Here is a 115,343-nt window from a genome sequence, read left to right as displayed (position 1 = left end):
CAGGACGGCAGCGGCAGCACCGACTACTGCTACGACCGCTTCGGCGAGTTGGTGCGCAAGGTGCAGACCACCAACGGGAAGGTGTTCGTGGTCCGCTACGCGTACACCAAGGCCGGGCAGTTTAGCCGCCTGACCTACCCGGACGGGGCAGTGGTGGACTATGTGCGCAACGCCCAGGGCCAGACCACCGAGGTCGGCGTGACCCCGCCTGGCGGCACCCGTCAGGTGTTGCTGAATCAAGCCACCTATTATCCGTTCGGCCCGGTCGCCGGGTGGACCTACGGCAACGGCCGTCCGATGCAGCGCGTGCTGGACCAGGACTATCGCCCGTTGGCGGTCAACGACACCCGCAGCGATGGCCTGGCGGTGGGCTTTGCCTTCGACCCGGTCGGCAACCTCAGCGCGCTAACTGCGCCGGGCAACACCGCGCCGGTCATCAAACTGGACTACGACCCGCTGGGCCGGCTGACCGCGTTCAAGGACGGGCCGACCGATACGGTGATCGACGGCTATACCTACGACGCCACCGGCAACCGCCTCAGCGCCAAGGTCAATACCGCCATCCAGACCTACAGCTATCCCACCACCAGCCATCGTCTGAATAGCGTGGCCGGTACCGCACGCAGCTATGATGCAGCCGGCAACACCACCGCGATCGGCGGCACGGCCGTGCAGTACGTGTACGGCGCCCATGGCCGGCTGACACAGGTCAAGCGTAGCGGCACTTCCGTGGCGAACTATGCCTACAACGGCCGCGGCGAGCAGGTACGGCGGGTGGGCAAGACCAACGTCTACACGCTGTACGACGAGAGCGGCCATTGGATGGGGGACTACGACGCCAACGGTGCGGTCGTACAGCAGGCGATCTGGCTGGACGACCTGCCGGTCGGCGTGCTGGCCAAGACCACGCTGCGCTACGTGCAGCCGGACCACTTGGGCACGCCGCGCGCGGTGATCGACCCGGTCCGCGACGTGGCGATCTGGCGCTGGGATCTGAAGGGCGAAGCCTTTGGCGCCACCGCGCCGGATCAGGACCCGGACAAGGACGGCACGGCCTTCGTGTTCGATATGCGGTACCCGGGGCAGCGTTATGATGCGCTGAGCGGGCTCAATCAGAATTACTTCCGTGACTACGAACCCGGTACGGGGCGGTATGTGCAGAGTGATCCGATTGGGTTATGGGGTGGCCAGTCTACTTATGTCTATAGCGTTGCTAGTCCTTTGAAATGGACTGATCGGTTCGGGTTGGCTTGCGATCAACGTGGTTGTTGGAACACGCCCGAAGAGCTAAATGCAAGTAATAGCGGTAATTGGAGCGCTTACTACGCCCTGGCGTGTGCTGGTGGTGATCCATATGCCTGCCGCGCGGGCGAGGTCGCAGCGAATGCAGGTGACGGTATTCGTGGCATTCTTTCCAATATCACTAATCGAAAATTAGATGCCTCGATTGTTAAAAATCAGCCTGCAGTTTGTCCTGATGATTGGCGTGCTGAGGATTTGCTTCGGAAGAAGGAGGGTATTCGTCGGGGTTTAATGGCTGCACGTGTCGCGCAACTGGTTGGTGCTGATTCATCTAACCCAAGGCAGGTAAGCCGATCATCGATCTCCGACTTCCATCATGATGTTTTTGAAGCTAATGGTGCAAGTAAAGAAGCATTTGGTGGGGATCTATGGGATTCTATATATGGTTCCTTCTATACTGGTTACGACTGGTGTAAGGGGCCAGCATGTCGGCCATGAGTAGATATTTTCTCATGGCGTCTTTGATGCTTCTTTCAGCCTGCTGTGATCGAGAGCATCATTTTCGAGTGACGGGGGTAGATGGCGAATTCTGTATCCCTGACACGGGCTATGTTGCTCCCGGTGCCTGGTTTGTCCCGCCGGATTCTCCTGGTGTTGATGAGGGGTTTTCATTTGGCGGCTGTCATCGATTGGATAATGAAAAGGATAAGGCAAGTTGTTTTTTGCCAAAAAATTTTATAAGTGCTGATGTTTTTTCGCTAAAGGAAAAGCGCGGCATCAAATGGCGTGATTTGAAAAAAACAGCAGATTTTGTTGTAGATTCTTCTAAGTCGGATAATACTTATGTTGTAGATTATAAGTCGGGATTATTGGTTCTGAGTGGGGTAGGCAATGTGGTGAGTTGGTCAATATGGAAAGCTCAGCAAGGGCCTGGTGTTGCTGATTTTATTATGAATGATGGCGATGAATTGGTGGCCACGTGTTCTATGGTTTCTGATTTTCCACGCAGTGCTGGCCTAGGGGCTGAAGGTGAATATGGTTGCTCGAGGTATGTTAGAGGTCCGAAATATGCGCTTGAGTATAGGTTTATATCAAAGGAGCGGGTTCCGGGATTGGGTAAAATAAATTCTCTTGATGAGGCGATTTTCAGTCAGGTGGATAGTTGGCGCTGTTCTGGGCAGTGATCGAGAATGTTGTCCAAATTTGATTAAGGCTGTATTTGAATTTAAAAACACCCCAAGTCCCCGCGAGTCTATATTTTTTTGAGGGCGTGTATTTTCCATTATTGTCTCGATGCATGGATGTCAGCCCCTGGATGAAATTTGTTATCGATGCGGCCTATAAATATTTGCCATGAAAGCCTACTTTTGTCGATTAATCCCATCCCGCTCTGCCGCATGATGTAAGGCTACTCGCGTACCATCCCGCGCTTCCTCCCCACACCGGAGCCTCCCATGCCGCAACGCCGCCACTTCCTGAAAACCGCCGCCTTCGGCGCCCTGGCCGCCGGATTGGGCGGTGTGCTGCCGGGTGCGCGCGCCGCGGCCAAGGCATCGGCCAAGACCGGCGTCGGCCCCTTGCCACAGGGCGCAGCACGAGTGATCTCCACCTGGGACTTCGGGGTCGCCGCCAACCAGGCGGCATGGCAGGTACTTTCGCGCGGCGGAGCGGCGCTGGATGCGGTGGAGGCCGGGGTGCGGGTGCCGGAGGCGGATCCGGACAATCACACGGTGGGGCTGGGCGGCTATCCCGACCGCGATGGGCGGGTCACGCTGGATGCCTGCATCATGGATCACACCGGCGGCTGCGGGTCGGTCGCGGCGCTGGAGGACATCGTGCATGCGATCTCGGTGGCGCGGCGGGTGATGGAGAAGACGCCGCATGTGATGCTGGTCGGCGATGGCGCGCTGCAGTTCGCGCTGGCGCAGGGGTTCGAGCGCACCAAGCTGCTCACGCCTGAGTCGGAACAGGCGTGGAAGGAGTGGCTGAAGACGTCGCACTACGCGCCCGAGGCCAATATCGAGAACCGTGCCTATCGCCGCGGCACGCTGCCCGGCGGCAAGGACAACCACGACACCATCGGCATGCTGGCGCTGGATGCGCACGGCAATCTGTCCGGTGCCTGCACCACCAGCGGCATGGCCTGGAAGATGCACGGCCGGGTCGGCGACAGCCCGATCATCGGGGCGGGGCTGTACGTGGACAACGAGGTGGGCGGGGCGACCTCCACCGGCGTCGGTGAGGAGGTGATCCGCAACGTCGGCAGTTTCGCGGTGGTGGAGATGATGCGGCAGGGCAAGAGCCCGGCCGAGGCCTGCCGCGAGGTGGTGATGCGCATCGTGCGGCGCAAGCCGGAACTCACCCGCGATCTGCAGGTGGGGTTCCTGGCGATGAACAAGCGCGGCGAGGTCGGTGCGTTCGCGATCCAGCCCGGTTTCAGTTATGCGGTCTGCGATGCGCAGCGGCAGGATCTGCTGCTGCCCGGGCAGAGCCATTTCGCGGCGCCGGCGGCATGAGCGCGATGGTGCCGATGGGCTTGGAAGTGGCCGCCGATGCGATCGGCTCGGCGCTGGCCGCGCAGGATGGCGGGGCGATGCGGGTGGAACTGTGCGGCGGCCTGGATGGCGGCGGGCTGACGCCATCGTTCGGTACGCTGGCGGCGGTGCGCGATCGGTTGCGCATCCCGCTGTACGTGCTGATCCGTCCGCGGGTCGGCGATTTCGTGTTCGACGCCGCCGAAGTGGAGGCGATGCGTCGCGACGTGGAGCAATGCGTGCGCCTGGGGTGCGACGGCGTGGTGCTCGGCGCGCTGACCGCGGACGGTGAGGTGGACACGGCGACGATGCGCGAGCTGATCGCCGCGGCCGGGCCGCTCGGCGTCACCTTCCATCGTGCCTTCGATGTCAGTGCCGATCCGCGGCGTGCGCTGGAGGATGTGATTGCGCTGGGCTGCGAGCGGGTGCTGACCTCCGGTGCGCGCGAGACCGCGGAAGAGGGCGCCGACCTGATCGCCGCATTGGTGCAGCAGGCCGGCACGCGCCTGAGCGTGATGCCGGGGGCTGGCGTCACCGAGGCCAACCTGGCGCAGCTGCGTGCGCGCACCGGGGCGCGCGAGTTTCATGGCTCGGCGCGTGGGCCGCTGGCGTCGCGGGCGACGTCGCCGCATCCGCATGTGCGCAGCCTCGGCGGCGACCGCATGCAGACCGATGTGGCGCGGGTGCGGCGGATGGTGGCGTTGCTGGAGGAGCCGGGACCGGGGACCAGGGACCCGGGACCCGGAACGCCGCATCCCGCAGCCTGATCTGTCTCTGCTACGGCAGCGCTTTGCTCTTGCTTTCCCGGGTCCCCGATCCCGGGTCCCGGGTCCCGGGTCCCGAGCAAGATTCACCTGCCGCGGGCAGGCGCCGTTGACCCAACTCCCAGCCGCTTCGGATCCAGCACCACGTGCTTGATGCGCGTGCGCTTCCAGGTGTAGCTGATGTGCACCTTGCCGTCGCGGGTCTGGATCACCGCGGGGTAGGAGAACTCGTCCTTGGGGCTGTCTTCCAGGGTCAGCACGCGGGTCCAGTGCTGGCCATCGTCGGACAGGGCCACGGCGAGCACGCCGCGGCCGTCCCACCAGTCCTTACCGGCCTCGGTCGGGTTGTAGACCAATAGCGAGCGGCCGTCGGCCAGCACCACGGCGTCGGTGCCGGAATTGGGATTGGCCAGGTCGAGCAGGGTCATCGGTTCCCAGGTGCGGCCGTTGTCGCGCGACCAGGTGCTGAACACGTGGTTCTGCTGGCTGCGGCCCACCGCCTGCAGGCGGCCGTCCTTGTGCAGCAGCACGCTGGGCTGGATCGCGCCGATCCTGGCCGGGTCGTTCATCGCCGGGCCGCGGGTCCAGTGCGCGCCGTTGTCGTCGGACCATTCCATGTGCGCCACCCAGCCGGCGTCTTCGCTGCTGCTGGGGCTGAGGATGCGGCCGTCGGGGAGCTGCACCGGCTTGTTCTTGATCGGGCCGAGGATGCCGTCTGGCAGGCGCTCGGGTGTGGACCAGTGGTGGCCGCCGTCGCTGGACGTGGTCTGCATGCCCCACCAGCGCTTCGGGTCCGGACCCACCTTGTAGAACAGCCGCAGCGGCCCTTGCGCGGGCTGGAACAGCACCGGATTCCAGGTCGGCAACGGCTTGCGCTGCGGCTGCGCGCCGTCGGCCACGCGCTGCGCCGGCTGCCAGCCGTGCGCGTCGCGACGCGCGACCCAGATGGCGACGTCGTCGGCGCCCTCGTGGCGGCCGCCGAACCACGCCGCGAGCAGGCCGTCGCGGGTTTCCACCAGGGTGGAGGCGTGGCACTGCGCGGTCGGCGCCTGCGCGTTGATGAATTCGCTGTAGACGATGGGTGAGGGCGGCGCCTGCGGTGGGGCGACGGCGGCCGGACCGGCGATGGCGCGCACCGCGAACAGCGACAGCAACGGAAACAGCGAAGGCGACATCATGTGGTACGGTCCTGGCCCGCAAATGGGCATACCTATTTATCATCAATTAAATACCATGTGCTGACACCACAGGTAGCGCCGCCTGCCTGCCCGACTGACGATTGCGCGGATCCGCCAGGCCGGACCGTCCGCTCTCTCCGCCCCGCCGGCTGGCCGCATTCGGCCTGACTGTGCTGGCCGCGCCGCCGCTGCTCGCCGAGTCTTCGCCGGCACCGCGCTGTTCGAGTACGGCGGCGTGCGCTGGGTTGGCAACGCGGCCGGGGTGATCGAGGGCGAGAACTGGAACACCATCGACCGCCACGGCGACCTGCGCTGGCGCTCGATCGAGGTGGACACGCCGCTGCGCAGGCTGCAGTGGTTCTGGCACCCGAACAGCGCCAGACGCTGAAGAGCGTCGACGAGCCTGGTGCAGATCTGGGAAGACAGCGTCGGCCGCGGCGGGCAACTGGTGCTGGGCATCGCCCCGGACAAGCGTGGCCTGCTGCCCGAAGCCGACGTCAAGCGGCTGGAGGAAATGGGCCAGGCGCTGCGGGCGCGCTACGGCGCCGATCGCAACCTGGTGCGCGGCCGGCTCAAGAGCGACGACAGTATCGCCGCGGCGGTGGACGGCGACCGCGACACCTTCTGGAGCGCACCGGACGGCTCGCACCACGCCACCCTGGAACTGCATTCAAGCAGCCGGTGACCTTCGACACCGCGCTCTCGATGGAATGGCTCAACGACGGCCAACTGGTGCAGAAGTACGCGGTGGAAGTATTCCGCGACGGCGCCTGGTTCAAGGTGGCGCAGGCGCAGGCGATCGGCCACATGAAGATCGACCACTTCCCCGCGGTCACCGCCTCGCGCGTGCGCCTGAACATCCTGTCCAGCGTCGACGCCGCGCATATCCGCGAGTTCCAGTTGTTCAACGTGGGCGCTGCCGCTGCGCGCTGATCCCTGCCTGCGGCCTGCAACCGAAGCCGTGCCGGGCGATGCCGGGTGCGGCTTTTTTCATTGGCGCGATACGCTGCCTTTGCGGCGAGAGCGTCGTCGTGCAGGACAGTGGTTCCGGACGCGGCGGCGACGCACCTCCCCTCTCCCCCCGGGAGAGGGGTCGGGGGTGAGGGTACGGCAGCACCTGGTCCTGAAGCACGAGCGCAGCCGCGCCGATCTGCAGGCGTGCACCGCGTGCGCATGCGGCATTTTTGTAGTTCGTCGCCAGTTACGACCATTGGCTGCAGCTTGCGCTCGCAGAGAAACAACAGGTCCGAATGCAGCAGCGCCTGCGTGGAGCCGGGTGCGGCGCAGGGGCCACGTCGCGCTCGCCTGATCCGGAAGCCACCGAGTGGCGCGCGTCTTTCCGACGATCGCCTGCACTGCACAACTTCGTTCGATGGTGTGACATCGCATGCTATCGCCGGCGCAGCTGCAGCGCGGCAGCCTTCGAAGCGGCCGCGGCGAGAAGAGGACACACACGCTGGATCGCGCACGCAGCGGCGTGCGGCGCCATCCGCGTTCACGGCACCGCCGCCGCCACGTTTACACGGTCGTCGCCCTCCATCCGAGCTTTGCGCCGTCTCGCTGAAGCGGCGTGGCCAGGTGGCCGGGGTGTTCCGTCATCGTGGAGCAAGGCCATGCCCGACAGCGCAGAGGCATCCGGATTCCGACCGGTGCGGTTCGAACGGCGCAGGCGGCTGCGACGGTGGGCGCGCCTGCGTCAGGGCCTCTGCGTCACCCTGGCGTGCCTCGCGGTGGCCCTGGCGCCATCGTGGGATGCCCGCAGCGCGCCGCCAGCACGGGTGCCGCCACCTCCGGCAGCGGATGCCACGGCGGACATCCAGCAGGCGCCGCACGCGCTGCGCGACAATACGGTGCCGGAGGCGCAGGTCGCGCTGCTGCGCTGAGCCGATCGCGACGCACGAACCGGGCCCGCTGTCTGTGCAGCGGGCCCTTTTTTTTGCGCGACTGGCGCACACAACCGCCGCACAACCGCTTTTGCCGTATGCGTGCGTAGACAAAGCACAGGCGCACGCCATCTTCCGCGCGGTTGTGCGTGTCTCGTCGCCGCCGTTGTCACCCAGGGAACAGCTATTGCCGCCGACCCCCACAGAGACTCGCCGCACAAGGGGATTTCGGAGCATGCGATGGAGATGGCAATGGAAAAGGCAGGCGTGACCGCCGCGCGATTCGCCGAGGCCGACGAGATGTTCACCCGCGCCTGGCGCGCCAGCTTGCCGGATCTGCGGCGGCGCGCGCTACGTCTGGCCAACGGGCGCGCGGACGCGGCCGAGGATCTGCTCTCGGATACCGCGGTGAAGGCGCTGCTTTTCATGCGCCGCTCGCCGGAGGCGATGACCGATCCGCAGGGATTCCTATTCGTGGTGCTGCGCCACGTGTTCCTGGACCTGGTGCGGCGCCGCCGCGGCGGTGGCGAGCCACTGGACCGTCCCTCCGAGGCTAAGGAAGTGGACGCCGTGGCCGATCAAGCAATGACCGCCCTGCAACGCGCCGAACTGGAGGAGCAGATGGAGCGCGTGGTGACGGCGGTGGCGGCGCTGAGTCGGGAGCAGCGCCGGCTGTTCGCCTATCGCTTCGTCGAGGAGTTGCCGTATCCGGCCATCGCCAACTTGCTGCACATCAACCAGCCGCTGGCGCGCAAGCGTGTGGAACTGCTGCGCAAGCGGCTGCGGCTGGTGCTGGTGGCCGAATGAGCAGGCCGGCTGCCGCGGTTTCACAAGCCGCCCACGGCGGCGTTTTCCCTCCACGCCGGGCCGCACAGGGCCGCGGCATCGCGGGCACCGCGGCGGGGCGCGGCCCAGGCCACCCCCGTCGCGGCGCCTCCCCGGCAGGCGACATACCAAGGAACCAGGCTCATGGCAGACAACACGCTCGTCAATTCGCAGATCACCGACGCGGTCACCCAGACCAACGTCAAGGTGGTGGCCGAGGCGCCCGCCCAGGCGATCGCTTCGCTGTACCAGGTTTCCAGCCACTCCACCGGGCTGGCGCTGCAGAACGCGGTGCACAGCCAGCAGGCGCTGAACCAGGTCTCCAACGCCGTGGTGTCCAAGGCGGTGGCCCTGATCATGGCGATCGGCGAGAAGTGATGCAGTGCCGTGGCCCGCGCCGCGGCGGCTGACGCGGGCACCGATCCATCCATCAGGAGAGTGGCATGTGGCCTTTCGCAAGCAAGAAGACCCCGGGATCCCCGACGGCCGCCGCGACGCCGGCCGGCACGGCATCGGCGCCTGCATCCGCCGCGGCTGCGGCGCAGACGCCTGACGTGCCCGCGACGGCACCGTCGACGGCGCCGGTGACCACGGATGCATCGCCATCGGCAGCGGCCGGTGACACCACGGCTGCCGCACCGGCTGCGGCGAGTTCCGCGTCGGCAACGGCGCCGGCGCGCAGCGAGGCCGGCGAGGGTGACAGCGCGCCCGCCGCTGCAGCAGGCGCAGCGGCGCCCAGCGCCGCCGCTTCCGCCGCGTCCGCCGCCGACGCCGCGCCAGCGACAGGTGGCGATGGCGCAGGCGCCTCGCCGCCGTCCGCACCGCCCGCCGCGCCGGTGTCGCCGCCACCGCCACCGCAATCCATGCTGAAGACGCTCAACACGCACATGCTCGCGCAGGCCTCGGCGGCGCGGCCGGCCAGCGACGCGCTCAACAGCAAGATCGTGCAGGCGGTGCAGCTCAGCAACGCCGAGACCATGGCCTATGCGCCGTCGCAGATCGTGGTCGGCTCGAACATGCTGATCAGCCAGGCCTCGGGCCTGATCGCGCAATCGGCGGCGGTGTACTTCGACGGCGTCAGCAAGATGGCGCTGGCCAGCCAGGGCGTGCTGCTCAAGCAGATGACCGAGAACCTGGCCGAGAACAAGCTGGAGCAAGCCGCCGAGGATGCGCTGGGCGTGCTGGCCACCGACGTGCTGGTCGGTGCCGCTGCGGCGGTCGCGGCCGCCGCCGGCGCGCTGGAGGCCGAATCGGCCGGCTTCGCCATCGACAAGATCGACCAGAGCATCGCCAAGTACGCGGACCTGATGCGCGGCCGCAAGTCCGCGTCCACGTAGGCCGTTCGCACCACCGGTTTCACCACGCACAGGGGAGCACCATGCAAGACAACCAAGCATCCGATTTCGCCACGCTGCGCCAGTTCGCCGAGAGCTGGTTGCGTCGCCCACTACTTCCTCTCGAGGAGGAGCAACTGCGGCGCTTCGCGTCGGAAACGGCCGCACCGCCGGCCGTGCCTGCCGCCGAAACGGCTGGCGCTTCGCCGTCGTTGATCGATGCCGAGCGCGAGCGCGTGAAAGGCTTGATCCAGCAGATGCAGCAGACGATGCAGAACAGCCGGGGGGCGCTGAACGGCGCCACCGCGGCCAGCGAAGCGGCGGTGCTCAAGGCGATCGAGTCCGCCAACGCGCTCGATCAACTGCGACCGGGGCAGTTGCGGCCAACGCAGAGCGGCGAGGGCGGCAGCAACCACATGGTGATGGCGCAGATCGCCGATCGCCTGGCCAATCTCGTGCAGGCCGAAGTGCGCGCGTGCTTCGAGCGCGAGTTCGGCAGCCTGGCGCAGCAGATGCAGGCGGTGGTCGAGGCGGCGCGCGCGCAGGGACTCATCGCGGATGCGCCGGCGGCGGAGCCGGGAGCGCCATCGCCGCCTCCCGCTGCCTGAGCCGTTCCATCGCACGGCGGCGCCCTCGCGTGTCCGCGCGAAGTTGCGCCGCCGTGCGCGTGTCGTTGCACGCGCACGCGTGCGTGGCACAGCATCGCGGCCGTGGCGTGCGGTCGCGTGCGTGATGCGTTCGGTACGCGCATGACGTGCTTGCGGCGCGCGCCAAGGGCTGCGTCGTGCCGATGCAGGGCGCGGGTGGCTGTGTGCCATCAGTGAGACAGCCTGATGCCACGTCGAGGACAGGAGCGCGTTCGCCTGCCGTGCTGGTGGATCGCATTGCATGGCGGCGGATGTCGCGAGAGAACACGCCCCGCAGCAGTCGCAACACGCATCGGCCGAGGTCGCGGCGCATCGTGGCCGATGTTCCCTCGTCGCGCGCACATCGCGGCGAGGCTGGCGAGACAAACGCCGCACACGGTTTCACAGGTTCTGCACTGTCCCGTTTTCAGAGATCGTACGGCGTGGGCCGTACCCCAACCCAGGAGCGAACACATGGCATTTCCCACCGCGGTCAACGACCAGATCACCGATGCGGTCACCCAGTCCAACGTCAAGGTCATCGGCGAAGCGCCGGCCTTCGCGATGGCGTCGATCTACCAGAGCATGGCGCACTCGACCGGCATCCTGTTCGAGAACGCCGTCTCCGCGCAGCAGCAGCAGAACACCCTGGCGCAGGCGGCAGCCAACCAGGGCGTCATGCAGATCTACAGCCTGGATACCACCGCCGCTGCCGGCGCCACCGAGAAGGTCGCGCAGACCGGCGTCTCCGACAACCTCACCAGCCTGCTGACCGTGCTCAACGCGTTCAAGCAGTCCTGAGCCACGCGCGCTAACGCCGCTGCAGGGCAGCGGCGCTAGCCACGCCCTTCCTTCCCAACGAGGACCGTTCCATGGCCTATCCCACCGCAGTCAACAACCAGATCACCGACGCCGTCACCCAGTCCAACGTCAAGGTCATCGGCGAGGCGCCGGCCTTCGCGATGGGCTCGATCTACCAGAGCCTGGCGCACTCCAGCGGCATCCTGTACGAGAACGCGGTCGCCTCGCAGCAGCAGCAGAACACGCTGGCGCAGGCGGCGAACAACCAGGGCGTCATGCAGATCTACAGCCTGGATACCACCGCCGCCGCGGGTGCGTCGGAGAAGATCGCCCAGACCGGCGTGTCGGACAACCTGACCAGCCTGATGACCGTGCTGCAGGCCTTCCGCAGCGGCAAGCCGGCCGGCCTCTGAGTCGCGCACCGGTCCGGAACGGCGAACCCGTCGGGTCTCGCCGTTCCTCGCCGCGACGGTCGATGCCATCATCCGTGACACCCCGCAGGCCGCGCGTTGCGCGCGCCTCGCCTGCACCATTGCCCACCCGTGCCTGGCGTACGCACCGGTCCTCCATCCTGGCCTGGCGCGTTCGACGCCCGGCGTCGTACGTCCTGCGTCCGAGAAGAGGGAGTATGGAGGTTCCAGCCAGCGTCCAACCGGAGGCGATCGAGCGTATCGTGCGCGACCACGATGGCGACGCTGCCTGCGCGGACAACGCCGGCCAGGCGCATCGGCGCCTGCTCGAGTGCGCGCCGCTGTTCCAGGGCCTGCCGGACTCGGTGCTGGACGACCTGCTGGCCCATGCCAGCGAATGCGTACTCGGCGCGGGCAGCGTGCTGTTCTTCAAGCACGACCCCAGCAGCTTCGTCGGCGTGGTCGTGCGCGGTCGCGTGTACAAGGTGCTGTACGGCCCGGACGGGCAGGAACTGATCGTCGGCGCGGTCGAGCCCGGCGGGCTGGTCGACGAGGCCGCGCTGCTGGAACCGCACGGGCGCAGCTTCACCGCCATCGCCTTCGGCGCCAGCGTGGTGCTGAAATTGCCGCGGCGCCACTTCAACGTCCTGCTGGACCCACCGCTGCTGCAGCAGCGCATCCACGCCCTGTTGCGCCTGCGCCTGCGGCAGACCCTGGACAGCCTGGAAAGCATCTGCCTGCACCGCCTGGAAGTGCGCCTGGCGCGCTACGTGCTGCGCCAGCTCGAACTGCAGGCGTCGCAACACGGGAGCGATGGCGCGATCGCTCTGCCGCCGAACCAGAGCATCCTCGCCGCGATGCTCAACGCCAGCCGCTCCAAACTCAACGCCCAGTTGCAGCGCTGGGTGCGCAGCGGCCTGGTCAGCCGCCGCCGCCACCTGTTGCGCGTGCACGACCTCGGCGCGCTGTATGCCAAGGCCAACCTGCAGGGCCCGGCGATGCCGTCACCGGACGGCGAGGACCTGCCATCGCGCGCTGCGTGTGCGGCGTGGACGGATCGCCGCGCCGAGTGACGTGCGTGCTGCAGCACGAGATTGCGTGCCTGCGCGTGCCGATTGCGCGCCGCACTTGCTCTCAACTGATGGAACGTTCTGTCCGCGCCTCGCAACGCGGTGGCTGGCAGACGCGACGCACTCCGGTCAGGAGTGCGCATTGATTCCGATGGCTGCCGATCTCGACATGCAAGAAGGCCGCGATGCGGCTGCTCGCCAGCTTTGCTAGGTGTGCATGCGTAGCGTCACGTCGCCATTGCCTCGCTATGCCCGCATTCTGCAGCGTCAGCCGGCGCGCGCGACAGCTCGCGGGTGCGATACGACTCGCCCCATTCGCGCAAGCTGATCAGCACCGGCGCGAGGGAGTGGCCAAGCGGCGTCAGCGCATATTCGACCTTGGGCGGCACCTGCGGATAGACGTGGCGCACGATGACGCCGTCCTCCTCGAGCTCGCGCAACTGCAGCGTCAGCATGCGCTGCGTGGCGTTGGGAACCAGGCGCGTCAATTCCATGAAGCGCTTCTTGCCGGAGAGCAGGTGGAACAGGATCACCGGCTTCCAGACCCCGCCGATCACCGACAGCGTGACTTCGACCGCGCAGCCGCTCTTGCCATCCAGACGTTTCAGACGCATGGTCGTTGTACCTACAAAATTGATAGTACCTGCGAAAATTGTACGTTCTTGCGATGCAGGAAGTGCATCCCGACAATGCCTGCAATGCGGTTTCGCTGCAACCGATGCGGCGCTGCCACTCGCCACTTTTCCGCTAAGGATGTCGTGCCCATGAAAGCCATCACCCTGCGCCAGCCCGCTGGCCTCGAGAACCTCCGCCTCGTCGATCTGCCCGATCCCGGCCAGCCGGGCGCCGGCGAACTCCGCGTGCGCGTGCATGCCAGCTCGCTCAACTTCCACGACCTGGGCGTGGTGACCGGGCGCATGCCCAGCGCCGACGGCCGCATCCCGATGTCCGACGGCGCCGGCGTGGTCGAGGCGGTGGGCGAGGGCGTGGACGAGTTCGCCGTGGGCGACGCCGTCGTCTCGACCTTTTTCCCGACCTGGCTGGATGGCGGTCCGACCATCGCCGATTTCGCCACCGTGCCCGGCGACGGCGTCGACGGCTATGCACGCGAATACGTCGTTCGTCCCGCGCACTGGTTCACGCACGCCCCGCGCGGCTACAGCCACGCCGAAGCGGCGACGTTGACGACCGCCGGGCTCACCGCCTGGCGCGCACTGGTGGTGGACGCGCGGCTGAAGGCCGGCGACACCGTGCTGGTGCTCGGCACCGGCGGCGTGTCGATCTTCGCCCTGCAGTTCGCCAAGCACATGGGCGCCAGCGTGATCGCCACCTCGTCCTCCGACGAAAAACTCGCGCGTGCGCAGGCGCTGGGCGCGGATTTCACCATCAACTACCGCCGCGACACCGACTGGGCGGCCAAGGTGCTCGATTACACCAACGGCCGCGGCGTCGACGTGGTGATCGAAGTGGGCGGCCCCGACACGCTGGGCCAATCCATCAAGGCCTGCCGCATCGGCGGCCACATCGCCCTGATCGGCGTGCTGACCGGCATTGCCGGCCAGGTGCCGACGGTGGCGCTGATGCAACGCCACCAGACCCTGCAGGGCCTGATCGTCGGCAGCCGCCACCACCAGCGCGACATGGTCCGCGCCCTCGACGCGACCGGCATCAAACCGGTGGTCGACCAGACGTTTGCGCTGGCAGATATCGCCGATGCGTTTGCGCATCAGGCGGCGGGGAAGCATTTTGGGAAGTTGTGCTTGTCGATCTGACGGAGACGCCTGAGCGGTCGGTGCTGTTGCACCGGCCGTGGTGGCTGTTGGACACAGTCGCCAGTATCGGCCGCGACGCTTGCGACGAGGTAGAAACGCGTTCGCCCTCGATCAGCGCGGTGTGCTACGACGGCAAGTGTTCACTGGCCAGTTTTCTGGCGGAAAGCAATGCCGACAGTAGCTGGTCGCGCTTGTGGCGGTTGTTGACCCCGGCAGGCAATCTGCTTTGCCACGGTTGGAACTCCCAGTGATCTCCGCCATGCACGGCGAGCCGTGTGGAGCCGGACGATGACAGGAAATAGCGGATTGCTGCCTCCAGTTGCGCCTGCGACTGGAACTCGAGTCTGAATTTCCCGGATGAGACGACCAATACATGCCGCACGCAAGTTGGTGACGCTATTTCCGGCATGTGGTTGCGATGCACCAGTGGATCGAATGTCTCAATGGAAATCTTGCTCATCTGCGCCATCGTGCGAGTGACGTGTCATGTCACGGGGCATAAGGTAGTGGCAACTGCTTGCAAACCGTGACCTCGTCTGCCCACCAGTGGCCCCGCTCTAACGAGCAAAGCAGGAGACGGCCGGTTGCCGATGAAATCTCTAAAACCTGGTTATCTGGTGCTGCGAACTGGAACGACACCTCATGGCCGATCAGGTCGGCCCACATGGCGGAATCGGACACGTCGACGTCCGTGAGTGCCGCGTCTGGCAGGAAGTACGATGTGTCCTTACTGCCAATGTCGTACTGCACGGGCTCTCCAACCCACGAAACAAACAGCTTTTTGCCATCTTCGAAGGTCAGAGCGACTTCTCCGCCAAAGCTGTGAGTCTCACCTCTCGCGGCAGCATCCAGGGCTGGTTCGTCACATTCAAAAAGCCTGTAAAAGATTGCAGTGATGGTGCGAATTGAGCGCTCTTCATTGATGTAGGAGGCGCGACTTGGATTAGCCATGTCTGAACTTCTTGTTAGATTCTGGCCGAACGAATTTTATCGCGAGCTATGGTCAAAAAGCGCATCCTCTCTTCCTTGGATGAGAAAAAGCGGTTTGGAATGACGTGCGCCATCTGTGGCGTCACATAGATCGCAACAAATCCGGGGCGCGAAACGGCCTTCTCAATGCCTAGCCAGTAAAACAAAGATTTGTTGAACTTTGTCTGCTCAAGCAGGTGCTCGTTTTCTAGCTCAATGACGTGCTCGGTCAGAACGGTTCTGCTGCGTTTCGAGAATTGGTGCGCTATGCTAAAGAGGGCTTGGGCTATCCAGAATGCCACGTAGATGAAGAGTGTCGACAAAAGTGCGACGCCAAATCCTGCCTGGATGCGTGAATAGAATATGGTGGCCGAAAGTGTTACAAAAATTACTTGTGTGATCGGCGATAGGAATTGGTGGAGGATTTGGAAAAGCACGATATCGAAAAAGCGGTTCGAATATTTGATTTTCATGTAATTTCGCAATTTCCTGAATTATCTGAATACTCTGTTGCCCGATGAAGCCGTTGCGCGAAGCAGTCCAGGAGAGTCAGGAAGTCAGGATGCATACCCATTCACGGTTCTCCGATGGTACCCGATCAACCCAGCGCAGAAGTGCACTTTCCTACGTAGGTCGCAGGGATCCTCCGAAGTGGCCACCGCGCCGGCGGACCATCTGCGGTCGAGCCATCCTGCAATGGCCTCGGGCAGGCTAACGCGCTGGTACAACCCCATGCGAGCTATCTAGCCATTGCCCCAGCCGGCCAGCGCGCAGACCACTATCGCCGCTTCGTGCTGGATGCGATCGGCCCAGACGAGACAGCGGCCATCCGCCTCAACTTGCAGCGGCAATACGCGCTGGGCAACGACCGTTTCCGCGAGGCGATTGAACGCCAGCTTGGCCGTCGAGCCGGCCCTGCGCGAATCGGTCGGCCGCCGAAGGTCAGATCGGTAGTAGAAGAAGATGGAAGTGCACTCCGACCCCTGTTTTCAAAAGGCGCCGGCTTGATTTAATTGGTGGACCTAAAGTGGTGTTGCAAAAAGGAATTTGTAAAAGAATTCACGTGGATCACTTATTTTCATTGTCAATGTGCCATTGAGTAACTCTTTTGTGCATCGCTTAACTATATTTTCGACATCCTCTTTGAATTTTCTCGTATTTATTTTTGTAATGTACTGTGTTAAGGCGTCGTGATAAATTCCGTCCCACTCGGTAGTCGGATGGGTGATGGTGTCCGTTGCTTCTGAGGATAAGCGAAATACCACTTTGGCGTTCCCGTTTTTGCTTATGTTAACCAAGCTGCCATCATGATAAAGCCCGTTTCTTAGTGAATAAAGTTTCTCTATCTCATCTTTGTCGTATTTACTGAATGTAGCGAGGGCAACCTTGATGCCTGCTTGATATTGCGTCGAATTCAGATGGCTGCCATATGCGCCGCCAATCTGATCTAGTATTGCAAAGCATGAAAGGAGCGGGGTATATATTCTGGTTCTTCTGTTGTTGAAGGATGACTGAGCGGTTTCTATTAAATCGTACAGGCTGGATGACACTATGCAGTTTGATAGATGAGTTTTTCCATTCAAGCGATCTAGGTGAATGTACGCTAGCTCTGATACGTCAAGATCTTCCAGTGTCTTGCTTTTGAAATATTCAGATGTGTCGAATCCGTTTTTTGACTTAAAGTCAGTCACTGGCATGAAGTTCCATCCTTTAGGGTTAACGCACACATTAAGCTGGCCGGCGAGGCCAGTTCTGCTTGAGTGAGTAAAAGAGAAAATTCCCCGCTGGCGGGCCAGTGGTTCGGCCTCGAGGGGCGGTTATTGGTTTGCACTTCAATCAATGTAGCGGAGAAGACTCAGATAGGCACTATAACTACTAACGAGATCAGGTTAATTTATAAGCCGAGTTGGTAGTTTACTCGGGTGGTATGCAGGCCTATGCCTGTGAAGCGCCTCTTGGCTTGGGTAGTGTAACGGTGTAGTTTGGCTTGGGAAACTAATCTGGCTCCGTTTCTGGCGTAAAAAGAAGTGCAATCTGACCCCTTTTGCTTTTCTAAATTGTGCCCCACGTCAGGTCCCTTGAGTTGTTGCAAACGAGTGCCACGCTTGAGCAAGGCCGCCTTTAGCTGCAATTCCATTTCGTGAGAGGCCAGAAAGTAGGCAGGAAGGTAAGCAAAGTTAGCAGGCACACCATTCGCCGTTTTGTCCATCTCGTCGATGAGCGTGCCGATGCAGGAGCGGAACGCCCCGGCCTGCATCAAGAAGTGCGTTGCCTCAGTGAGATAGTCATCTGCCATAGCTGGCCTAACACCTGAGTTAATCCCACCCACGGAGCGAGTTCAGATTTAATGAATTGTTAGGCGGATGACGAGGGACTTCAAAGCTCATCATCTGGATATCTCTGCTCAGGCATCTCGAATCGATCGAACGTAAAGGTGTTCCCGGTTCTTGACCCGTGCAAGTTGCGCTGATCCTCATCTGCAAAATTTGCGTCGTCACAGCCATAATAGGCTGAATACTGAACGGTAAAGTCAATGCTAATTGAGTAACTTGTCAGATCGACTTTGTCTATATCAATATCGTCTATCTGTACGCGATTGTCACTTGTTTGTCCGACATCCAGATCAAGTGCATCGTGATACTCATCGATGTTGCCAAGAAAGTAGTCTCTAATCTCTTCGTCGCTGAGGTCATCTGGGAGCTTTATTACTATAGGCTGCATGGGCGGTTCCTCATTCACCTAACGCTTGAGTTAGCCGGCCTGCGAAGCAGGTGCGGCTTAATTGAATTGTTAGGCCTCTCCGATTTCACTCTTCGCATAACCAGTTAGGACCAGAAATCCCTTGTCGTCAAGCGCAAGATACCCTGTTCTTTGCAAGTGATCGATTTGAACTTGATCCAGACTCTCTTTTCTAGAGTACATAGTGGCCAGAATATTCGGGTGAGCCAATCTCGTTCTGCGGTTGTACACGCGCCCCTTGTTTACGTTGTCGCTTCCCTGAGTCACTCCAATCTCAATGAGCTCGTCATCTAAAACCCTGACGGTCGTGACCTCAGTCCAGCTGTCAAGATGGGTGTTGGAGTAGGGGTTGTAGATGACATCTCCTACCCGCAGCGATGCGGCAGAAACTGTTTCTACTTCGTAGCCTGAAATAACTGCAATCAAGGATGCGCTCATATTCTCTCCTGAGAAGCCTAACTACTATTCGGCGAAAAAATGGTGTGTAAAACAGGCTTGTAGCGCACCGGTGCCGCTCCCTCTCGGAGCAGCACGCATCCCAAATTCGATCATTCGCTAGTCGCGTTGTCGCGTAGTCCTTGCGTCTAACCCTGCGGCCTTTCCCCAGCGCATCCCGCACGAAGCCGACGCTACCACTTGGCGACGGTCGTCACAAGTTAAAGGCCGCTCGGCGTAACCGCCGGCGGCCTTAATTTGTAGACAAGTTTTTTGACCCCGCGCTATTCCGGATTTACCGGGCGGCGCGCTCAGCGAATAACTCAGTTACCCGGCGTACTCCAAACCTGCCCCTTAACCCCACGCACACTTGCATCCGCCGCGTTATCCAGATCAAACACAATCACACTGTTCCCACCCTTCCGCTGCCAAGGCGCCGGAAAATACAACGCCCGCTGCGGCCCGATCTTCCAATGCCGCCCCAGATTGTGACCATTGGCCCAGGCGAACCCTTTGCCGAAGGCACGCATGTCCAGGAAGGTATCGGCAGGCGTGCCGATCTTTACCGTGCCGCGGTGGAAGGCGGGGCCGTCGACCTTGGCGGTGGTCCAGCCGGTGAGCTTGCTCGAGTCGTCCATCGGCAGGGGGAAGGTCTGCCAGCCGGTGAGTTGCTTGCCGTCGAGCAGCACGGGGTCGACCAGGCCGGCGTGGCCGTCGGCCAGGTGGGCGCCGTAGTTGATGCGGCCGGTGTTCTCCACCAATACGTCGAGGGTGTGGGGGCCGGCGGGGATGTCCACGTCCACCGCCACTTGCTGCAGGCGGCGCTCGGCGCTGCCTGCCAGTGTGCGGTCGACGTAGACGCGGGCGTAGTCGCGCACGTCGCCCAGGTACAGGCTGCCCTTGCGTGGGCCGGTGACGGTGGTGCGGTAGAGGATGTAGCCGTAGGCCTGGCCGTAGCGCTCCATCGGCTGCGGGGTGTCGGTGGTGGCGGCCGCGGCGGGCAGGTTGTCCCAGAGCGAGGCGGATTCGCGCAGCGGCGTGGTGGGGAGTTCGGCGAAGCGGATCGGCTTGGGTAGCGCCGGCGGGGCAATGCCGGTGACGCGCTGGATGGCGTCGCGGAATAGGGTGAACTTGGGGGTGGGGCGGCCGGCCTCGTCGAGCACGGCGTCGTAGTCGTAGCTGGTGGTCTGCGGGGCGTAGTGGTCGCTGGGGTTCTTCTGGAAATTGGCGCCATTCATGAAGCCGAAGCTGGTGCCGCCGACGAACATGTAGAGGTTGGCGGAGTGGCCCTGGCGCAGGATCCATTCGAATTCGCTGGCCTGCTTGGCGGCATCGGTGACCGCGTGCTTCTCGCCCCACTGGTCGAACCAGCCGGCCCAGTATTCGCCGACCATCTGCGGTTGCCCGGGGCGGAACTTGGCCAGGGTCTCGAATGCGTTCTTGGCGTCGCCGGGGGCAAAGTTCACCACGGCCAGGGTGTCGGGCAGGGTGCCGTTGGCGAGTACGTCAGGGCCGTCGGCGGTGAACAGCAGCGCCTTGTCGAAGCCGGCCTGGACGAACATGGCGCGGTTGCGGCGCATGTAGGCGTGGTCGTCGCCGTAGGAGCCGTATTCGTTCTCCACCTGCACGGCGACGATCGGGCCGCCGTTGCCGTTGAGCCGCGGTTTGACCTGGGCGGCGAGGGCGTCCAGGTAGGCCTGGCTGGCGGCGAGGAAGCGCGGGTCCTGGCTGCGCACGCGCATGCCGGGTTCGGCGAACAGCCAGGCGGGATAGCCGCCGGCTTCCCATTCGGCGCACACGTAGGGGCCGGGGCGCAGGATCACGTTGAGGCCCTGCGCGGCGGCTTCGTCGACGAAGGCGGCGATGTCGTTGTTGCCGCTGAAGTCGAACTGGCCCGGCCGCGGTTCCACCAGGTTCCAGAACACGTAGGTCTCCACCGTGTTCAGGCCCATCGCGCGCGCCTTCTGCAGGCGGTCCTTCCAGTAGGCGCGGGGGATGCGCTGGAAGTGGATGGCGCCGGAAATGACCTGGTACGGCTTGCCGTCGCGGATGAAGTGATCGCCCTGGGTGGCGAAGGCGGGCCAGGCGGTGCCGCTGTCGGCCGCGCGCACGTGGGTGGCGGGCAGGGCGAACGCCAGGGCGAGGGCGAGAGCGGCGAGGGTCTTACGCGGCATGGGGGATTCTCGAAAAAAGCGATGCGATTGCGGCAGTAGGACGACCGGAGCGCGCGCCGCAGTGCATCGGGTCACGCACAGGCGCGGATGTGGGGAACCACCAATCCCGATTCCCCAATCCCGATTCCCGGCCGTCAGCTAAACGATGGCGGCAGATCGTCCTTGCCCGCACCGAACGCGGTATTAGGCTTGGGGCCCATCTCCAGTTCCAGCGTGCCGCCGGCGGCGAGGTCGGCATGGCGCAGCCAGCTGCGGGTGTAGGGCTTGCCGTTCCAGCGGGCGCTCTGGATGTAGACGTTGGCCGCGCTGTTGCCGTGGGCGACGATGCGCAGGGTGCGGCCATTGCCTACGTCGAGTTCGGCGCGCTTGAACAGCGGGCTGCCCAGCACGTAGTTGGCGCTGACCGGGTCCACCGCGTACAGGCCCAGCGCACTGAGCACGAACCAGGCGCTCATCTGCCCGCAGTCCTCGTTGCCGGACAGGCCGTTGCGCGCGTCGTGGTACTGCTCGCGTAGCAACCGCCGCACCATCGCCTGGGTCTTGTACGGCTGCCCGGCGTAGGCGTAGAGGTAGGCGACGTGGTGGCTGGGTTCGTTGCCATGCGCGTACTGGCCGACCATGCCGTCGATGTCCGGCGGCGCGTCCGCCGGCAGTTCGGAGCTGGTGGTGAACAGTTCGTCGAGCTTGGCGACGAAGTGGTCGCGGCCGCCGAACAGGTCCATGTAGCCGTACAGGTCGTGCTGGTTGAGGAAGGTGGCCTGCCAGGCGTTGGACTCGGTGAAGTCGCGCCACTGCGCGCTGTGGCCCATCGCGCGCGGATCGAACGGGGTGGCCCACTGGCCGTCGCTCAGGCGCGGCTGCACGAAGTTACTCTCGCGGTTGAACACGTTGCGGTACTGGCGCGAGCGTTCGCGCAGGTGCTTGGCATCGTCGTCGGCGCCGACCGCCTGCGCCAGATGCGCCACCGCCCAGTCGTCGTAGGCGAATTCCAGGGTGCGGCTGACCGATTCGTCGACCTTGTCGCAGGGGATGTAGCCCATCTTCCGGTACAGCGCCAGGCCGTGCACGTCGTCGTCCATCGCGCGCTTGCGCCACGCCGGGTAGGCGGCTTTCCAGTCGATGCCGGTGAAGCCCTTGGCGTGCGCTTCGGCCAGCACCACGGCGGAGTGGTAGCCGATCATGCAGTCGGTCTCCACGCCCTGCAGCGGCCAGATGGCGACGCCTTGCGGGCATTCGTGGGCGCCGCGCACCAGGCACTGCACCAGGTCGGGCACGCGTTCGGGCTGCACCAGGGTCAGCAAGGGATGCAGGGCGCGGTAGGTGTCCCACAGCGAGTAGGTGCTGTAGTTGTGGTAGCCGGCCGGCGCCTGGTGCACCTGCAGGTCCATGCCGCGGTAGCGGCCGTCGGTGTCGCTGAACAGGGTCGGCGCGATCAGGCTGTGGTACAGCGCAGTGTAGAAGATGCGGCGCTGCGCCTCGTCGTCGCTGTCGATGCGCACCCGCCCCAGTTCCTTTTCCCATTCGGCGACGGCGGCGGCATGCACCCGGGCGAAGTCGAAGTCGGGCAGTTCCGCGTCGAGGTTGGCCAGGGCGTTGTCGGCGCTGACCGCGGAGATGCCGACCTTGACCAGCAGCGGCGCGTCGGCGGCATCGGGGTAGTGCAGGGCCAGCTTCAGCCGGTTTCCGTCGGCGCTGCGCGCGCTCGCGGCCAGCGGTTGGTCGTCGGCATACAGCTGCGCGCTGGCGAACGGCCGCGACAGGCGCATGGCGAAGTAGATGTAGCGGCCCTTGGCCCACTGGTAGACGCGGCGGCCGCCGGTGACGGTCTGCGCGTCGACCAGGCGCAGGCTGGCGTCTTCGACGCGGGCGGGGATCTCCGGCTTGTCCTGCATGCCGTGGCACAGGTCCAGCAGCAGGTGCGCCGGCTTGCCCTTGGGGAAGTGGTAGCGGTGCAGGCCGGCGCGCGCGGTGGCGGTGAGTTCGGCATGCACGCCGCTGTCCTTCAGGCGCACGCGGTAGTAGCCGGGCGAGGCGGCTTCGTCGGCATGGTCGTAGCGCGAGCGGTAGCCGGTCTCGGGGTGCTCGCGCGTGCCGGGCTGCAGCTTCACCGGGCCGGTGGCCGGCACCACCAGGAAATCGAGCATGTCGCCGATGCCGGTGCCGGACAGGTGGGTGTGCGAGAAGCCCATGATCGAGCCGTCGTCGGCGTGGTAGCCGGAGCAGGCGTCCCAGTCGGCGTTGTAGGTGTCCGGGCTCAGTTGCACCATGCCGAACGGCAGCGTGGCGCCGGGGAAGGTATGGCCGTGGCCGCCGGTGCCGATGAACACGTCGACGTTGCGGGTGAGCTCGGCCTTGGCGCGCGCATCGGCCGGCAGCGCGTAGCTGCCGGCGCGTGCCTGCGCCAGGCGCGCGATGCCGCTGCTGCCGAACAGGGCCAGGGCGATGGCGCCCTGCAGGAAACCGCGTCGTGTGGCCATGGTGCTGTCCTCGGGGTGTGCGGCGGTGCGGTGGGGGTGTGTTTGCTGTTGTGGGAAGGACTTCCGTCCCGACGCGTTGTCGGTCAGGCCCGTCGGGACTGAAGTCCCTCCCACAGATGCAGTGATCGCGTCAGGCCTTCAGCAACTGCGGCTTGCGCTGGTGCAGGTCGATGATCAGTTCGCCGAACAGGGTGTTGGCCCAGGCGAACCAGTCGCGGGTGAAGGTGCTCGGGTTGTCCTTGTCGAAGGCTTCGTGCATGAAGCCGCTGCCGGCGTCGGTGGTCTTGAGCCACTGCAGGCACTGGCGGATCTGCGCGTCGTCGTCGCTGGCCAGGGCGTACTGCATCAGCGACATCGGCCAGATCGTGCCCAGGCCGCTGTGCGGGCTGCCCACGCCGTCGGCCGCACGGCCGCGATAGAAATAGGGGTTGCGCTCGCTCCAGGCCAGTTGCCGGGTGCGCAGGAACACAGGATCGCGGCGATCGCAGCAGCCCAAGTAGGCCAGGCTCAGCAGGCCGGGCGCGTTGGCGTCGTCGATGAACAACTGGTTGCCGTAGCCGTCCACCTCGTAAGCCCAGAACGGCTGACCGTCGGCGTCGCGCATCTGCCCGAACTTTCGGGTGGCCGTCTCGACCTCGTCGGCCAGGGCGCGGCACTCGCCGGCGAAGGCGGCGTCGTGATGCAGCGCCTCGCTCATCGTCGCCAGTTGCCGCAGCGAGGTCACCGCGAACAGGTTGGCGGGGACGAACAGCGGGTACAGGCAGGCGTCGTCGGACGGGCGGAACATCGAGTGGATCATGCCGTTGGGCCGGGTCGGCTGCCCGTAGCCGTCCAGCACCAGGGTTTCGGTCGCCAGCGGCGAGGGCCGCTGAAAACTGTACGGGCCGCGGCCGTGCAGGCGCTGCTGCTCGCGGAAGGTGCGCACCACGACGTGCATGGCGTCGCGCCAGTCGTCGTCGAACGGCGCGGTATCGCCGCTGGCGCGCCAGTACTCGTGCGCCAGGCGGATCGGGTAGCACAGCGAATCCACTTCCCATTTGCGCTCGCCGACGCCGGGCTTCATCTCGGTGATGTCGGCCACCGACCACTTCAGGCGCTGGCTGGTGCCGTCGGGCAGGAACGCGTTGGCGTAGGGATCCAGGCGGATGCAGGCGGCCTGGCGCTGGATCAGTCCATGGAACATGCGCCGCAGCGCCGGGTCGCGCCTGGCCAGCGGCACGTAGGGATGCACCTGCGCGGAGGAGTCGCGCAGCCACATCGCCTCGATGTCGCCGGTGATGACGAAGGTGTCCGGCTTGCCGTTGCGGGTGCCGGTCTCGACGGTGGTGTCGAGGGTGTTGGGGTAGCAGTTCTCGAACAGCCAGGCCAGGCGCGGATCGGCGATGCCGGCCTTGACCGTGCGCAACTGGCGCTCGACCGCGGCGCTGACGAAGCGGCGCTTGCTCGGCGGCGGCCGCTTGCTGGGCAGCGCGGCGGAGGCCGATGCCGCGGCGGCGGCCGGCAGCGCCCCGCTCAACAGCGCGGCGCCGGCGCTGGCGCCGAGGAAGTGGAGGATGTCGCGGCGGGTGGGCATGGCCTGGAACGCTCCGTGGAATCGACGAACGCTCCCGGCGCGGGCCGGCACCGGGGGAGGCGCCGGCCGCGGCCGGGAGGGCAGGTTGATGGTACCTATGACGGACCAATTTGCGACGACCTTACAACGTGTGGCCGTCCGTTGCATCCTGCGACCGCACAACCGGCCGGCTCAGTGGTGGTGATGCGCGCCGTGCCAGTGCATCGGTCCCGAGCACACGCACTCGCCGTCGTCGTCGCCGTTGCCGGCATGGCCGAACAAGGCCTCCAGCAGTCGCCGCGACGGGCTCCACTCGCCAATGGCCGGGTGGATCAGCATCGCCTTGCAGGCGTCCAGGTGACTGCCGCTGAGCGCGGCGTCGATGGCGGCGTGCTCGTAGGCCTTGACCGTGCGCACCAGGCCCTGGATCGCCTCGGGCATCGGCCGCGCCGGCAGCGGGGTGATGCGGTCGCGCTCGATGGTGGAGGAGATCTCGACGATGTCGTCGTCGGCCAGTTCCGGCATGCAGCCCTGGTTGCGCACGTTGACCACGTGCCGCCCCGGCAGCGCGCCGGTCAGTGAACTCATCACGTCCACGGCGATGCGGTGGTAGCCGGTGCTGGCGCGGAACGGGTCCGGCTGCGGCGCGAGGTCGTCGGCGAAGGCCGAGCCGGCCTCGGCCTCCAGCCGCATGTACGAGCCGGAGCGCTGCTGCAGGTAGGCGGCGTAGGTCTGCACCGCGCCGCTGCCGTCGCCGGCGTTGAGGCGGCTGCGCAGGTCGGCGATCAGGGTGTGGTTGAGCCGTTCGATCTCGCTGCCGCGGCTGGCGCCGCTGGCGCGCTGGTTCTCCAGGGCGCGACTGCGCTCGTAGTAGAAGTACAGGTACTCGGTGGGGATCAGCCGCAGCGTGCGCAGCATGTCGAAGTCGAACAGCGGCGCCAGGTACAGCTGGCGCAGGATCGCGTCGTCGGCCAGGATGCGGTCGAGCACGTCCTCGCCGCGCACGCGCACCGCGCGGATCCAGCCCAGGTGGTTGAGGCCGACGTATTCGCAGTCCACGTCCGCGGGCGGCTCGCCGAGCGCGCGGGCGATGTTGTGGAACAGCTCCACCGGCGTGTCGCAGATGCCGACCACGCGCGCGCGGGTGTGGCGGCTGATGGCCTGGGTGATCAGCCCGGCCGGGTTGGTGAAGCTGACCAGCCAGGCGTCGGGGCTGAGCCGCTCCACCATGCGTGCCTGCTCGATCGCCACCGGCACCGTGCGCAACGCTTTGGCGACGCCGCCGGGGCCGGTGGTCTCCTGCCCGGCGTAGCCGTGGCGGATGATGGTGTGCTCATCGGTGGCGCGCTGGCGGATGCCGCCGATGCGGATGCTGTTGAGCACGAAGTGCGCGCCGTCGATCGCCGCTTCCGCCGAACTGGCCGCGTTGACCTGCAGGTCGCCGCCGAACTCGGCGACCACCGCGCGGCCCAGCGCGACCATCAGCGCCAGCCGCTCCTGGTCGGGATCGTAGAGCACGATCTCGCGCGCACCGAGCGCTTCGGCGGCATCGTTGACGCCGTACACCACCAGCGGCGCGCGCACGCCGCCGCCGCCGATCAGGGCGAGCTTACGGTTGGGAAAGGAACTGCTCATGGAGACTCCTGAGACGTGGGGGATCGGGAAGGCCGTCGAGCGCGCCGAGCGCGGTACAGCAGGCGGCGCCGCACAGGCAGCCGCGCTGCGCGCAGGCGTCGAGGGAAAGGTGGTCCAGCAGCGCGTCGATGAAGCCGGCATCGAAGGCATCGCCGGCGCCGGTGGTGTCCTGCACGGCGACGACGGGCGCGGCAACCAATCGCGCGCCGGCCGCATCCACCACGCAGGCGCCGGCGCCGCCGAGCTTGATCGTCACCTGCGCCAGCCCCAGCGCCTGCGCCCAGGCGGCGCAGGACGCGGCGTCGTCGCCGGCGCAACCTGCCAGTGCCGCCTCCTTCTGGTTGGGCAGGAAGTGATCGACCGCGCGGCAGGTGGCGTGGTTGTCCGGATCGGCCAGCCAGGGCGGGTTGAAGCCCACGTCCAGCGAGGTGCTGCAGCCGGCCGCGCGCAACGCCGGCAGCAGCGTGCGCGCCAGCGTCGCCGGCAGCGGTAGGGCGAAGTGCACATGGCGCGCGGCGCACATCGCCTCCAGCGCAGCCGCGCTGCGCAACAGCGGTTCCAGCTCGGCGTTGGCGCCGTGGTAGGTGAAGAACGAGCGGTCGTCGTGCAGCGACACGCTGGCGGTGACGCCGGTGCCGGCGGGGTGGTCGACCAGGCCTTCGGTGCCGACGCCGAACGCGCCCAGGCGCTGCGCGAACCAGTCGCGGTCGCCGGCGCCGATCGCGCCGATCAGCGTGACCGTGCGTCCGAGCCGCGCCAGCCCGCAGGCGGTATTGACGGTGCCGCCGCCGAGGTCGCGATGGTAGTGCCGCGCCATTGCCTCCTCGCCCGGCCCGGGCCAGCTGGCGAAGCCGCTGAAGATGTGGTCGAGATAGACCTCGCCGACCACCGCGACGTCATGGGTTTTCATTGCTGGAAGGGCCATGCTGCCTCGCGTTTGGCCTGGATGAGATAGAGCGCGGTACCCGCGCACAGCGCCAGCACCGCCGCCAGCAGCCGCGGCAGCGGGCTGGTGGCCAGCAGCGCCAGCCAGCCGCAGACGCTGATCAGCAGCGGCCACGGATACAGCGGCATGGCGAAGCTGGCGCGGCGCCGCGGCTGCCGCCGCAGCAGCACGACCGCCAGGCATTGCGCCAGGAACTGGAACAGGATCTGGATGATCATCAGCGTGGCGATCAGATCGTCCAGCGACAGCGGACAGGCCAGCGCCGAGGTGATGCCGACGAACAGCAGCGACACGGTGGGGAAGCGCCCGCGCGGGTGCAGCCGCGCGAACACGCCGAAGAACTGGCCGGACGCCGCGGCCGCATACGGCACCCGCGAATAGCCCAGCAGCACCACCAGCGCCGAGCCCCAACTGGCGAGCACGATCAGCGCCACCGCCACGGTGCTGCCCACCGGGCCGTAGATGGCCTGCATGAAGTCGGCAACCACCGCCTTGGACTGCGCCGCCTGCTGCCACGGCAGCACGCCGAGCAGGGTCACGTTCAAGCCCAGGTACAGCACCGCCACGATCGGGATCGACCACAGCACCGCGCGCGGAATCGTGCGGCGCGGCTTGCGGATCTCGCCGCCGAGCATGCACACGTTGTTGTAGCCGCCGTAGTCGTACACCGCGATCAGCGCCACCGCCCCGAACCCCAGCCAGAACCCGTGCGGCGAGGCCGGCCGCGCCTGCAGGAACTCGCGCGCCAGCGCCATGTCGAAATGCAGCGCGCCGCTGAGCACGATCCACAGGCAGGCGGCGATCACCACCGCACTGACCAGCAGCGACAGCAGCTGCACCGAGCGCACCTGCCGATACAGCAGCGCGGTGTTGAACAGGCACAGCGCCATGGCGATGCCGGTGAGCGCGGTGTGGCTCAGCCCGGGCATCAGATAGGCCAGGTACTGCGCGCAACCGACTGCCGCCGCGGCCACCGACAGCGGTGCGGTCAGCAGCGTCTGCCATAGGTACAGGAAGCCGAACAGGCGCCCGGCGCGATCGCGGCCATAGGCCTCGCGCAGGTAGTGGTACGGCCCGCCCGAGCGCGGGATCGCCGAACCGAGTTCGGCCCACACCAGGCCGTCGCACAGGCACAGCAGCGCGCCGACCACCCAGCCCAGCAGCACCGCCGGCCCGGCCAGCGCCGACAGCGCCAGCGGGATGGTGATGAACGGGCCGATCCCGATCATGTTGAGCAGGTTGGCCGACAGCGCGCTCCAGAACCCCAGCGTGCGCGGCGGCGCGCCCTGGTCCGCGGCGGACGGGGAGGACGCGACGGGTGCGGCGAGCGATGTCATGTGCATGCGCGATCCTGCGGGGAGGGAAGGGATGCGACGGGCTGCGTGGCAGGCGTGGGGACGAGACCGTCGGCGCAACGCACCAGGCCCGGTTGCAGGCGATGCAGATCGAGGATCAGCACCTGGTTGGCGCCGGCGCGCAGCCAGGCGCCGGGGCAGTACAGGCATTGCTGCGGGCCGATGTCCCAGTAGCGCCCGAGCAGGCGCCCGTTGACCCACAGATAGCCCTTGCGCCAGTCGCGCATGTCCAGGTGCACGTCGCCGGGCTGGTCGAGGGTGAACTCGGTGGCGAAGAACAGGCCCGGGCGCTGCGGCGGCGCCTGCAGCGGGCGCAGCGACGGCGTCGGGTCTGTGTCCAGCGCCAGCCCGCGCACCTCCCAGCCGTGCAGCTCCTGCCCATCGAGCCGCACCGGACCGAGCAGGCCCTTGCGATCGCCCAGCGCCGGGCCGAAGTTGATGTGGCCGAAACTGTCGACCAGCACCTCCAGCTCGCGCGTGTCCTGCGCTGCATCGGGCAGGCGCAGGTGCAACGCGCTGTGCAGGCGCGGATGCCGCACCCGCGATACGTGGTCGAGTTCGCGTCCGTCCAGATACACCACCGCGTAGTCGTGGACCTGTCCCAGGTGCAGCGCCCGGCCCGCGCCGATCCGGCGCCGATACAGCACCAGGCCCTGGTCCTGGCCCAACAGGCGCTGGTTGTCGATGGGGGTGTCGGTCTGCAGCGCAGGGCCGAGGTTGTCCCACAGCGCGGCCACGGGCCTGGCCTGCACCGCGTCGAAGTGCGCGCGCCGCGGTGCGGCCGGTAGCGGCGGCGGTGGCGTGTCGGCTTGCGCGGCGATGATCTTGCGCAGCGTGAAATACGCCGGCGTCGCACGGCCGGCCTCGTCGATCGGCGCGCCATAGTCGTAGCTGGTCAGCGCCGGCTGGAACTGCGAACCGTCGTCCTCGGCATTGGCCCCGGCACTGAGACCGAAATTGGTGCCACCGTGCACTACGTACAGATTGAACGAATAGCCGGCGGCGGCGATGCGGCGCAGTAGCGGCGCATAGTCGCGACGCGCGAACTTCGGCTCGCCCCAGTGCGTGAGCCAGCCGGGGTAGCCCTCGGACATCCACACCGGCGCCTGCCCGGCGAAGGCCGTGGCCGCCTGCAGATCGTGCAGATCGGGACCATCGAGCCCCAGCGCGGCGCCGGGCAGCATAGCCTGGCGCCGCCGCAGATCCTTGAGCCCTTCGGCCAGCGAGAACGGCCCCTCGACCCCATGCGCCCGCCACAGCGCGGCCAGTGCCTGCAGATAGCCGACGTCGCTGCCGTGCATCGAGTACTCGTTCTCGATCTGCAGCATCAGCACCGGCCCACCGGCACTGGCCATCAACGGCGCGATGCGCGGCGCGATCGCCCCGATGTAGCGCTCCACCGCCGCCATGTACCGCGCATCGTGGCGATCGCGCAGGCGGATGTTCGCCTCGCGCAGCAGATACGGCGGCAACCCGCCCAGCGTCCATTCCGCGCACACATACGGCCCGGGGCGCAGATACACCCACAGCCCCTCCTGCTGGCACAGCCGGATGAAGCCGACGAAATCGCGCTCGCCGCTGTCCAGTTCGAACTGCCCCGGCGCCGTTTCCAGCGCATTCCACATCAGGTACAGCGCGATGGTATTCAGCCCCATCGCTTTGGCCATGCGAATCCGATGCAACCAATCCGCCTTCGCGATCCGTAGCGGATGCAGTTCCCCGCTGCGGATCTGCCATGGCTGCCCGTCCAGCGTGAAGCGGCCCTGGGCGAAACCGAACGTGTGGGGTCTCCCGTCCGGCACCGGCGCTGATGTTGGCACCGCTGCGCGCAGCATCGGCATCGCCGCCAAGCCCAACGGCGCCAACAACCCGAATCGACAGAATGCGCGGCGTTTCAATGCACGCTCCAGCCGGAGCGTTGCCGTTGCCGTTGCCGTTGCTGTTGCTCCTCAGCTTTTGCCTTTCCCGGGCCCCCTCCGCAGCGGCGGAGCTGGCGGGTAAAACCCCCCGCAGGGGGGCGGCGCACAAGGATGTGCGCCGTTTTCGGCCGGGGCACGATGCCCCGTCCGAAAATCCCGTCAGCGGAGCGGACCCGCGCAGCGGGCGCGAAGGCGGGGTGTGCTTTCTTTTGGTTACTTTTCTTTGCACAAGCAAAGAAAAGTGACTCGCCGCCAGGCGAAAGCTGTTGCTTTTGATGGCTAACCCAGGCGACACCGGTAAAGCCCGTCGGGACTGAAGTCCCTCCCACAAAAAGCGTGGCCGAGGCGAAGTCGATAAGTCCCGTCGGGACTGAAGAAGCTCCCGCAAAGACCCTGGCAACGCTCCGCAATGGCATCCCAGTGCGCACGCCGCCGCGCCCTAGAACGCGTACTTGACGGTCAACAACGTCATCATGCCGGCATCCACGATGTCCGACACCGCCAGATTGTGCCGGCCCACATGCCCCCAGTAGCTGTATTCCTTGGTGAGATTGGAGATCGACAGATCCACATTCACCCCATTGTCGAACCGATAGCCCGCATGCAGATCCACCCGCCGCGTCGGCCGCGCCCACAGATCGTCCCACGGCGCGTTCTGGTGCAGGAAATCGTAGTTCAGCAGATACGAACTGCTGAAGTGATAGCTCAGGTTCACCGAGAACTTCGAGCGCTCGTAGAACAGCTCCAGATTGGCCATCGCATTCGGTGCCGACTGCATCTGCTCGTCTTCGAAACCGATCATGCCCAGATCGGCGTGCGCATGCTGGCGCGTGGCGTTGGCGCTGACGCCCAGCCCGTCGAACGGCGCCGGCAGATCCTGGAAGCGCTGCCGCGCGCTGACCTCCACGCCGTAGACGCGGCCGTCGCCGCCGTTGGTCGGCATCTGGTAGAACACCGTGCCGCTGCCGCTGGTGCCCGAATTGGCCTGGCCGGAACCCGCATCGTAGATGTAGTGATGCAGGCGCTTGTAGAAGCCGGCCACCGAGAAGAACCCGCCATGGTCGGTCGCCCACTCGCCGGACAGGTCCAGGTTGGTCGAGGTGATCGCTTTCAGGTCCGGGTTGCCCTGGCTGATGGTGGTGATGCCGTTGGAGATGTTGATCTGGCTGCCGCCGCCCAACTGCACGAACGCCGGCCGCGTGTAGCTGGTCCACAGCGCGGCGCGGTAGGTGGTGGCGCTGTCCGGGCGCCAGGTCAGGAACACGCTCGGCAGCGGCTGGTCGTAATGCGTGCTGTTGGCGGCGAAGTAGCCGACCTGCTGGTTGCCGTCGCTGTCGGTGGGCGTGGTCCAGAAGGTGTTGTGGATGCTGGTGTGCTCGAAGCGCACGCCGGGCACCACCTCCAGGCTGCCGAAGGAGAAGGTCGCCATCGCGTAGGCGGCGCTGACCGCCTCGGTGCCGCGCATGGTGTTGCAGTTGTAGTTGTTGACGTAGAACGCGCTGCCGCAGGTATCCAGGTCGTCGTCGGTGAGGTGGTTGGCGATGACCTGCGCCACCGCGCCCTCGCTGACCCGCGGCGTGGCCCAGTGGTACTTGCCGGGGAAGATCGCCGCGTAGCCGCCGTTGAAGATGCCCAGGTCGCCGAGCGTGCTGGTGTCGGGCACCGGGCCGGTCCACCAGTCGCGGTTGCTGTAGTGGCGGCTGCTCTTGCTGTACTTCACGCCAAACTGCAGCGCGGTCAGCGCGCCGTCGGCGAAGTCGTAGCGCGCGTCGAACTTGGCGCCGCCCTTCTTCTGTCCGGAGTAGATCTTGGTCGATTCGCCGTAGCTGCTGGCGTACAGCGAGGGGATGTTGTTGACCTGCGCCAGCAGCGCCGGGGTCAGCTGCGGATAGGGGAAGGCGCCGCTGCCGTAGCGCATCAGGCTGCTGCCGGAGTAGGCGAAGTTGGTCTGGCTGAACTTGTCCTCGCGCCCGTCGATCTCGATGTGGTCGGGGCGGTCGTTGTCGCCGAAGCTGTAGAACAGGTTCGGCGACAGCGTCCAGTTGCCGACGGTCTTGCGCGCGCCCACCTGTAAGGTGGCCAGGTCTGCGATTTCCGGGTTGGTCTCGTACCAGAAGCGCGCGGCGATGCGGTTGATGTTGGGCGAATACACGCCGGGCGTGGCGGTCGGCACGAAGCTGACGTCCTGCGGCAGCAACTGCACGAAGGTGGTGCCCTGGTCGGTCTTGGCGTAGGCGTAGGTGGCGCGCGCGTACAGCGACAGGGTCTCGTCCACGTTCCAGTCGAAGGCGGCATTGCCGCCGTAGCGGCGCTCCCAGCCGGCGACCACGCCGACGTTCATGCCGGTGCTGGTCAGGTTGTCCTGCGGCGCGTAGCCGGCGGCGTTGCTGCCGTCGGCATTGGCATGCAGGAATTTCCAGGAGCCGTCGTTGAGCGCGCTGGTGGCCGCGGCCACCTCGCTGTTGGTCGAGGTGCGGTAGTCGTAATAGGCGCTGGCGTAGAAGCCGAACTGCTGCTCGTCGCCGAACTTGTGCTGGAACTCGCCGGCCAGGCCGCCGCCGAGGCCGTCGCCGCCGTAGTCGCGGGCGCGGCTCTCGACGCGGCCGCTGACGGTGACGCTGCCGCTGGTGGCGTCCTTGTAGTCGTAGGCGGTGGGCGTGCGGAAATCCAGGGTGCCGCCGATCGCGTCGCCGTCCATGTCGGCGGTGGAGGTCTTGTTGGCGACGATGGTCTGCAGGCCGGAAGGCGGCAGCAGGCTCAACTGCACGCTGCGGCTGTACGGCATGCCCTGGGCGACGGTGACGCCGTCGATCAGGTTGACGTTGTACTCGGAGGGCAGGCCGCGCACCGAGGCGAACATGCCTTCGCCGCGCGCGGCGCCGTCGACGCCGCCGAAGTAGCCCGAGCCGCTGTAGGTGATGTTGATGCCGGCGATCAGGCCCAGCGCCTCGGCGACGTTGTGCACGGCGGTGTGCTCGAGATCGTTGGCCGAGAGCACGTCCACCGTGTTCGAGGAATTCATCTTCAGCGTGCTGGCGTCGTAGCGGTTGGCCGCCACGCTGATGGTCTGCAACTGCTTGGCCTCGTCCAGCGCGATCGACACCGTGGCGGCGCCGCTGTCGGCGACCTGCACGGTGGTTTCCGGCGCGCTGAAACCGGGATAGTCCAGTTGCAGTGCGTACTGCCCGGCCGGCACGTCGGCGATGACGAAGCGGCCCTGGGCGTCGGTGACGGCGCTGAGCGCGGTGCCGACGATGGCCACTTTCGCATGGGCGGCGGGCTTGCCGCTGCTGCGCTCCTTGAGTTCGCCCTGCACGGTGCCGGCCAGCGCCGGTGCGGTGGCGACAAGGCCGGTGATGGCCAGGATGGCGGCGCACAGCGCCTTGCGCTTGCAATAGGGATGGGTTGCCACGTGACACCTCGCTGATCGTGATCGGTGCGGGCACGCGCCGAAGGCGACGCGCCGCTGCGTTCCTGGATGGCAGACACGGTGGACGGAAGGCGCGCGCGCTCGAACCGCACGCCGGATGGCGTGCGAACAGGACAGAGCGAACGGCGACCGACGCGAGGCGTCTGCCGGCTGGGCGGACCGTTAAACGGCGATCAGTGGCGTGGCGGCGAGTAGCCGGCGATGCACTTGGAGCGCGAACGCAGCGCGCTCAGCTTGTAGCGACGGGTCATGCGCAGCGGCCCCCATGCGTGCCCGCGCGGAACGCGGACGACAGGCAGGGCGCCGGAACTCCGGCGAGGCATCGATCCTGGCTGCGACGACTGCATGACATGGCACATCACCCCTGGAACTGCCCTGGAAAACGCCGCAAGTGCTGCGGCGTTCGGCGCGTCTGGCATCGTCGATGCGTGGCACCGACGTGTTATCGATACCTCTGTCCCGGAAGACTGTCAATAGGTCGTGAAAAATAAATTAGCAGGATGCTGGAACGTGCGGGGATGGCGCCCGGCGGCGGCAGCGCGCCGGGCCGTTACGCTGCACCGCCGCATGCGCTGGCGCATTTCGTAGACAGGGGCCGTGGGCGGCCCCGTCGCTCACTTCGGCAGGGCCATGCGCCCGCTGATCGAGAACGCCGCGTCCTCGCCGGGTGCGCCGGTGCCCGGCTGACCGCCGCCGACGAACAGGCGGTAGTCGCCGGCCTCGACCGCGCGCTGGCCGCTGCGGTCGACGTCGCTGAGCTGGCGCGCGTCCAATGCGAAGGTCAGCGTGCGCGCCTCGCCCGGCTGCAGGTGCACGCGCTGGAAGCCGACCAGGCTGCGCAGCGGCGACTGCGCGCGCTGCGGGTATTGCAGGTACACCTGCACCACCTCGTCGCCGGCGCGTGCGCCGGTGTTGCGCACGGTGGTGCTCACCTGCAGCGGCTGGCCGGCCTGCAGCGTCGCGGTCGACAGCTGCGGCGCGTCGTAGGCGAACTGGGTGTAGCTCAGCCCGTAGCCGAACGGGAACAGCGGCTCGCCCTTGAAGTAGCGATACGTGCGGCCCTTCATGTCGTAGCTGACGTAGGGCGGCAGATCCTTGGTCGAGCGGTAGAAGGTCACCGGCAGGCGCCCGCCGGGGTTGATGTCGCCGGCCAGCGCCTGGGCGATGGCGGTGCCGCCGGACTGGCCCGGATACCAGGCGGCGATGATCGCGTCGGCATGCTGCTTGGCCCAGTTCAACGCCACCGCGCTGCCGCTCATCAGCACCACGACCAGCGGCTTGCCGCTGGCCTTGGCCCGCTCCAGCAACGCCTGCTGCGCGGCCGGCAGGGCCAGGTCATTGCGGTCGCCGCCGTCGAAGCCGGGCACGTCGATGCGCAGTTCCTCGCCTTCCACGTCCGGCGACAGGCCGACGAAGGCCACCACCGCGTCGGCCTGTGCCACCGCGCGTTCGGCCTCGGCCAGTTGCAGCGCCGGCGGCGCCAGCCACTCCAGGCGCAAGCCCTGGTCCTGGCCGCGGTGTTCCAGCTCCAGGCGGATGCGCCGCGGCCGCGCGTCGTCGAAATGCAGCACCGCCTCGACGTTGCGGCCGTCGGCGTTGTGCATGCCGGCCGGCACGTGCTTGTCCTCGGCGTTGCCGGCCACCACCAGCTGGTCGTCGATGTACAGGCGCACCGGGTCGTGGCCGGCGCAATCGAAGCAGCGCGCCACGCGTACCGCCAGGGTGTAGTCGCCCGGGCCGGGCGGCAGCAGTTCGCCGCTCCAGCGCACCGAATAGCGGTCCTTGTCCACGCCCTTGGCCGGGGCCACGTGGTCCCAGTTGAAGCCGACCACGCGGTCCTGGCGCTGCACGCGCGGCGTGCCGGCCAGGTCCAGGTTGTCGAAGTACTCGCCGCGCAGCCCGGGCTTGCCGTCGCTGCGCAGGGCGGTCTCGGGGATCATGCCGGGCACGCCGGCGGCCAGCGGCGCGCCCTGCGCATAGGCGACCTGGGCGGCGCCGAAGCGCGTGCGCAGCCCTTGCAGCGGCGTCACCGGCTGCACCGAGGTGCCCTGGTAATTGGCTTCCAGCGCGGCCAGCGCGTCGGCGTTGGGGCCGAGCACGGCCAGGCGCAGGCCCGGGCGCAGCGGCAGGGTGGCGTCGGCGTTCTTCAGCAGCACCAGCGATTGCTGCGCGGCCTGCAGCGCCAGCGCGCGGTGCGCGGCGCTGTCGATGTCCGTGGCGCCCAGCCGCGTATACGGATCGTTGCGCTGCGGCTGCAATTCGCCGAGCCGGTAGCGCGCGGCGAACAGGCGCACCAGCGAGCGGTCGAGCAGGGCTTCGTCGGCTTCGCCGCGGTCGAAGGCGATGCCGAGCTCGCGGTAGGCGTAGCCGCAGTTCAGATCGTGCCCGGCCTTGAGTGCGGCCGCGGACGAGCCGGCGTTGTCGGGGCGGTAGTAGTGGAACTGGGTCATGTCGTCGATCGCATCGCAATCGGACACCACGAAGCCCTTGAAGCCCCAATCGCCGCGCACGCGGCCGTCGAGCAGCCAGTCGGCGGCGCAGGCGGGCGTGCCGTGCAGGGAGTTGTACGCGCACATCACCGAGCCGGCCTGGCCGTCGACGATGGCGGCGCGGAACGCCGGCGAATAGGTCGCCTCGAAATCGTGCGGCGACACGTCCACGTCGAAACCGTGGCGGCCCGGTTCCGGCCCGCTGTGCACGGCCAGGTGCTTGGGCGTGGCGATGGTGCGCGGATGCGCCGGATCGTCGCCCTGCAGGCCGTGGATGAAGCCGACCGCGAGCCGTCCGGTGAGGTAGGGATCCTCGCCGTAGGTCTCCATGCCGCGGCCCCAGCGCGGGTCGCGGAAGATGTTGATGTTGGGCGACCAGATGGTCAGCCCGGCGTAGCGCGGATGGTCCTTGCCGGGGCCGCCGGCGAGATTGAACTTGGCCCGCGCCTCGGTGGAGGTGACGGTGCCGACGTCGTGCAGCAGTTCGGCGTTCCAGGTCGCGGCCAGGCCGATCGCCTGCGGGAACACCGTGGCCTCGCCGTTGCGGGCGATGCCGTGCAGGCCCTCGCTCCACCACTCGTAGGCCGGCACGCCCAGGCGCGGGATCGCCGGCGCAGCGTTCATCGCCTGCGCGATCTTCTCGGCGCGGGTCATCTTCGCCACCAGCGCGGCGGCGCGGTCCTCGGCCTCGTCGGCATGGGCGAGCGGGGCGGCAAGCAGGCCGATCGCACACAGCGCCAGGTAGAGGCGCTTTTGTGGGAGGGACTTTCGTCCCGACGCTTTACCGGTAACGCCCCGTCGGGACTGAAGTCCCTCCCACAAGGTGACGCCTGCCCGCGACATCGGCTTGCCCATCACTTCGCCTCCGCCGGTTCGGCCGGCGCGCCAGCCATGGTCCCGCCCAGATCGCGCACCTGCAGCGCCGCGCGCACCTGCTCCAGGGTGGCGCTGCTGTGCACGCGCACGGTCAGCGGTTCGCCCGGCAGCAGGTCGAAGGCGTTGTCGGACAGGGTCACGTCGAGGTCGCCGAAGCTCAGCCATACCTGCGCGGCGAGGGTGGCGCTGCTCAGGGTCAGCGCGTAGCCGTCGCCATCGGCGCGCAGCTCGCCGCGGATGTCGGCCTGCGGCCACTGCAGGCGCTTGGCCGCGTCGAAGTACACCAGGGTGCGCGACAGCACGCGCTCGCCGTCGAGCAGCTCGAACACCGCCACGCTGCGGCGCGGATCGGCGCGGCGCAGCAACTGCGCATCGCTGAAGCTGCCCACGCGCACGCTGGACAGCGGCGCCAGGGTCACCGGCTTCTCGGTCTTGCTCAGCACCTTGCCGGACAGGTCCATCACCCGCATGCGCCAGCGCGCGGCCAGCGGCGTGGTGCGGTCGGAAACCAGCGACACGGTGGTCTGGCCCTTGTCGTCGCGCAGTGCGGCGATCAGTTCCGGCGCGTAGAAGCGGCGCGCATGGTACTGCAGCGCCTTCCAGCGGCCGAAGTAGTCCAGGCTCGACCACGAGGCGCCGGGCCACACGTCGTTGAGCTGCCAGTACAGCGAGCCCATCGATTGCGGCCGCGAGGCGCGCAGGTGTTCGGCGGCCAGGGTGATGCCCTCGGCCTGCATGATCTGGCTCAGGTAGACGAAGCTGGCGAAGTCCTTGGGTTCGCCGAACGCACGGCGGATGTACAGCAGCAGGCGCTGGTTGCCGTTGCCCTTGTCGAACTTCTGGTGCGCGCGCATCACCGGCGATTCCGGCTGCAGGTCGCCGGGTTCGGCGAAGGCGCGGATGGTGCGCATCTCGGGGAACGACTGCAGGCCGTATTCGGACATGAAGCGCGGGGTCACGTTGAGGTACTCGGTGACCGGCAGCGCCGGGCCGCCCCAGACCTTCCAGTAGTGCATGTCGCCGTCGTCGGGCTGGTCGGCGGCGCCGTCGAAATCGGTGCCCGGCGAGGTGGCCCAGTACGGGGTGTCGCTGTCGTACTTCTGCACCGCCTCGCGCAGCACCGTGCCGAACAGCGTGGTCATGCCGCGGACGATGCGCTCGCGCTCTTCCGGGTCGATCGACCGCTTGAACTTGACCCGGTCGCCCCAGTTCTCCCAGCCGGTCTGCACCTCGTTGTTGCCGCACCAGATGACGATGCTGGGGTGATCGCCCAGGCGCCGCACCTGCTCCTCGGCCTCGGCGCGGGTGTTCTCGCGGAAGGCGACGTCGTAGGGTGGGATGGCGCCGCCGAACATGAAGTCCTGCCAGATCATGATCCCCAGGCGGTCGGCATCCTCGTAGAAGCTGTCCGGCTGGTAATGGCCGCCGCCCCACATGCGCAGCATGTTCATGTTGGCGTCGCGCGCGGACTGCAGGAAGCCGCGCATGCGCGCGGCGTCGACGCGGGTGGGGAAGCTGTCGAACGGAATCAGGTTGGCGCCCTTGGCGAACACCGGGATGCCGTTGACCACGAGGGCGAAGCTCTTGCCCCACTGGTCCTTCTCGCGGCGCAACTCGACGCTGCGCAGGCCGGTGACGCGCTGCACGTCCAGGCGCTCGCCCGCGGCATCGCGCAGCTGCGCCTTGAACGTGTACAGGTCCTGGCGGCCGTAGCCGGCCGGGAACCAGCGCTGCGGCTTGGCGATGCGTACCGGCACGGTCAGGGTGTTGGCACCTGGATCGACGACCGCGCGCTGCCTGAACTGGCCGACGCGCTGGCCGTCGGGGCCGAGCACATCGAGGTCCAACTGCACTTCGCCGCTGCGGCCGGCCTGCACCTGCAGTTGCGCCAGCAACTGCGCCGCATCGGCGTCAACGCGCTGCTGGGCGATGCGCAGGCCGTCCACGCGCAGGTCGTCCCAGGCCTCCAGGCGCACGCCCTGCCAGATGCCGGCGGTGACGATGCGCGGGCCCCAGTCCCAGCCGAAGTTGTAAGGCGCCTTGCGCACGTAGGTGGAGCTGTGCCGCGCCACCGGCTCGTCGCCGAACGCCGAATCGTAGGCGCCGGGCAGCGCGTACGGCTGCTTGGCCAGCCACGGCTGGATCTTCTTGATCGGCGAGGCGATGCGCACTTCCAGCACGTTGTCGCCGCGCTTGAGCAGCGGTTTGGCGTCGACCCGCCACTGCCGGAACATGTTGTCGGCGGCCAGCAGTTTCTTGCCGTTGAGGTAGACCTCGGCGAAGGTGTCCAGGCCGTCGAACACCAGTTCCAAGTGCGGGCGCGCCAGCAGGGCCGCGTCGACCTGGAACCGGGTCTGGTACTGCCAGTCGCTGAGCCCGGCCCACTGGATCTGCGCTTCGTTGTCGCGATAGAACGGATCGGGCACCACTCCGGCGGCGATCAGGTCGGTCTGCACCGTGCCCGGCACCTGCGCCGGCAGCCACTGCGCGGCCTTCGGGTGCGCCTTGGCGTTGGCATCGCCCGGCGCCAGACGCACCTGCCAGCCCTGTTGCAGCGACAGCGTCGCCGGCGCCGCCGCCTGGCCCAGCGCCGGCAATGCCAGCGCCAGCAGCAGCCCGAGGCGGGCAGGAAGGCGCGTGCGCGGCGCGGAACGGGGGCGGCGGGGCGGCAGGGTCATGCGAGGGTCTCCGTGGTCAGTGCGCGGCGGCGGGGGGCGCCTGCGCCGCGGTGTCGATCAGATGGACGGCGCCGATGGCGTAGTACGGGCCGGCGATGGGCGCGGTGGAGCGCAGGCACAGGTCGTGCACGCCGCTCTGCTTGGGCAGCCGCGCTTCCAGCGCGAACTGGTCGCCCAGGGTCTTGCCGGCCGGCAGCGGCAGCCGCGCCAGCAGCTTGCCCTTGCAGTCGCCCAGCCGCACTTCGAACTCGCCGCGCGGGCTGTGCGCCGGGTAGCGCTTGACCTTGGCCTGGTCGTGCGCCAGCCCGTAGTTGCGCGCCAGGCGCGCGGCGTCGATGCGGATGCGGTCGATGCCGTCCAGCCGCGCGTCGGCGTAGCGCCAGCAACTGGTGAACAGGTCGATGTTGAACACCGGCGTGTCCTGGTCGGCCAGGTCCGGCAGCAGCGGCACGCGCAGGCCCAGCTCGCCGCCTTCGCACGAGGCCAGGCCCTGGGTATCGCGGCTGAGCAGGTTGGCGCGGTCGAGGATGCGGCTGCGCGGGGCGGCCAGCAGACGGCCGTCGTCGGCGAAGGTGGCCGCGCGCACGGTGACCGGCAGGGTCACCGCGAACGGCGCGGTGTAGCGCGGCGAATCGGCCTTGGGCTCGCTGCCGTCGGTGGTGTAGCGGAAGCTGCCGAACTTGGCCTGGTTGCCCAGCAACACGGTGGCCTTCCCGCTGTCCAGCGCGGCGTTGTCGCCGCCCTGCACGGCGATGTCCGGGGCGAAGGCGCCGTCGCCGTAGGCGATGCCCTGCAGGCGGTAGCGGTCCAGCTGCGCCGGCATGCGCTGCAGGAAGCCGTTCCAGTCGCGTGCGGCCATCGGCGACCAACCGGCCTCGGCCACCGCGCTCAGTCGCGGGAACAGCGCATGGTCGATATGCCAGGTGGAGGGGATGTACTCGCTCCACAGCGCCGCCTGCACGCCGAGCACGTGCTTGCTCTCCTCGGCGCTGAGCGCGGCCGGCACCGGGTCGAAGCCATAGACCTTCTGCAGCGGCAGCGTGGCCAGGCGGCCGTTGGGCTCGTCGTTGCGTGCGCTCTGCAGGTTGTCCAGGTACATCCAGCCGGCCGGTGCCAGCACCACGTCGTGGCCTTGCTTGGCGGCGGCGACCGCGCCGTCCACGCCGCGCCAGGACATCACCGACGCACTGGCCGGCAGCCCGCCTTCCAGGATCTCGTCCCAGCCGATCAGGCGCCGCTGGTGCTGGGTCAGGTAGTCGGCCAGTTGCTGGTTGAACCAACCCTGCAGCGCATGCGCATCCTTGATGCCGAGCTTGCGCATCTGCGCGCGCACCGCCGGCGAGCGTTCCCACTGGTCCTTGACCGCTTCGTCGCCGCCGATGTGGATGTACGGCGAGGGGAACAGTTGCAGCACTTCATCCAGCACGCCGCGGATGAAGGTCATGCTCTTGTCGTTGGTGTTGAACAGGTAGGGATTGACGCCCCAGTCCACCGACACCTTGGGCCGCTGCCGGGTCACCCCGACCTGCTCCGGGTACGCGGCCACCGCCGCCTGCGCGTGCCCGGGCATGTCCAGCTCCGGCACGATGGTGACGTGGCGTTCGGCGGCGTAGGCCACCAGGTCGCGGATCTGGTCCTGGGTGTAGAAGCCGCCGTAGCGATCGGGCAGGCCGTGGCTGCCGGCGCCCGGCGGGGTGCGCCAGGCGCCGATCTCGGTGAGCTTGGGATAGCGCTTGATCTCGATGCGCCAGCCTTGGTCGTCGGTCAGGTGCAGGTGCAGCACGTTGAGCTTGTGCTGGGCCATCGCGTCGATCAGGCGCTTGACCGTGTCCGGGCCGTGGAAGTGCCGTGCCACGTCGAGCAGCACGCCGCGCCAGCCGAAGCGCGGCCAGTCGCGGATATGCACCTGCGGCACGTCCACCTCGCCCTTGCCGGCGTCGGGGGTCATCAACTGCCAGGCGCTGATCGCGCCGTAGAACAGGCCGCGCTCTTCGCGCGCCTGGATCAGCATGGTCCGCGGGTCCACGTCCAGCGTGTAGCCCTCGGCCTGCGCGACCTCGGTATTGGGGTTGAGCTGCAGGCGGATGCTGCCGTCGGCGGGGATGGTCTCCGCACGCACCTCCAGCGACAGGCCGCGGGTCTTGCTCAGCAATTGCGACAGTTGTTGCGCCACGCGCTGCGCGCCAGCGTCGTCGAGCGGCACCGACAGCACGGCGCCGGTGCCGATGGTCAGGGTGCCGCCGTCGCGCTCGGCCTTGGCCGGCGCCGGGATCAACGGCAGCGGCGTCTTGTCGTCGTCGTCATCGTGTTTCGGGGCCGGCGGCGGCGCTGCGGCAGGCTTGGCCGCGGGCGCCGGCGCTGGCGACGGAGTGCGGTCGCAGCCGCCGAGCAGGCTGCCACAGGCGAGCAGGGACAACCCCAGCCAGGCGTTGCGGGAGGCCGCCGCGATGCGCGCGGCGGCGGGCATCGGGCGGTGCGGCAATCGGGGGTGTGCACCCACTGCAGTCATCGGTCTACCTCAAGCGATCGAGATGCGTATCGTAGAGGCTGTGAGGTAGCCTGGGGTGAGCGCGGCGCGTTCGCTGCGCGCCGCGTGCCCCTCGTGTCGCATCTCGGTCGTGCGGCCGCTCAGCGCGCCGCGGTCGGCAGTTCGTCCCAGACCTTGGGATCTTCGGCGCCCAGCACCCAGCAACTGAAGCCTTCCAGACCGTACTGCTTGGTCAGCTCGTAGCGGGCGCGGAAGCTGCGCGCATCCGGGCGGAACACCCATTCGCGCATGTCGTCGCGGTAGAAGTAGAACCACGACTCCTGCTCCACCGGGTCCCACTGCACGGTGGCGTGTTGCTCCTCGGCCAGCGGGAACGATTCGTCGGCGTCGATGTAGTCGGCGGTGATGTTCGAGGCTTCGGTACCGTCGGGCTTGACCGGATTGCCGGTGTACCAGCGGTAGCCGTAGGTGGCGATGCCCAGCGACAGCTTGTCCTTCGGCACCTGGGTCAGCGCGTAGTCCAGGTGCTTCTTCATCCACACCATGCCGTCCACCGGGCCGGGCGCGGTCCAGCGGGTGTGCTGGTCGTAGGTCATCAGGCTGATCAGGTCGGCCGAGGCGCTCAGCGCCTTGAGGTCGTAGGCGCCGCGCCAGTACTCCCACATCCACTTGGCGAAGGCGCCGCCCTCGGCATAGCCGGGTGCGTTCGGCACCACCGCCACCGACAGCTTGAAGCCGGCCTTGTGCAGCGCCTCGGCGGTCTGCTTGACCATCAGCGAGTAGGCGTCGCGGTCGGTCCAGGCGATGCTCTCGAAATCGAACTGGAAGCCGTAGTAGCCGTGCTTGCGGCCGTGGATCAGCAGCGCCTGGATCATGCGTTGCTTGGCGTCCTCGTCGTGCAGCAGCTTGTGGAAGCCCTCGCGGCCGGCGGTCATCGACAGGATCGGCATCACCCGCAGCTTGTGCTGCTTGGCGATCTCGTACAGGTACATGTTCGGGGTGCCGTTGACCAGGCCGCTCTGGTCCACGCCGTACCAGGTCGGCACCACCACGTCGATCTTGTCGAGGTGGGCCAGGAACGAATTGGTCGATTTCTGCGTGTTCATCAGATAGAACAGCGCAGTCGGGTTCTTGGCCATGGCCGGCCCGCAGGCCAGGGCGAGGGCGAACAGCAGCCCTGCGAAACGCTTGATCATCGGGAGGGATCCGTTGGCGGAGTGGGGGAGGTCAGGTCGATGCGGAACACGTAGGCGTGGTCGCCCACCGGCTTGGCCGGCAGGCGCAGGTGCAGGCCGTCGGCGCGCTGCTCGAACGGCACCGGCTTGCCGTTGGCGAGCAGGGTGACGCCACGCACGCCATCGGCCGGCTTCAGCGAGCGGATCAGCGCCTGGCCGTCGGCCGGCCAGCTCAGCTCGATCGCGTACAGCGCGCCGTGGCCGGTGGTGAAGCGGAAATCCTCGGGCGTGTACGGCTTGGTCTTGGTGTCCTGGAAGGTGCCGCCGACCACTTCGGTCGGGCCTTCGCCGTAGCTGCGCCACGGCGTGCTGTCGTAGATCGCCTCGCCGTTGGTCTTGAGCCACTTGCCGATCGACAGCAGGATCGCGCGTTCGGTGTCCGGGATCGAGCCGTCGGCGCGCGGACCGATGTTGAGCATCAGGTTGCCGTTCTTGCTGACCACGTCCACCAGCATGTGGATGATGAAGGTCGGCGTCTTGTAGGTGTCGTTCTCGACATAGCCCCACGAGGCGTTGCTGACCGAGGTGTCGGTCTGCCAGTGCGTGGGATGGATGCCGGTGAGCTGGCCGCGCTCGATGTCCAGAGTGCCGGCGCCCTCGGGGAAGGCGCCGAGCTTGTAGTTCACCACCACGCCGCCCTTGGCCGCGCCGTGGTTGTAGTAATACGACAGCATGGTCGGCAGGGTGCCGCGGAAGGTCGGGTGCGCGATCCACCAGTCGAAATAGATCAGGTCCGGGTCGTAGCGGTCGATCAGTTCGGTGGTGCGCGCCAGCCAGTCGTCCAGCCAGGCCTGCGACACGGGGGTCCAGTCGTTGGTGACGTCCGCGTCGTCCTTGCCCGGCAGGCGGACCTGCGCCGGGCCGTACAGGCCGGCGTAGCGCGGGTCGTTGACGTCCGAGTCGAACTGGCGGCCGCCGTCGAAGAACCAGTCGTGCTCGGCGCGGTGCGAGGACAGGCCGAAATGCAGGCCCTGTGCGCGGATCGCCTTGGACAGCTCGCCGAGCACGTCGCGCTTGGGACCCATCTTGACCGCGGTCCAGTCCGACAGCTGCGAGTCGTACATCGCGAAGCCGTCGTGGTGTTCGGCCACCGGCACCACGTAGCGGGCGCCGGCATCGCGGAACAGGGTGGCCCAGGCCTGCGGATCGAACTTGGGCGCGGTGAACAGCGGGATCAGGTCCTTGTAGCCGAAGCGCGACTGCGGGCCGTAGGTTTCCCGATGGTGCAGGTAGTCCTTGCTGCCCTGCTGGTACATGTTGCGCGAATACCATTCGTTGCCGAAGGCCGGCACCGAGAACACGCCCCAGTGGATGAAGATGCCGAACTTGGCGTTGTCGTACCAGGACGGCGAGCGGTACTGCTTGAGCGAGGTCCAGTCGGGTCGGAACGGTCCGCCGCGCGCGCCATCGTTGGCTTCGCGCACCAGCCGCGCGCGTTCGGGCGCGTACTTGGCGGTGGCCTGCAGCCACTGCTGGTCGATCTGTTCCGGACTGAGGGTGGTGGCGGTGGGCGCGGTCGGCGACGGCGCATCCGCGGCGCCGGCGGGCAGGGCCGTCAGCGCGAGCATGAGGGCCAGCGCGCTGGCCAGGGTCTGGCGTGCGGCTCCGGCGTGGCGGGATCGGTCCGCACGGGGGCGGGTCTCGGTCGTCATGGAACGGCACTCCTTGTTGCAGAAGACGATGCCGGCGCCGCCGCGCCGGACACGAAAAAGCGCGCCACCGTGGAGGGACGGTGGCGCGCCGGTGCTACATCAGAACTTGAAGTTCAGCTGCGCCTGGTAGCCGCGGCCGTTCTTGTACATGCCGATCGGCGCGTACTTGACCTCGTTGTACCAGTAGTACGTCGAGTCGAGCAGGTTGGTCGCGCTGAAGCTCACGCTCATCCAGTCGTTGATCTCGTACGAGGCGGTCAGGTCCAGCTGCTTGTACTCGTCGGTGAACACCTGCGAGTTCAGGCGGCCGACCTGGGTGAAGTACTTGGAGCGGTAGCTGTAGTTCAGGCGCACCATCCACGGACCGTTTTCCCAGTAGGGGATCACGTTGTAGGTGTTCTTCGACAGGTACGGCAGGTTCAGGCCGGTGCTGGCGTCGGCGGTGGCGTAGGTGTAGTTCGCCTGCAGACCGAAGCCGTAGCCGAAGGCCTGCTGGTAGTTCAGCGAGGCGCCCTTGACCTTGGCGTCGGAGGCGTTGATCGGCGAGGTCACCGTGAACAGGCCGCTCACGCCGCTCACCGCATCGGTCAGCTGCTGCTGCGAGGTGGTGGTGACGATGTACGAGCTGATGTCGCGATAGAACAGTTCCGCCGACAGCATGCTGGACGGAGCGAAGTACCACTCGGCGGCCAGATCGTAGTTGGTCGACTCGTAGGGCTTCAGGTCCGGGTTGCCGCCGCTGGCGGTCAGGTTGCCGTTGCTGCTGTTGATGGTGAACGAGCCGGCCAGGTCGCCGTAGCGCGGACGTGCCATCACCTTGGCCACGGAGAAGCGCAGCACCTTGTCGGTATCCAGATCGTAGGCCAGGTTGAAGCTCGGCAGCGGCTTGTAGTACTGCTTGCTCACCTGGGTCTGGTTGTAGGTGGCGCCGCCATCGGCGCTCTGCCAGTACAACGACTTGTCCTTGGTGTCGACATAACGCACGCCCAGGTTGCCGCGCCACGCGCCGGACTCGAAGTTCAGCTGCGCGTACAGGTCGCTGGTGATTTCCTTGACGTCGAACGAGGAGCCGTAGTCGCGGTTGTACGGACCCTGCGGCTGCCCGCGCAGGTAGCTGATCACCGAGTTGAGGTTGGCGGTCGGCCAGTTGGTCAGGTCGCCGCTGGCGCCCAGGCCGTCGTACAGGCCGCTCGGGGTGGTGCCGGGGCTGAAGTCGGTCAGCGAAATCGCATTGGTGGTGTTGATGCGGTTGCCGCGGGCGTCGACGCCGTTGTCGTGGTTGATGTACTTGTAGCCGAGCTGCAGCTTGTTCAGCGGGCCCCAGTCCAGATCGCGGGCGGCGTCGAACTGGAAGTACTTCTCCTTGTCCGTGCTCTTGGCGTAGTAGATGCCACCTGCCTGCATCGCCGAAGCGGCGGTGGAACCGGGCGCCAGGCCGGCCGGCGAACCGACCAGACCCCAGTTGGCGGCACTGGCGTTGTCGTAGTTGACGTCGGTGTGGCTGCCGTCGTAACCGAAGTTGTAGCCACCGTCCTTCAGCAGGAACTTCATCAGGTATTCGGGGTTCTTGCCGCCGGTGGCCTCGGTGGTGCCGACCTGCGAGGTGAACACCCACTTGTCGCCGTAGAAGTCGTGGCGCAGGTTCAGGCTCTTGGTGGTGACGGTGCTTTCGCGGTAGTTGGTGTCCAGCTGCGCATACGGCTGCTTGCCGTTGCCGGCGCCATCAGTGACCGTGGCCTGGGTGATGTAGCCGTTCTGCACGGTCGCGCTGGTGATCTTGTCCTGGTCGCCGCAGCCCGGGCAGACGTAGCGCGATTCGCTGAAGTTGTTGTACTTGCCCTTGATGTAGATGCCGGTCAGGTTGAACTCGTTCTGATCGTTCGGCTTCCACTGCAGCGCGCCCTGCAGGCCGTTGCGCTCGCGGGTCTGCTGGAAGAAGGCGCTATTGATGCCCACCGGGATCTTGGCGGTCGCGACGTTACCACCGTCGCCGGAGATGCGCGCGGTCGGCGGGATGCCGGCGCCGGTGTTGTAGCCGAAGAACTCGATGCCGGCGCGCGACAGATCCTGCTTGTCGTGGGTGGCGGAGATCAACGCGCCGAAGGTCTCGTCGTCGTTCTTCCAGCTCCACAGCGCCGAGCCGCGCGGATTGCCTTCTTCCGAACGGTCGTTGTAGTTGTAGCCGATCGAGCCGCGGATGGTGTTCTTCGGCAGGTCCAGCGGCTTGCGGGTGTGCACGATCACGGTGCCGCCGATCGAGCCTTCGTCGATGCGGGCTTCCGGGGTCTTGTAGACCTCCATCAGGCCGATGATTTCCGGCGACAGCAGGGTGTAGTTGAAGGTGCGGCCGCTGGTGTCGGTCGGGTTGCCGCCCCAGTCGCCCGAGGCGATGGTCTGGCCATTGAGCAGCACGCGGTTCAGCGCCGGGTCGGTGCCGTTGATGCTGACCTTCTCGCCTTCGCCGAACTGGCGGTCCACGCTGATGCCCGGCAGGTGCGCCAGCGACTCGGCGGCATTGGTGTCCGGGAACTTGCCGATGTCCTCGGCGCTGATCGCATCGACGATGGAGTTGGCCGAGCGCTTCACCGACTGGCTCTTCTCCAGCGAGGCGCGGTAACCGGTGACGGTGATGGCATCCAGCTGCTGGACGTTCTTGGAATCCGCGGTGGCGGAAGCGGGCGCTTCCTGCGCGGCGGCGTTACCGGACAGGTACAGCGCGGCCATGATGCTGAGGGCTAAGGTAGTGGTGCGGCTATTCATTGGCTAAACCTCTGGGTGAGTACTTGGGCATGAGGTGCCAACCGATGTTCCGGCGTGCTGGCCGCTGCCCGGCCTTGTGGATGGCGCCGCGCCTGGTGGCGCTGCGCGGATCGCATCTCGATGCGCGTCGTCCGGTCGCTGACGCGGAAGTAGCCAACCGGCGGCATCGAGGGCGCCAGTCCTTCCTGTGTTCCTGCAGGTAACAACCAAGTCCAGCAATACAGCAGTGCACCTTGTCGCCTGATCCGGACGCCGCTGCGTCCGGCCCGGCTCGGGGCGTGGTTTCGTCGGTTCGGGGATGCCGGTCGCAGCGTCAGCGCGCGTCCTGCCACTTGGCGCGGGAGGAGCGGCGATGCGTCGCTGTGTCTGAATCCCCTGAACGTGGCATGTCTTGAAGTTGTAAAACTTGTGTGAGCCGAGTCTGTCGTAGCGCTGACAGCGTTGTCAACACCCGTTTCACGTGGTTTTGACGAATGCAAGCAAGGCTCGCCGCGGCATCTTTCCGGAGGCTTTCGCGGCCCTTCCGCCGCGTCTCCTAGGTGCTTGTCTACAAAAGAAAACATGCCCGCGGATGGGTGCAACGGGCCTGCGTTGGCCGCGAGGCCCTGGTGTGGCAGGCGCTGCCGGTTGGCCGGGCGTGTGGCAGGAATTTGTGCAATGCGGCGAAATTTTGCGACGGATGTTCACCCATGCAACGCGCCATGCGATCGACCACTCGAACGGCCGGGCGATCCGGCCGATGAAGTCGCAGTGGTGAAGACAAAACGACAAACGGGTGAAAATCACCTTGACAACGTTGTCAAGGTGGTCCGACACTCGATCGATCAATCTGCCGAATCGGCGTGCGCCTGCTCTGGCGCAACGGGAGAAGATGTGTCCGCAAGCAGTTCATCAGTGGCAGCGGCCGTGCCGCGCGCCGAGCCCTTCATTGCTGCCGATGTCGGCGGAACCCATGTCCGGATCGGCCTGGTCGCACGCGCTGCCGGTGCCGGCCCGGCGCCGTCCGTCGATGTGCTGGACTATCGCAAATACCGCTGCGCCGACTACCCCGGTCTGGCCGAGATCATCGGCGAGTTCCTGGGCCAGGTGCAGGGGCCGAAGCCGACCCGTGGGGTGATCGCCAGCGCCGGTTACGCGCTCGAAGATGGTCGCGTCATCACCACCAATCTGCCGTGGACGCTGTCGCCGCCGGAAATTCGCGAGCGGCTGGGCCTGAAGGCACTGCATCTGGTCAACGATTTCGAAGCGGTGGCGTATGCGGCCGCGTCGATGGACGCCAGCGAAGTGCTGCATCTGACCGGGCCGCGCAAGGCGCAGCGCGGGCCTGCGCTGGTGATCGGTCCGGGTACCGGCCTCGGCGCCGCGGTGTGGATTCCGACCCAGGGCGGCGCCATGGTGCTGGCCACCGAGGCCGGCCATGCCGCGCTGCCGATCGGCAACGATCTGGAACTGGCGCTGGCGCAGCGGCTGTTGCGCGATCGCTCCTATGTGCCGATGGAGCATTTCCTGTCCGGCCCCGGGTTGCTCAATCTCTATCGCGCGTTGTGCGAGTTGCGTGGCGCCACGCCTGCGCATGCCGCACCGAACGACATCACCGCGGCTGCGCTGGCCGGCGACGATCCGCTCGCGCACGAGGCACTGTCCGCGTTCTGCGGCCTGCTAGGCAGCGTGGTCGGCGATATGGCGCTGCTGTACGGCGTGCAGGGCGGCATCTATCTGGCCGGCGGCTTCCTGCCGCAGATCGGCGCGTTCCTGTCCGCCAGCAGCTTCGTCGAGCGCTACTTGAACAAGGGCGCGATGCGTCCTGCGCTGGAGCAGATCCCGGTGAAGCTGGTCGAGCATGGCCAGCTCGGGGTGATCGGCGCGGCGAACTGGTTCCTGCAGCAGCGCCACTGAGCGGACCGGTGCGGCGATGGCCGCGCCGATGGGCGGCGTCCCGCAACGCCGGCGCGGCGTGCCTGGCGTGCCGTAGCGCGTCGACACATATATATGTCCCATGCCTGCGGCGCCTGCGTTGCGGCGCCGCTGTCTACAGCGTCATCGCTTGCCTGAACTCACAGGTCGCCGTGGTGCGCCTGCAGCGCCGCGATCGCGGCCAGGCCGGCGGTTTCGGTGCGCAGGATGCGCGGCCCCAGGCGCAGGCCGACGAAGCCGGCGGCCTCCAGCGTGGCGCGGTCGCGCGGCGACCAGCCGCCTTCCGGGCCGATCGCGATCGTCGCCGCAGCGCCGCCGATGGCCAGCGACCGCAGGCGCTGTTCGCCCTGCGGATCCAGGATCAACCGGCAGGGGCTGTCCGCCGCGGCGCGCGCCGCATCGGCCAGCGCCAGCGGCGCGCTCAGCTGCGGCACGCGCGCGCGGCCGGACTGTTCGCAGGCCGAGATCACCACGCTGCGCCAGTGCGCCACGCGCTTGTCCACCCGCGCCGCATCCAGCTTCACTTCGGTGCGCTCGGCCCACACCGGCACGATCGCGGCGACGCCGAGCTCGGTGGCCTTCTGCAGGATCAGGTCCATCTTCTCGCCGCGCGCCACGCCCTGCAGCAGGGTGATCGCCAGTGGCGACTCGTTGTCGACCGGCTGCGCCGCGCCGATGCGCACGCTGGCGTTGCGCTTGCCGGCCTGCAGCAGTTCGGCGGGGTAATCGCAGCCGTCGCCGTTGAACAGCACGCAAGGATCGCCCTCGCGCAGCCGCAGCACGCGCAGCAGGTGGTTGGCGACGTCTTCCGGCAGGCTCAACTCGGCGCCGGCGTGCAGCGGCAGCTCCACATGGCAGCGGGTCAGGCGCATGCCACCGCCTCGTCGATCGCCGCCAGCGTGGTCTCGGCCAGCAGCGTCAACTGCTCGGCGTCCACGCAGTACGGCGGCATCCAGTACAGCACGTCGCCCAGCGGGCGCAGCACCACCCCGCGTTGCAGCGCGGCACGGTAGGCGTGCAGGCCGACGCGTGCGGACGCAGGGAAGGGCGTGCGCTTGTCGCCGGTGCGGGTGAGTTCGAACGCCACCACCATGCCGGCCTGGCGCACGTCGGCCACGTGCGGATGCTCGGCGAACGGCGCCGACAGCGCGCGCATGGTCTCGGCGGTGCTGCGGTTGCGCGCGATCACGTCGTCCTCTTGCAGGATCCGCAGCGACGCCAGCGCCGCGGCGCAGGCCAGCGGGTTGCCGGTGTAGCTGTGCGAATGCAGGAAGGCGCGTTCGCGGCTGTCGTCGAGGAAGGCGTCGTACAGATGCTGGGTGGCCAGCACCGCCGACAGCGGCAGGAAGCCGCCGGTCAGGCCCTTGGACAGGCACAGCAGGTCCGGCATCACCCCGGCCTGCTCGCAGGCGAACAGGGTGCCGGTGCGGCCGAAGCCGGTGGCGATCTCGTCGGCGATCAGGAAGGCGCCGTTGGCGTCGCACAGTTCGCGCGCCCGCCGCAGATAGGCCGGATCGTGCATGCGCATGCCGCCGGCGCACTGCAGGCGCGGTTCCAGGATCACCGCACAGATCTCGCCGGGATGGCGGTCGAACAGGTCGGCCAGCGCATCGGCGGCGACATCGGCGCGTTCGCGCGCGCTCTGTCCCGGTTCTGCCTGGTACGCGTCGGGCGAGGGCGCGAATAGCGCCTCGGCCAGCAGGGGCGCGTACACCCGCCGGTACAGCGGGATATCGCCGACCGCCAGGGCGCCGATGGTCTCGCCGTGGTAGCCGTTCTCCAGCGCGACGAAGCGGGTGCGCCCCGGTTCGCCGCGGTTCTGGAAATAGTGGAAGGCCATCTTCAGCGCCACTTCCACGCCGGCCGAGCCGTTGTCGGCATAGAACACCTTGGCCAGCGGCGCGCGCCCTTCCTGGCGCGGCGCCAGCGCCAGCAACTGCTCGGCCAGCAGCACCGCCGGTTCGTGGCTGAAGCCGGCCAGCATCACCTGCTCCAACTGGGTGGCCTGGGCGGCGATGGCCGCGGCGATGCGCGGCTCGCCGTGGCCGAACAGATTCGTCCACCAACTGCTCACCGCATCCAGGTAGCGGCGGCCGCCGTGGTCGATCAGCCAGGCGCCTTCGCCACGGGCGATCGGGACCAGGGGCAGGGTGTCGGGGTGCTCGCGCATCTGCGTGCACGGGTGCCAGAGCACGGCCAGATCACGCGTGCGCCACGCCTCGGCCATCTGTGCTGCGGTCAGGTCTGATAGCATTTCGCGCTCATGAACAGGTTCTTCGCTCCGCGCATTCTATCGATCGACGCCGTCCGGCGCCGCAGGGTGCCGGCGTGACCCGTCGATTGCCGGTCATCCATGCCGTGCGCGAGCGCAGCGAATCGGCCGCCGAGCGCCGGGTCGAGGAGCTGGACCTGGAGTTCAGCAATGGCGAGCGCCGCGTGTTCCACCGGCTGAAGGCGCCGGGCCATGGCGCGGTGGTGGTGGTGCCGATGCTGGATGCGCAGACCGTGCTGCTGGTGCGCGAATACGCCGCCGGCGTGCATCGCTACGAACTGGGCCTGGTCAAGGGCCGCATCGACGCCGGCGAGACCCCGCTGCAGGCGGCCGACCGCGAACTCAAGGAAGAGGCCGGCTACGGCGCGCGGCAGTTGCGCGTGCTGCGCGCGATGACCCTGGCGCCGACCTACATGAGCCACCAGTCGTGGCTGGTGCTTGCACAAGATCTCTATCCCGAACGACTGACCGGCGACGAGCCGGAGGAATTGGAAGTGGTGCCCTGGAAACTGGCTGAACTGGATCAACTGATGTTGCGTGAAGATTTTTCCGAGGGGCGTTCGCTGGCGGCGCTGTTCATCGCCCGCGAGTGGCTGGGTCGCGCCGAATGATCCGTCTGACCAGTGATTTGCGCGAAACCGTGATCGCCATCGCCATCGATGCCGCCGCGGCCATCATGTCCGTCTATGCCACCGGCTTCGAGGTGGAGCACAAGGCCGATACCAGCCCGTTGACCCAGGCCGACCTGGCCGCGCACCAGATCATCGTCGAAGGCCTGGAGCGGCTGACCCCGGACCTGCCGGTGCTGTCCGAGGAATCGGCGCAGATTCCGTGGGAGGTGCGCGAGCACTGGACCACCTATTGGCTGGTCGACCCGCTCGACGGCACCCGCGAGTTCGTCAAGCGCAACGGCGAGTTCAGCGTCAACATCGCGCTGATCCACCAGGGCGCGCCGGTGTTCGGCGTGGTCCAGGCGCCGGTCGATGGCCGCGTCTGGCACGCGGTGCGTGGCGAGCAGGCGTACCGCCGCGAGGGCTTCCGCGACACCGCGTTGAACACCCGGCGGCCGGCCACCGCGCCGCTGCGGGTGGCGGCGAGCCGCTCGCACCGCGACGCGCGTACCGACGCGCTGCTGCAGCGCATGGGCGAGATCGAACTGGTCGCGCAGGGTTCGTCGCTGAAGTTCTGCCGCATCGCCGATGGCGACCTGGACGTGTATCCGCGCTTCGGCCCGACCTCCGAATGGGACACCGCCGCCGGGCAGTGCGTGCTGCAGGCCGCTGGCGGCGCGCTGCTGGCCGCCGCGACCGGCAAGCCGTTCCGCTACAACCGCCGCGAATCGCTGCTCAACGGCGACTTCGTGGCGCTGGGCGATGCGGCGCTGCCCTGGCGCGACTGGCTGGGCTGAGCCGCGCCACGCGCGCGCGCCGCACGGCGCGCGCTCTGCCACACTAGGCGGCAGGCGGCAGCGGTGCCGTCGCACCGGAACCCGCCCGTGACTCCAGCCCGCTACGACCTTCCTGCCCTGCTCGACATCATGGCGCGCCTGCGCGATCCCGCGCAGGGCTGCCCCTGGGACCTGGAGCAGGACTTCGCCAGCATCGCCGCGTACACGATCGAAGAGGCCTACGAAGTGGCCGACGCGATCGACCGCCAGGACCTGGCCGGGCTGAAGGACGAACTCGGCGATCTGCTGCTGCAGGTGGTGTTCCATGCGCAGATGGCGCGCGAGCAGGGCGCGTTCGGCTTCGACGACGTGGTTGCGGCGATCTGCGACAAGATGGTGCGCCGCCACCCGCACGTGTTCGGCGACAGTCAGGTGGCCGATGCCGAACAGCAGACGCTGAAGTGGGAAGAGATCAAACGCGCCGAGCGCGCCGCCGCCGGCGAGCGCGACGGCTCGGCACTGGCCGGCATCGCCCGCGGCCTGCCGGAATGGCAGCGCGCGCTGAAGCTGCAGTCGCGCGCGGCGCGGGTCGGCTTCGACTGGTCCGGCCCCGCGCCGGTGCTGGACAAGGTGCAGGAAGAGCTGGAGGAAGTGCGTGCGGAACTGGCGCATGGCGCCGCGGTCGATCCGGCACGGCTGCAGGACGAGATCGGCGACCTGCTGTTCGTCTGCGCCAACCTGGCGCGGCATGCCAAGGTCGACGTCGGTGCGGCGCTGCGCCACGCCAACCTCAAGTTCGAGCGTCGCTTCCGCACGATGGAACGGCTGGCGCAGCAGGACGGCGGCGCGCTCGACGGCCTGTCGCTGGCGCAGCAGGAGGCGTACTGGCAGCGCGCCAAGGACGAAGAGCGCGCCGCGGCCGGATGAAGACCCTGCTGCTGTTCGTGCTGACCGCCGTCGCGGAAATCGTCGGCTGCTACCTGCCTTATCTGTGGCTGCGCGAACAGCGCAGCGCCTGGCTGCTGTTGCCGGCCGCGGGCAGCCTGGCGGCCTTCGTCTGGCTGCTGACCCTGCATCCCGCCGCCAGCGGCCGCGTCTATGCGGCCTACGGCGGCGTCTATGTCGCCGTCGCCTTGCTGTGGCTGTGGACGGTGCAGGGCATGCGCCCCACGCGCTGGGACCTGCTCGGCGCCGGCCTGTGCCTGGCCGGCATGGCGGTGATCATGTTCGCGCCGCGGCAGGGCTGAGGCCGCTCCCACAGGCGCTTGCGGCGAATGCGGCGGGTGCACTGTGGGAGGGACTTCAGTTCCGACGCATTGGATCATCGGAAAGCACGCCACGTTGCGCGTTGTGGCCGCATGACCGTTGCGCCCCAGGACACGTCCCTGCGCGATGGGCGGTGCCTTGCCGCCGCGAGACGCGTCATCGTCGCACCACGGCACGACGGAGGCCGCTCCCATAGGCGCTTGCGGCGAATGCGGTGGGTGCACGGTGGGAGGGACTTCAGTCCCGACCCATTGGATCATCGGAAAGCACGCCAAGTGCGCGTCGTGGCCGCATGACATCTGCGTGTCGCATCCGTGCGCAGCGCGCGACGCCCGCGCTCCCAGCGTATGCTGGACGCCTGCGTCGCCTCGGGAGGGCCATCGCATGCGTCGCTTCTCCAGTTTTCGCGAGTTCTATCCGTTCTATCTGAGCGAGCACCGGCATCGGGTGTCGCGACGGCTGCATTTCGTCGGCAGCCTCGGCGTGCTGGCGAGCCTGCTGCTGGCGCTGTGCACCGGCCAGCCGCGTTGGCTGTGGGCCGCGCCGGTCTGCGGCTACGGCTGCGCCTGGATCGGCCATTTCGTGTTCGAGAAGAACCGTCCCGCCACCTTCAAGCACCCGCTGTACTCGCTTGCCGGCGACTGGGTCATGTTCAAGGACATGCTGCTGGGCCGCATCCGCTGGTGACCGGCACGTGCGCGTGCGCTGGCTATACTGCGGATTCGATTTCTTTCTGGTTAATGGAGCGACCTGATGCCGTCTTCCTTCTTCCTTGCGCTGGTGATCCTGTTCTTCGGCGTGGTGGTGCTGTTCAAGACCGTGCGCATGGTGCCGCAGGGATTCCAGTGGACGGTGGAGCGCTTTGGCCGCTACACCCACACGCTGTCGCCCGGCCTGCACTTCCTGATTCCGTGGATGTATGGCGTCGGCCGCAAGGTCAACATGATGGAACAGGTGCTGGACGTGCCCAGCCAGGACGTCATCACCAAGGACAACGCGGTCGTTCGCGTGGACGGCGTGGTGTTCTTCCAGGTGCTGGACGCCGCCAAGGCCGCGTATGAAGTCTCCAACCTGGAGATCGCCACCATCGCGCTGGTGCAGACCAACATCCGCACCGTGATCGGCTCGATGGACCTGGACGAATCGCTGAGCCAGCGCGAGACCATCAATGCGCAGCTGCTGAACGTGGTCGACCATGCCACCAATCCGTGGGGCATCAAGGTCACCCGCATCGAGATCCGCGATATCCAGCCGCCGCGCGACCTGGTCGATGCGATGGCCCGGCAGATGAAGGCCGAGCGCGAGAAGCGCGCGCAGATCCTCGAGGCGGAGGGCTCGCGGCAGTCGGAGATCCTGCGTGCCGACGGCGAGAAGCAGGCGGCGGTGCTGGAGGCCGAAGGCCGTAAGGAGGCCGCGTTCCGCGACGCCGAGGCGCGCGAGCGCCTGGCCGAGGCCGAAGCGCGGGCGACGGCGATGGTGTCCAAGGCGATCGCCGAAGGCGACGTGCAGGCGATCAACTACTTCGTCGCGCAGAAGTACGTGGAGGCGTTCAAGGAGCTGGCCACCGCGCCGAACCAGAAGTTCGTGCTGATGCCGATGGAGTCCAGCGGCATCATCGGCTCGATCGCCGGCATCGCCGAACTGGCGCGCGAGGCGCTGAACAAGCAGGCCTCCCCGCCGGCAGTGCCGCGCGTGCCGCCGCGCAACGGAGTCTGAGCCATGCGCATTGAGGTAGTGGCTTGGGGTGCCCTGACCTTGTTGCTGTTCGCGGCCGAATCGCTGGCGCCGGGCGCCTTCATGCTGTGGATGGGCTTCGCCGCCGCGGCGGTGTTCCTCGCCGTGCTGGTGTTCCCGGACATCTCCCTGCTGCTGCAGGTCGGCGCGTTCGTGGTGCTGAGCTTCGTCTCGATCCAGGTGTACCGCACCTGGTTCCGCAACCGCGGCCGGACCAGCGACCAGCCGCTGCTCAACCGCCGCGCCGAGCAACTGATCGGCCGCATGGTGACCCTGGACCAGCCGATCCACGGCGGCCGCGGCCGCGCCAAGGTCGACGACGCCTTCTGGGTGGTCGGCGGCCCCGACCTGCCGGCCGGCAGCACGGTGCGCATCGTCGGCGTGGACGGGATGACGCTGCTGGTCCAGGCGGCTTGAAAGCCGGGATTGGGGATTCGGGATTGGGGATTGGTGCCGCGAGTGTGCGGTACTTCCGCCTTCCCAATCTTCCTGCGCGTAGGAGCGGCGATCAAGCGCGAGTCCTTCGGCTCAGGACGCACGCTCTTGCTAATCCCGAATCCCAACTCCCCGATCCCGGCCTTCGCTGAAGCCGCTCCCACGGCACTGCGCGATCGAGCGCCAGTCCTCCGGATCCAGGAAAGCCGCTCTTACGAATCCCCATTCCCGATTCCCCAATCCCGGCTCCGCCCCAGCGATAATGGGGGACTTTTCTCACGGACCCGCGCCATGACCCAGAAGACCATCCTCAACGACAGCCACCGCGCCCTCGGCGCCAAGATGGTCGACTTCGGCGGCTGGGACATGCCGATCCACTACGGCTCGCAGATCGACGAGCACCACCAGGTGCGCCGCGACGCCGGCATGTTCGACGTCAGCCACATGACCGTGGTCGATCTGCACGGCGAGCAGGTCCGCGCGTTCCTGCGCCATCTGCTGGCCAATTCGGTGGACAAGCTGAAGGTGCCGGGCAAGGCGCTGTACACCTGCATGCTCAACCCGCAGGGCGGGGTGATCGACGATCTGATCGTCTATTACATGTCCGATGCGTTCTTCCGCTTGGTGGTCAACGCCGCCACCCGCGCCAAGGATCTGGCCTGGATCGGCGAGCAGGCGCAGGCGTTCGGCGTGCAGGTGCGCGAGCGCGACGACTTCGCGATGATCGCGGTGCAGGGGCCGAACGCGCGCGCCAAGGCGATCGGCCTGCTGCGCGAGCAGGATCGTGCCGCGGCGCAGAAGCTCGGTCGCTTCGCCGCGATCGAGGCGACCTCGGACGCGGGCGTGCCGCTGTTCGTCGCGCGCACCGGCTACACCGGCGAAGACGGATTCGAGATCGTGCTGCCGCAAGCGCAGGCGCCGGCGTTCTGGGAGGCGCTGATCGGTGCGGGGGTGAAGCCGGCCGGCCTGGGCGCGCGCGATACGCTGCGCCTGGAGGCGGGCATGAACCTCTACGGTCAGGACATGGACGACAGCGTCTCGCCTTACGAGGCCGCGCTGGCCTGGACGGTGACCCTCGACGAGGGCCGCGACTTCATCGGCCGCGCTGTGCTGGAAGCGCAGAAGGCCGGTGGCGCGCCGCGGCAGATGATCGGCCTGGTGATGGACGAGAAGGGCGTGCTGCGCCACGGGCAGAAGGTGCTGACCGCCAACGGCGACGGCGAGATCCTGTCCGGCACCTTCTCGCCGACGCTGGGCAAGGCCATCGCCTTCGCGCGGGTGCCGGCCGGCGAGCCGGGTTCGGTGCGCGTGGACATCCGTGGCAAGGAAGTGCCGGTGCGCGTGGTCAAGTTCCCGTTCGTGCGCGAAGGCCAGGTCCAGCCCGGCGTGCTCGGCTGAGTCCTGTCCGCCGCGCGCGACTTCTTTCCCAAGCGCGCGGTTCGCTACACTAGACTCCCATCCTCGATACCGTCTTCTTCCGGAGCAGCCCCATGAGCGAGATCCCTGGCGACCTCAAATTCCTCAAGTCCCACGAGTGGGCCCGCGTCGAAGGTAACGGTCGCGTGACCATCGGCATCTCCGACCACGCCCAGGGCCTGCTCGGCGACCTGGTCTACGTCGAGCTGCCGAACGTCGGCGATCACGTCGAAGCCGGCAACGGCGTGGCCGTGGTCGAGTCGGTCAAGGCCGCCTCTGACGTGTACAGCCCGCTCAGCGGCAAGGTCGTCGAGGTCAACACCGCGCTGAGCGACAAGCCGGAAACGATCAACGAGGACGCCTACGGCGAAGGCTGGATCCTGGTGCTGGAAGCGGACGATGCCGAGCAGTTGAACGAACTGCTGTCGCCGGACGAGTACGCCGAACTGCTCGAGGACGACGGCCACTGAGCCGACCGCCCATCGCGATACCCGAACCGGCCGCCCAGTGCGGCCGGTTTCTTTTTGGGCGCGGCTCGGCGAACTCGCCAGCGTTCGCGCGTCGGCAGCGCCATTCTCGGCATGGCGATCCCGGAACGCGCGTCGCCTGCGTCGCCGCGTGCGTCGCTGCGAAGACCATGTGAGGTCGCCGCCGGGCGCACCGCGAGCGCAGCGTGTCCGTCGCGTCTGGCGGAGACCGATGCCGACGACCCGCGCGTCGATCGGCGCCGGTTTTCCGACGCGGCGCAGGTGCAGCGTGGCATGGAGACGCAACGTGGGTCGGCGACGCGGGGGCATTGGCGATGCGGTGTGCGCTGCTCGCGTCGCCGATGCATGACGGCGCGGTGCGTGCCGGCGCCAGTCGATCACCTCTGCGAGCTGTGCCGGTCGGCACGACCGTGCACGGCATCGCCGGAGGACGCGTTGGCGACTTGGCATGGAGGTGGGCGAGGGCAGTCGTGCGCGTCGCGGTGTGTCGGCGACGTGCGTGCAGGTCGTGTCGCGGTGGCGCGATGTGGCACGACCCGGCGACGCGGCACGCATGCATCGCGCGCGTCGTGAGCGCCGCACGACGCAAAAAAGTTTGCGCACTTTTGCGCATTTGCACTTGTGCGATGCCGGAACCGCGTGCGGTCGCGAAATTTTTTTTCAGCTAGCGGACAGGCTGGCGTGCATCGCCGCGGTTCCCGCCGACGCTTCGCCGCTGCCTGCCCGCAACGCGATCGCGGCAGTGTGTCGTTACAGAAAACACGGAAATTTCCCTGCTTTTTTTGCATGCGCCGTTTTCCTCGCGGCGTCGGCGTCGGCGATCGGCGGCGTCGGCAAGGCGGCCAGTGCGGCATGCGGCGTCGGTGGCGCGCGCGCCATCGAAAAAAAAATTGCGTAGAAGTGTTGACAGTAAAAAAAACCGTGATTAGGTTTCGCCCAGCAGACGTTGCTGCGCAAGCGAGTGAATCGGATCGACATCAAAACGCGAAGCACAACTTGGACATCCGCCAGGAACCCGAAGATGGTGGAGTTGGAGTCGCTTCCCTCCGAGAAACGCAACGTCTCCCCTGGCATCGCACCCGTATCGACTTCCGGTACGGGTGTTTCTGTATCCGATCCGGCCCGCAGCGCGCGCCGGCGGTTCCCGCAGGCGGAGCATCGCCGCGAGGTTGCTTTAACTGGGCATTTTCAATCCATAGTTCACTGACGAGGAGCCATCCCATGGCGACGAAAAAAGCTGCGAAAAAGCCGGCCGCTAAGAAGGCGGTCAAGAAGACTGCCGCCAAGAAGCCGGCAGCGAAGAAGGTTTCGGTAAAGAAGGCGGTCAAGAAGGTCGCCAAGAAGGTGGCCAAGAAGGTGGCCAAGAAGGTCGCCAAGGTGAAGAAGGCGGTCAAGAAGGCCGTTGCCAAGAAGGCAGTGAAGAAGACGGCGAAGAAGGCCGCCACCAAGAAGACCGCGAAGAAGGCCGTCGCCAAGAAGGCGGTGAAGAAGACCGCGAAGAAGGCTGCGACCAAGAAGACCGCTGCCAAGAAGACGGTGAAGAAGTCGGCTGCCAAGAAGCCGGCCGCGAAGAAGGCAACTGCGAAGAAGGCCACCGCCAAGAAGACCGTGGCGAAGAAGAAGCCGGCCGCTCGCAAGAAGAAGGCCGCTCCGGTCGCGCTGCCGGCCACGCCCGCGCCGCTGATCTGATCCATCCCGATCGCTGTTCCTAGACTCTCTCCCCGGTGCCCAGCGGGGAGGGAGTTTTTTATGTGCGGCATCCTGCCGCGCGTGCCCGCAGTCCCGGTTGTGGGAGGGACTTCAGTCCCGACCCGAGAGTACCTCCGTGGTGCCTCCGTCCGACGATCCCCGCAGCGTCCGTCTTCTCGATCCACGCTGGCCGTTCCCTGTGCCTTGCTTGCCAGGCTGCGACGTGGACATCGCGCCTGTGCCTGTCGCATCGGCAACGGACGCGGCAAGCCGCGTCGTCTCCGTGCCTCGGTCGGCGCCTGCGGGCAGGGCCACGCATCCACGTGATCTCCCTGGCATGCACGTGCGGCCTGGGCAGCCACGCGAGTACCGGGAGGCGCGGGCAGTTATCGTCGGCGTGAACTTACGCAACAGCTACGCCGGCAACGACACGACAGTAGGCGGCAGCAAAGGCCGTCATATCGCGCGCAATGGATCGCCCCTGGCGTGGATCGATCGACCGTCGGGATCGGGGCCGCCACAGCAGCCGGAACGCCTGGCATTCGCCGACCCAGCCAAGACGTTGCGTGCGCACTTGCAGCGCGTCAGCGCGCCTTGCCCGCCGGTCGACTCCGCATCACTGGTTTTCCCGCGTATCCGTGGACTGAGGGGAGTCTCCGGCCGCCTGCTTTCGCCACACTCAGGCCGGATGCAGTCTGTCCCGTGGGAGTCGACTGTGGTGCAGCCGCGACAGGCGAAGCCGAAAGCCGGCCGACACCCTCCGTCGTCGGGACTGAAGTCCCTCCCACAGTGCACCCGGTAGGTTCGCCGCAAGCCCCTGTGGGAGCGGATTCAGCCACGACGGGCTTTGTCTGGAATGCCCGTCGTGGCTGAAGCGACTTCCACAGTGGCTTGCGAGCTCGCCGGGTGGCTGTGGGAGGGACTTCAGTCCCGACGCATTGGGCCATCGGAAAGCCCCCACCACTTCGCGCGTCGTGGTTGCATGACAGTCGACTCCCGCAGGATGCTTCTCGTCGGTCGTTATCGAAGGCGTCCTGCAGTCGCGCCTCGCGCGCTGCCCCGCGCACGTCGGCGATGGTGCACCGGGTTGCCAGCACGCCAACGGCAGCCTGCGGCGATGCGGGGCGCAGCGATACCAGATGCCGGATCGCGAACAATGCCGAGAGGGCGCGGCGTGTGCCCTGTGCGCGATCTTGGAAGCGGCGGTGCGCCACCACCCTCGCCGCGGCCGTACGCGGGCGCTCCGAGCGCCTGCTGCCGCTGGGGCGACGCAGTCGCTGATGGTTCGTCCAGGCACGACGTCGGCGTTGCGGCCACACTTTTGTGACGCGCTCGTGCCAGCGCATCGCCGCAACCGGGACAGGACTGCGTCCCCGCGTCGGGAAAAAGGGCGCACGCAGCGCAGGTCAGCGCTGCAGACAGCAGAAAGGCGGTTCGCGCGCCCGTTCGCGAGGATGCTGCGCGAGCGCGCGGTCAGTGCGGCGGAGACCGCGCCGTGTCGTTGCTGCGGGAATGGCACCGCGTCCCAGCCGGGAAGGGGCACACGCGGCGCAGGTCAGCGCTGCAGACAGCAGAAAGGCGGCTTGCGCCGCCTTCTGCGAGGATGCTGCCGGAGGCCGCGCTCAGTGCGGCGAGGCCACCGACTTGGACGAGGACGCGCCCTTCTTGTCCTTCGGGTCCGGACGCTCGGCCATCAGGTTGTCGCTGCCGAAGTCGGTGTCCACGTCCAGCCAGCGCTGCGCCGGCAGGCCGATGGCGCGGTCGAGCACGGTCGGCAGCAGGCCCGAGGGCAGGCCGCTTTCGCCGTTCCACAGGATGGCCACGCCGAGGTCGCGTTCCGGCACCAGCGCGATCAGGCCGCGGTAGCCCTGCACCGCGCCGGCGTGGAAGATCACCTGGTGGCCGGAGTAGTCGAACACGCGCCAGCCCAGCGCGTAGCTGGCCGAGTTGACGCGGGCGCGGCGCCAGCCCGAGCGCATCTCGCCGGGGGTGAGGATCAGCGGCGCGTGCAGGGTCGCCAGCAGCGGCTCCGGCAGCACGTCGGGACGATGCCCGGTCTGCGCGATCAACCACTGCGCCATGTCGCTGATGCTGGCGTTGACGCCGGCGGCCGGCGCCAGGCGGTAGTAGGTCGGCTTGGGCGTCAGCGAGACCCAGCCGTTGCGGCTGCGCACATGCGGGCGCGCCCAGCGCGGGCTGGCCTGGATGCCGGCCAGGCCCATGCTGGCGTCGTTCATGCCCAGCGGCTTGAAGATGCGCCGCTCCACCGACTGCTCGTAGAAGCTGCCGGACGCGGCGAACACCACGTCGCCGATCAGGCTGAAGGCGACGTTCTGGTAGGCGTAGCACTCGCCCGGCGCGCACTTCAGCGGCGCATAGGCCAGCTTGTGGCTGAGCGTGTAGTAGTCGATGTTGGATTCGACGTCGCGGTCGTAGGCGTTGTAGGTGAGGCCGACGCGGTGGCTGAGCAGGTCGGCGACGTTCAACTGGCGCGTGGCGACCGGGTCGCTGAGCTGGAAGCCGGGCACGTAGTCGACGACCTTGCTGTCCCAGCGCAGGGTGCCGTCGTTGACCAGCAGGCCGGCCATGGTGCCGGCGAACGCCTTGGACAGCGAGGCCAGACGGAACACGGTGTGCGCATCGACCTGCTCGGGGCGGTTGACGTCGGTGACGCCGTAGCCGCGCGCGCTGAGCACCTGGCCGTTGTGCACGATGGCCATCGCCAGGCCGGGCACGCGCTCGCCATAGGTCAACTGTTCGGCCACCGACTCCAGCGCGGCGACGTCGAAGTCCTTGGCCAGCGGCAGCACCTGGCTCTGGGTGAGCGAAGCGCGGTAGGGCAGCGGCTGGGTCGGCGAGGTGTAGCGCGTGGCTTCGGTGTGCAGCGGCGGCGGCAGCGGTTGTGCGGGCGCCGGCGTCTGTGCGGTGGAGGACATCGCAAAGGGCAGCAATGCCCCGAGCAACCCGGTTGCCACCGGTCGAAGGAGCCGGTGCCTGCTGTTCTGTGTCATTGCGCCTGAGGCCTGTGAGGTGCTGCCGGCCACGATTCTAGCGCCGGATTTCTCGAATGCACAAACTGGGAGAAGATGAATAGGCATCGCCTTGATCCTGCTGGGGATTTCCCGCCTCGGACGGGGGTGTGCAGGCCTGCCGGCGGAGCGGTGGCGGGGACTGCGGCCGATACCCACGGACATGCAATCGCCGTGCCGCGCACGGCTTGCCTAGCCCCTCTCCCCCCGGGAGAGGGGTTGGGGTGAGGGTAGGTCACGCAGCAGCGGATCTACCGCCGCGATACTCGTGCGCTCGCCCCCTCCGCGCAGCGGCGCGCAGCCGCCGCCTCACCCCTCCCGCAGCACAGCCCGCCCACGGATCAGATCCGCAGCACGCTCAGCGATCATCATCGTCGGGCCGTTGGTGTTGCCGCTGACCAGGCGCGGCATCACCGAGGCGTCGACCACGCGCAGGCCGTCGAGACCGCGCAGGCGCAGCTGCGGGTCGACCACCGCCTGCGCATCGCTGCCCATCCGGCAGGTGCCGATCGGGTGGTAGATGGTTTCGGCCTTGGCGCGGATGAAGGCGACCAGCCCGGCCTCGTCCAGGTCCTCCCGCGCCGGCAGCAGCGGCGCGCCGCGCCATGCATCGAACGCCGGCTGCTGCAGGATGTGCCGCGCCAGGCGCGCGCATTCCACCAGCATGCGCAGGTCGAAGCCGTCGGGATCGCTCAGATAGTTGGCCTGGATCCGCGCCGGCGTGCGCGGGTCGGCGTCGTTGAGCGCGATGCGGCCGTGGCTGCGCGGCTGCAGGTGGCAGGCGTGCAAGGTGAAGCCGTCGCCGGGCAGGCGGTTGCGGCCGTGGTCGTCGAGCATGGCCGGCACGAAGTGCAACTGGATGTCGGCGCGCGCGTCCGGCGCCAATGGCGAGCGGATGAAGCCGCCGGCCTCGGCGATGTTGCTGCTGCCGGCGCCGCGGTGCCCGCGCAGGAAATAGTCGAAGGCGATCTTGGCCTGGTTGCGGCGGTCGTAGCTGATGCCCGGGCGGGTGCGGTACAGCGTGCACACGTCCAGGTGATCCTGCAGGTTGGCGCCGACCTGCGGCTGGTCCAGCTGCACCGCGATGCCGTGGCGGCGCAGCGCATCGGCCGGGCCGATGCCCGAGAGCATCAGCAGCTGCGGGGAGTTCACCGCGCCGGCGCTGAGCAGCACCTCGCGCGCGGCGCGCGCCTGCACCTCGCGGCCGTCCTGGGCATAGGCGACGCCGACCACGCGGCCGCCCTCGATCAGCAGGCGCAGCACCAGCGCGTCGGTGACCACCTGCAGGTTGTCCCGCGCCCGCGCCGGCGCCAGGTAGGCGACCGCGGCCGAGCAGCGTGCGCCGTCCTTCTGGGTGACCTGGTACAGGCCCACGCCCTGTTGCTGCGGACCGTTGAAATCGGGATTGTGCGGGAAGCCCGCTTCCTGCGCGGCGGCCACGAACACGTCCGAGAGCGGGTTGTGGTAGCGCAGGTCGGAGACGTGCAGCGGGCCGTCGCCGCCATGCAGCGCATCGCCACCGCGGCTGTTGCATTCGCTGCGGCGGAAGTACGGCAGCACGCCGCGCCAGTCCCAGCCGTCGGCGCCGTCGGCCGACCAGTCGTCGTAGTCGGCGGGCACGCCGCGCACGTAGCACATCGCGTTGATCGAGCTGGAGCCGCCCAGCACCTTGCCGCGCGGCCACCACAGGCGGCGGTCGTTCAAGGCCGGCTCGGCCTCGGTCAGGTAGTTCCAGTTGATGCGGCGGTTGCTGGCCAGGCGCGCCAGGCCCGCGGGCATGTGGATGAAGGGATTGCGGTCGCGCGGCCCGGCCTCGATCAGCAGCACCTTGCAGTCGCGGTCCTCGCTCAGGCGGTTGGCGAGCACGCAGCCGGCCGAGCCTGCGCCGATGATGATGTAGTCGTACACCCGCGGTGTCCCCTGAGTTCCTGGCGCCGACGCTAGTCGCCGAGGATAGAGCATATGCTCGGCGCGGCCCTTCGCCGCGCGCGATGCGCGTACGGCGCGGGCGGTGGATCGCGCACGCGCTGGCGGTGTTGCGGTGCATCAGCTACCGTGCGCGTTTTCCGCCCCCCGAAAATCGCCATGTCCCGTTTTTGCACCAGGGTCCGTCGCCAATGAGCGCCACCCCGCATGCCCCCGGTGCGCTGGCGCGGCTGCGCGGTGCCCTGCGCGATTCGCCGCCGCTGGCGTGGGCATTCCTGTACTTCTTCTCGCTGCTCAGCGGCTACTACGTGCTGCGGCCGGTGCGCGAGGCGATGGGCGCCTCCGCCGACGTGGCCGCGGTGTTCCCGCCGGCGATGATCGCGTTCTTCGCGGCGCACGGCATGCCGCTGAAGGAATTCGCGCTGCAGGTGCTGTTCACCTGCACCTTCCTGATCATGTTGTTGCTGCAGCCGATCTACGGGGCGCTGGTCAGCCGCTATCCGCGGCGGGTGTTCCTGCCGGTGGTGTACGGCTTCTTCATCGCCACGCTGCTGCTGTTCTACGTGCTGTTCGACAGCGGCGTGCCCGGGCGCGGCATGGCCTTCTTCCTGTGGATTTCGGTGTTCAACCTGTTCGCGGTGGCGGTGTTCTGGAGCTTCATGGCCGATGTCTTCAGCAACACCGAAGCGCGCGCCTGCTACGGCTACATCGGCGCCGCCGGCACGCTCGGCGCGTTCCTGGGGCCGGTGATCGCCAGCAGCCTGGTCGAACGCATCGGCATCGCCAACCTGATGCTGGTGTCGGCCGGCTTCCTGGTGGTCAGCGTGGTGTGCCTGCTGCGCCTGCGGCTGTGGGCGGTCGCCCGCGAACGCGAGCGTGGCGTGGTCGGCGGCGAGGCGCCGATGGGCGGCGACGTGCTGGCCGGGCTGAAGCTGATCGCGCGCGAGCCGCTGCTGCGCTGGCTGGCGCTGATGTCGGTGTTCGGCGTGGGCGTGGGCACCCTGCTGTACAACGAACAGGCGGCGATCGTGCGCCGCCTGTACACCGATGCGGCGGCCAGTACCGCCTTCTACGCGAACATCGACCTGGCGGTGAACGCGGTGACCCTGGTGCTGCAGTTGCTGGTCACGCGCGCGCTGCTGTCGCGCTTCGGCATCGGGCCGGCGCTGCTGATCCCCGGCTGCGCGATCCTGCTCGGCTATTCGGTGCTGGCGGTGTCGCCGCTGCCGATGCTGGTGGCGGTGGTGCAGGTGGTGACCCGCGCCGGCGAGTTCTCCCTGGCCAAGCCGGCCCGCGAGACCCTGTACACCCGGGTCGGCCGCGAATGGCGCTACAAGGCCGGCGCGGCGATCGATACGGTGATCTACCGTGGCAGCGACCTCAGCTTCGCGTGGTTGTACAAGCTGCTGTCGGGGTTCGGCTCGCAGGTGGTGTTCGCCGCGGGCCTGCTGGCCGCCTCCGGCATGACCCTGGGCGCGTGGCGGCTGCTGCGCGAGGCGGCCAAGCTGCCGCCGGAACGCGCGCCGCCAACGCGCTGAGCCGGCGCCGCGTGGCGGGGGGCTGGCCGCCCATCGGGCCGCTGGCTATGCTGGCGCCCTGTCTCCTGTGCCGGATAGCACGATGATCCTGTTGGCTTCGATCCTGGTCGGCGCGGTCGCGCTGCTGCACGTGTACATCCTGGTGCTGGAGATGGTCCTGTGGACGCGTCCGCTGGGCATGAAGGTGTTCCGCAATTCGCCGGAGAAGGCGCAGGCCACGCGCGTGCTGGCGGCCAATCAGGGGCTCTACAACGGCTTCCTCGCCGCCGGCCTGGCCTGGGGCCTGGTCGCGCAGCGGGTCGACGTGATGCTGTTCTTCCTCGGCTGCGTGGTCGTGGCCGGCCTGTACGGCGGCTGGAGCGTCAGCCGCCGCATCGTGTTCGTGCAGGCGCTGCCGGCAGCGCTGGCGATCGCGGCGCTGCTGCTGGCGTATTGAGCCACGCACCGCACACGCGACGCTGCGATCAGGGCGAGGCCGTGGCCGGCACGCGTGGCGACACCCACATGGCGATGCGCGCGAAGCACACCACGTGCTCGTGCGTATCGCGGATCTCCACGCTGATCGGCAGGTCGTAACCCCGCTCGGCGGCGACGATCGCCACGTCCGGCGTGGCCACCGCCTGCATCGGGCCGAGCGCCCTGCTGCGGTATTCCACCTGCATGCCCTTGGGGATCCAGCGCATCGACGGCGGCAGGCTGGCGTCGACCATCACTCCACCGGCCAGTTCCGCCAGGTTGCACAGCGCGATTGCGTGTACCGTGCCGATGTGGTTGCTGACCCGCCGCCGGTGCGCCATGCGCGCCTCGCAGCGGCCCGGCTCCAGGAGGGTGATATGCGGGGCGATGCTGGCGAAGTAGGGCGCCTTGAAGCACACCGCACGCGAGAACAGCCAGGATCCCCCGGGCCAGCCTTGCATGCGGCGGTAGAGCGAGAGCAGTCGGCTCATTGCAGTTCCCCCGAACGCACGACGGCGGACCGAAGTCCGCCGTCGTGGGTGTCGCATGGCCAGGACGATCAGGCCGCTTCGCGCGAATGCCCGTCGTCGGCCGCGGCCGCGGCACGCTGGTAGTAGCTCGCCGAGCGAAGTTCGTCGGTGTCGAAGTCGTCGACGCTGATCGTGTCCATGGTGATCTCGCGCAGCTCCTCCAGCTGACGGCGCTCGTCGGCCGACAGCACGCCTTGGCGCACCGCCTCGTCCAACTGCGAGGCGAAGTCCAGCGATTCGATGCCCTTGCTCTTGAGCGCCTTCAGGAACTTGCGCTCCACCGGCTCGGCCAGCACCGCCTTGGTCAGGTAGCTGGCGATGCGGCCGCCGGGGTTGTTCTCGCACGGGGTCAGGAATACGCCCTGGCCCAGGCGATCGCGGGCTTCGTTCGGCGTCATCAGCAGCGCGGCGACGCGGTGGCCCAGGCGGTCGCCCGGCGCTTCGGCGCGGCGGCCCCACGGGAAGATCAGCGCCCACATCAGCCAACCGACCGGACGGATCGGGAAGTTGCGCAGCGCCGCCGACAGCGCCAGTTCGATCTTGTGCACGCTGTCGTGGAAGGCCCAGGCCAGCAGCGGCTGGTCGGTGGCCGGCGCGCCGTCGTCGTGGTAGCGCTTGAGCATGGCGCTGGTCATGTAGATGTGGCTCAGCACGTCGCCCAGGCGTCCGGACAGCGACTCCTTGAACTTCAGCTTGCCGCCGAGCATCAGCATCGACACGTCGGCCATCAGCGCCAGGTTCGCCGAGTAGCGGTCCAGCTTGCGGAAGTAGCGGCGGGTGTAGGCATCGCCCGGCGCGGCGCCGATGCGCGCGGCGGTCAGGCCGAACCACAGCGAACGCACCGCGTTGGAGATGGCGAAGCCGATGTGGCCGAACAGGTTGCGGTCGAACTCGTCGACGCCGGCCTTGTGGTCCGGATTGCCGGCGGCCTTCATCTCCTTCATCACCCACGGATGGCACAGGATCGCGCCCTGGCCGAAGATCAGCAGGCTGCGGGTCATGATGTTGGCGCCTTCCACGGTGATCGCGATCGGCGCGGCCTGCCAGCTGCGGCCGGCGAAGTTGCGCGGGCCGAGGATGATGCCCTTGCCGCCGACCACGTCCATCACGTCGCTGATGACCTCGCGGCTCATCGTGGTGCAGTGGTACTTGGCGATCGCCGACGGCACCGACGGCACGTCGCCGCGGTCTACCGCCGCGGCAGTCGCCTGCGACAGCGCGCTGATCGCATAGGCCTTGCCGCCGATCCGCGCCAGCGCCTCTTCCACGCCTTCGAAGCGGCCGACCGACAGGCCGAACTGCTTGCGGATGCGCGCATACGCGCCGGTGACGACCGCGCCGAACTTGGCGCCGCCGCTGGCGGTGGAGGGCAGGGTGATCGAGCGGCCAACGGCCAGGCACTCGTTGAGCATGTTCCAACCCTTGCCGACCATTTCCACGCCGCCGATCAACTGGCTCAGCGGGATGAACACTTCGCGGCCATGGATCGGGCCGTTCTGGAACGGCGAGTTCAGCGGGAAGTGGCGGCGGCCGATCTCGACCCCCGGGGTCTCCCGCGGCAGCAGCGCCAGGGTAATGCCGATGTCCTTGGTGTCGCCGATCAGGCCTTCCGGGTCGTACATGCGGAACGCCAGGCCGACCAGGGTCGCCACCGGGGCCAGGGTGATGTAGCGCTTGTCGAAGGTCAGCTTGACGCCGAGCACATTGGCGCCGTTCCACTCGCCCTTGCAGACGATGCCGTAGTCGGGGATCGAGGTGGCATCGGAGCCGGCGAACGGACCGGTCAGGCCGAAACAGGGCACTTCCTGGCCCACCGCCAGACGCGGCAGGTAGTAGTCCTTCTGCTCCTTGGAGCCGTAATGCAGCAGCAGTTCGCCCGGGCCCAGCGAGTTGGGCACGCCGACGGTGGAACTGACCACGCTGGAGACCGAGGCGATCTTCTGGATCACCTTGTGGTGGGCCAGCGCGGAGAAGCCCAAACCGCCGTATTCCTTCGGAATGATCATGCCGAAGAACTTGTTCTTCTTGATGAAGCTCCAGATCTCCGGCGGCAGGTCGGCGTGGACGTGGGTGATTTCCCAGTCGTTGGTCATCCGGCACAGCTCTTCGACCGGGCCATCGAGGAAGGCCTGCTCTTCGGCGGTCAGCTGTGGCTTGGGATAGTTCAGCAGCTTCTGCCAGTCCGGGTCGCCGGTGAACAGCTCGCCTTCGAAGCCGACCGAGCCGGTTTCCAGAGCGATGCGCTCGGTCTGCGACAGCGGCGGCAGCACCTTGCGGAATACCTTCAGCATCGGCGCGGTGAGCAGCGGCTTGCGCACGAACGGCAACAGCAGCGGCATCGCGACCACCGCCAGCACGACGGCCGCGACGATGGTGGCGACATGGTTGGCGCCGAGCAGCCAGCACGCGACCAGCAGCGTGGCGCTCAACGCGGCCCAGACGGCGAGCCGCATGCGGTGATAGGCGGCGAACGCGCCGGCCAGCAACAACACGAGGAAGGGGGCAATGATGCTCATGGGCGTGCTCCGGGGAGGTACTCGGTGACGGCGGACGATGCGCCGGCGCAGGCCGGTGGCAGGGCGTCCAGGTAGTGCAACACAGTGGCGGTAAATGCGGCGTTGTCGTCGCCGGCCAGCATATGCGTGGCCTCGGGCAGATGCGCATGCTGCGCATGCGGCACCAGCGACAGGAACTCTTCGATGGTCTGCGGCGTGACCAGGTCGCTGCGGCCGCCGCTGATCAGCAGCAGCGGGCACTGCACGTGTGCGGCGGCCTGCGCGATCGCGCCCTGGTGCTGGTCGCTGTCGCGCGCCAGCTCTTCGACCAGGCGCGGGTCCCAGTGCCAGTACCAGCGGCCGTCGGCGTGCTGGCGCAGGACGCTGCGCAGCGCTTCGGGCGACTTGCGCGCGCGCTGTGGCAGGTAGGCGGCGATCGCGTCGCCGGCCTCGTCCAGGCTGGCGAAGCCCTGCGGATGCGCGGTCATGAAGGCGAGGATGCGCTCGACCCCGGCCGGCTGCCAGCGCGGGGTGATGTCCACCAGCACCATCGCGCGGAACAGGCCCGGCCAGCGCGATTCGGCGATCAGCCCGAACAGCCCGCCCATCGAGGCGGCGACCAGCACCGGTGGCGGCGACATCTCGCCGGCGACCACGATCAGGTCGTCGGTGAACTGCTCGCCGCGATAGGGCAGGTCCGCCGGGTTGCGCGCCGAATCGCCATGGCCGCGCGCGTCATAGGCGACGCTGCGGTAGCCGTGCGCCTGCAGCGCCGCTGCGGTCGCCGACCAGGCATGCCGGGTCTGGCCGAAGCCATGCGCGAACAGCACCGATCCGGCCTCGCCGGGACCGGTGACGGTCGCGGCCAGCGCCAGCTCGCCGGCACCCGAGAGGGTAGCCGAGGCGGCATGCGGGACGGTGGCGGAAGCGGAAACCATACGAGATAGTATGGTTGCTCTGCGCGGCATGTCAATACGATGCAGTATGGGTGCGAAAAGCCAATGCTGCCGGGCATTTGCGCCGCCCTCGTGAAGGCCACATACTGCAACCGACGTCCCCGTATGGTTAAATCCACGGATGAATACCGCGCCCGCTCCTTCCTCCGACGACGGCGCCGCTTCCGGCGGTGGCCGCAACAACCGGCTCAGTGCCGAAGACTGGGCGCAGGCCGCCCTGGACCTGATCGCCGAACAGGGCGTCAGCGCGGTGGCGGTGGAGCCGCTGGCGCGGCGCCTGGGCGTCACCAAGGGCAGCTTCTACTGGCATTTCCCCTCGCGCGATGCGCTGCTGCAGGCCGCGCTGGAGCGCTGGGAACTGGTCGAGCAGCAGCAGGTGTTCGGCAGCCTGGAAGAGGTGCCGGATCCGCGCACGCGGCTGCGCGCGCTGTTCCAACTGGTCGCGCACGAGGTCAAGCCGCACATCATCTACAGCGAGTTGCTGAAGGCGCTCGATCATCCCGCGGTGCGGCCGGTGATCGACCGGGTCTCGCAGCGGCGCATGGAGTATCTGATCGCCTCGTTCCGCCAGGCCGGGCTCAGCCGGACCGATGCGCAACATCGCGCACGCCTGGCCTATGCCGCCTACGTCGGCTTCCTGCAGCTGTCGCTGCAATTGCACCAGCCCAAGCAGGCGCGCGAGGACTTCGAGGCCTACGTCGAACACGTCATCGTGACCTTGATTCCCGGCTGATGGCGCAGGTGCCGGCTGCCGACGCGCTGGAAGCCGTGCAGCGGCACGTGGCCGAGGGCGACTACCGCGCCGCAGATGCGCTGTGCGAGCGTGCCCTGGACGCAGCGCCTGCCGATCTGGCGCTGCGCCGCGCGCATGCGCTGCTGCTGATGGACAGTGGTGCGTTCGCGCGCGCGGCCCAGGCCTGGACGCTGGTGGCCGCCGCCGAACCCAGTGCGGAGGCATGGAGCCGGAGCGCGATCTGCCTGGCCCGGCTCGGCGAGCATGCGCAGGCGCTGCCGGCGTTCGAACACGCCTTGCAGCTGGCCGCCGACGCGTTCCTGGTGCGGTTGTGGTACGCCGAAAGCCTGGATGCGCTGGGGCGCCATGACGACGCGCTGCCGATGTACTTTGCCGCAGTGCGCGCGGCACAGGCCAAGGGACGCTGGCTCGATCAGGACACGACCGCGCCCGAATTGCGGGCGCGCGTGGTCGCTGCGATGCGGCGGATCGATCAGGGGCGGCATGCCGTGTTCGTCGCCGCGATACAGCCCTTGCTCGATCGCTTCGGCGAGACCGCGCTGCGCCGGGTGATGGCGGCCTTGCGCATCTATCTCGGGCTGCAACCGCGGCCGGCGGACGATGGCCAGCATCCGACCTTCCTGTACATCCCGGAGCTGGACCCATCGCCCTATCTGGGCGCTGCGCGGTTCCCCTGGTACGACCAACTGCAGGATGCCGCCGCCGGCATCGTCGAGGAAGCCCATCAGATCCTGGCGTCGCGGCAGTCGGTGCAACCATTCCTGGATTTCAGCAATGGCAGCTCGCCCCAGGACTATCTCGTCGGCCAGCGCGGCGACGGCGCCTGGGATGCGTATTTCTTCTACCGGCATGGGCAGGCCTATCCGGACAACCTGCAGCGCTGCCCGCGCACGGCGGCCGCGTTGGCGCAGGTGCCGTTGACCCGGATCGATGGGCATGCGCCGGAGGTGTTGTTCTCGATCCTGGCGCCCGGCACCACGATCAAGCCGCATTACGGCGTGACCAACGCGCGCGTCGTGACCCACTTGCCCTTGATCGTGCCGCCGGACTGCGCGCTCGAGGTCGCCGGCATCGCCCATGCCTGGGAGGTCGGTCGCCTGGTCACGTTCAACGACACCTGCCTGCACCAGGCCTGGAACCACAGCGACCGGGTGCGGGTGGTGACGATCCTGGACACCTGGCACCCGGATCTGGACGAGGCCGAGACGCTGGCGCTGCGGCAACTGGTGGAGACGATCGGCGCGTTCAATCTGCGTGCCGGCGTCTGAGCCGTGCCTGGCGCGTCGCGCGTTGGAGTTCGCGGCGACGCTCAGCGCTTGAACATGAGGTAGGTCGACAGGATGTACTTGTCGTTGGACACCGGCGGCTCGCCGACGTGTTGGTACATCCAGTAAGGAGGAAACATCAGCAACCTGCCGGCGCGGGGTGCGGTTTCCACGTCGAGGTCGCAGAAACGGGTGGTCCCCCCTTCGCTGACGTCGTTGAGATACCACAGGAACACCATGTAGCGTTCCGAGACCGCGTCGACCGAGTCGAAATGCGGCTGGAAGCGATCGGTGCCGCCCACCTGGTATTTCTTCAGGATCAGTCGGTCGATGGTCGGCCGGTACGGAATGGGCAGAGTCAGGCCCAGTGCCTGGTTGTAGCGGGCCAGGTAGTGTTCGATCCGGTCCAGGAAGAAGCCCAGGAAGGCCGGGTCGGCCAGCTTGCCGACGTCCAGTTCGGTCCAGTTGCTCTCGCCCAGCGCCGCATGCGTATTGCTGCCGTTGCGCAGGTGATGCGCGCGGGAAGATTCGAACCCGTCGATCAACTGTTGGCAGAACGCGGCGGGCAGGGCGTCGTCGTAGGTGCGGATGTAGTCGCTCAGCGCTTTCATGGGGTCGGCGCATCCAGGTCGTAGCCCCAGTGCGCGGCCACCGGCTGCAGGATCGGCAGCGCGTCGGCCAGCCAGGGTGCGTAGGGATGCCAGCGACCCACGGCGCGCTGGTTCACCGGCTCCACCACTTGCGCGTAGCTGGGGGTGCTGATGTAGCCCTTGCGTGCGGCATGCTGCGCGAAATCGGCCAGGAATCCGGCCTGGTCGATGCCCAGGAAGTCGCCGATGCGTTGCACTTGCGTGGGGAAATCGCGCACCGTTTCCTCGTACTTGAGGATCAGCAACTGCGGTTGCAGCAGCGCCTGATGGTGGATCCAGAAGCGCATCGCGTTGACATAGCTCTTGGCCAGGCGCTCCAGGCTGGAACACAACACCATGAACGCCGGCGAGCGAAAGTTCTGCATGTAGCAGCTCAGCAGCACATCGCAGGGATGGCGCAGGGCCAGGATGATCTTCGCGGCGGGGAACATGCGCATGATCACCGGCAGGCGCAGCATGTTCAGCGGGTTCTTGTCGACCAGTTGCTGGCCGGCGGCCAGGGTCGTGACCTTTGCGACTTCTGCCCAGTACACCTGGCGCATCGCCGCGACCTGGGTCTGGTCCAGCGCGTCCAGGTCATACGGGTAGCGCTTGCCCTGCGCTTCCATCCATTCGATGCAGCGCTGCAGGATCGCGCGCTCGTCCATCGACGCATAGCGCGGATGCGCATCGAGCATCTGCTCCAGCATGGTCGTGCCCGAGCGGGGAAAGCCGACGATGAACACCGGCGACGCGTCGCTGTCCGGCGCCGTGGCGTGCGGGTCCACCGCGAACGGAGTCTTCAGCCACAGGCTGGAGATCTGCAGCGGCTCTTCGCCGGAGTGGGCGATGTCCGGCATGGTCTCTGCGGCGAGCTTGAACTGCAGGGCGTGCGCCTTCTCCAGCATGGCCATCGCCGCGGCAGGCTCGCCTTGCTTGTCGTCGATGCCGGCCAGCGCAAAATAGGCGTTGGCCTCGATCTGCACCTGCGGCCGCAGGGCCAATAGTTCGGTGTTGGCGCCGCGTGCAGCGGTGTAGTCCTTGCGGCGCAGTGCCAGCGCCGACTGCAATTGCAGCAGGTCGATGCGGGTCTGCCTGTCGTCCTGCACGGCGATGGCGCGCGCCTGCTGCCACAGCGCCTCCGCCTGGGCGATGCGGTTGGTGCGTTCGTGCAGTTGCGCCAGGCGGATCAGGTTGGAGAGCGACGGCGCCTGGCCGTGCTGGGTCTGCGACAGCAATGTCTCGGCTTCGTCGGTTCTGCCGACCTGGATCAATGCACCGGCCAGGTCCTCGCGCAGGTCGTCGGGCAGGTGCGGCCACACGGCGGGTGGTGGGAGCAGGGCGGCGGCGCGTTGCGCATCGCCGCACTCGAAGCAGGCGATGGCGGCATGGATGCGCGCTTCCGGTTGCGCCGGATCCAGGTCGACCGCGTCGAGCAGTCGGTGTCGCGCGCGCGCGATGTCGCCCATGTCCAGCAACAGCAGGCCATGGTCGACGAGATAGTGATAGGTCTGCGGCGCCAGGGCGAGGGCCTGGTGGTAGGCCTGTTCGGCGTCGGCATGCTCGCCCAGGGTGCGCAGCGTCATGCCCAGATTGGCCCAGTGCGCCGACTCCTGCGGCTGCAGGTGGGTCAGGGTGCGGTAGTGCGCGGCCGCTCCGGCCACGTCGCCGCCTTGTTGCAGCGCCATCGCCAGCAGCGTGTGCCAGCCGGGATCGTGTGGCGTGGCGATCAGTGCCTGCCGGCACAGCTCGGCGGCCGTTTCCGCGTTGCCTTGTTCGATGAGATGGATCGCGTGTTGCAGCTGTGGTGCGTTCATTCCGGTCTGCCAAAAAAGAGGGCCGCGCGAATGCTTCGCGCGGCCCTCGTCGTTACGTCAAGCGCGGACTGAGCGAACTCAGAAGCTCATGCTGTAGCGAGCCCACAGGTAGCGGCCAACGGTGTCGAAGCTGTTCACGTCCGTGTTGGCGTTCAGCACGTTGTTCTGATACAGCATGGGCGGCTGCTTGTCGAACACGTTGTCCAGGCCCACTTCCACCTTCGAATTGAACCACGGCAGCGCGTAGTTCACGCTGACGCTGTGCAGGAAGTAGGAGCCGTAGCTCTTGACGATACCGCAGTACTGAGGCGCGTTAACCGGGTCGCAAGCAGCATCCGCGCTGACCTTCTGGCTGAGATCGGCACTGCCGACGTCAAACGGACCGACGTAGCGGATACGCCAGCTGGCGCCGAAGTCACCCTTCTGCCAGTTCACGAACAGGCGGCCGCGGACGCGCGAGTACAGACCGTAGCTCTTGTTGTACGTGCCGGCGATATGGTTCACCACACCCGCCGGATCGTCCGGGTTGGTCTTGTTGTCGTAGCGCGCAATGTAGGTGCCGTCCAGACCGAAGGTGTAGCTACCCCAGGCGGTGTCCGGCAGGCGATAGCGCAGCGCCAGGTCCCAGCCCTTGGTATCCAGGCGGCCCAGATTGACGATCGGCTCGCGGATGAAGTTCACCTGGCCGTCGGAGTAACGGTTGATGAAGCCGCAGAACGGGCTGCTCTCGTCGCTGTAGCAGATGTTGGCCACGGTCTGCGCATCGGCACGGTTGATCGTGTCGTTCAGGTACAGACGCCAGTAGTCCAGGCTGGCCGAGAAGCCCGGCAGCCATTCCGGGTCGTACACCACGCCCCAGTCGAACGACTTGCCCTGTTCCGGCTTCAGGTCGAAGCCGGCGGCGACCGAGCCCGACCACACGCCGGTGGTCTGCGACATGCCGCTCGGGGTGATGCCGGTGGCGCCCGGAATGGCGGTCGCACCCGCGCCCGCGCCGCACGCCGCTTCGTGGTTGCGTGCGGTGCCGGTGCGGCCGTAGCCGATGCAGGGGTCGGCGAAGTTCGGCGCATCGCCGCTGGCGCCGGCGTACAGGTTCTCGATCGTCGGGGCGCGGAACACCTCGGCGACCGTGCCGCGCAGCAGCAGGTTCTGGATCGGACGCCACTCCAGCTGCACCTTGCTGTTGGTGGTGTTGCCGAAGGTGTTGTAGTCCGAATAGCGCGAACCCAGGGTCAGCGCCAGCAGGTGCGCGAACGGGACCTCGGACAGCAGCGGGACGTACAGTTCGGCGTACAGCTCCTTGACGTTGTACTTGCCGCTCAGCGGGGTGCCGCAGGCTTCCTGCGAGATGAAGCAGTTGCCGTTGGCGTTTGCGACGGCGATGTAGTCGACCGCGTTCTTCTGGTACTCCTCGCGCCAGGACACACCCACCGCCAGCTGCGACGCGCCGGCTGGCAGCGTGAACAACTCGCCGTTGGCGTTGGCTTCGAAGCTGCGCATCTGGTAGGTGTTGGAGTAGGTCGGACGCGCCTCGTACTTGCCGAGCGTCGCAACCGTCTGCGGGTCGTTGATGTTGAAGATGTTCAACGGGGTGCAGCCGGCGATCACCGCCCCTGCGCTGCCGCACTTGACCACGCCATCGGTGTCGCGGAAGGACGGGCCCAGCGCGTCGCGCAGGCCGGCGTAGTACACGTAGCCGTAGCTGGTGTTCTCGCGGGTGTAGTGGCCGTAGTTCATGGCCGCGTCCCACTTCCAGGTGCTGTCGCCGACGAAGCCTTCCAGGCCGGCCACGACCTGATCGGTCACGGTGCTGTAGTAGGAGCGGCGCTGGCCCAGCGAGGTGAAGCGGGTCAGCAACTGGTTGTACTGGTTGCCGCCATTGTCCGCACCGAAGTTGGTGCCGAACGGGTTGTAGAAGTTGTTGGCGGAGATCACCACCTTGTCGCCACGGGCGTCGAACGGCAGCGGCGCGATCGCGAAGTTGGAGCTGGTCTTGTTGTGGTAGACCTGGGCGAAGGCGTTGATGCTGTCGGTGATCTGATAGTTCGCCAGGAAGAACGCGTTGGTGCGCTCCTGCGGCGTCATGATCAGGTTGGTGGCCTGGTAGTTGAACGAGTCGGTCGCGCCGGAGTAGCAGCGGTAATCCCCCTGCGAGGCGCCGGTCGCGCCGGGCTTCAGGGTGACGGTCGAGCAGCCGCCGTACTGGGGACGCAGGGCGGTCGGCACGGTGATGCGGCCGCGCGGATTGCGGCTGGAGCCGAGCACGGTGACCGCGCCGCTGTACAGGTAGGTCGCGTCCTTGGAGTACTTGCGGTTGGCCGAGGAGATGCCATCGAACTTGTTGTAGTTCAGGCCGACCATGATGTTGCCGCGATCGCCGACCTGACCGAAGGTCAGCGAGCCGCCGCTGCGCGCGCCGTCGCTCAGGTGCGTCGCCTGACCGTAGTCGACGCTGACCGCCAGGCCTTCGAAGTCCTTGCGCAGGATGAAGTTGACCACGCCGGCCACGGCGTCGGAGCCGTACACCGCCGAGGCGCCGCTGGTCAGCACTTCGATGCGCTCCACGGCGCTGGCCGGGATCGAGTTGACGTCGTTGTTGACGACGCGACGGCCGTTGACCAGCAGCAGGGTGCGCTCGTCGCCGAGGCCGCGCAGGTCGACCGAGGACTTGCCGTCGCCGCCGCCGTTGTTGACCGCCGGGCTGGCCGGCGCGCCGGACATCGCCGGCAGTTCCTGCACCAGATCGCCGAGGGTCAGCTTGCCGGTCTGCTCGATCGCGGCGCGGTCGATCACGACCACCGGGCTGGCGGTTTCGGTTTCAACGCGGGCAACGCGCGAGCCGGTGACCTGGATGGTGTCCAGGGTCTTGGACGCATCGTTGGAGGAGCTGTCCTGGGCCGCGGCCGCGCCGGTGCTCAGCAGCGCGGTGGTGCCGGCAGCGAGTGCGAACGCGATCGCGTCGCGCAAGCGATGGGTCTTGCAATTCATTGGCTCTCTCTCCGAAAGGTGTATGTCAGCTGAGTTCTCCTGCGGAGGCGCCGAAATGCGATGCCAAAAACCGCGGGGTGAGCCGATGTTAACTTTGTCTTCAGAGAAATTAAAGAGTCGTTAATGAGGGCGCAATTTGCGTGATGTATATCACGCTCGATCAGGCAATAAAAAAGCCTCCATGCGGAGGCTTTTTCTTTGCCTGACAACAGGTTGCAAAAGTGGTCGCTACAGATCCTGCTCGTAGCGCACGTAGGGGATGGTCCCCTCTTCGGTGCTGATGTTGTTCGGCGAGAACGGGTTCTTGCCGCGGGTGATGACGTTCTCGGCGCCCACGGTCAGCTGGCCGCTCCATGGGGTCCGCCAGGTCAGGCCCACGCCCAGGCCGGTCCACTTGCCGGGTTGGCCGGGGGCGTCGACGACACGGCCGATCACGTTGGCGCTGAACGAGCCGTAGCCGCCGCCGATGCTCAGGCTCTTGCTGTCCCAGCGGTCGAGCATGGCCGGGGTGGCGTCGGCGATCGGTACCAGGCGTGCCTTGGCGTAAGTGCCGCCGATCGAGACGAAGCCCTCGCGGCCGATGTTCTGCTGCGCGAAGACGGTCAGGTCGTTCTGCTCCATCCGCATCGACGGCGTCTTGTTGGCGCCGGCCAGCCAGGCGGGGAGGTTCTCGCGGCCGGTGCCCGCCGACAGCGACAGGCGCCCGCCTGGGCGGTTGAAGGTGGTGGTGGCGGCGACATGGTGGCCGGTGGTGCCGTCGTCGTCGCCCAGGCTGGCCAGGATGCAATGGCTGGCCAAGCCGCTGATGCTGCCGCCGCTGGCGCTGTTGCACAGCAGGCCCAGCGAGTCGCCGGAGGACAGGCCGAACGCGGCATCCAGGGAGTTGCGGCCGAAATGCCAGCGCGCGCCGACCGCCTGTTCGCCGGTGGGCTCCAGGTACAGCAGCGCCTCGACCTTGCCGCTGCCCTTGTTCCAGACCGGCAACACGGTGCGGTCGTGACCGGTGGCGGGCTTGCTCTGCGCGTGCGCACCCGTGCTCGCCGCGAGGGCGATCAGCAGGGCGAGCGGTAGGCGCAGGAAGGGTCGCATCAGCAATCTGAGACTTGGGGCGGGCACGAAAGTTCCCGCCGGACAGGGTGGTCGATGCTAGAGGGTTTATGTTTCTTTAACAAGTCGGACTCCCCGGTCGCGACGCGCGTTTCAGCTAGTGCAAGCGTTCCGAGGGCGTCGGTTCAGCCTGCGTTACGGCAAACAATACTCCGAATTCCGTCAAGGGGAAGTCATAGTGGCGGCCGCAGAACTCGCAGCGGATCTCAACTTGGCCGGTCGCCTCGGCCGCCGCCCGCGCTTCTTCCTCGCCGAGCGAGCGCAGCATCGCCGCAACCCGCTCGCGCGAGCACGAGCAACCGAAGCGCAGCGGGCGGTCGCCCAGCAGTTCCGGGGTCTCCTCGTGGAACAGCCGGTGCAGCAGGGTTTCGGCCGGCGTGGCCAGCAGTTCGGCCTCGCCGACGGTCTCGAACAGCGCGCCGGCGCGGTTCCAGCCGTCCTCGTCGCCGGCGTCGCCCGGCAGCTTCTGCAGCAGCAGGCCGGCGGCGTGCGTACCGTCGGCGGCCAGGATCAGCCGCGTCGGCAACTGCTCGGACTGGCGGAAGTAGTCCTCGAAGGCTTCGTCCAACTCGGCCGAGGACATCGCCACCAGACTCTGGTAACGCTGCGGTTCGCGCGGGTCCAGGCCGGGGTTCTCGATGGTGATCGCCAGCAGGGCATCGTCGCCGAGCACGCGCAGGTCGCGCGGCGCGTCCTGGCCCTCGCCCAACTGGACGATGCCGCGCAGCGTGCCGGCGGCGGTGCACTCGGCGAACAGGGTGCGCAGCGCGCCCTGGCTGCGCAACTGCACCGACAGGCGCCCGTCGACCTTGGTATGGCCGGTGAACAGGGCCGCGGCGACGCAGGCCTCGCCCAGCAGTTCGGTGGCCGCGGCGGGATAGCTGGCCGGCGCCAGGATCTCGCGCCAGGTGTCGTGCAGGCGCACGTGCACGCCGCGCACGCCGGCGCCGGGGAGCAGGAAGCGGGTCAGACGATCGTCGGAAGAATGCATTGCGGCCTCGCTGCGCATGGGAAGATGGCGACCGCACGAGAGTGGATCGTCACGGTGGACCAGATCGAAGAAAGCATAGGAATGGGGGCGGGGCGCCGCGATGCAAGTGGCGCTCTGCCGGCGCGTCCACGGGCCAGGCGCTGGCGGCGCTGGCTGCTGCTGGCGCCGTTGCTGTTCGTGCTGGCGAGCGTGTCGCAGGTGTTGCTGCTGCGCTTCGTCGACCCGCCGTTCTCGGCGATGATGCTGGAGCGCCAGCTTGGTGCCTGGGCCAGTGGCGACTGGTCGTACCGCATCGCGTACGACTGGCGCGACACCGCGCAGATCGCGCCGAGCCTGCCGATCTCCCTGGTCGCCGCGGAAGACCAGCGCTTCCCAAGCCATCACGGCTTCGATCTGGATGCGATCGAGAAGGCGCGCGACCACAACGCGCGCGGCGGCCGTCTGCGCGGCGCCAGCACCATCAGCCAGCAGGTCGCCAAGAACGTGTTCCTGTGGCAAGGCCGCAGTTGGTTGCGCAAGGGCCTGGAGGCCTGGTACACGGTGCTGATCGAGGCGCTGTGGTCGAAGCAGCGCATTCTCGAGGTGTACGCCAACGTCGCCGAGTTCGGCGACGGCGTGTATGGCGCACAGGCGGCGGCGCGCAGCTTCTGGAACAAGGACGCGGCGCAGCTGACGCCGGCGCAGAGCGCGCTGCTGGCGGCGGTGCTGCCGGCGCCGCAGCGCTACAACGCCGCGCGTCCCGGCCCGTACGTGCAGGGACGCGCCAACTGGATCCAGCGCCAGACCCGGCAACTGGGCGGCCCGGCCTACCTGCAGGCGCCGTAGCTTGAGCCCCTCTCCCCCCGGGAGAGGGGTGAGGTGCGGCCGGCACGTGAGCGTGGTGGGGTCGGCGGCGTGCGTACCCTCATCCGCCCCTTCGGGGCACCTTCCCCCAAGAAGGGGGCCATGGTCCCAGTGGGAGAAGGGAGGAGTTCGTCAGGCGCCGCGCGCCGCTGGTGAACCCGCAGGCGGCTCCGTACCATCCGCCGATGGAATCCGAACGTCTTACCGTCGTCGTCACTGCGTTCAACGAGGCGCAGACCCTGCCGCTGTTGCACCCGCGCATCGTCGCTGCGCTCGACGCCGTGCCGGGATTGGAGGGGCGGGTGCTGTACGTCGACGACGGCAGCCGCGATGCGACCTGGGAGACGATCCAGACGCTGGCCGCGTCCGATCCGCGGGTCGGCGCGCTGCGCCTGTCGCGCAATTTCGGCAAGGAACTGGCGCTGACCGCCGGTCTGGACTGCGTCGATCGCGGCGCGGCGATGCTGCTGGACGCCGATGGGCAGGATCCGCCGGAACTGATCGGGCAGTTCGTCGCGCATTGGCGCGCCGGCTACGACGATATCTACGGGACGCGCCTGGTGCGCGAAGGCGAGGGCTGGCTCAAGCGCGGCACCGCGGCGCTGTTCTACCGGGTGATCGGGCGCCTGTCGAAGACGCCGATCCCCGCCGATACCGGCGATTTCCGCCTGCTGTCGCCACGCGCGCTGGCCGCGCTGCGGCAATTGCGCGAGCGCCACCGCTTCATGAAGGGATTGTTCGGCTGGATCGGTTTCCGCCGCCTGGCGGTGCCGTACCGGCGTGCGCCGCGGCTGGCTGGGCGCAGCAAGTTCAGCCTGTGGCGGTTGTGGAACTTCGCCCTGGACGGCATCACCGGCTTCTCCACCGCGCCGTTGCGGGTGGCCACCTACCTGGGCCTGGCGACAGCGGTGGGCGCCTTCCTGTTCGCGATCTGGGTGGTAGTCAAAGCGGCGCTGTGGGGTGACCCGGTGGCGGGCTGGCCGACGATGATGGCGGTCATCTTGTTCCTGGGCGGCGTGCAACTGATCGCGCTGGGCCTGATCGGCGAATACCTGGGCCGGCTGTACGAGGAATCCAAACAGCGACCGCTGTACCTGGTGGAGACCTGGCGTGCGCCGGGCGAAGGAGTATGCTCGGCCGTGCGATCCAGCGAACCGGGAGGCAGCGATGCGGACGGTACGGCAGGTCTTGAGCGAAAAGGGCAATGAGATCCACGCGGTCGCGCCGGACACGGCGGTGATCGAGGCGCTGCGGCTGATGGCCGCCAAGGGCATCGGCGCGGTGCTGGTTCTGCAGGACGGAGAGCTGTCCGGGATCCTGTCCGAGCGCGACTACGCACGCAAGGTGGTCCTGCAGGACCGCTCCTCGGCGACCACGCCGGTGCGCGACATCATGAGCAGCAGGGTGCACACCGTGGACCCGTCGCAGAGCGTGCAGCAGTGCATGGAACTGATGACCGGGCAACGCATCCGCCACCTGCCGGTGGTGGACGCCGGCACCGTGATCGGCGTGATCTCGATCGGCGACCTGGTCAAGGCGGTGATCGAAGAGCAGCGCCAGGAACTGGATCAGTTGCAGGAGTACATCAGGAGCTGAGGGGCTGGGAGTCGGGAAAAGAGAATGGGGACTGGGAAAGGCAGGAGCGCGGATCCCGCGTTATGCGTTTGGGCGTGATTCGCCTGGCGATGTCAGACCACGCAATGCGCTCTTGATCTGACGATTCCCCATTCCCGATTCCCCACTCCCGGCTTCACCGCCCGCACTGAATATCCTTGCCCGGCCCGGTCTCGATGGTGGCCAGCAGCGCCGCTGGCGGGGCGATGCTGCCCAGGGCGACAGCGATCGCGCCGCGCAGGCCCAGGGCCTTGAAGTCGGGGCGGAAGCTCGGGTCCTTGAAGGTGCCGCCGACGCGCAGCGGCGAGCGCAGGGCGAGGATGCTGTGGTCCTTGGGTTGCGCCTTCAGCAGCAGGTCCAGGCGTTCCTGGCCCAGGTCGATGGTGCCGCTGCCGACCAGCAGGGTGTCGGTGCTGTCGAAGGCCAGGCCGCGCGAGGTCATCACTCCGTGCTGCACGCCGAAGTCGCCGAACGCGCAGCGCACCGGGATCTCGCGGTCCTTGGTCACCAGGTACTTCAGCGATTCGGCGATATCCAGCCCGGCCAGCTCCATCACCAGGTTGCTGATGCGGCCCTTGCCCATGCCGACGGCGACGCTGCCGTCGGCGCTGCCCAGCATCTGCGCGATCGAGTTGCCGCTGCCCGCCAACGCGATCTCGCCGCCGATCGCGCCCGCCGCTTCCTTGGCCAGTTTGCCGTCGGGGAACAGCTTGCCCAGTTGCACGCCGCGGATCGACACCTGCGCGCGAGTGAACAGGGTGGGCTTGCGCGCATCCATGCGGATGTCCGAGCGCAGATCGCCGCCGGCCACGCCGAAGTTCAGCGGTTGCAGGAGCAGCACGCCGTCGTCGAGCTTCAGGTGCGCGTCCATGTCGTCCAGCGGCAGCGACGGTGCATTGATGCGCTGCGCCTTCCAGCGCACGTCGGCATCCATCGCGCGCAGCTTGCCGAGGTCGTATGGGGTGGACGGCAGCACCTTGTCGGTGGCGGCGAGCTTGGCTGCCTGCGCCTTCTGCTCGGCATTGGCGGTCTCGCCGGCGCCGGTGCGCGGCGGTGCGCCGACGAAGCCGGCCAGGTCGTCGAAATCCAGCCGCTGCGAACGCAGGTCGGCGCGCAGGAACGGGCGTTGCCCAGCGGTATCGATCTGCACGGTGCCGGCCAGGTCGCTGTCGCCGGCGCGGCCGCGGAAGTCCTGGTAGCGCCAGCGATCGCCGTCGCGCTGCAGGCGTCCGTCCAACTGGTAGGGCGGGGTGGAGGGGATGGCGATGCCCAGCAGCGGATACAGGTGGGCCATGTCGGTGCCGGCCAGTTGCAGTTGCAGGTCGAACACGCGCAACTGGAACGGATTGGTCAGGGTGCCGCGCATGTGCGCGCGGGTGCTGCCGGCGCTGCCGCGCAGGTCGACGCGGAACGGATGGTCGCTCTCGCTCAGTTCCAGCGGCGAGGCGGTACTGCCTTTCAGGGTGAAGGGATTGCCGCGCCAGCGGCCGTCGCCGCTGACCGCGATCGGCGGGGCGGCATCGCCACGGCGGCGCTGCCCGACCTGGCTGTCGACGGCGATGTCGATCTCGGTGCGCCCGGCCGGGTCCTGGAAGCGCAGGTTTCCCTGCTGTACCAGCAGGGCGCCGAGCACGACCGGACGGCCGCCGTCGGACTGGCCGAACACCCAGTTGCCGGGCTGTCCGTTCGGTCCGGTTTCCAGCAGCAGATCGGGCTTGGTCAGGCGGATCTCGGGGATGCGCACGCGTCCGCGCAGCAGCGGCCACAGCGCGATGTCCAGTTCGGCGCGGTCGGCGCTGGCCATCTGCGGCTGCTTCGACCAGTCGGCGTTGGCGAAGCGCAGGCGATCGCCGCGCACGGTGACGATGCGGCCCAGGTCCACGTCCAGGTTGCCGTCGATATGGAAGGCGCGGCCGGTGCGCGCCTGCACCGCGCGTTCCACTGGCGCCTTGAACCAGTTCCAGTCGAAGATCAGGATGATGACGAGCAGGAGCAGCACCAGCGCGCCGAGTACGAACGGCCAGCGCCGCAGGCGGCCGTCGTTGCGCCGCCAGGGCCAGGAGCGGCGGCGTGCGCCGGATGCGGAAACGGGGTCGCGAGCCATGCGGCCATCCTAGGCAGCCGCCGTGCACGGGGTGCGAAAGCGATCGGCCGCCTCAGAGCACCTGGCCGGTCACCGCCACGAAGTGGCAGACGCTGCCGGCGAGCACGAACAGATGCCAGATGGCGTGGAAGTAGCGGACGGTGTCGCGCTGGTAGAAGTAGGTGCCCAGGGTGTAGAACAGGCCGCCGGCCAGCAGCCAGCCCAGGGTCCAGGCGTCGATGGAGCGCAGCAGCGGTTCGATCGCCACCACGATCAGCCAGCCCATGGCGATGTACAGGATGGTCGACAATAGGCGGAAGCGGCCGGTGAAGAACAGCTTGAAGATCACCCCGGCCACGGCGATGGTCCAGATCGCCGCGAACAGGCCCCAGCCCCACGGGCCGCGCAGGCCGATCAAGGTGAACGGGGTGTAGGTGCCGGCGATCAGCAGGTAGATCGCGCAGTGGTCGAAGATCTGCAGGCGCGCCTTGGCGCCGGGATGCGGGATGGCGTGGTACAGCGTCGAGGCCACGTAGAGCAGCAGCAAGGTGACGCTGAACACGATCGCGGTGGCGAGCTGCCAGCCGTCGCCGTAGATGGCGGCGAGGGTGATCAGCACCGAGCCGCCGGCCAGCGCGGCGATGGCGCCGAGGCCGTGGGTCAGGGCGCTGGCCAGTTCGTCGCGCCAGTCCGTGGAAGGCGGCGCGTCGGCGTTCGAGTAGGCGGGCGACCGGTCTGCATCCATGGGACCGCACGGTAGCGCAATTGCGAGCGGTTCGCATCCGCTGCGGCGCAGCACTGCGACGCCGGTTGGGCGTGCGCTCAGCCGGCGCACGCCCGCGGTCACATGAAGGTCATTCCACCGCCACGCTGTGGGCGTGTTCGCGGGTGGCGGCGAAGCGCACGTCCGGCGCGCGTTCCTGCGCCAGTTGCAGGTTGACCCGGGTCGGCGCCAGGTAGACCAGTTCGCCGGCGGCGTCGATGCCCAGGTTCATCGCGTTCTTCTCGCGGAACTCTTCCAGCTTCTTGGGGCTGTCGCAGTGCACCCAGCGCGCGGTGACCACGCCCACCGGTTCGAAGCTGGCGTCCACCCCGTACTCGTCCTTCAGCCGGTAGGCGACCACGTCGAACTGCAGCGTGCCGACCGCGCCCAGGATCAGGTCGTTGCTCATCAGCGGGCGGAAGAACTGGGTGGCGCCTTCCTCGGACAGCTGCGCCAGGCCCTTCTGCAATTGCTTAAGCTTGAGCGGGTCGCGCAGGCGCGCACGGCGGAACAGTTCCGGGGCGAAGTTGGGGATGCCGGTGAACGACAGCGATTCGCCCTCGGTGAAGGTGTCGCCGATGGAGATGGTGCCGTGGTTGTGGATGCCGATGACGTCGCCTGGGTAGGCCTCGGCGGCGATCTCGCGGTCGCTGGCCATGAAGGTCAGCGCATTGGCCAGCTTGACCTCCTTGCCGGTGCGCACGTGCAGGGTCTTCATGCCGGCGGCGAAGCGGCCGGAGCAGATGCGCATGAAGGCGACGCGGTCGCGGTGCTGCGGATCCATGTTGGCCTGGATCTTGAACACGAAGCCGGTGAGTTTGTCCTCGCCGGCCTGCACCTGGCGGCCGGTGGTGGCGCGCGGCTGCGGCGGCGGCGCGTGCTCGGCGAAGAAGTCCAGCAGCGGCTGCACGCCGAAGTTGTTGACGCCGGAGCCGAAGAACACCGGGGTCTGCTTGCCGGCGCGGTAGGCGTCCAGGTCGAAGGCGTGGCTGGCGCCCTGCACCAGTTCCAGTTCCTCGCGCAATTCGGCCAGCATCTGTTCGCCGATCTTCTCGGCCAGGCCGGGCGCGTCCAGCGACGGGAAGATGGTCGAATCCTGGCGGGTGAAGTTGCGGCCGGGCTCGTACAGGTGCACTTCGCCGGTCACCAGGTGCACCACGCCCTTCAGGCGCTGGCCCATGCCGATCGGCCAGGTCACCGGCGCGCATTCGATGCCCAGCACCGTCTCCACCTCGTCGAGCAGGTCGATCGGATCCTTGCCCTCGCGGTCGAGCTTGTTGATGAAGGTCATGATCGGCGTGTCGCGCAGCCGGCACACCTCCATCAGCTTGATGGTGCGCTCTTCCACGCCCTTGGCCACGTCGATCACCATCAGCGCCGAGTCCACCGCGGTGAGCACGCGGTAGGTGTCCTCGCCGAAGTCGGCGTGGCCGGGGGTGTCGAGCAGGTTGATGATCTTGCCTTCGTACGGGAACTGCATCACCGACGAGGTCACCGAGATGCCGCGCTCCTTTTCCAGCGCCATCCAGTCCGAGGTGGCGTGGCGCGCGGCCTTGCGGCCCTTCACCGAGCCGGCCATCTGGATCGCCCCGCCGAACAGCAGCAGCTTTTCGGTCAGCGTGGTCTTGCCGGCGTCGGGGTGGGAAATGATGGCGAAGGTGCGGCGGCGCGCAGCTTCGGTGGCGACTTCGGACATGGGCGGCACGCCCGCAAGGGGCGTCATCGGCAACGGAGGAAGCCGCCGATTATAGCGGGCTTCCCGCAAGGCCCGTTCAGTTCAGCAGCCAGGGATGCGGGCGCCTGCTGGACTGGCGCGCCACCAGGTTGTAGACGATGACCATGCCGAGCAGCAGCAGGCTCCAGGCCGGCGCCAGCCAGTGCGGTGCCACCGCGCCGGGCAGGCCGACCTGGCCGATGCTGATGGCGGCCAGGACCGTCAGGAGGAATTGCGCCATGCTCAGCGCCAAGCCGCCGCGAGGCCAGCGCATGCACACCAGGAGCAGCGTGCTGGCTGTCAGGGTTGCGGTTAGGGTGATCGACACAACGAGCGGGTAGTAGGCCGATGGTGCGTGCTTCACCACCCCGAGCAGGCAGGACAGGCCCAGCCAGGGCAGCGCTGCGGCGAGTGCGCGTTTCAGGATCACCTGGTTGAACAGCTTGCCGGCCTGTCCGGGCGCGCCCAGGCCCGGCAACAGCGCGCTTTCCATCAGTCCCTGGTTGCCGTGTTTGCGCCACAGCCATAGCCGCTGCAGGAACTTCACGCTGGACATGTTGGCCATGACGTTGGCCAGGATCAAGGGCATCGCTGGCGAGCGCGAATGCAGCAGCAGCGGTGTCCACAGCAGCAGGACCAGGGCCGGCATGGCCACCGTGGCCAACGCCGTGCCGACGGCGTTGCCGGGGGCGAAGCCGGGGCCGAGGGCATAGCGCATGGCGCGTTCCGGTTGATGGCGCAGCTCGGTGGGAAAGGCGGGACGCGCGATGCCCTGGATCCACCCCAGACGCCCGCTCTGCGATTCGACGGCCTGCTTGGTGGTGCCGTCGCCGGGCTGGCGTTGCTGCAGGCCGATCCACATCGGGCGCGACCATGCCGACAGCGCATCGGCAGGGCGACCGCGCAAATGCCGGTACGACCACAGGCTGATCAGCGCGCAGGCGAGCGCAGCGAGCAGCATGCTGGCGCGTGGATGCAGGGTCAGCGGCACGAAGCTGCCCTCGGGCAAAAAGCCGCCCAGCGTCCCCGGCAAGATGCCGATCAACGGGGCGCACCAGGCCGGCAGGGTGGCGACCAACATGCCGAAGCTTGCGCTGAGCAGCAGGATGGAGAGCGAGAGAACGGGATCGACACCGCGCACGGCGAACAGCAGCGTCGGCAGCAGCACCGTCAAGGCCAGTGCGGCACCGAACAGAGTGACGAAGCGCGCTGCCATGGACGGCAGACGGAGTTGGCGCCCTTGTTCGAGCAGACTCAGCAAACGAGCGCCGAGCAGCATCCAGACGAACATCGCCATGATCGCCGTGAGGATCGGTGGCAGCAGGTTGGCGGCTTTTTGAGGCAGCCAGGTGCAGGCGAAGGCGGCGGCGAGGGCTGGCGGATACAGCCATCCGGTCACGCCCGATGCGCGGCAGACCAAGCGCAGATCTGCAGGAAGACGATTCATCCGACCACCTCGATGAACAGGTCTTCCAGGCCCAGCCGATCGATGCGGATGCCGGGGACGGTCAATAGCGCGGACGGCAGCTCGGTGGCATGCAGCACCACCACGACACCGCCGTCGGCGGCGTGGCGGCGCGCCAGTTCGCCGCGCAACGGCGCGTCCAGCGTCGCGGCTGCCGACGCCGGGATGCCGATGCGCAGGACCCGGTCCTTGAGCTCGTCCAGCGGCTGGTCCAGCAGCAGCCGGCCCTGGTTGAGGAAGGCCACGCGCGAGGCCACGCGTTCCAGGTCGCTGACGATGTGGCTGGAGAACAGCACGGTGGTGCCGGCGTCGCAGGTTTCGGTGACGATCTCGCGCATCAGGTCGCGACGCGCGACCGGATCCAGCGCCGAGGCCGGTTCGTCGAGGACGAGCAGCGCCGGCCTTGCGGCCAGTGCACGGACCAGGGCCAGACGCTGGGCCTGGCCGGGCGAGAGCTTGCCGATGCTCTGGGTGCGGTCCAGTTCCCAGCGGCGCAGCAGCGTGTCCGCGCGCTGCGCGTCCCAGTGCGGATAGAGCTGCGCGGCAAAGGCCAACAGTTCCTCCACACGCATCCAGCCGAAGGCCTGCGGTTGCTGCGGCACGAAGCCCAACTGCGCCTTGCGCGCATCGTCCAGGCGCAAAGCCGGGCCGCCGAACACCCGCGCCTGGCCGTGCTGCGGTTGCAGCAGGCCCAGCAGGCAGGCCAGCAGGGTGCTCTTACCGGCGCCGTTGCGGCCGATCAGTCCGACCACCTCGCCGCGCCCGATCTGCAGGCCCACGCCCCGCAGCACGTCGCTGGCACCGAACGCCAGGTGCAGGTCGTGCGCCGCCAGCGGCAGGTCCATGTCCAGATCGGTCTGGATTGCGCTCTGCATCGCCACGCTACTCATCGCCAGGTTCTCCAAACAACTGTTCAAGACGTTCGATCACGGGAGGCGCCGGCAGGCCCAGTTCGCGGCAATGCCGGACCAGTTCCTGCAGGCGCGGCTCGATCAACTCCAGGCGCTGCCGTTGCGGTGCGGCGGCGGTCGCGGCCACCGCCATGCCGCGGCCGCGCAGGCGTTCCAGCACGCCCTCGGCTTCGAGCTGGCTGTAGGCGCGCGAGACCGTCATCGGGTTCACCGCGTGGACCGCGGCGACCTCGCGCACCGAGGGCAGGCCGTCGCCCGGGCGCAGTTGCCCGGCGGCGACCAGGCGGCGGATCTGCTCGGCGATCTGCCGGTAGATCGGCTCGGGGGCGCTGGGTTGCACGTGGAGGTGGGTTGCATCCATGTGTATTAATACATCAATACACTTGGCGGATGTCAATGCGTTTGCCGACGAACGGTAGGCGGCGCGCTCAGGGTGGAGCGGGGTGGGCGAAGCGCAATTCGCCCAGCGGGCCGGCCATCCGGAACGGCACCGATTCCAGGCGCAGGCCGCGGTTGAGCTGGACGGCGAAATGCAGGTGCGGGCCGCTGCTCAGGCCGGTGTTGCCGGACAGGCCGAGGCGGTCGCCACGCTGCACCGCCTGGCCCACCCGCACCTGCACGCCGCCGGGGGCCAGGTGCGCGTAGATCGCCATGCTGCCGTCGGCGTGCACCACCCGCACCAGATTGGCGGCCTGACCCAGGCGCGGGTCGGTGCCGGACTCGCGGAAGTCGTCGCGCACCTCCATCACCACGCCCGCGCGCGCGGCCAGCACCGGCGTGCCGTCGGGCAGGGCGAAATCCAGGGCATAGGCGTTGGCCGGGTCGCGATGGCTGAAGGCGCCGCCGAAGCCCTGGTCGATGCGCACCGGGCGATCGGCGAAGGGCAGGGCATACAGCACCGCGTCGGCATGGGCGCGCGGCGAACCGGGGACGGCCTCGATGCGCAGTCGGGCGCCGTCGCCGCCGGCCTCGGCGAGGTCACCGGGTGGATACAGGCGCGCGACCACGCGGCGCTCGCCGGCGGCCAGCTCCACCGTCAGCGGCAGCGCGGGGACGGCGGTGAAGCCGGCGCTGTCGCCGAGCAGGCAGATCTGCACCGGGCCGCCAAGCGGATTGCCCAGTGCGACCTCGCGCAGGCCGCTGTCGCGGGCGGTCACCTGCAGCCACGCCGGCGGTGGCTGTGGTTCGGGCCGCGGAGCATTCCAGCGCAGCAGCGGTTGCGCAGGCGTGCCGGTCGCCAGTGCCAGCGACAGGACCACGGCAAGCCAGCGGCGGGAGCGGCGTCGGCGCACGGACAGGGGCTGCGATGGGGGAAGCGGAGTATGGCCGAGGCCAGGGATCGAAAAATCATATCGCTTCATCCGAATAAAGAGATTGACATGTCCGAAAATCGCTGGCATCGTGGCTTCACCATCGAGACCGGCGGAGGGACAGGCCCTTTGATGCCGGGGCAGCCAGCGGACGCGCAAGCGCCCGTGTAGGTGCCAAATCCTGCGGGGACCACGCGTCCGCCGAAAGATGGTTCGATCCATGCCCTCTGCATGGCGAACGCGAGCTCCGCGAAGCTCGATGGCCGTTCCTCTCCGGATACCGCCATGCGCCTCGTGAACTCGCCTGATCGCCCCACCTCCGCCACTCCGCCCCACGACCGCGTTGCCGCGCCGGCCGACGGCGTGCACGCGATGCGTGGCGAGATCGCCGTCGCGTTGCCGCTGCGCCACGCCGGTGTGCAACTGCTGCGCCTGCGCTACGAACTGAGCGGCCCGGCTGCCGCGCCGGTGGTATTCGTCGCTGGCGGCATCTCCGCGCACCGCCATCTCGCCGCCAACGCCAGTTTTCCCGAGAAGGGCTGGGCCGAAGGCCTGGTCGGGCCGGGGCGGGCGCTGGATCCCACCCAGCGGCGGCTGCTGGCGTTCGATTTCGTCGGCGCCGACGGCAGCCTGGACGCGCCGATCGATAGCGCCGACCAGGCCGATGCCATCGCCGCGCTGCTGGACGCGCTGGACATCGCGCAACTGCACGGGTTCGTCGGCTACTCCTACGGTGCGCTGGTCGGCCTGCAACTGGCGGTGCGGCATCCGCAGCGCCTGCAGAAGCTGATTGCGGTCAGCGGCGCGCACCGCGCGCATCCGTATGCCGCCGCCTGGCGCGCGCTGCAGCGCCGCGCCGTGGCGCTGGGCCAGCTGCAATGCGCCGAGAGCCACGGGCTGTCGCTGGCGCGGCAGTTCGCGATGCTCAGCTACCGCACTCCGGAGGAATTCGGCGAACGCTTCGACGCGGCGCCGGAAGTGATCAACGGCCGCGTCCGCGTCGCCGCCGAAGACTACCTGGACGCCGCCGGCGCGCAGTACGTGGCGCGCACCCAGGTCAACGCCTACCTGCGCCTGTCCGAATCCATCGACCTGCATCGCATCGAGCCGGCTGCCGTCGCCGTGCCCACCGTGGTGGTGGCGGTCGAGGGCGACCGCCTGGTGCCGCTGTCGGACCTGGTCACCCTGGTCGAAGGCCTGGGCCCGCGCGGCAGCCTGCGCGTGCTGCGTTCGCCCTACGGCCACGACGCCTTCCTGAAAGAAACCGATCGCATCGACGCGATTCTCGCCACCGCCCTTCGCCCCACCGGAGTTGCCGCATGAGCACTGCCCACGACACCGATCTGCCCTGTAGTGCCGCCACCGCCGCGGTCCGCGCCGGCATCGACCGCGATACCGCCTACGGTGCGGTGACCCCGCCGATCGTGCTGTCGTCGAACTTCAGCTTCGACGGCTTCGGCAACAAGCGCCAGTACGACTACACCCGCAGCGGCAACCCCACCCGCGACTTGCTCGGCGAAGCGCTGGCGGAACTGGAAGGCGGCGCCGGCGGCGTGATCACCGCCACCGGCATGGGCGCGATCAACCTGGTGCTCAATGCGCTGCTGCAGCCAGGCGACAAGCTGGTGGTGCCGCACGACGCGTACGGCGGTAGCTGGCGCCTGTTCAACGCGTTGGCCAAGAAGGGCCACTTCGAACTGATCACCGCCGACCTGACCGATCCGCGCTCGCTGGCCGATGCGTTGGCGCAGGCGCCGAAGCTGGTGCTGATCGAGACCCCGTCCAACCCGCTGCTGCGCATCACCGACCTGCGCTTCGTCATCGACGCCACGCACAAGGCCGGCGCGCTGGCGGTGGTCGACAACACCTTCCTGTCGCCGGCGCTGCAGACCCCGATCGCCTTCGGCGCCGACCTGGTGATCCACTCCACCACCAAGTACGTCAACGGCCACAGCGACGTGGTCGGCGGCGCGGTGATCGCCGCCGATCCCGAGCTGCACCAGCAACTGGTGTGGTGGGCCAATGCGCTGGGCCTCACCGGCTCGCCGTTCGACGCGTTCCTGACCCTGCGCGGCCTGCGCACGCTGGATGCGCGCCTGCGCGCGCACCAGGAAAACGCACAGGCGGTGGTGGAACTGCTGACCACGCACGCCGCGGTGCGCCAGGTGTACTACCCCGGCCTGGCCTCGCATCCGGGCCACGCGGTGGCGGCACGGCAGCAGCGCGGCTTCGGCGCGATGATCAGTTTCGAACTGGCCGGCGGTGAGGCCGAGGTGCGCGCCTTCGTCGACGGCCTGCGCTACTTCACCCTGGCCGAATCGCTGGGCGGCGTGGAGAGCCTGATCGCGCATCCGGCGACCATGACCCATGCGGCGATGACCGCCGAGGCGCGCGCCAAGGCCGGCATTTCCGACGGCCTGCTGCGTCTGTCGGTGGGTATCGAATCCAGTGCGGACCTGGTCGCCGATCTGCAGGCCGGCCTGCAGCGCGCGCAGCGCGCCGGCGAGGCGCTGGCACGCAAACGGGTGGACGCGTGAGCAGCGGGTTGGCCGATGCGCCGTCGGCGCCGCTGCGTGCGGCGCCCGCCGTGGCCACCGCGCGGCTGGGCCTGCTCGGCACCGGGACCGTCGGCCGCGCCTTCGTCGCGCGCTACCAAGCGTTGCAGCAGCGCCGGCCTGGCCTGCCGACCTTCGCCTGGCTGGCCAATTCGCGCACCGTTGCCGATTGCGCGGTGACGCCGGCGCAGGCGCTGGCCGCGGCCAATGCCGCCGCGCGCACGGCGCAGGCGGTGACGTTGCCGGAGGACCTGGGCCGGGGCGACATCGTGGTCGACGCCACCGCCAGCGAGGCGGTGGCGCAGCGCCATGCCGAGTGGCTGCGGCGCGGCGTGCACGTGGTCACCGCCAACAAGCTCGGCCAGGGCGCCGCGCTGGCGCGGGCGGAACAGATCCAGGCCGCCCGCCATGCCGCCAGCACCCACTACGGCGACAGCGCCACGGTCGGCGCCGGGCTGCCGTTGCTGAGCAGCCTGCGCGCGCTGGTCGCCGGCGGCGACCATATCCACGCGGTGGAAGGCGTGCTGTCCGGCTCCCTGGCCTGGCTGCTGCATCGCTACGACGGCCGCCGTGCCTTCTCCGCGTGCGTGCGCGAGGCCGCGGCCGCCGGCTACACCGAGCCCGATCCGCGCGAGGACCTGTCCGGCGAGGACGTGCGACGCAAGCTGCTGATCCTGGCCCGCGCCGCCGGCCTGCCGTTGCGCGCCGAACAGGTGCAGGTGGAGTCGCTGGTGCCGGCCGCGCTGGCCACGGTGCCGCTGGCGCAACTGGATGCCGCACTCGAACAATTGGACGCGCCGCTGACGGCGCGCCTGGCGCAGGCGCAGGCCGCCGGTGCCTGCCTGCGCTTCGTCGGTCGCTTCGATGCACATGGCGCCTCGGTGGGCCTGCGCGCGCTGCCGCTGACGCATCCGCTGGCCAGCGGTGCCGGCACCGACAACCGCGTCGCCATCCACAGCGACCGCTATCTGCAGCAGCCGCTGCTGATCCAGGGGCCGGGCGCGGGCGCCGATGTCACCGCGGCGGCCTTGCTCGACGACGTGCTGCGGATCGCGGTGCGCTGAGCGAAGCGAACGACGCCCGCCATCGTGTGCGGGCATCGCGGTTCGGACTGGGGCGATACCGACGGGCAGTCGGCGTGTGGGCAACGCTGCCTGCACGCCGATGCCTGCGGGTCACGCGGCGCGGCCGTCGCGCGTTGCACGACGGCCGGCGCCGCAGCTCATTGCAGACCCTGGCCCATGGTCTTCAGCAACTCGCCCTGGTAGTCGCCGCTGAATTCCCAGAAGAACGCGCCGCCCAGGCCCTGGGTCTTGACGTAGTTCATCTTCTCGGTGACCAGCGCCGGGTTGTCGTAGCTCCAGAAGGTGCTGCCGTCGTACTTCCAGTGCGCATGCGCCTGCGCGTCGACATAGCTGGTGCCGGCGCGGCCGCGCAGCACCTTGTAGTCCTCGATGCCCGCCTCGTAGGTACCCGGTGCGGCGCTGCCGCTCTGGTACAGGCCGTGGTTGACGTTGGGCACGTTGGTCCAGCCGCGCCCGTAGAAGCCGATGCCGAGGTTGAGCTTGGTGGCGGGCACGCCACGATCGAGGAAGGCCTGGATGGCGTCGTTGCTGTTGTAGTAACGCTGGTCGCCGCTGGACGGATCGGCCGACGACTCGAACAGCGCGGAGTGGTGATTGGTCTGCGGATCCCAGGCGCCGTGGAAGTCGTAGGTCATCACGTTGAGGTAGTCCAGGTATTGCGCGTACAGGTTCGGGTCGGTGACCCGGATCTTGTCGATGCCGGCGCCGACCGCCACGGTCAGCAGCAGCCCCGGCCGCACCTGGTCGAGCTGGCGGCGGAACTCGGCCAGCAGCGCGGTGAAGTTCTGCCGGTCTTCGGCGCTGCCGCAAGCGATGCCGCAGGCCACCGGGTATTCCCAGTCGATGTCGATGCCGTCGAACACGCCGGCCGCGGCCGCTGCGCCGCCGGCGCCGTCGGTGACCGGCAGGTTGCCGCGGATGTAGGCATCGATGCACGAGGCGACGAAGGCCTGGCGGTTCTCGGCGCGCGCGGCGCTGGAGAAGCCGCGCGACCAGGTCCAGCCGCCCAGCGAAATCAGCACCTTCAGCCCCGGATGCGCGGCCTTGAGCTTCTTCAACTGGTTCCAGTTGCCGCGCAGCGGTTGGTCCCAGGTATCGCCCACGCCGTCCACGCTCTGCGCGGCGGAGAACGCCTTGGTGTAGTCGGCGAAGGCATCGCCGCCGGCGCCGGTGCTGCTGTCGGAGGGTTGGGTGACGCCGACTTCGCAGCGGTTGTTGCGGACATTGCCGAAGGCGTAGTTGATGTGGGTCAGGTAGCCAGCGGCGCCGCTGGTCTGGATGTCGCGCACCTGGTAGTTGCGGCCGTAGATGCCCCACTGGGTGAAGTAGCCGATCACGCGCTTGCCGCCGCCGGCGCTGGCGGGCAGGGTACGCACGTTCAGCGTGGCGCTGCTGGCCGAGACGTTGCCGGCGTTGTCGCGGGCACGGACCGCGTAGGCGTACGCAGTGTCGGCGATCAGTGCCGAGTCGGTGTAGCCGGTGGTGCTGGAGGTGCCCACGCGATTGCCGTCGCGGAGGATGTCGTAGCCGGCCAGGCCGCTGCCGCCGGCGTTGTCGGAGGCGGCATTCCAGGTCAGGGTGATGGCGTTGCTGGCGCGCGTGGCGGCGGCCAGGCCGGTCGGCACGCTCGGCGCGGTGGTGTCGGTGGACGCCGCCGCGATAGTGATTGTGACGGCGGCCGAGGTGGTGCGGGCGCCGGCGTTGTCGGTGGCCACCGCGGTCAGGCTGTAGTCGCCGGCCGCCGCGCCGCTCCAGGACAGCGTGTACGGCGCGCCGCTGACGCTGCCCAGCGAGGTGCTGCCGCGGAAGAATTCGACCCGCGCCACGCTGCCGTCCGGATCGCTGGCCGACGCCTGCAAGGTGATGGTGGTGCCGACCACGAAGCGGGTGCCGGTCGTGGGCGCGGTCATGGTCACGCTCGGTGGCTGGTTGCTCGAACTGCCATCGCAGGTGCCCAGGTCCTGGTACCAGCCGCAACTGGTGCAGTACGTCGGCGCGGTGTTCCAGATCGGACCGTTGGCGCGGTACAGGTGGCCGGCGTAGGTCAGGGTGTCGCCGGCGGCGTAGATGGTGGCAGGGTTCCAGGCGGCGACGCCGCTGCACGCGGCGGCCCAGGTCTGGCCGGGCACGAGGCCGGCCAGGACGAGACAACAGAACAGCAACCACGATCCGGCGGATTTCGTGTTCATGGTGACGCCTCCGATGCGGTAGGTAGCGCGACTGAGGAGCGGCGGTGAGCCGCTATCTGGTTCCTTGAGTCCGATCACCCGGGGGCTTGGAGACGCGTGGCGCCGACGTCGTTTGACTCGCACGCGGACCGGGCACGCGCAGGGTCCGAACGAGAAGACAACGTTGTCAACCGACAAATCCGACGAATGCGAGACAGATCCAGGATTGCTACGATGACAACGTTTTCATGATTGTTCGATGCTGCGGTGCAGTGCGGGTGTGTCGAGTGCACCGAAGCGTGCGTGGTGCAGGGCGGGAGGCACACCGCCGAGCGGATACGTGCAGCGCGCGCTGCTTGTCAATGCTGCCGCGACGACCCGAGAGATTCCGCGGCAAGACGCGTTCGCGCCGCCGTGCAGGATCAGTCACCGGACCTGTTGCGGGCGCGTGCGCTCAGGGCGCCGTGCCCAGCGCCTCGAGCAAGGCCGCATTGAAGCGCTGCGGCGCTTCCACCTGCGGCGAATGGCCGAGGTCGTCGAAGGCGACCAGGCGCGCGCCGGGAATCGCCGCAGCCGCGCGCTTGCCCAAGGCCGGGTAGTCGCCCAGGGTCGCCGCCAGCGCCGGTGGCGCCAGGTCCTTGCCGATCGCGGTCCGGTCGCGCTGGCCGATGAACAGGGTGGTCGGCACGCGCAGTTGCGGGAAGCGCTGCACCACCGGCTGGTTGAACACCATGTCCGAGGTCAGCGCCTGGTTCCAGGCCACGCGGTCGCCGCCGGGACCGGCGTACAGGCCGGCCTGCATGCTCACCCAGCGGTCGTACTCGGGCTTCCACTGTCCGCCGTAGTAGACGGTCTGCTGGTACTGCTTGATCGAAGCCGCGTCGGTCTTGCGCTCCTTGGCGTACCAGTCGTCGACGCTGCGCCACGGCACGCCGGCGGCCTTCCAGTCCTCCAGCCCGATCGGGTTCACCAGCAGCAGCTGGCTCACGTCCTGCGGGTACTGCAGCGCGTAGTGCGCGGCGAGCATGCCGCCCATCGAATGGCCGACGATCGCGGCGCGGCGCACGCCGGCCTGTTGCAGCAACGCATGGGTATTGGCCGCCAGTTGCGCGAAGCTGAACTGATAGGCCTGCGGCTTGCTCGACTTGCAGAAGCCGATCTGGTCCGGCGCCAGCACCCGATAGCCCTGTGCCACCAGCGCGGCGATGGTCGATTCCCAGGTCGCCGCGCAGAAGTTCTTGCCGTGCAGCAGCACCACGGTGCGGCCGTTCGGCGTGCCGGTCGGGGCCACATCCATGTACGCCATCTGCAGCGGCTGGCGCTGCGAGTCGAAGCGGTACCAGTGCACCGGATAGGGATAGGCGAAGCCTTCCAGTTGCGCGCCGTAGCGCGGCGGCGCATCGGTAGCGGAGGCGAGTGGCGACAGGGCGAGGGCGGCGAGCAGCAGGCAGTGGCGCATGGGAGCAGGGCGGCAGGCGTGATGGACCACGACCTTAGCCCGGCCTGCTCTTGCCAGGCGTCAACGCGTTACACGGGCGCCAGGCTGCCGCCGTTGTGCACCAGGGTCAGGCAGGCGTGGTGCTGCATCCGCGCGAGCGGTTCCTGCAGCGCGGCCAGCACCTGTTCGGCCTGCGCGCCCAGCACCGGCCGGTACGCCGCCCAGCCGTTGCGGCCCTTGGCCTTGGCCTGATACAGCGCACGGTCCGCCAGTACCAGCAGTTGTTCCCAGCCGAGCAGGTTGTCCGGGTCGTGCACGAACGGGAATTCCGCCAGCCCGATCGAGCAGGTGACCCGGCCCTGGCGGCCGTGGTCGAGCACGAAGGGGTGCGCGGCGACCGAGCGACACAGCCGTTCGGCGGCCATGGTGAGATTCTCGCGCGGCGCCGAACGCAGCACCAGCAGGAACTCCTCGCCGCCCCAGCGCACCACGTAGTCGCTTTCGCGGGTCAGCCGCACCAGCAACTGCGCCATCTGCTGCAGCACCGCGTCGCCGGTGTGGTGGCCGCCGCTGTCGTTGATCGACTTGAAGTGGTCGATGTCGATGAGCGCGAACAGCATGCCCGAGGACAGCATGTCCTCGTCGTTGGCGGCCATGCGCCGGTACAGCGCGATGTCGCTGGGGATGTGCAGCGACAGGTAGCGGCGGTTGCGCAACTGGGTCAGCTCGTCGGTGAAGCTGGCCTCCTGCAGGCGCTGGTTGGCCGCCTGCAGCGCCTGGGTGCGCTCGCGCACCTGGCGTTCGAGGATGTCGCGCTGGCGCCGGTTGTGCAGCCGCGCCAGGGCCACCGCGCACAGCAGCAGGGCGAACGCGCCCAGCGTCAGCAGCAGCCTGTAGAACGGGGTTTCCTGGAAGCGCAGCGCGATCCGCAACGGCAGCCGCGCCGGCGCGGCCGCCCACACGCCGGCGTTGTTGCTGCCGGTGACTTCGAAGACGTAGTCGCCGCCGGGCAGGTTGGTGTAGCTGACCGCGCGCTGGCGGATGTCGTCGAGGGTGCGCCAGCCGCGGTCGTAGCCGAGCAGGCGGTAGCGCAGCTCGACGTTCTGCGGCGCCTGGAACGAGGCGGCGGTGAACTCGAAGTCGAGGTCGCGCGCGCCTTCCGGCAGCGGTGCGGGCAGCGCCTGCGGCGTCAGCCACTGGCCCAGCGCACGCACCCGCTCCACCACCGGCTGCGGCGCCACCGGATTCTTGACGATGCCGGCGGTGTCGAGCGCGACCACGCCGTCGCGGCTGGGCAGCCACAGCGCGCCGTGCTCGATGAAGCCCTTGCCGTTGCCGGCGCCGTTGCAGCACATGCCCTGCACGCCGCCATGGCGCTGCGCGCGCTCGGTGAGCATCAGTTCGGCGTTCAGCGGCGCCTGTGGCGACGCCGCATGGCGCAGCAGGTTGGCCAGGCGCACGCGGTAGACCCCGCGCAGGCCGGCCACCCAGATCGCGCCGCGGCCGTCGTCAGCGATGAAGAACGCGGCGTTCACCGGCAGCCCATCCTGTTCCCCGAACGCGTACCAGTGCGCGCCGTCGAACAGCCACAACTGCTCGTTGAGGGTGCCGACCAGCCATTGCCCGCCGGGCAGCTCGTGGATCGCGGTGACGTCGGCGCTGGCCAGCGCCGAGCCCGGCGGCGCCAGCGCGACCAAGCGCTCGTCGCGCAGCGCGTACAGGCCCGACTGCGCGCCGATCAACAGGCGCCCGTCGCGGGTCTCGTGGATCAGCCGCACGCGCGGATCGCGCAGGCCCTCGGCGGTGCCGTAGCGGCGCAGCCGCGTGCCGTCGGCGCGGAACAGACCGTCGGTGCTGGCGAACCACAGCCGCTGCGCGCGATCGCGGACGATCCCGCTGATCTGCAGGTCGCGCAGCGGCGCCAGCCAGTCCGGCTGGATGAGCCGGCCGTCGCGGTACAGGGCGGCGCCATGGCGGGTGCCGATCCACAGCTGGCCGGGTTCGGCCAGTAAGGTATAGGGCGCCTCGTTGTGCAACTGCGCCAGGCTCAGGCGCGGTTGGTAGCGGCCATCGCGCAGCTGCGACAGGCCGCTGTCGGTGCCGACCCACAGCGATCCGTCCGGATCGCGCGCCAGGGTCCACACCAGCGCGTCGTCCAGCCCTTCGTGCGTGCTGTAGCGTCGGGTCCAGCCGTTCCACAGCCGGGTTGCGCCGCTCCAGCTGCTGCCCAGCCACAGGTTGCGCTCGCGGTCCTCGAAGATGGCGTTGACGCCGACGTTCGGCTTGTTTTCCGGGTTGCGTTCGACGATGGCGCCATCGCGCACGCGCAGCAGCGCGCCGGGCTGTCCCACCCACAGATTGTGGTCGCTGTCCTCGAACAGGGCCTGCACCGCGCGCCGGCTGGTTCCGGTCGGGTCGGGCAGCCATTGCCAGCGCCCGTCGCGGCGCAGCAGCAGGCCGTCGCGGGTGCCGGCCCAGAGCGTGCCTTGCGCCTCCAGCAGATGCTGCACCGGCGTCGCGCCGGCCTCCTGCGGCAGTGCCAGCAACTCCGGCGCGTCCTGGCCGGCGACGAAGCGCAGCACCGCGCCACGCGTACCCACCCACAGCGCGTCGGCGCGCGGCAGCAGCGTGTAGGCGCCGCCGGCGATGCGGTGGCGCAGCTGCAGGCGATCGCCCTGCACCGCGTAGACGCCATCCTGCGCCGCGACCAGTACGCTGCCGTGCGCGTCGGTCGCGATCGCTTCGATATTGAGCAACGGCGCCTGCGGGTCCTGCGGCAGCAGCGTGGTGAAGCGTCCGTCGCGGTAGCGCGACAGGCCGCGGTAGGTGCCGATCCACAGCGTGCCGGCGGCGTCCGCGTGCAGCGCCTTGATCAGGTTGCCGGGCAGGTGCGCCGGCGCGCCCTCGTTGAACGAGGTCATGCGCACGCCGTCGAAGCGGGTCAGCCCGCCCATCGTGCCGATCCACAGATAGCCCTGACGGTCCTGGGCGAACGCCTGCACGCTCAGCTGCGGCAGGCCCTGGTCCAGCCCCCAGCCTTCGCGCTCGTAGTGATGGAACTGCTTGTCCGGCTGCAGTGCCCGCGCCTGCGGCACACATGCGCTCCACGCCGTCGAGAGCATGGCCAGCTGTAGCGCCAGCAGGCGCCAGGAGGCGTGTGGAAACCGCAATCGCATGCCCATGCCGGATCGGCCGACGTCTCTGTCGTTAGCGGCAACGCCACGCGGATCTTGATGCGCGCGGCAGCGAGGACGCTGGTGATCACCCGGGCCAGCGTCCATCGGGCTGGCTCAGCACTCGATGACGTTCACCGCCAGCCCGCCGCGGCTGGTTTCCTTGTACTTGTCCTGCATGTCGCGGCCGGTGTCGCGCATGGTGCGGATCACCTTGTCCAGCGACACCTTGTGCTTGCCGTCGCCGCGCATCGCCATGCGGCTGGCGTTGATCGCCTTGACCGCGCCCATCGCGTTGCGCTCGATGCACGGGATCTGCACCAGGCCGCCGATCGGGTCGCAGGTCAGGCCGAGGTTGTGCTCCATGCCGATCTCGGCGGCGTTCTCGATCTGTCCCGGCTTGCCGCCGAGCGCGGCGACCAGGCCGCCGGCGGCCATCGAACAGGCCACGCCGACCTCGCCCTGGCAGCCGACCTCGGCGCCGGAAATGGAGGCGTTTTCCTTGTACAGGATGCCGATCGCCGCGGCGGTGAGCAGGAAGTCGAACACGCGCTGTTCGTCGGCGCCGGGGCAGAAGCGGTCGAAGTAGTGCAGCACCGCCGGGATGATCCCGGCCGCGCCGTTGGTGGGCGCGGTGACCACGCGGCCGCCGGCGGCGTTCTCTTCGTTGACCGCCAGCGCGTACAGGTTGACCCAGTCCAGCGTGGTCAGCGGATCGCGCATCGCCGCTTCCGGCTTGGACGACAGCTCGCGGTACAGCGCCGGCGCGCGCCGCGACACGTGCAGGCCGCCGGGCAGGGTGCCTTCCTCGCGGATGCCGCGGGTCACGCAGGCCTGCATCGCGCCCCAGATCTCGCGCAGGCCGGCGCGGATCTCGTCCTCGCTGCGCCAGCACTTCTCGTTCTCGAACATCAGCGCGGCGATGCTCAGGCCGCTGCGTGCGGCCTGCGCCAGCAACTCGTCGCCGCTCTTGAACGGGTAGGGCAGCGGCGTCTCGTCGGCGACGATGCGGTCGTCGGCGGCGTCGTCCTGGTTGACCACGAACCCGCCTCCGACCGAGTAGTAGTCGCGCGTGGCGATGACTTCGTCGTTGGCGGCGTAGGCGGTGAAGCGCATGCCGTTGGTGTGGTACGGCAGCTTCTGTCGCTTGTTCATCGCCAGGTCGCGCTTCTCGTCGAAGGCGATCTCGTGCCGGCCGAGCAGGTTGATGCGTTTGCTGCTGCGGATGCGCTCCAGCGCACCGGGGATGATGTCCGGATCGATCAGGTTCGGGCGCTGGCCTTCCAGGCCCAGCAGCACCGCCTTGTCGGTGCCGTGGCCGCGCCCGGTCAACGCCAGCGAGCCGAACACTTCGGCGCGCAGGCGCACCACGTCCTGCAGGCGGCCCTGGTCGAACAGCCAGCGGTGCACGAAGCGCTCGGCGGCGCGCATCGGCCCCACCGTGTGCGAGGAACTCGGCCCGATGCCGATCTTGAACAGGTCGAAGGTGCTGACAGCCATGCGCGTGCCGAAGGGGTGGGCGAAAGACCGTCTATTCTATGCTTCCGGCACGCGGCCCAGGTCCGCAGCGCAGCATAGGACGCGAGCATGTCCCTGACCCTGTACCAGCGCGACGACTGCCATCTGTGCGACCAGGCTCTGCAGGTGCTGGCGCAGGCGCGCGTGGCCGAGCCGGACAGCGTGTTCATCGACGACGACGCGACACTGGAGGCGCGCTACGGGGTGCGCGTGCCGGTGCTGCGCGCTGCGGACGGGCGCGAGCTGGACTGGCCGTTCGATGTTGCCGGCGTGCGCGCCTGGCTGGCGGCGTCGGCCGAATGCGCGTGAGCCGCGCATAAAAAAAGCGGCGGACCCGACGAGGAAATCCGCCGCTTAGCGGCCGCGCGCCCGCGGCCTGTGGCGAATCACTTCGCCTTGAACACCACCTTGGTGCTGATCGCGGTTTCGTTGGGAATGGTCTTGGTGTCGGCCCAGTCGCCGCCGCCCACGCCGAAGTCCAGGCGCTTCACGGTGGCCTTGCCGGCCAGCACCGGCTGCGCGCCCGGGGTCCAGGTGAAGGTCAGGGTCACCGGCTTGGACACGCCGCGCAGTTCCAGGGTGCCGTCGGCGGCGAACTGGTTGTTGCCCAGCGCGCGGAACTTGTCGGCGCGGTAGTGCGCGGTGGCGAACTTGGCCACGTCGAAGAAATCCGCGCCCTGCAGGGTGGAGTCGCGGTCGTTGTTGCCGCTCTTGGCGCCGGCCAGGGGGATGGTCACGTCGAGCTTGGCGCCGGCCAGGTTGGCCGGGTCGAAGCTGAGCTTGGTGTCGAAGCCGGGGAACTGGCCGGTGAACACTTCGCCGTCGTACTTGCTGGCGAACACCAGGGTGGAGCCGGGGGCCTGCACATAGTCCGCGGCCTGCACCGCGGGGGCGGCGGCGAGCAGGGCCACCAGACTGGCGGCGACGGCGGCGGGGGACGCGAAACGGGTCGACATCGAAACAGCTCCTCAGGACTTGGGGGTGAGCCAGCCGCGCGGCAACATCCGCGCCAGGGTGGCATCGCGTTGGAACAGGTGGTGGTAGAAGGCGGCGCCGGCATGCGCCAGGACCACCGCGATCAGCAGCCAGAAGCCCCATTCGTGCACCGTGTGCGAGAGGTCGCGCAGGTGCTCGTTCGGGGCGCTGAGCTTGGGCACCGCGACCAGGCCGAACCAGCGGAACGGGCGCAGGCCGCTGGCGGAGTCGTACAGCCAGCCGGACAGCGGGATGGCGAAGATCATCACGTACAGCAAGGCGTGGGTGGCGTCGGCGATGCGTTCCTGCCAACCGGGGGTGCCCGGCACCGGCTTCGGCGCGCCGGCGTACAGGCGCCAGCCCAGCCGCACGATCACCAGCGCCAGCACGGTCAGGCCCAGCGACTTGTGCGCGGTGTAGACCCAGAAATACTTGGGCGTCTTCGGCAGTTCGCCCATGGTCAGGCCGACCACGCCGAGCAGCAGGATCAGGGCGGCGATCAGCCAGTGCAGGGTCTGGCTGACGCTGCCCCAGCGGTCGGGGGTATTGCGGGCGCTCATGGCGTGCCGTCCTGCGCCGCCGGCGCGGTGGGGGTGTCGGTGGGAGCGGCAGGCGGAGTGCCCGGCGCCGGATCCGGTTCGGCCTTGGCGCCGCCCTCGCGGGTGGCCTCGGCCTCGATGCGCAGTTCCACCGTGCCGCCGATCACCGACGGCCAGGAACTGATGCCGAAGTCGGCGCGCTGCAGCGTGGTGGTGGCGGAGAAGCCGGCGGTGCGACGGAACGGCGGCAGCGGATGACGCTTCACTGCGTTCAGGGTCACGTCCAGGGTCACCTCGCGGGTGACGCCGTGCAGCGTCAGCTGCCCGATCACCTTGGCGTGCTGCGCGTCGATCGGCTCGACGCGGGTGGAGACGAACTGCGCTTCCGGGTAGTGCTCGCCGTCGAGCAGGTTGTGCGCCAGCGCGGCGCGGTTCCACTTCTCGTCGCCCAGGTCCAGCCGCTGCAACGGCACCCGCGCCTGCAGCCGTGCGCTGCGCCAGTCGTCCGGGTCGAACACCAGGGTGCCGGTGCTGCCGGACACGGTGCCCAGCGCCTTGGAGAATCCGGCGTGCTCGATCGCGAACAGCACCCGGGTATGCACCGGGTCCAGCGCGTACTGCGCCGGCGCGGCCAGGGCGGCGCCCGGCAAGGCCAGCAGGAGGGCCACGAGAGAGGGTCTGAACATGGAGCGGGGCCGCGCTGGGAGGTCGCCGGATTCTAGTCACAGTCCGGGCCGGCTGCGTACCTGCGGCGCGTAACGGTTCGTTGCGCGCGGTGGCAGGTGTGATTTTTCCGCGGCCGCGGGGTATAAGAACGCTGCCGCGGCGAGCGGCACACGGAGCGGGCGCGCCGCGCGTCCGGCCCCGGCAGTGCGCCGGTGTTCATCCGCCGACGTCCTTTGCCGGAGCCGATGTCCATGCCCATCCCGCATCCCCCACGCCGGTGGCGCTGCTGGGGGCTGGCCTGCCTGTTGGCGCTGGCCGCCGTGTGCGCCGATGCCAGCGCCGGGGTGCCGGAACTGCCGCGCTTCCGGGTGTTCTCCGGCGAGCAGGGGCTGCCGTCCAGCGATATCTCCAGGTTGCAGCTGGACCGCGACGGCTATCTGTGGATCGCCAGCGGCGACGGCCTGGCTCGCTACGACGGGCGCGAGTTCCGGGTCTGGCGCCACGATCCGGCCGATCCAGCCTCGTTGCGCTGCAACTACGTGCAGGACCTGCACATCGACGCGCGCGACCGCATCTGGGTGGCCTGCGAGGGCGGCGGCCTGAGCATGCTTGGCGCGGACCGGCGCGGCTTCCGCCACTTCAACATGGCCACGCAGCCGGCGATGCGCAGCGACGACGTGTTCGCCATCGCCAGCCGCGGCGACGCGGTGTACTTCGGCACCTACCGCGGCGGTCTGTACCGGCTGGGCGGCGACGGCCGCGTGCAGCGCATCCGCGCCGGCGATCCGGCGGTGGACGCGCTGCTCGACAGCGCCGTGCTGACCCTGGCCTTCGACGATGCCGGGGTGCTGTGGGTGGGCACCTTCAAGGGCCTGGTGCGCTACGACGGCCGCCACGCCAGCGCCTACCGCATCGACGACGGCTTGCCGCAGGAGGAGCAGGTGATCATGTCGATCACCCGGCTCAGCGATGGCCTGTGGTTCAGCGGCAACACCGGCCTGTTCCGGCGCGACCGTGCCGGGCGCTGGTTGCGTGCGGACTGGATCGGCGCGCTGCATCGCGCGGCCAGCGCGATCGCCGAGGACGGCGCCGGCGGCTACTGGCTCGGCAACGGCGAAGGCCTGTGGCACAAGCCAGCCGACGGGCCGGCGCGGCGGGTCGACACCGGCGGCGCGGCGGTGTCCGGCGCCAGCGTGGTGGAAACGCTGTTGCGCGATCGCGAGGGCGGCCTGTGGGTGCCGCTGCCGACCCGCGGCCTGGGCTACCTGCGTCCGGACTGGCGCCGCCTGGCGGTGCTGGGCACCGCGCAGGGGCTGCCCGCCGACCAGTACGTCGGCCTGGCGCCGGCGCGCGCCGGCGGCGTGTGGCTACTCGGCGCCGGCGCCAGCGTGTTCCGCCTCGATACCACCAGCGGTGCGCTGAGCGCGCCGCACTGGTCCAACGGCGCGCCCAGCGGACGCACGCTGTCGGTGCTGGACGACCCGCGCGGCGCGTTGTGGATCGGCGGCAGCAGCGTGCTGTTGCGTGGCCCGCTGGACGGCGGCCCCCTGCAGCGCTGGACCCGCGCCGCCGGCGAGGCAGACGCGATCCCGGACGGCACGCTTGCCTGGCTGCAACTGGACGCACGCCAGCGGCTGTGGATCGCCGCGCCGGGCTACGGCGTGCAGGTGCGCGATGGCGACGGCCACGTGCTGCAGAACCTCCCCGGCGGCCAGCACGGCCTGGCCGGCACCGACATCGCGGCGTTCGCGATGGCGCCGGACGGCACGCCGTGGGTCGCCGCCGAACAGTTCCAGCACTGGGACGGCGCGGCCGGGCAGTTCCGCACGCCGCCGGAGCTGGCCGGCGAGAAGGTGCAGTCGTTCGCCTTCGCCGACGCGCGCACGCTGTGGGTGCATCGGCTGTCCGGGCTGGAACTGTGGCGGCGCACCGGCGCGCACTGGCAGCGCAGCCAGCGCTACGCGGTGGCCGACGGGCTGCCGGCCACCGAGTCCAGCGCGCTGGTCGCCGATTCGCAGGGGCGCGCCTGGCTGGGCATGCGCCGTGGCCTGTTCCGGGTCGATCCGCGGCGCACGCCGGCGGTGCGCGCGTTCGGCACCCGCGACGGGCTCGGCAGTCAGGAACTGGTGCGGCGCGGCCTGCTGATGACCGCCGACGGCGTGCTGGTGGCGGCCGCCGCGGACGGCAGCGTGGCGCTGCTGGACACGCAGCAGCCGGATCCGGTGCCGGTGCCGCTGGCGCTGAGCATGGAGAGCGTGCAGGTGCGGCGCGGCCCACAACTGCTGACGCTGCCGACGCGCGGCGACTTCACCCTGCGCTCGGACGACCGCGACCTGCGCGTGGCGGTGCGGCTGCTGTCCTACATCGATCCGGAACACATCGTCTACCGGTTCCGCCTGCCGGGCTACGACCGCGACTGGGTCAGCACCGGCGCCAGCGGCGAACGCACCCTGCCGCAGCTGCCCGATGGCGCGCAGGTGCTGGAGATCCAGGCGCGCACCCGCAACGGCGCCTGGTCGCCGACGCTGCGCCTGCCGTTCCGGGTGCAGCCGCCGTGGTGGCGCAGCGTCTGGGGCATCGTCGGGCTGCTCGCCGCGGCCGGCCTGCTGCTGCTGATGTCTCTGCGCGCCTACCGGCGCCGCCTGGGCCGCCAGCACGCCTGGGAACTGGCCCTGCACAAGCAGGAACTGGCCGAGCAGGCCTCGCTGGCCAAGACTCGCTTCCTGGCCACGCTCGGCCACGAGGTGCGCACGCCGCTGACCGGGGTGCTGGGCATGAGCGAACTGCTGCTGGCCACGCCGCTGGATCCGAAGCAGCGCGGGTATACCGAGTCGATCCGCCGCGCCGGCACCCACCTGCTGCACCTGGTCAACGATGCGCTGGACCTGGCGCGGATCGAGGCCGGGCGCCTGCGCCTGGAGTCGCAGCCGTTCGCGCTGCAGGCGCTGATCGCCGAAGTGGTCAATCTGATGGCGCCGCTGGCGCAGGCGCGCGGGCTGCGCTTCGATCTGCACGACGGCATGCCCGGCGCGACCACGGTGGAAGGCGATGCGCTGCGGGTGCGGCAGATCCTGCTGAACCTGCTCGGCAACGCGATCAAGTTCACCAGCAGCGGCTCGGTGGCGCTGAAGGTGGCGCCGGGGCAGGATGGCCAGGGGTTGTGCATCGAGGTGGCCGATACCGGCCCGGGCATCGGCAGCGAGCAGCAGGCGCGGCTGTTCCAGCGCTTCGAACAGGGCGACGGCCCGCGCACCGCGGTGCGCCAGGGCGGCAGCGGCCTGGGCCTGGCGATCAGCCAGGAACTGGCGATGGCGATGGGCGGGCGCATCCAGGTCGAGAGCCGGCTGGGGCATGGCGCGTGCTTTCGCGTGGGCCTGCCGCTGCGCTGGCGTCCGGCGCAGGAACCGGCGGCGGTCCCGGTGCCGGCACCGCGCGCGCGCACCGCGCTGCGCATCCTGCTGGTCGAGGACGAACCGACCGTGGCCCAGGTGATGGTCGAGCTGCTGCGCGGCCGCGGCCATCAGGTGACCTGGGCCGCGCACGGCCTGGAGGCGCTGACCGAAGCCAGCCAGGGCAGCTTCGACATCGGCCTGCTCGACCTGGACCTGCCGGCGCTCGACGGCCTGGCGCTGGCGCGGCAGTTGCGTGCGCTGGGCCATGGCTTTCCGCTGCTGGCGGTGACCGCGCGCTCCGACGGCGAGGCCGAGGCCGCCGCGCGCGCCGCCGGATTCGCCGGGTTCGTGCGCAAGCCGGTCACCGGGCAGATGCTGGAAGGGGCCATCGACGCGGTGCTGGACGGGGCGCCGCCGCCGCTCTGAGTCGATGCGGGACGCGGTTGCCAGCGCCGGCGCTTATCGCCGACGATGGCGTCGGTGGTGCGGGACGGATGCCCGTCGGGGAGACAGAGGCGATGCGGTCGAGACGGATCTTGGGATGGCTGCTGCTGGCGTGGTCCGCGGTCGCCGGCGCGGCAGTGCCGCCGACGCCGCAGCCGCGCCAACTGACCGTGGCCGACGGCTTGCCGTCCAACAGCATCAATGGCTTCGCCGAGGACAAGCTCGGCTACCTGTGGCTGGCCAGCAGCGATGGCCTGGCGCGCTTCGACGGACGCGGCTACCGCATCTGGCGGATCGAGGACGGCCTGCACCACAACAAGATCTGGTCGGTGCACGTCGATGCGCAGAACCGGGTCTGGTTCGGGACCGACGGCGCCGGCCTGGGCATGCTCTCGGCCGATCGCCGGCAGTTCCGCTACTACGATCGCAGCACCTACCCGCAGATCGGCTCCACCACCGTGTGGTCCATCGCGTCCACGCCGGACGGCAGCGTCTGGTTCGGGACCTCCGCCGGCGGCCTGCATCAGTTGCAGCCGGACGGCCGCCTGCGCCGCTTCATGCCGATCCCCGGCGACGCGCGCAGCCTGCCTTCGGCCAGCGTCACCCATCTGGCGACCACGCCGGACGGCACCCTGTGGGTGGGCACCCGCGGCGGCCTGGCGCGCTGGACCGGCCACGATTTCCAGAGCGTCGCCGCCGACGCGCTGCCGCGGCCGGACGTGCAGGGGCTGACGCCCGAGCGCGACGATACGCTGTGGGTTTCCACCCTGGGCGGGGTGCGCCTGCTGCGCGCCGACGCCAGCGTGGTGGAGCCGTACTGGCGCAACATGCCCGGCGACAGTGTGCTGGGCATGCTGGTCCACGACCGCCACGGCACGCGCTGGTTCGACACCATGGATGGGCTGGGCCGCGAGAGCGAGTCCGGGGTGATCCGCAACGTGCCGCTGTACAGCAATTCCGCGCACGGACTGGTCAAGCCGAACTGGTCGCTGGCCTTCGAGGATCGCGAGGGCGGCCTGTGGTTCGCCAGCGGCAATGCCGGGCTGTGGCACCTGCCGGCCAACTGGCAGCAGTTCTCGGTGCTGTCCTATCGCGTGGACGACCCGGAGTCGATGGGCAACCCCTACGTGCTGGCCACCGCCGCTTCCCGCGACGGTGGCGTGTGGCTGGCCGGTACGCGTGGCGTGCTGGACAAGCTCGATCCGGCCACCGGCGCCGTGCATCGGCACATGCGCGCGATGTTCGGTCTGGACTGGGCGCGGGCGATCGCCGAAGACCCGCAGGGCCGGCTGTGGGCGGCGGCCGCGGGGGCGGTGCTGCGCTACGACCCGGCCAGCGGCGAGGTCCGGCGCTGGGGCAAGGATGCCGGGGCCGATGCGCCGATGATGGACCAGGTGGATCGGATCGTCTTCAGCAGCGACCGCCACGTCTGGATCTTCAGCGACATCACCGGCGTGCAGGTGCGCGACCTCGATGGCCACGTGCTGCGCACCATGGCGCCGGGAAGCGCCGGCCTGCCTGCGGATCTGACCGTGCAGGAGGCCAGCCTCGGGCCGCAGGGCCAGCCCTGGTTGCTGGGGCAGCACGGCCTGCTTGCCTGGAGCCCGGAGCGCGCGCGGTTCGAAGCGGTGCCCGGCGCACCGCAGCGCCCGCTGAGCGCCCTGGCGATCAGCGACGGCAACGTGGTCTGGCTGGCCAGCGTCGGTTGCCTGGAGCGCTATCTGTGGGACGGCAGCCGGCTGAGCCTGCTCGACCGCATCGACGCCGAACAGGAGTTCCCGGCGCTGGCGCCGAACGGCCTGGTGGTCGATGCCAGCGGCGTGGCCTGGCTGAGCAGCGTGCGCGGGCTGATCCGGGTCGATCCGGCGAGCAAGGCGATCCGCTCCTACGGCGTGCACGATGGCCTGCCCAACCAGGAGTTCCAGATCCGTACCCTGGTGCAGGCGCGCAGCGGGCAGATCCTCGGCGGTACCCCGGACGGCGTGGTGCTGTTCGAGCCGTCGCAGGTGGTGCCGTCGCGGCGGCAGCCGCCGCTGGTGATCGAGCGCATCGGCGTGCGCCGCGGCGAGCGCGGCCTGGACCTGCTGCACGCCGACCGCATCGTGCTGCAGGAAGGCGACCGCGATCTGCACGTGGTCGCGCGCCTGCTGTCGTTCTCCGACACCGACGCCAACACCTACCGCTTCCGCCTCAGCGGCTACGACCCGGATTGGGTCGATGTGGGCGCCAGCGGCGAGCGTCTGTTCTCGCGGCTGCCGTCGGGCCACTACACCCTGGAGATGCAGGCGCGTACCGCCGACAAGGTCTGGTCGAACGTGGTCAGTCTGCACTTCCGCGTCCTGCCGCCGTGGTGGCGCAGCCCCTGGGGCATCGCCGGGCTGGCGGTGCTGGCGGTGCTGGCGCTGTGGTTGCTCGCGTACCTGTACCGGCGGCGGCTGCGCCGGCGCGCCGCCTGGCAACTGGCGGTGCACAAGCAGGAGGTGGCCGAGCAGGCCTCGCTGGCCAAGACCCGCTTCCTGGCCACGCTCGGCCACGAGGTGCGCACGCCGATGACCGGGGTGCTGGGCATGAGCGAACTGCTGCTGTCCACGCCGCTGGACACCAGGCAGCGCCGCTACACCGAATCGATCCGTGACGCGGGCTCGCACCTGCTGCGCCTGGTCAACGATGCGCTGGACCTGGCGCGGATCGAGGCCGGGCGCCTGGAACTGGAACAGCAGCCGTTCGACCTGGGCCGGCTGATCGCCGAACTGGAGGCGATGATGGGGCCGATGGCGCGCAGCCGCGGGCTGGTGTTCGCCCTGGACAACGCCATGCCGCCGCAGGTCACCGCGCGCGGCGACGCCACGCGGGTGCGGCAGATCCTGCTGAACCTGCTCAACAACGCCATCAAGTTCACCGAGCACGGCAGCGTGCAGTTGCGGGTGGCGCCGCTGCAGCCGCAGCAGGGCGTGCGCTTCGAGGTCGCCGACACCGGGCCGGGCATCAACGCCGAACAGCAGGCGCGATTGTTCCAGCGCTTCGAGCAGGCCGACGGGCCGCGCACCGCCGCACGCTACGGCGGCAGCGGCCTGGGCCTGGCGATCAGCCAGGAACTGGCGGTGGCGATGGGCGGGCGCATCGAACTGCGCAGCCGCCTCGGCGCCGGCACGCGCTTCGTGGTCGACCTGCCGTTGCCGTGGGTGCCCGAGCCGCTGCCGCAGGCGCCACGCGACGCCCGCGCGTCCGCCAGTGCCGCGGCGCCGCGGCGGATCCTGCTGGTCGAAGACGATCCGACCGTGGCCGAAGTGGTCGGCGGCCTGCTGCGCGCACGCGGCCACCACGTCACCCACGCCGCGCACGCGCTGGCCGCGCTGACCGAAGCGGCGGCCAGCACGTTCGACATCGCCCTGCTCGATCTGGACCTGCCCGGCCTGGACGGCCTGGCGCTGGCGCGGCAGTTGCGCGCCTTCGGCTACGGCATGCCGCTGATCGCGGTCACCGCCCGTGCCGACGCCGACGCCGAGCCGCAGGCGCGTGCCGCCGGTTTCAGCGGGTTCCTGCGCAAGCCGGTGACGGGCGAGATGCTGGCGAAGGCGGTGGAGGCGCCAGAAGATGGAGAAGGCAGCAGGAGCGAGGAGGGCAGGTAAGTCACACCCGTCCGGTATCCGCAGCAGGTGTGACCAGCAGAGGGCAGGTGCCTTCCAGGCTGTATGCAGTCGGGACTGAAGTCCCTCCCACATGGAGCAGGTTGCGCATCCCGCTCCTGCGACTCCCCAACCCCGACTCCCCAATCCCCGCTTTTCGGCTACTCCGCCACTTCCTCCACCTGCTTCGGCAACGGCCGCGTATCCGGCAGCTGCCAGAAGATCAGCGTCGAGGTCAGGGTGATCGCGCCGACGCAGACGAAGGTCGCATGCAGCGCCGCGGTGGCGCCGTGGGTATCGCCGAGGTGGGTATTGAATGCCGCCAGCAGGCTGCCGGCCGCCGCGGCGCCGAAGCCGGTGGCCAGCATCATCACCATCGACAGCAGGCTGTTGCCGGCGCTGGCTTGGTCGCGGTCCAGGTCGCGCAGGGTCACCGTGTTCATGACGGTGAACTGCAGCGAGTTGACCGCGCCGAACAGCGCCAGCTGCAGCAACCGCCAGCCCAGCGGCTGGCCGGCGTCGAACAGCAGGAAGCTGGCCATCGCGGTGCCGACCAGCACGGTGTTGGTCATCAGCACGCGGCGGTAGCCGAAGCGCTCCACCAGCTTCACCGCCGCGCGCTTGGAGGCCATGCCGGCCAGCGCCACCGGGATCATCATCAGCCCGGCGTTCATCGGGCTCATGCCCAGGCCCACCTGCAACAGCAGCGGGATCAGGAACGGCATGCTGCCGCTGCCCACGCGCGAGAACAGGTTGCCGAGGATGCCGATGCGGAAGCTGGCGACCTTGAACAGATGCAGCGGGAACAGCGGCGCCGCCGCGTTGGCCGCGTGTAGCCAGTAGCCGATCAGCGCCGCCAGCCCGGCGATCGCCAGCAGCATCACGAAGGCGTGGCGCAGGCCCAGCTCGGAGATGCCGTCCAGCGCCAGCGACAGCGCGACCATGCCGAAGGCCAGCATCGCGTAGCCGATCAGGTCGAAGCGGGTGCGCTGCTCGCCGTAGAAGTCCGGCATGATCTTCAGCGCCGCGGCGAAGCCGATCGCGCCGATCGGCAGGTTGATCAGGAATACCCAGTGCCAGGACGCCACCTGCACCAGCCAGCCGCCCAGGGTCGGGCCAACGAGCGGCCCGATCAGCGCGGGGATGGCGATGAAGCTCATCGCGCTGAGGAACTGCGCCCGCGACACCGAGCGCATCACCGCCAGCCGGCCCACCGGCAGCAGCATCGCGCCGCCGATCCCCTGCAGCACCCGCGCGGCCACCAGATACGGCAGCCGCGGCGCCGCCGCGCACAGCAGCGAGCCGAGGGTGAACAGCACGATCGCGGCCAGGAAGGTGCGGCGGGTGCCGTAGCGGTCGGCGATCCAGCCGGAGGCGGGAATGAACATCGCCACCGCCAGCGCGTAGCTGAACACCACCGACTGCATCTGCAAGGGGCTCTCGCCCAGGCTGCGCGCCATCGCCGGCAACGCGGTGTTGACGATGGTCGCATCCAGCATCTGCATGAAGATGGCCAGCGACACCAGCCACAGCAGCGGACGGAAACTACGCGCGTCGGGAACGGCGATCGGATCGGAGGAGGGCGCGGACATCGGCACGCAGGGGCGACGCGAGGGGGGCGATAGGATCGCGCAGATCGCGTCGCCGTGTCGTGCAGTTGCGCGCGTTGCGCGCTTGCGATGCAGCGCGCGCTCAGCGATCAGCGCTGTCGACGCAGGTATGGACGGCGCC

92 protein-coding genes, 1 pseudogene and 1 riboswitch (1 of these 94 running past the window's edge) are annotated in these 115,343 nt (G+C 68.4%); of the genes and pseudogenes, 41 read left to right on the top strand and 52 right to left on the bottom strand.

Annotated elements, in window-relative coordinates:
* The 4 genes from SLW52_RS14305 to SLW52_RS14290 form a co-directional block, all read left to right on the top strand.
* Nucleotides 1-1,740: the 3' portion of an RHS repeat-associated core domain-containing protein gene (locus SLW52_RS14305; RefSeq protein WP_320740651.1), read on the top strand. The gene continues 1,140 nt to the left of window position 1, outside the view; only the last 1,740 of its 2,880 coding nucleotides appear in the window; the start codon falls outside the window, past its left edge; the stop codon is at nt 1,738-1,740.
* Complete coding sequence (locus tag SLW52_RS14300; RefSeq protein ID WP_284468511.1) at nt 1,737-2,426, top strand: hypothetical protein; 690 nt, start codon at nt 1,737-1,739, stop codon at nt 2,424-2,426. The genes SLW52_RS14305 and SLW52_RS14300 overlap by 4 nt, the downstream gene beginning before the upstream one ends.
* Before the next feature lie 270 nt (nt 2,427-2,696).
* Nucleotides 2,697-3,758, top strand: a complete 1,062-nt coding sequence (locus SLW52_RS14295) for a N(4)-(beta-N-acetylglucosaminyl)-L-asparaginase (RefSeq protein ID WP_320740613.1) — start codon at nt 2,697-2,699, stop codon at nt 3,756-3,758.
* A gap of 14 nt (nt 3,759-3,772) precedes the next feature.
* On the top strand, nt 3,773-4,543 hold the full coding sequence (locus SLW52_RS14290) for a copper homeostasis protein CutC (RefSeq protein WP_267122524.1): 771 nt from the start codon (nt 3,773-3,775) through the stop codon (nt 4,541-4,543).
* Between the two features lie 83 nt (nt 4,544-4,626).
* On the opposite strand, the gene SLW52_RS14285 is transcribed toward SLW52_RS14290, so the two are convergent.
* Nucleotides 4,627-5,718 carry a sialidase family protein gene (locus SLW52_RS14285; RefSeq protein WP_267122163.1) on the bottom strand — a complete coding sequence of 364 codons (1,092 nt, stop codon included), beginning with the start codon at nt 5,716-5,718 and terminating at the stop codon, nt 4,627-4,629.
* A 235-nt stretch (nt 5,719-5,953) separates the two neighbouring features.
* Between SLW52_RS14285 and SLW52_RS14280 the strand changes: the two genes are divergently transcribed.
* From SLW52_RS14280 to SLW52_RS14255, 6 genes are all read left to right on the top strand, one after another.
* On the top strand, nt 5,954-6,106 hold the full coding sequence (locus SLW52_RS14280; RefSeq protein WP_267118071.1) for a hypothetical protein: 153 nt from the start codon (nt 5,954-5,956) through the stop codon (nt 6,104-6,106).
* 18 nt (nt 6,107-6,124) lie between these two features.
* A complete protein-coding gene (locus SLW52_RS14275; RefSeq protein ID WP_267092619.1) occupies nt 6,125-6,403 on the top strand; it encodes a hypothetical protein in 279 nt (92 codons plus the stop codon).
* A complete protein-coding gene (locus SLW52_RS14270; protein WP_267092618.1) occupies nt 6,400-6,651 on the top strand; it encodes a hypothetical protein in 252 nt (83 codons plus the stop codon). Before SLW52_RS14275 ends, SLW52_RS14270 begins: the two co-directional genes overlap by 4 nt.
* Nucleotides 6,652-7,331: 680 nt before the next feature.
* Nucleotides 7,332-7,601, top strand: a complete 270-nt coding sequence (locus SLW52_RS14265; protein ID WP_267103311.1) for a hypothetical protein — start codon at nt 7,332-7,334, stop codon at nt 7,599-7,601.
* A 252-nt stretch (nt 7,602-7,853) separates the two neighbouring features.
* Nucleotides 7,854-8,408, top strand: a complete 555-nt coding sequence (locus tag SLW52_RS14260) for a sigma-70 family RNA polymerase sigma factor (RefSeq protein WP_320740614.1) — start codon at nt 7,854-7,856, stop codon at nt 8,406-8,408.
* 162 nt (nt 8,409-8,570) lie between these two features.
* Nucleotides 8,571-8,804 carry a RebB family R body protein gene (locus SLW52_RS14255; RefSeq protein ID WP_010343225.1) on the top strand — a complete coding sequence of 78 codons (234 nt, stop codon included), beginning with the start codon at nt 8,571-8,573 and terminating at the stop codon, nt 8,802-8,804.
* 52 nt (nt 8,805-8,856) lie between these two features.
* Here the strand turns inward: SLW52_RS14255 and SLW52_RS14250 are convergent, their stop codons facing one another.
* Nucleotides 8,857-9,306, bottom strand: coding sequence for a hypothetical protein (locus SLW52_RS14250; RefSeq protein ID WP_295923671.1), 450 nt, complete (start codon nt 9,304-9,306; stop codon nt 8,857-8,859).
* On the opposite strand from SLW52_RS14250, the gene SLW52_RS14245 reads away from it, so the two are divergent.
* The 5 genes from SLW52_RS14245 to SLW52_RS14225 all read left to right on the top strand — a co-directional run bounded on the left by SLW52_RS14245 (nt 9,290) and on the right by SLW52_RS14225 (nt 12,670).
* Nucleotides 9,290-9,763 carry a hypothetical protein gene (locus tag SLW52_RS14245; RefSeq protein WP_048492052.1) on the top strand — a complete coding sequence of 158 codons (474 nt, stop codon included), beginning with the start codon at nt 9,290-9,292 and terminating at the stop codon, nt 9,761-9,763. The genes SLW52_RS14250 and SLW52_RS14245 overlap by 17 nt on opposite strands.
* 41 nt (nt 9,764-9,804) lie before the next feature.
* The gene (locus SLW52_RS14240) at nt 9,805-10,368 is read left to right on the top strand and encodes a hypothetical protein (protein WP_320740615.1); all 564 of its coding nucleotides are present in this window, start codon (nt 9,805-9,807) and stop codon (nt 10,366-10,368) included.
* 492 nt (nt 10,369-10,860) lie between these two features.
* Complete coding sequence (locus SLW52_RS14235; protein ID WP_043091830.1) at nt 10,861-11,187, top strand: RebB family R body protein; 327 nt, start codon at nt 10,861-10,863, stop codon at nt 11,185-11,187.
* 71 nt (nt 11,188-11,258) lie between these two features.
* Nucleotides 11,259-11,600, top strand: a complete 342-nt coding sequence (locus SLW52_RS14230) for a RebB family R body protein (protein WP_152237187.1) — start codon at nt 11,259-11,261, stop codon at nt 11,598-11,600.
* 215 nt (nt 11,601-11,815) lie between these two features.
* Complete coding sequence (locus SLW52_RS14225) at nt 11,816-12,670, top strand: Crp/Fnr family transcriptional regulator (protein ID WP_295923667.1); 855 nt, start codon at nt 11,816-11,818, stop codon at nt 12,668-12,670.
* A 224-nt stretch (nt 12,671-12,894) separates the two neighbouring features.
* On the opposite strand, the gene SLW52_RS14220 is transcribed toward SLW52_RS14225, so the two are convergent.
* Nucleotides 12,895-13,281, bottom strand: a complete 387-nt coding sequence (locus SLW52_RS14220) for a helix-turn-helix domain-containing protein (RefSeq protein ID WP_320740616.1) — start codon at nt 13,279-13,281, stop codon at nt 12,895-12,897.
* 150 nt (nt 13,282-13,431) lie between these two features.
* Between SLW52_RS14220 and SLW52_RS14215 the strand changes: the two genes are divergently transcribed.
* Entirely contained in the window at nt 13,432-14,439 is a 1,008-nt protein-coding gene (locus tag SLW52_RS14215) for an NAD(P)-dependent alcohol dehydrogenase (RefSeq protein ID WP_320740617.1), read from the top strand.
* 124 nt (nt 14,440-14,563) lie between these two features.
* Here SLW52_RS14215 and SLW52_RS14210 read toward each other — a convergent pair whose 3' ends face one another.
* The 21 genes from SLW52_RS14210 to SLW52_RS14110 all read right to left on the bottom strand — a co-directional run bounded on the left by SLW52_RS14210 (nt 14,564) and on the right by SLW52_RS14110 (nt 48,248).
* Nucleotides 14,564-14,899: a hypothetical protein gene (locus tag SLW52_RS14210; protein ID WP_148827613.1), complete on the bottom strand. Its 336-nt coding sequence runs from the start codon at nt 14,897-14,899 to the stop codon at nt 14,564-14,566.
* A gap of 29 nt (nt 14,900-14,928) precedes the next feature.
* On the bottom strand, nt 14,929-15,390 hold the full coding sequence (locus SLW52_RS14205) for a hypothetical protein (RefSeq protein ID WP_320740618.1): 462 nt from the start codon (nt 15,388-15,390) through the stop codon (nt 14,929-14,931).
* A gap of 14 nt (nt 15,391-15,404) precedes the next feature.
* Nucleotides 15,405-15,881: a YcxB family protein gene (locus SLW52_RS14200; protein ID WP_320740619.1), complete on the bottom strand. Its 477-nt coding sequence runs from the start codon at nt 15,879-15,881 to the stop codon at nt 15,405-15,407.
* Nucleotides 15,882-16,430: 549 nt separating this feature from the next.
* On the bottom strand, nt 16,431-17,105 hold the full coding sequence (locus SLW52_RS14195) for a hypothetical protein (RefSeq protein WP_320740620.1): 675 nt from the start codon (nt 17,103-17,105) through the stop codon (nt 16,431-16,433).
* Nucleotides 17,106-17,302: 197 nt separating this feature from the next.
* Nucleotides 17,303-17,704, bottom strand: a complete 402-nt coding sequence (locus SLW52_RS14190) for a hypothetical protein (protein WP_320740621.1) — start codon at nt 17,702-17,704, stop codon at nt 17,303-17,305.
* Between the two features lie 80 nt (nt 17,705-17,784).
* Nucleotides 17,785-18,147: a hypothetical protein gene (locus tag SLW52_RS14185; protein ID WP_320740622.1), complete on the bottom strand. Its 363-nt coding sequence runs from the start codon at nt 18,145-18,147 to the stop codon at nt 17,785-17,787.
* A 51-nt stretch (nt 18,148-18,198) separates the two neighbouring features.
* A complete protein-coding gene (locus SLW52_RS14180) occupies nt 18,199-18,585 on the bottom strand; it encodes a hypothetical protein (protein ID WP_320740623.1) in 387 nt (128 codons plus the stop codon).
* Nucleotides 18,586-18,905: 320 nt separating this feature from the next.
* Nucleotides 18,906-20,756 carry a beta-galactosidase family protein gene (locus tag SLW52_RS14175; RefSeq protein WP_320740624.1) on the bottom strand — a complete coding sequence of 617 codons (1,851 nt, stop codon included), beginning with the start codon at nt 20,754-20,756 and terminating at the stop codon, nt 18,906-18,908.
* 134 nt (nt 20,757-20,890) lie between these two features.
* A complete protein-coding gene (locus tag SLW52_RS14170) occupies nt 20,891-23,233 on the bottom strand; it encodes a GH92 family glycosyl hydrolase (protein WP_320740625.1) in 2,343 nt (780 codons plus the stop codon).
* Between the two features lie 130 nt (nt 23,234-23,363).
* A complete protein-coding gene (locus SLW52_RS14165) occupies nt 23,364-24,806 on the bottom strand; it encodes a glycoside hydrolase family 125 protein (RefSeq protein ID WP_320740626.1) in 1,443 nt (480 codons plus the stop codon).
* A 171-nt stretch (nt 24,807-24,977) separates the two neighbouring features.
* Nucleotides 24,978-26,420 (bottom strand): 6-phospho-beta-glucosidase, encoded by a 1,443-nt coding sequence (locus SLW52_RS14160; protein ID WP_152237200.1) that lies wholly within the window; start codon nt 26,418-26,420, stop codon nt 24,978-24,980.
* Complete coding sequence (locus tag SLW52_RS14155; RefSeq protein WP_295935167.1) at nt 26,395-27,330, bottom strand: carbohydrate kinase family protein; 936 nt, start codon at nt 27,328-27,330, stop codon at nt 26,395-26,397. The genes SLW52_RS14160 and SLW52_RS14155 overlap by 26 nt, the downstream gene beginning before the upstream one ends.
* Nucleotides 27,327-28,703: an APC family permease gene (locus SLW52_RS14150; RefSeq protein WP_209244855.1), complete on the bottom strand. Its 1,377-nt coding sequence runs from the start codon at nt 28,701-28,703 to the stop codon at nt 27,327-27,329. The genes SLW52_RS14155 and SLW52_RS14150 overlap by 4 nt, the downstream gene beginning before the upstream one ends.
* The gene (locus tag SLW52_RS14145) at nt 28,700-30,619 is read right to left on the bottom strand and encodes a beta-galactosidase (protein WP_320740627.1); all 1,920 of its coding nucleotides are present in this window, start codon (nt 30,617-30,619) and stop codon (nt 28,700-28,702) included. The genes SLW52_RS14150 and SLW52_RS14145 overlap by 4 nt, the downstream gene beginning before the upstream one ends.
* A gap of 460 nt (nt 30,620-31,079) precedes the next feature.
* A complete protein-coding gene (locus tag SLW52_RS14140; RefSeq protein ID WP_320740628.1) occupies nt 31,080-34,052 on the bottom strand; it encodes a TonB-dependent receptor in 2,973 nt (990 codons plus the stop codon).
* 632 nt (nt 34,053-34,684) lie between these two features.
* Nucleotides 34,685-37,213, bottom strand: a complete 2,529-nt coding sequence (locus SLW52_RS14135; RefSeq protein ID WP_320740629.1) for a glycoside hydrolase family 3 C-terminal domain-containing protein — start codon at nt 37,211-37,213, stop codon at nt 34,685-34,687.
* Nucleotides 37,214-37,413: 200 nt separating this feature from the next.
* Nucleotides 37,414-40,113, bottom strand: coding sequence for a glycoside hydrolase family 2 protein (locus SLW52_RS14130; RefSeq protein ID WP_320740630.1), 2,700 nt, complete (start codon nt 40,111-40,113; stop codon nt 37,414-37,416).
* Between the two features lie 16 nt (nt 40,114-40,129).
* Complete coding sequence (locus SLW52_RS14125) at nt 40,130-42,622, bottom strand: family 20 glycosylhydrolase (RefSeq protein WP_320740631.1); 2,493 nt, start codon at nt 42,620-42,622, stop codon at nt 40,130-40,132.
* 119 nt (nt 42,623-42,741) lie between these two features.
* On the bottom strand, nt 42,742-43,797 hold the full coding sequence (locus SLW52_RS14120) for a glycosyl hydrolase family 18 protein (protein ID WP_267119017.1): 1,056 nt from the start codon (nt 43,795-43,797) through the stop codon (nt 42,742-42,744).
* Entirely contained in the window at nt 43,794-45,488 is a 1,695-nt protein-coding gene (locus SLW52_RS14115; RefSeq protein ID WP_320740632.1) for an alpha-L-fucosidase, read from the bottom strand. Before SLW52_RS14115 ends, SLW52_RS14120 begins: the two co-directional genes overlap by 4 nt.
* Before the next feature lie 99 nt (nt 45,489-45,587).
* A complete protein-coding gene (locus tag SLW52_RS14110) occupies nt 45,588-48,248 on the bottom strand; it encodes a TonB-dependent receptor (protein WP_152237209.1) in 2,661 nt (886 codons plus the stop codon).
* An 873-nt stretch (nt 48,249-49,121) separates the two neighbouring features.
* Between SLW52_RS14110 and SLW52_RS14105 the strand changes: the two genes are divergently transcribed.
* The gene (locus SLW52_RS14105) at nt 49,122-50,144 is read left to right on the top strand and encodes a glucokinase family protein (protein WP_320740633.1); all 1,023 of its coding nucleotides are present in this window, start codon (nt 49,122-49,124) and stop codon (nt 50,142-50,144) included.
* Nucleotides 50,145-50,302: 158 nt separating this feature from the next.
* On the opposite strand, the gene SLW52_RS14100 is transcribed toward SLW52_RS14105, so the two are convergent.
* Both SLW52_RS14100 and bioA read right to left on the bottom strand, forming a co-directional pair.
* The gene (locus tag SLW52_RS14100; protein ID WP_148827631.1) at nt 50,303-51,034 is read right to left on the bottom strand and encodes a 16S rRNA (uracil(1498)-N(3))-methyltransferase; all 732 of its coding nucleotides are present in this window, start codon (nt 51,032-51,034) and stop codon (nt 50,303-50,305) included.
* Nucleotides 51,025-52,416, bottom strand: a complete 1,392-nt coding sequence (gene bioA, locus SLW52_RS14095; protein WP_267101090.1) for an adenosylmethionine--8-amino-7-oxononanoate transaminase — start codon at nt 52,414-52,416, stop codon at nt 51,025-51,027. Before bioA ends, SLW52_RS14100 begins: the two co-directional genes overlap by 10 nt.
* Nucleotides 52,417-52,490: 74 nt before the next feature.
* Between bioA and nudE the strand changes: the two genes are divergently transcribed.
* The 11 genes from nudE to SLW52_RS14040 all read left to right on the top strand — a co-directional run bounded on the left by nudE (nt 52,491) and on the right by SLW52_RS14040 (nt 60,849).
* Nucleotides 52,491-53,045, top strand: a complete 555-nt coding sequence (gene nudE, locus SLW52_RS14090; RefSeq protein WP_026143746.1) for an ADP compounds hydrolase NudE — start codon at nt 52,491-52,493, stop codon at nt 53,043-53,045.
* Nucleotides 53,042-53,842: a 3'(2'),5'-bisphosphate nucleotidase CysQ gene (gene cysQ, locus SLW52_RS14085; RefSeq protein WP_017912917.1), complete on the top strand. Its 801-nt coding sequence runs from the start codon at nt 53,042-53,044 to the stop codon at nt 53,840-53,842. Before nudE ends, cysQ begins: the two co-directional genes overlap by 4 nt.
* Nucleotides 53,843-53,971: 129 nt before the next feature.
* The gene (mazG, locus tag SLW52_RS14080; RefSeq protein ID WP_267101215.1) at nt 53,972-54,748 is read left to right on the top strand and encodes a nucleoside triphosphate pyrophosphohydrolase; all 777 of its coding nucleotides are present in this window, start codon (nt 53,972-53,974) and stop codon (nt 54,746-54,748) included.
* Nucleotides 54,745-55,068 (top strand): YnfA family protein, encoded by a 324-nt coding sequence (locus SLW52_RS14075; RefSeq protein WP_017916569.1) that lies wholly within the window; start codon nt 54,745-54,747, stop codon nt 55,066-55,068. The genes mazG and SLW52_RS14075 overlap by 4 nt, the downstream gene beginning before the upstream one ends.
* 403 nt (nt 55,069-55,471) lie before the next feature.
* Nucleotides 55,472-55,774, top strand: coding sequence for a DUF962 domain-containing protein (locus tag SLW52_RS14070; protein WP_017910461.1), 303 nt, complete (start codon nt 55,472-55,474; stop codon nt 55,772-55,774).
* Between the two features lie 63 nt (nt 55,775-55,837).
* The gene (locus SLW52_RS14065; protein WP_152237213.1) at nt 55,838-56,803 is read left to right on the top strand and encodes an SPFH domain-containing protein; all 966 of its coding nucleotides are present in this window, start codon (nt 55,838-55,840) and stop codon (nt 56,801-56,803) included.
* A 3-nt stretch (nt 56,804-56,806) separates the two neighbouring features.
* Complete coding sequence (locus SLW52_RS14060; protein ID WP_267102575.1) at nt 56,807-57,238, top strand: NfeD family protein; 432 nt, start codon at nt 56,807-56,809, stop codon at nt 57,236-57,238.
* A 309-nt stretch (nt 57,239-57,547) separates the two neighbouring features.
* Entirely contained in the window at nt 57,548-58,654 is a 1,107-nt protein-coding gene (gene gcvT / locus SLW52_RS14055) for a glycine cleavage system aminomethyltransferase GcvT (RefSeq protein WP_017916566.1), read from the top strand.
* Nucleotides 58,655-58,746: 92 nt separating this feature from the next.
* A complete protein-coding gene (gcvH, locus tag SLW52_RS14050) occupies nt 58,747-59,142 on the top strand; it encodes a glycine cleavage system protein GcvH (protein ID WP_017910465.1) in 396 nt (131 codons plus the stop codon).
* Nucleotides 59,143-59,713: 571 nt separating this feature from the next.
* The gene (locus SLW52_RS14045) at nt 59,714-60,058 is read left to right on the top strand and encodes a hypothetical protein (protein ID WP_320744249.1); all 345 of its coding nucleotides are present in this window, start codon (nt 59,714-59,716) and stop codon (nt 60,056-60,058) included.
* Between the two features lie 323 nt (nt 60,059-60,381).
* Nucleotides 60,382-60,849 (top strand): hypothetical protein, encoded by a 468-nt coding sequence (locus SLW52_RS14040; RefSeq protein WP_295946777.1) that lies wholly within the window; start codon nt 60,382-60,384, stop codon nt 60,847-60,849.
* Nucleotides 60,850-62,471: 1,622 nt separating this feature from the next.
* Here SLW52_RS14040 and SLW52_RS14035 read toward each other — a convergent pair.
* Nucleotides 62,472-63,860: a serine hydrolase domain-containing protein gene (locus tag SLW52_RS14035; protein ID WP_026143743.1), complete on the bottom strand. Its 1,389-nt coding sequence runs from the start codon at nt 63,858-63,860 to the stop codon at nt 62,472-62,474.
* A gap of 327 nt (nt 63,861-64,187) precedes the next feature.
* Entirely contained in the window at nt 64,188-65,786 is a 1,599-nt protein-coding gene (locus SLW52_RS14030; RefSeq protein WP_320740635.1) for a choline dehydrogenase, read from the bottom strand.
* A 209-nt stretch (nt 65,787-65,995) separates the two neighbouring features.
* Here SLW52_RS14030 and SLW52_RS14025 point away from each other — a divergent pair, with 209 nt between their 5' ends.
* Together SLW52_RS14025 and SLW52_RS14020 are read left to right on the top strand one after the other, a co-directional pair.
* Entirely contained in the window at nt 65,996-67,342 is a 1,347-nt protein-coding gene (locus tag SLW52_RS14025) for an MFS transporter (RefSeq protein WP_267083637.1), read from the top strand.
* Nucleotides 67,343-67,424: 82 nt separating this feature from the next.
* Nucleotides 67,425-67,778 carry a DUF1304 domain-containing protein gene (locus SLW52_RS14020; RefSeq protein WP_150409335.1) on the top strand — a complete coding sequence of 118 codons (354 nt, stop codon included), beginning with the start codon at nt 67,425-67,427 and terminating at the stop codon, nt 67,776-67,778.
* Nucleotides 67,779-67,806: 28 nt separating this feature from the next.
* On the opposite strand, the gene SLW52_RS14015 is transcribed toward SLW52_RS14020, so the two are convergent.
* The 3 genes from SLW52_RS14015 to SLW52_RS14005 all read right to left on the bottom strand — a co-directional run bounded on the left by SLW52_RS14015 (nt 67,807) and on the right by SLW52_RS14005 (nt 71,761).
* Nucleotides 67,807-68,289 carry a hotdog fold domain-containing protein gene (locus tag SLW52_RS14015; protein ID WP_267122192.1) on the bottom strand — a complete coding sequence of 161 codons (483 nt, stop codon included), beginning with the start codon at nt 68,287-68,289 and terminating at the stop codon, nt 67,807-67,809.
* A gap of 68 nt (nt 68,290-68,357) precedes the next feature.
* Nucleotides 68,358-70,844: an acyl-CoA dehydrogenase gene (locus SLW52_RS14010; RefSeq protein WP_017910471.1), complete on the bottom strand. Its 2,487-nt coding sequence runs from the start codon at nt 70,842-70,844 to the stop codon at nt 68,358-68,360.
* A complete protein-coding gene (locus tag SLW52_RS14005) occupies nt 70,841-71,761 on the bottom strand; it encodes an alpha/beta fold hydrolase (protein WP_152181734.1) in 921 nt (306 codons plus the stop codon). Before SLW52_RS14005 ends, SLW52_RS14010 begins: the two co-directional genes overlap by 4 nt.
* A 139-nt stretch (nt 71,762-71,900) precedes the next feature.
* On the opposite strand from SLW52_RS14005, the gene SLW52_RS14000 reads away from it, so the two are divergent.
* Nucleotides 71,901-72,512: a TetR/AcrR family transcriptional regulator gene (locus tag SLW52_RS14000; protein WP_017910473.1), complete on the top strand. Its 612-nt coding sequence runs from the start codon at nt 71,901-71,903 to the stop codon at nt 72,510-72,512.
* The gene (locus SLW52_RS13995) at nt 72,512-73,801 is read left to right on the top strand and encodes an aspartyl/asparaginyl beta-hydroxylase domain-containing protein (protein ID WP_320740636.1); all 1,290 of its coding nucleotides are present in this window, start codon (nt 72,512-72,514) and stop codon (nt 73,799-73,801) included. Before SLW52_RS14000 ends, SLW52_RS13995 begins: the two co-directional genes overlap by 1 nt.
* 41 nt (nt 73,802-73,842) lie before the next feature.
* Here SLW52_RS13995 and SLW52_RS13990 read toward each other — a convergent pair whose 3' ends face one another.
* From SLW52_RS13990 to SLW52_RS13970, 5 genes are all read right to left on the bottom strand, one after another.
* Nucleotides 73,843-74,409 (bottom strand): 2OG-Fe(II) oxygenase, encoded by a 567-nt coding sequence (locus SLW52_RS13990; RefSeq protein WP_148827641.1) that lies wholly within the window; start codon nt 74,407-74,409, stop codon nt 73,843-73,845.
* Complete coding sequence (locus tag SLW52_RS13985; RefSeq protein ID WP_320740637.1) at nt 74,406-76,244, bottom strand: sulfotransferase; 1,839 nt, start codon at nt 76,242-76,244, stop codon at nt 74,406-74,408. The genes SLW52_RS13990 and SLW52_RS13985 overlap by 4 nt, the downstream gene beginning before the upstream one ends.
* 78 nt (nt 76,245-76,322) lie before the next feature.
* On the bottom strand, nt 76,323-79,232 hold the full coding sequence (locus SLW52_RS13980) for a TonB-dependent receptor (RefSeq protein WP_148827643.1): 2,910 nt from the start codon (nt 79,230-79,232) through the stop codon (nt 76,323-76,325).
* A 228-nt stretch (nt 79,233-79,460) separates the two neighbouring features.
* Nucleotides 79,461-80,321 carry a hypothetical protein gene (locus tag SLW52_RS13975; protein ID WP_320740638.1) on the bottom strand — a complete coding sequence of 287 codons (861 nt, stop codon included), beginning with the start codon at nt 80,319-80,321 and terminating at the stop codon, nt 79,461-79,463.
* Nucleotides 80,322-80,436: 115 nt separating this feature from the next.
* The gene (locus tag SLW52_RS13970) at nt 80,437-81,330 is read right to left on the bottom strand and encodes an Hsp33 family molecular chaperone HslO (protein ID WP_320740639.1); all 894 of its coding nucleotides are present in this window, start codon (nt 81,328-81,330) and stop codon (nt 80,437-80,439) included.
* Nucleotides 81,331-81,411: 81 nt separating this feature from the next.
* Between SLW52_RS13970 and mtgA the strand changes: the two genes are divergently transcribed.
* The 3 genes from mtgA to SLW52_RS13955 all read left to right on the top strand — a co-directional run bounded on the left by mtgA (nt 81,412) and on the right by SLW52_RS13955 (nt 83,769).
* Nucleotides 81,412-82,155, top strand: a complete 744-nt coding sequence (gene mtgA, locus SLW52_RS13965) for a monofunctional biosynthetic peptidoglycan transglycosylase (protein WP_017910480.1) — start codon at nt 81,412-81,414, stop codon at nt 82,153-82,155.
* 203 nt (nt 82,156-82,358) lie between these two features.
* A complete protein-coding gene (locus SLW52_RS13960; protein ID WP_148827664.1) occupies nt 82,359-83,381 on the top strand; it encodes a glycosyltransferase family 2 protein in 1,023 nt (340 codons plus the stop codon).
* A complete protein-coding gene (locus SLW52_RS13955) occupies nt 83,341-83,769 on the top strand; it encodes a CBS domain-containing protein (protein ID WP_320740640.1) in 429 nt (142 codons plus the stop codon). The genes SLW52_RS13960 and SLW52_RS13955 overlap by 41 nt, the downstream gene beginning before the upstream one ends.
* A gap of 154 nt (nt 83,770-83,923) precedes the next feature.
* Here the strand turns inward: SLW52_RS13955 and SLW52_RS13950 are convergent, their stop codons facing one another.
* From SLW52_RS13950 to SLW52_RS13920, 7 genes are all read right to left on the bottom strand, one after another.
* A complete protein-coding gene (locus SLW52_RS13950) occupies nt 83,924-85,891 on the bottom strand; it encodes an AsmA family protein (protein WP_320740641.1) in 1,968 nt (655 codons plus the stop codon).
* A 52-nt stretch (nt 85,892-85,943) separates the two neighbouring features.
* Entirely contained in the window at nt 85,944-86,615 is a 672-nt protein-coding gene (locus SLW52_RS13945) for a hemolysin III family protein (RefSeq protein WP_160959903.1), read from the bottom strand.
* 109 nt (nt 86,616-86,724) lie between these two features.
* Nucleotides 86,725-88,329: a peptide chain release factor 3 gene (locus tag SLW52_RS13940; RefSeq protein WP_320740642.1), complete on the bottom strand. Its 1,605-nt coding sequence runs from the start codon at nt 88,327-88,329 to the stop codon at nt 86,725-86,727.
* A gap of 76 nt (nt 88,330-88,405) precedes the next feature.
* The gene (locus tag SLW52_RS13935) at nt 88,406-89,746 is read right to left on the bottom strand and encodes a hypothetical protein (RefSeq protein ID WP_295935151.1); all 1,341 of its coding nucleotides are present in this window, start codon (nt 89,744-89,746) and stop codon (nt 88,406-88,408) included.
* A 44-nt stretch (nt 89,747-89,790) separates the two neighbouring features.
* Nucleotides 89,791-90,729 (bottom strand): ABC transporter ATP-binding protein, encoded by a 939-nt coding sequence (locus SLW52_RS13930; protein ID WP_267123107.1) that lies wholly within the window; start codon nt 90,727-90,729, stop codon nt 89,791-89,793.
* Nucleotides 90,695-91,084 carry a GntR family transcriptional regulator gene (locus SLW52_RS13925; protein ID WP_017910488.1) on the bottom strand — a complete coding sequence of 130 codons (390 nt, stop codon included), beginning with the start codon at nt 91,082-91,084 and terminating at the stop codon, nt 90,695-90,697. Before SLW52_RS13925 ends, SLW52_RS13930 begins: the two co-directional genes overlap by 35 nt.
* A gap of 67 nt (nt 91,085-91,151) precedes the next feature.
* Nucleotides 91,152-91,886: a M23 family metallopeptidase gene (locus SLW52_RS13920; RefSeq protein ID WP_320740652.1), complete on the bottom strand. Its 735-nt coding sequence runs from the start codon at nt 91,884-91,886 to the stop codon at nt 91,152-91,154.
* A 244-nt stretch (nt 91,887-92,130) separates the two neighbouring features.
* A riboswitch (SAM riboswitch) is annotated at nt 92,131-92,248 on the top strand.
* Nucleotides 92,249-92,318: 70 nt separating this feature from the next.
* Here SLW52_RS13920 and SLW52_RS13915 point away from each other — a divergent pair.
* The 3 genes from SLW52_RS13915 to SLW52_RS13905 are packed head-to-tail and all read left to right on the top strand — an operon-like array spanning nt 92,319 to nt 95,652.
* Nucleotides 92,319-93,356, top strand: a complete 1,038-nt coding sequence (locus SLW52_RS13915; RefSeq protein WP_267099180.1) for a homoserine O-succinyltransferase — start codon at nt 92,319-92,321, stop codon at nt 93,354-93,356.
* Nucleotides 93,353-94,570 carry an O-succinylhomoserine (thiol)-lyase gene (locus SLW52_RS13910; protein WP_160946433.1) on the top strand — a complete coding sequence of 406 codons (1,218 nt, stop codon included), beginning with the start codon at nt 93,353-93,355 and terminating at the stop codon, nt 94,568-94,570. Before SLW52_RS13915 ends, SLW52_RS13910 begins: the two co-directional genes overlap by 4 nt.
* A 32-nt stretch (nt 94,571-94,602) precedes the next feature.
* Complete coding sequence (locus SLW52_RS13905) at nt 94,603-95,652, top strand: homoserine dehydrogenase (RefSeq protein ID WP_267083790.1); 1,050 nt, start codon at nt 94,603-94,605, stop codon at nt 95,650-95,652.
* A 158-nt stretch (nt 95,653-95,810) separates the two neighbouring features.
* Here SLW52_RS13905 and SLW52_RS13900 read toward each other — a convergent pair whose 3' ends face one another.
* From SLW52_RS13900 to SLW52_RS13880, 5 genes and pseudogenes are all read right to left on the bottom strand, one after another.
* The gene (locus tag SLW52_RS13900; protein WP_267083789.1) at nt 95,811-97,130 is read right to left on the bottom strand and encodes a glycoside hydrolase family 18 protein; all 1,320 of its coding nucleotides are present in this window, start codon (nt 97,128-97,130) and stop codon (nt 95,811-95,813) included.
* A 270-nt stretch (nt 97,131-97,400) separates the two neighbouring features.
* Nucleotides 97,401-97,583: pseudogene (locus SLW52_RS13895) on the bottom strand (Ig-like domain-containing protein); the annotation flags it as partial.
* A 712-nt stretch (nt 97,584-98,295) separates the two neighbouring features.
* Nucleotides 98,296-99,300 carry an alpha/beta hydrolase gene (locus tag SLW52_RS13890; RefSeq protein ID WP_152237496.1) on the bottom strand — a complete coding sequence of 335 codons (1,005 nt, stop codon included), beginning with the start codon at nt 99,298-99,300 and terminating at the stop codon, nt 98,296-98,298.
* Between the two features lie 68 nt (nt 99,301-99,368).
* Nucleotides 99,369-102,374 (bottom strand): two-component regulator propeller domain-containing protein, encoded by a 3,006-nt coding sequence (locus tag SLW52_RS13885; RefSeq protein WP_320740643.1) that lies wholly within the window; start codon nt 102,372-102,374, stop codon nt 99,369-99,371.
* A gap of 195 nt (nt 102,375-102,569) precedes the next feature.
* Nucleotides 102,570-103,952 carry an L-serine ammonia-lyase gene (locus SLW52_RS13880; protein WP_017913648.1) on the bottom strand — a complete coding sequence of 461 codons (1,383 nt, stop codon included), beginning with the start codon at nt 103,950-103,952 and terminating at the stop codon, nt 102,570-102,572.
* Between the two features lie 87 nt (nt 103,953-104,039).
* Here SLW52_RS13880 and SLW52_RS13875 point away from each other — a divergent pair, with 87 nt between their 5' ends.
* Nucleotides 104,040-104,279 carry a glutaredoxin family protein gene (locus SLW52_RS13875; protein ID WP_017913647.1) on the top strand — a complete coding sequence of 80 codons (240 nt, stop codon included), beginning with the start codon at nt 104,040-104,042 and terminating at the stop codon, nt 104,277-104,279.
* Nucleotides 104,280-104,356: 77 nt separating this feature from the next.
* Here SLW52_RS13875 and SLW52_RS13870 read toward each other — a convergent pair whose 3' ends face one another.
* From SLW52_RS13870 to SLW52_RS13860, 3 genes are read right to left on the bottom strand one after another with little or no spacing between them, the layout of a single operon-like run.
* A complete protein-coding gene (locus SLW52_RS13870; protein WP_152181815.1) occupies nt 104,357-104,926 on the bottom strand; it encodes a YceI family protein in 570 nt (189 codons plus the stop codon).
* A 12-nt stretch (nt 104,927-104,938) separates the two neighbouring features.
* Nucleotides 104,939-105,505, bottom strand: a complete 567-nt coding sequence (locus SLW52_RS13865; RefSeq protein WP_017907780.1) for a cytochrome b — start codon at nt 105,503-105,505, stop codon at nt 104,939-104,941.
* Complete coding sequence (locus SLW52_RS13860; RefSeq protein ID WP_150409433.1) at nt 105,502-106,170, bottom strand: YceI family protein; 669 nt, start codon at nt 106,168-106,170, stop codon at nt 105,502-105,504. The genes SLW52_RS13865 and SLW52_RS13860 overlap by 4 nt, the downstream gene beginning before the upstream one ends.
* A gap of 231 nt (nt 106,171-106,401) precedes the next feature.
* Here SLW52_RS13860 and SLW52_RS13855 point away from each other — a divergent pair, with 231 nt between their 5' ends.
* Both SLW52_RS13855 and SLW52_RS13850 read left to right on the top strand, forming a co-directional pair.
* The gene (locus SLW52_RS13855) at nt 106,402-109,968 is read left to right on the top strand and encodes an ATP-binding protein (RefSeq protein WP_320740644.1); all 3,567 of its coding nucleotides are present in this window, start codon (nt 106,402-106,404) and stop codon (nt 109,966-109,968) included.
* Nucleotides 109,969-110,036: 68 nt separating this feature from the next.
* On the top strand, nt 110,037-113,615 hold the full coding sequence (locus tag SLW52_RS13850; protein WP_320740645.1) for an ATP-binding protein: 3,579 nt from the start codon (nt 110,037-110,039) through the stop codon (nt 113,613-113,615).
* Between the two features lie 158 nt (nt 113,616-113,773).
* Here the strand turns inward: SLW52_RS13850 and mdtD are convergent, their stop codons facing one another.
* A complete protein-coding gene (gene mdtD / locus SLW52_RS13845) occupies nt 113,774-115,204 on the bottom strand; it encodes a multidrug transporter subunit MdtD (RefSeq protein ID WP_267092580.1) in 1,431 nt (476 codons plus the stop codon).
* Nucleotides 115,205-115,343 lie beyond the last annotated feature (139 nt).

The sequence above is a fragment of the Xanthomonas sp. LF02-5 genome, assembly GCF_034105325.1.
Classification (GTDB): domain Bacteria; phylum Pseudomonadota; class Gammaproteobacteria; order Xanthomonadales; family Xanthomonadaceae; genus Xanthomonas_A; species Xanthomonas_A sontii.
Note: the sequence above shows the minus strand (reverse complement) of the source record. Positions and strands in the feature narration are given on the sequence as shown.

What these genes read in the sequence shown, in the direction of transcription:
- SLW52_RS14300 (WP_284468511.1), top strand. Translation starts at nt 1,737, where the DNA reads ATGAGTAGATATTTTCTCATGGCGTCTTTGATGCTTCTTTCAGCCTGC.
- SLW52_RS14295 (WP_320740613.1), top strand. Translation starts at nt 2,697, where the DNA reads ATGCCGCAACGCCGCCACTTCCTGAAAACCGCCGCCTTCGGCGCCCTG.
- SLW52_RS14290 (WP_267122524.1), top strand. Translation starts at nt 3,773, where the DNA reads ATGGGCTTGGAAGTGGCCGCCGATGCGATCGGCTCGGCGCTGGCCGCG.
- SLW52_RS14285 (WP_267122163.1), bottom strand. Translation starts at nt 5,718, where the DNA reads ATGATGTCGCCTTCGCTGTTTCCGTTGCTGTCGCTGTTCGCGGTGCGC.
- SLW52_RS14265 (WP_267103311.1), top strand. Translation starts at nt 7,332, where the DNA reads ATGCCCGACAGCGCAGAGGCATCCGGATTCCGACCGGTGCGGTTCGAA.
- SLW52_RS14260 (WP_320740614.1), top strand. Translation starts at nt 7,854, where the DNA reads ATGGAAAAGGCAGGCGTGACCGCCGCGCGATTCGCCGAGGCCGACGAG.
- SLW52_RS14255 (WP_010343225.1), top strand. Translation starts at nt 8,571, where the DNA reads ATGGCAGACAACACGCTCGTCAATTCGCAGATCACCGACGCGGTCACC.
- SLW52_RS14245 (WP_048492052.1), top strand. Translation starts at nt 9,290, where the DNA reads ATGCTGAAGACGCTCAACACGCACATGCTCGCGCAGGCCTCGGCGGCG.
- SLW52_RS14240 (WP_320740615.1), top strand. Translation starts at nt 9,805, where the DNA reads ATGCAAGACAACCAAGCATCCGATTTCGCCACGCTGCGCCAGTTCGCC.
- SLW52_RS14235 (WP_043091830.1), top strand. Translation starts at nt 10,861, where the DNA reads ATGGCATTTCCCACCGCGGTCAACGACCAGATCACCGATGCGGTCACC.
- SLW52_RS14230 (WP_152237187.1), top strand. Translation starts at nt 11,259, where the DNA reads ATGGCCTATCCCACCGCAGTCAACAACCAGATCACCGACGCCGTCACC.
- SLW52_RS14225 (WP_295923667.1), top strand. Translation starts at nt 11,816, where the DNA reads ATGGAGGTTCCAGCCAGCGTCCAACCGGAGGCGATCGAGCGTATCGTG.
- SLW52_RS14220 (WP_320740616.1), bottom strand. Translation starts at nt 13,281, where the DNA reads ATGCGTCTGAAACGTCTGGATGGCAAGAGCGGCTGCGCGGTCGAAGTC.
- SLW52_RS14215 (WP_320740617.1), top strand. Translation starts at nt 13,432, where the DNA reads ATGAAAGCCATCACCCTGCGCCAGCCCGCTGGCCTCGAGAACCTCCGC.
- SLW52_RS14210 (WP_148827613.1), bottom strand. Translation starts at nt 14,899, where the DNA reads ATGAGCAAGATTTCCATTGAGACATTCGATCCACTGGTGCATCGCAAC.
- SLW52_RS14205 (WP_320740618.1), bottom strand. Translation starts at nt 15,390, where the DNA reads ATGGCTAATCCAAGTCGCGCCTCCTACATCAATGAAGAGCGCTCAATT.
- SLW52_RS14200 (WP_320740619.1), bottom strand. Translation starts at nt 15,881, where the DNA reads ATGAAAATCAAATATTCGAACCGCTTTTTCGATATCGTGCTTTTCCAA.
- SLW52_RS14195 (WP_320740620.1), bottom strand. Translation starts at nt 17,105, where the DNA reads ATGCCAGTGACTGACTTTAAGTCAAAAAACGGATTCGACACATCTGAA.
- SLW52_RS14190 (WP_320740621.1), bottom strand. Translation starts at nt 17,704, where the DNA reads ATGGCAGATGACTATCTCACTGAGGCAACGCACTTCTTGATGCAGGCC.
- SLW52_RS14180 (WP_320740623.1), bottom strand. Translation starts at nt 18,585, where the DNA reads ATGAGCGCATCCTTGATTGCAGTTATTTCAGGCTACGAAGTAGAAACA.
- SLW52_RS14175 (WP_320740624.1), bottom strand. Translation starts at nt 20,756, where the DNA reads ATGCCGCGTAAGACCCTCGCCGCTCTCGCCCTCGCCCTGGCGTTCGCC.
- SLW52_RS14170 (WP_320740625.1), bottom strand. Translation starts at nt 23,233, where the DNA reads ATGGCCACACGACGCGGTTTCCTGCAGGGCGCCATCGCCCTGGCCCTG.
- SLW52_RS14165 (WP_320740626.1), bottom strand. Translation starts at nt 24,806, where the DNA reads ATGCCCACCCGCCGCGACATCCTCCACTTCCTCGGCGCCAGCGCCGGC.
- SLW52_RS14160 (WP_152237200.1), bottom strand. Translation starts at nt 26,420, where the DNA reads ATGAGCAGTTCCTTTCCCAACCGTAAGCTCGCCCTGATCGGCGGCGGC.
- SLW52_RS14155 (WP_295935167.1), bottom strand. Translation starts at nt 27,330, where the DNA reads ATGAAAACCCATGACGTCGCGGTGGTCGGCGAGGTCTATCTCGACCAC.
- SLW52_RS14150 (WP_209244855.1), bottom strand. Translation starts at nt 28,703, where the DNA reads ATGACATCGCTCGCCGCACCCGTCGCGTCCTCCCCGTCCGCCGCGGAC.
- SLW52_RS14135 (WP_320740629.1), bottom strand. Translation starts at nt 37,213, where the DNA reads ATGACCCGCGCCGAGAAGATCGCGCAGGCGATGAACGCTGCGCCGGCG.
- SLW52_RS14130 (WP_320740630.1), bottom strand. Translation starts at nt 40,113, where the DNA reads ATGACCCTGCCGCCCCGCCGCCCCCGTTCCGCGCCGCGCACGCGCCTT.
- SLW52_RS14125 (WP_320740631.1), bottom strand. Translation starts at nt 42,622, where the DNA reads ATGACTGCAGTGGGTGCACACCCCCGATTGCCGCACCGCCCGATGCCC.
- SLW52_RS14120 (WP_267119017.1), bottom strand. Translation starts at nt 43,797, where the DNA reads ATGATCAAGCGTTTCGCAGGGCTGCTGTTCGCCCTCGCCCTGGCCTGC.
- SLW52_RS14115 (WP_320740632.1), bottom strand. Translation starts at nt 45,488, where the DNA reads ATGACGACCGAGACCCGCCCCCGTGCGGACCGATCCCGCCACGCCGGA.
- SLW52_RS14110 (WP_152237209.1), bottom strand. Translation starts at nt 48,248, where the DNA reads ATGAATAGCCGCACCACTACCTTAGCCCTCAGCATCATGGCCGCGCTG.
- SLW52_RS14100 (WP_148827631.1), bottom strand. Translation starts at nt 51,034, where the DNA reads ATGCGCCTGACCCGCTGCCATGTGGAGCTGCCGCTGCACGCCGGCGCC.
- bioA (WP_267101090.1), bottom strand. Translation starts at nt 52,416, where the DNA reads ATGCTATCAGACCTGACCGCAGCACAGATGGCCGAGGCGTGGCGCACG.
- cysQ (WP_017912917.1), top strand. Translation starts at nt 53,042, where the DNA reads ATGATCCGTCTGACCAGTGATTTGCGCGAAACCGTGATCGCCATCGCC.
- mazG (WP_267101215.1), top strand. Translation starts at nt 53,972, where the DNA reads ATGGCGCGCCTGCGCGATCCCGCGCAGGGCTGCCCCTGGGACCTGGAG.
- SLW52_RS14075 (WP_017916569.1), top strand. Translation starts at nt 54,745, where the DNA reads ATGAAGACCCTGCTGCTGTTCGTGCTGACCGCCGTCGCGGAAATCGTC.
- SLW52_RS14070 (WP_017910461.1), top strand. Translation starts at nt 55,472, where the DNA reads ATGCGTCGCTTCTCCAGTTTTCGCGAGTTCTATCCGTTCTATCTGAGC.
- SLW52_RS14060 (WP_267102575.1), top strand. Translation starts at nt 56,807, where the DNA reads ATGCGCATTGAGGTAGTGGCTTGGGGTGCCCTGACCTTGTTGCTGTTC.
- gcvT (WP_017916566.1), top strand. Translation starts at nt 57,548, where the DNA reads ATGACCCAGAAGACCATCCTCAACGACAGCCACCGCGCCCTCGGCGCC.
- gcvH (WP_017910465.1), top strand. Translation starts at nt 58,747, where the DNA reads ATGAGCGAGATCCCTGGCGACCTCAAATTCCTCAAGTCCCACGAGTGG.
- SLW52_RS14045 (WP_320744249.1), top strand. Translation starts at nt 59,714, where the DNA reads ATGCATCGCGCGCGTCGTGAGCGCCGCACGACGCAAAAAAGTTTGCGC.
- SLW52_RS14040 (WP_295946777.1), top strand. Translation starts at nt 60,382, where the DNA reads ATGGCGACGAAAAAAGCTGCGAAAAAGCCGGCCGCTAAGAAGGCGGTC.
- SLW52_RS14035 (WP_026143743.1), bottom strand. Translation starts at nt 63,860, where the DNA reads ATGACACAGAACAGCAGGCACCGGCTCCTTCGACCGGTGGCAACCGGG.
- SLW52_RS14025 (WP_267083637.1), top strand. Translation starts at nt 65,996, where the DNA reads ATGAGCGCCACCCCGCATGCCCCCGGTGCGCTGGCGCGGCTGCGCGGT.
- SLW52_RS14020 (WP_150409335.1), top strand. Translation starts at nt 67,425, where the DNA reads ATGATCCTGTTGGCTTCGATCCTGGTCGGCGCGGTCGCGCTGCTGCAC.
- SLW52_RS14015 (WP_267122192.1), bottom strand. Translation starts at nt 68,289, where the DNA reads ATGAGCCGACTGCTCTCGCTCTACCGCCGCATGCAAGGCTGGCCCGGG.
- SLW52_RS14010 (WP_017910471.1), bottom strand. Translation starts at nt 70,844, where the DNA reads ATGAGCATCATTGCCCCCTTCCTCGTGTTGTTGCTGGCCGGCGCGTTC.
- SLW52_RS14005 (WP_152181734.1), bottom strand. Translation starts at nt 71,761, where the DNA reads ATGGTTTCCGCTTCCGCCACCGTCCCGCATGCCGCCTCGGCTACCCTC.
- SLW52_RS14000 (WP_017910473.1), top strand. Translation starts at nt 71,901, where the DNA reads ATGAATACCGCGCCCGCTCCTTCCTCCGACGACGGCGCCGCTTCCGGC.
- SLW52_RS13995 (WP_320740636.1), top strand. Translation starts at nt 72,512, where the DNA reads ATGGCGCAGGTGCCGGCTGCCGACGCGCTGGAAGCCGTGCAGCGGCAC.
- SLW52_RS13990 (WP_148827641.1), bottom strand. Translation starts at nt 74,409, where the DNA reads ATGAAAGCGCTGAGCGACTACATCCGCACCTACGACGACGCCCTGCCC.
- SLW52_RS13985 (WP_320740637.1), bottom strand. Translation starts at nt 76,244, where the DNA reads ATGAACGCACCACAGCTGCAACACGCGATCCATCTCATCGAACAAGGC.
- SLW52_RS13980 (WP_148827643.1), bottom strand. Translation starts at nt 79,232, where the DNA reads ATGAATTGCAAGACCCATCGCTTGCGCGACGCGATCGCGTTCGCACTC.
- SLW52_RS13975 (WP_320740638.1), bottom strand. Translation starts at nt 80,321, where the DNA reads ATGCGACCCTTCCTGCGCCTACCGCTCGCCCTGCTGATCGCCCTCGCG.
- SLW52_RS13970 (WP_320740639.1), bottom strand. Translation starts at nt 81,330, where the DNA reads ATGCATTCTTCCGACGATCGTCTGACCCGCTTCCTGCTCCCCGGCGCC.
- mtgA (WP_017910480.1), top strand. Translation starts at nt 81,412, where the DNA reads ATGGGGGCGGGGCGCCGCGATGCAAGTGGCGCTCTGCCGGCGCGTCCA.
- SLW52_RS13960 (WP_148827664.1), top strand. Translation starts at nt 82,359, where the DNA reads ATGGAATCCGAACGTCTTACCGTCGTCGTCACTGCGTTCAACGAGGCG.
- SLW52_RS13955 (WP_320740640.1), top strand. Translation starts at nt 83,341, where the DNA reads ATGCGGACGGTACGGCAGGTCTTGAGCGAAAAGGGCAATGAGATCCAC.
- SLW52_RS13950 (WP_320740641.1), bottom strand. Translation starts at nt 85,891, where the DNA reads ATGGCTCGCGACCCCGTTTCCGCATCCGGCGCACGCCGCCGCTCCTGG.
- SLW52_RS13945 (WP_160959903.1), bottom strand. Translation starts at nt 86,615, where the DNA reads ATGGATGCAGACCGGTCGCCCGCCTACTCGAACGCCGACGCGCCGCCT.
- SLW52_RS13940 (WP_320740642.1), bottom strand. Translation starts at nt 88,329, where the DNA reads ATGTCCGAAGTCGCCACCGAAGCTGCGCGCCGCCGCACCTTCGCCATC.
- SLW52_RS13925 (WP_017910488.1), bottom strand. Translation starts at nt 91,084, where the DNA reads ATGGATGCAACCCACCTCCACGTGCAACCCAGCGCCCCCGAGCCGATC.
- SLW52_RS13915 (WP_267099180.1), top strand. Translation starts at nt 92,319, where the DNA reads ATGCGCCTCGTGAACTCGCCTGATCGCCCCACCTCCGCCACTCCGCCC.
- SLW52_RS13910 (WP_160946433.1), top strand. Translation starts at nt 93,353, where the DNA reads ATGAGCACTGCCCACGACACCGATCTGCCCTGTAGTGCCGCCACCGCC.
- SLW52_RS13890 (WP_152237496.1), bottom strand. Translation starts at nt 99,300, where the DNA reads ATGCGCCACTGCCTGCTGCTCGCCGCCCTCGCCCTGTCGCCACTCGCC.
- SLW52_RS13880 (WP_017913648.1), bottom strand. Translation starts at nt 103,952, where the DNA reads ATGGCTGTCAGCACCTTCGACCTGTTCAAGATCGGCATCGGGCCGAGT.
- SLW52_RS13875 (WP_017913647.1), top strand. Translation starts at nt 104,040, where the DNA reads ATGTCCCTGACCCTGTACCAGCGCGACGACTGCCATCTGTGCGACCAG.
- SLW52_RS13870 (WP_152181815.1), bottom strand. Translation starts at nt 104,926, where the DNA reads ATGTCGACCCGTTTCGCGTCCCCCGCCGCCGTCGCCGCCAGTCTGGTG.
- SLW52_RS13865 (WP_017907780.1), bottom strand. Translation starts at nt 105,505, where the DNA reads ATGAGCGCCCGCAATACCCCCGACCGCTGGGGCAGCGTCAGCCAGACC.
- SLW52_RS13860 (WP_150409433.1), bottom strand. Translation starts at nt 106,170, where the DNA reads ATGTTCAGACCCTCTCTCGTGGCCCTCCTGCTGGCCTTGCCGGGCGCC.
- SLW52_RS13855 (WP_320740644.1), top strand. Translation starts at nt 106,402, where the DNA reads ATGCCCATCCCGCATCCCCCACGCCGGTGGCGCTGCTGGGGGCTGGCC.
- SLW52_RS13850 (WP_320740645.1), top strand. Translation starts at nt 110,037, where the DNA reads ATGCCCGTCGGGGAGACAGAGGCGATGCGGTCGAGACGGATCTTGGGA.
- mdtD (WP_267092580.1), bottom strand. Translation starts at nt 115,204, where the DNA reads ATGTCCGCGCCCTCCTCCGATCCGATCGCCGTTCCCGACGCGCGTAGT.